We start from the raw sequence: 82,614 nt of genomic DNA on the forward strand, positions 1-82,614 counted from the left end.
TGCAGATAGTTGCGCTCAATCGTCCGGTCATAGCTGTTGTCGCGCATCGGATCGTCCTCCGCTGGAGCGATCCAATCAGCGAATTAGTGAACATGCACAATTGCGAGCGCAGCGAAGCAATCCAGAATCTTTCCGCGGTGGCAGTCTGGATTGCGTCGCTGCGCTCGAAAATGACGGTCTGGAGGCAGCAGAGGAATCCTGGATCGTCTCAATCGCGAAGCCAGGGAACGCGTCCTAACTCTCGGCCTCCGTATGCGACGGCAGCCGCGAGAAGCGGAAATTGCAATGGCTCGCACCGCCGGCCAGCGTCTGCGTCCTTTCGAGGCGAATGCCTCGCGTGGCATAGGCGTCGAAATCAAGCCCGCAAATGTTCGGCAGGATGTCCTTGTCGCCGTGGCGCGCTGCGAGCTTGCAGAAGCCACAAGCCTTGTAGTTGATGCCGAATTCGAAGGTGTCTCCTGGATCCGGCTCTACGAAATCGTAGACGAAGTCCTCCGGAAACTCCCTCTGGTGGCTTTCCGTGACGCTCCTTGCCGCCTGCTCGCGCAGCAGAGCTTGGTTCGCGGACGACATGAACTGGCGTCCCGAGGCAAGGCGTTCCGCCTCTGACACGGTGAGCAATTGCGCTTTGTAGGTTTCCCGTTCGATCTCCCCGATCACCGGGACCGGCACACCGTGGCGCCGGAGCACCCGACTGATGGCCATAAAACCCGTGAGACGCATGAAGAAATCACTCATGCGGCTGGCCGCGCCGCCGACATAGGGCATTTGGGTCAGCACGATTTCGAATTCGTGCATGACTTCCTGCCTGATCTTCTCGATGTCGGATAGTCGCGCGCGCTCGCGCAACATCGCATCGGCAAGGCCGAGGCGGTGCCGCATGGCGGCTTCCATTGCGTCCCGATGCGTCTCGTAGAAAGGATGGATCTCAGCCATTGGACACCCGATATGATTGGCTCATTGCAATGTGGGCGACGCCGGTTTCATTCTGCGGCGATCGCCTCGATCTCCAGCAGCCATTTGCTGTCAACGGTCTCGACGATCACGACCGTCAGCGCGGGCTGGTGATCCCCGAGAATCGCGCGGCGAATAATACGGTTGGGCAGGACCTGGTTGCGGTCGGTCAGGAACGTGGTGACCTTGACCAGATGCTCGACGCCCAGACCCGCAGCGGCGAGCACTTCCCTGACGTTGCGCCAGGCCTGCTCGCATTGCGCCTCGAAACCGTCGGGCACGGTGCCGTCCGATCTCTCCGGCACCTGGCCGCTGATGAACAAGAGGCGGCGATGCAGCCTCAGTTCAAGTCCCATGCTGTAGCCGCCGGCCGGAGCGTGGACCGTTGCGGGATCGTGGGTGACGACGTGAACTGGTGGCATGGGATCTCTCCGTGTTGCGGCCGACCCTATCCGGCGGCATCGCCGGGGCGCAAAGCACTATTGCTGCGGTTCAGCGCAAGAAAATCTATTGCAAGCACGCAGCCATTCAGTGACAAACTGGGCAGCAATGACTTACATCCTTCCACCGCTCAACGCGCTCCGCGCATTCGAAGCCGCCGCCCGGCATCTCAGCTTCAAATTGGCCGCGCACGAGCTGCACGTGACGCCCGCCGCCGTAGGGCAGCAGGTGAAAGCGCTGGAGGCGCGCCTCGGCGTACGCCTGTTCGACCGGCTGCATAAGCAGCTCATCCTCACCGCGGCCGGTCAGGCCTATCTACCCGGGATATCCGAAGGCTTTCGCCACATCGCCGAGGCGACCTCGCAATTGAAGCCGGCAGGTGCGGTCCTGCTGCAATTGGGAGTCCATGGCGGCTTCGACCTGCGCCGCCTCCAATTGGCAGAATTTCGCAGCGCGCATGCGGAGATCGGCTTGCGGGTGCTTCAGCCCGCCGGCCTGCACGAGCTGGTCGAGGGCAAGGTCGACCTCTTGATAGCCCGCGGACTTGGTCACCATCCGGGCTATCGCTGCGAGCGGATGGATGAGGGAGCGGGTGTGGGTGATTGGCTCGTTGCGCCTGAAGGCACCGCGGATTGCCCGGAAATCGTCAGTTTTCGCGAATGGGTGCGCGGCCTGCTGGAGGAGAAACCGCTCGCTAGCCGCCGCCCTCGTCTTGTCGGCGGCGTCGGGAGTTGAGGCGACCGCAAACCCGTAACAACTCGGCGTCTAGTCCGACTCCGGTACCTGTGTTTCTTGGAGCAAACCGGACATCGGTCGGCCGACAATTCCCGCTGCATCGGTCGAAAATGACCCGAAGCAGACCTTAGCCTCCTTCAATCCAAATTCCTGCTTCGCTCAGCGCGTTGAGAAATGCGCTCGACGTCTTTGGGGTCCAGTGACCGGCTGTCACACAGCTGATTCAGCTCATCGAAGGTAATCTTACCGTTCCGTTCACCGATTTCGATGGCTCGTCGAATGATTTCCGGCACGCTCATGTTCTCTCCGTTTCAGCAGCCCTTACTATATGGGAGCGAGTCGGGTTGTGGCCCATCTGCGAAATTGAGCATCGGCGGACCAAAGTCCGGTCATTACATTAGAGCGGGCCTGATTTGCTCAACCTGAGTTCTTCGCAGTTTGACCCGAAGCCGGACATCACCCCTCCGGTACCCCGGCCACGCGCATCCCTTTCAGGATGCGCCTACTTCCGTCGAGAAAGGTCGCATTATTGCCGATTGACATGCTCTTCATGCGACGAATCGTAAATGTGGAATCGAGCGCTTGCCCTGCTTTCGCGGCGGCGTACGCGTCGTTCAGCTTGCCAAGTAGCGCGAGAGCAGCCGCAAGCCCAAAATGCACGAGCGGATAATTTCGGTTGACTTCGATACTGCGAAGGAACCACCCGACTGCTTCGTTATCTGCTCCGACCTGCAACTTGGAAAACCCGACCGGCGACAGCCATCTGTAGGCAAGAGTGTCACGAGGAGAGAGGCGCAATGCTTGGTTTACGTGCCCCTCTGTCTCTGCGCCGCAACCCATTATATACTTAGCGAGACCAATCATCGCGTGGGCGTCGGCAAAATTCCGATCTAATTCCAATGCTCGCTCGCACTCTGCCAACCCTTGAACCGCGCGGTTCGTATGCATCAAGACGATTCCTAAGAGCAAGTGTGCAAAGGGATGGCTCGGTGCATGGGATAGCGCCTTTAGGAGTATGGTCTCTGCGGCTGCCAGACGAAGAGGCAGGTCGTCAGTCAAAAAGGTCGATGAGGATGTCACATCGACCGCCGCCATCCAGATTTTCGCGTCGACGTTTTCAGGGTCGATCGTCAATGCCCGCTCGAAATAAAGGCGAGCTTGTGTCAGCGAGCTAGACGTGAGGCCCTCATTGAATGAATGGCGACCCCGGAAAATCAAATCTATGGCGTCGGGATTGGGCGTGTTTTCCGCTCGCCGTGCCTCAGCCTCAATCAGCTGGGCATTCACTGTGTTCGCCAGCCGCGCTACGATCTCATCCTGCATGTCGAGCAGGTCAGCGACGGGTTTATCGAACCGGTCAGCCCAGAGGTGACTACCTGTTTCGGTCTCGACAAGCTGCACGTTCACTCGCAACCGGTTGCGGTCACGTTGTATGGAACCTTCGAGTGCGTAGCGGACGTTCAGTTCGCGACCGATCTGTTTGAGGTCAGCGACCTTTCCTCTGTAGGTGAATGCTGTGTGTCGGCCAATGACGAACGAGCCTCTGATGCGAGACAAATCCGTGGTTAGGCTCTCGGTCACGCCATCTACGAAGTAGTCTTGCTCAGCATCACCGCTGAGGTTGGTAAAAGGCAACACAACGACGGAAAAATGAGGTGGGGAAACCTGTCGTGTCCGCCCAGTTTCTGATGCCCGGTTACCTCCATCCCGGATCATCGCATAAGCTCGAACAGGGTGAGCGATGTTCTTCAGATGTTGTTCGCCAATATCGGCGAACTCTGCATCGACCTTACCTCGGACGTGTTCGTACACAGAGGCAGACACGCATATGCCACCCGGCTCTGCAATGCTCTCCAGCCGTACCGCTTTGTTGACGCCGTCTCCAAAGATGTCGTGGGGCTCGACGATGACGTCGCCAATGTTAATGCCTACGCGGAAAGCAATACGTGTTTCGTCAGCGTCACCTATCGTAAGTTCCTTGATGAGCTTTTGAAATTGTACGGCAGCCCGCACCGCTTGGACCGCGCTCGAAAACTCCGCTAAGAATCCGTCGCCGGTATTCTTCACGATACGGCCCCGGTGTTCGGCAATTGCCGGGTTGACAGCGTTAGCTAAGAGCGCTGCAAATTTGGCATGCGTAGGTTCTTCATCGGTATGCATCAGCCGCGAATAACCAGCGACATCGGCAGCCAATATCGCTGATAATCTGCGTTCGATCCCGATTGGCCGTTCTTGCACCATGGCCTACGATCCACGCCTCGCGCGATTGTACATCAAGTCGAGCAGGATGCCCACCCATCCAATGTCTCCTGTTGGCCCATTGCATCAATTCGCGGCAACAAAGCCATTCCGCCGCTTTCGGATCGAAGCGGACATTGAGCAAACCGCTACGTCGCGGCCAATGACGTCTGATGGGCAATCTCGTCACTTCGCCAGCACCTCACCGCGTGCCCGTCCGGCCGTGTCTCCAGCGTCGGCTCCGGCTCGCTCCGGCACACCGCCTCTGCGTAACGACAGCGCGGGCTGAACGCGCATCCGTTCGGCGGGTTGAGCGGATTGGGCAGGTCACCGCCTGTCGTCGCCAGCGGGGCGTGGCGCAAGGGATCGGGAATGGCGGCGATCAGGGCCTGCGTATAGGGGTGCGCCGGCCGTTCGAAGATCTCGCGCCAGTGGCCATTCTCCACGATGCGGCCGAGATACATCACGGCGACGCGATCGCTCATGTGCTCGACGACGCCAAGGTCGTGGCTGATCATGATGTAGGACAGACCGAGCGTCTCCTTCAATTCCAGCAAGAGATTGATGATCTGGGCGCGGATCGAGACATCGAGCGCCGAGACCGGTTCGTCGCAGATGACAATCCTGGGATTGAGGATCAGCGCCCGCGCAATACCGATGCGCTGGCGCTGGCCGCCGGAGAATTCATGCGGGTAGCGGTCGGCCTGCTCGGGCCGTAGGCCAACATGTTTGAGCATCGTCGCGACGCGATCCTCGATCTCGCTTTTCGCGGTCACGCCATGGACGCGCAAGGGATCTTCGAGCGTGCGGCGGACGGTCTGGCGCGGATTGAGCGAGGCGTAGGGATCCTGGAACACGATCTGCACGATGCGAGCCAGCGCCTTGCGGTCCGCGGACTGCCTGTTCGTGACGACCTGCCCGTCCAGCACGATGCGGCCGCGCGTCGGCGTCAGGAGACCGAGGATCGAGAGCGCGATCGTCGACTTGCCCGAGCCGGACTCGCCGACGAGGCCGAGGCATTCGCCGCGCCTCAAGCTGAGATCGACACCGTCGACGGCACGGAGCAGCCGCCTCTCGCGGCCGAGCAAGCCGCCCCCCAGTGGAAAATGCACCGCGAGATCCTCGACGCTGAGAATGAGATCGTCGTCCGGCCTCCCCTGTGGCTCATGCATGATGGTGACACCTCACCAGACCGCCGGCGCCCAGCAAATCCGTCCCCGGCGCAGTGGTTCGGCAAATGTCGGTCGCCTGCGCGCAGCGCGGATTGAACCGGCATCCGTCCGGGAAGCTCGCGATCGCCGGGACGACGCCCGCGATCTCCTTGAGTCTGGTCCGGCCAAGCGCAGCGCGACTGCCGAGCCGCGGCAGCGAGGCGACGAGGCCCTGCGTATAGGGGTGCGAGGGTGAGCGGAAAATATCGGCCGAGCCGCGCTCCTCGACGATGCGGCCAGCATACATGACGGCTACGCGGCGGCAGACATTGGCGACCAGGCCGAGATCGTGGCTGATCATCAGGATGGCCGTCCGCCGCTCGGCACATAGATTGCGCATCAGCTCGATGATCTCCGCCTGCACGGTCACATCGAGCGCGGTGGTCGGCTCGTCTGCAATCAGGAGATCCGGACCGCATGCCAGCGCGATGGCGATCATCACGCGTTGCCGCATGCCGCCCGAGAGCTGGTGCGGGTAATCCTTCACGCGCCGCTCGGGCGCGGGGACGCGGACGCTCGCCAGTGCATCCACCGCCAGCTGATTGGCTTCCCGCCAGCTCTTGCCCTTGTGCAGCACGAACATCTCGGCGATCTGCCGGCCCACGGGCGAGACCGGGTTCAGGGCCGTCATCGGCTCCTGGAAGATCATGGCGATGCGGTTGCCGCGCAGCGCCCGCTGTTTGGCGGCGGAAAGGTGCTGGATCTCCCGCCCCTCAAAGCGGATGACGCCGCCCCCGATCGACAATGGCGGCCGCAGCAGGCCGATCAGAGCAAGCGCCGTGATGCTCTTGCCGCAGCCGGATTCACCGACAAGACCGAAGGTCTCGCCACGATCGATGCGGAACGAAACGCTCTCGACGGCGGGGACCTTGCGGGATCCGTCGTTGAGATCGATGCGCAGATCCTCGACTTCGATCAGCGGCGAGCCCGTCATGTGCGCCGGCTCCGCGACTGTGGATCGAGAATGTCGCGCAGGCCGTCGCCAAGCAAATTGAGGCCGAGCACCGTCAGGAAGATGGCAAGGCCCGGGAAAACCGAGAGCCACGGCGCCGTCGTGATCTGGTCGCGGGCTTCCGACAACATGCTGCCCCAGCTCGGAAACGGCGGACGCACGCCGAGGCCGAGGAACGACAATGCGGCTTCGGACAGGACCGCACTACCCATGCCGAGCGTGCCGATGACGACGATCGGTCCGAGCATGTTGGGCAGCAGCTGCGTGATCATGATGCGCATATCGCCGTAGCCGAGCACGGTTGCCGCCTGCACATAGCCCTGGCTCCTCAGCGACAGCGCCGAGGCCCGTGCGATCCGGCAGGTGAAGGACCAGTTGGTCAAGCCGAGCGCGATGAGCAGGCTGGTCAGGCCGGGTCCAAGCACCGCCATGATGGCCAGCGCGAAGATCAGCGAAGGGATCGCGAGCATGAGGTTGGTCAGGGCGTTGACGACATCGTCCCACCAGCCGCCCCAATAACCCGCGCTCAGGCCGAGTGCCACGCCGATGACGCTGTTGATGAGTTGGGAGACGATGCCGACCGTCAGCGAAACGCGGGCGCCGTACACGACGCGGGAGTAGATGTCGCGGCCCTGCCCGTCGGTGCCAAACCACCAGGTCCAGCTCGGCGCCTCCTCTGCATTCATGAGGTTGGCGTCCATGATCGGATCGGTGTGCGCCAGCCATGGCGCGAGCAGGCCGACCAGGATCGCAAGCGCAAACAACGCGCCGCCGATGACGAGATTGGCGCGGAGCTTCATGCGTATCTGATCCTGGGATCGATCACGCCGTAGAGCACGTCGATCAGCAAATTGAGCGCGAGAAAGAACAGCACCACCACGAGAATTGAGCCCTGGACGGCCGGAATGTCGCGCTGGAGGACACTGTCGACCAGCAGCGAGCCGATGCCCGGCCATGAGAACAATTTCTCGACGACGACGGCTTGCCCCATCAACGCGCCGAATTGCAGGCCCATTGTCGTGAGAATCAGGACGAGCGCGTTGCGCATCACATGCCACTTCACGACACGGGTCTCGCTCATGCCCTTGGAGCGCGCGGTGCGGACAAAATCGGCGGTCATGATCTCGAGCACGGCGGCGCGCGTCGTCCGGGCCAGCAGCGCCATCGGCGAGACGCCAAGCGTCACGGCCGGCAGGATCAGATATTTGAGGCTGCCGTCGCCATAGCCGAAGCTCGGCAGCCAGCCAAGCTTCAAGGCGAACAGGTACATCAACAGCAGCCCGAGCCAGAATTTGGCCATCGAAAGGCCCGACACGGCGACGACCATGGAGACCGTGTCGACGATGCCGCCCGGTCGCAATGCTGCGACAAAGCCGAGCGGAACGCCGATCGCGATCGCAAACGTCAAGGCTGCGAATATCAATTGCAGCGTCGGCCACATCCGTTTTGCGATCATGGTCGTGATCGGCTCGCGGGTCCGGAACGAGGTCCCCAGATCACCTGTCGCAAGCTTGCCGATGTAGGCGCCAAAGCGCATGTAAACGGGATCGTCGAGGCCGAGCTGCTTTTTCATGCGCTCCACGACCTGCGGGTCCGCTGCACCGCGGCCGTCATCGCTCATGCTCGATACGATGCTGCCAGGGACCACGCTGAACAGGACGAAGACCACCAGCACCACGGCCAGCACGGTCGGAACGGTTTGCAGGATTCGGCGGATCAGGAAGGCGAGCATTGCAACTGTTCCTCCCTCCCTCCGTCGCTTCTTGCGATGGTGGGAGGGTGAGAGCGCGGGTCACTTGGCGGGCGACGTCTCGTCCACCCAGAGGTCCTCGACATTTTGATGGGTCAGTTCCGTCGCATTCAGCTGAATCCCCTTCAGCCACGGCTGCAACGCCATGACCGCCTTGTTGTAGTTGAAGAACCAGACCGGAGCCTCTTCATAGAGCAGAGCATTGGCCTTCCGGAGCAATTGGTCGCGTGTTGCATCGTCGTCGGCCTGCCCGGCTTCGTCGATCAGCTTGTCGAAATCCGCGTTCTTGAAGGACGTGTAATTGCAAGCTGATTGCGGCGTCGACGAGTAGAAGCATTTCAGCGCCGCTTGGGGATCCGGGCCTGTCGCCATGGAATAGACATAGGCCTGGAAGTCGCCTTTGCGGATCACCTCCGCCAACACTGCGGTCTCGACCTGCTTGACCTTCACCTTGACGCCGACGCGGTCCAGCATCGGGATGATGGCCTCGACGATCGGCAGACCCCAGCTTTCGTTCTGACTGGTCGTCCATTCGAACTCAAAGCCGGTGGGATAGCCGGCGTCCGCGAGCAACTGCTTTGCTTTCGCGGGATCGAAGGCGTAGGGCTTCATCGCCTTGTCGTAGAGCGGCGAGGTCAGAGGCAGCCAGCTCGTGGCGCGATAGGCCTTGCCCTTGACGAGCTTGTTGATGATCAGGTCGGTATCGATCGCGTGGTTGATCGCCTGCCGGACGCGCTTGTCGGCGAACGGCTTGAAGGTCGGATTCATTCCCATGTGACGGGTGAAGACCTCGGCGACTTCGACGATAGTGCCCTTGAGGCCAGGGTCGGCCTGATAGGCGACATATTGCGCCGGCCCGAGCACGGACGTGTCGATCTCCTTGTTGCGGAAAGCGACATCGCGGGCCGCGGCTTCGCCCATGATCGAGACGATGAGCTTGTCGGCATAGGGCTTGCCGGGCTTGTAGAACCGGTCCCACCGCTCCAGGACGATACGCGATCCCGGCACGTGCTCGACGAACTTGAAGGGTCCAAGACCGATCGGCTTCTGGATGAAGCTTTCCTTGGCGCCCTCGTCGGCGGGATAGATCGAGGTCAGCGCGTTGAAGAAGTAAAAGCCCGGATCGACCTTCTCAGTCAGCTTCATTTCCAGGGTGAAGTCGTCGATCTTCTTCAGGCCGGAGATCTCTTTGGCCTCCCCCTTCTCGACCGCGGCCGCGCCCTCGATCACGCGCACGAAGCGCGCGCCGGGATAGGCCTTGGTGCCGTCCATGATCCGATTGTAGGACCAGATGACGTCGTCGGCCGTCATCTTGCGGCCATTGTGGAAATACGCGTCGTCCCGCAGCTTGAAGGTGTGAACGAAGCCTCCGCCGGAGACCACGTGCTCCTTGGCAAGCTCCAGAACCGGCTTGCCTTCCGTGGAATTCCAGATGTAGAGCGACCGGTGCAGAGCCTTGGCGTAGATCTCGTCCTGCGCGCGCTGCGTCGTATGAATGTCGAGGCTGGTGAAACTCGAGCCATAGGGCGCGGTCATGCGGATGGTTCCGCCCTTGCGCGGTGTCTGGGCCTCCGCCGTGGCGGCAAGCGCCAGTCCCAAGCCAGCAACGATCGCCATTGTCCTGAACATCATGTGTCCCCCCAATGTAGGCGTGCTCTGATCGGCGAGTTGACCATTCACAGCATGTCGAATGCAAGCGCCTTGAAGGAATGACCTATGCGATCCGGGCTTCACCTCTTCCCGTGGGGAGAGGTGAAGCCGGATCGCCGACCGGGTCCAAATTCGTCATGCCTGGCCGGCGGCGAACTCCGGCTGCCAGTCGCGCAGTTTCCGCGCTGCACTGGTGACGTCGCCGATAGCTGCAAACGCCCCCGCCTCCACCATCATCGCCCGCGCCAGCCGTACGGCGCGGGCTTCGCTGATCGCCCGCGTGCGCAGGTCCGCGATCAGCTCGAAATCGATGTTGTGGGCGAGCCCGAAGATGCGGCGGATGATTTTTGCGGCTGCGAAGCCGACCGTGTCGGCGAACAGACGCTGCATGTAGGCCTGCCGTTCGGCTTCCAGCCGTGCGGCGCCCTGCTCGCCGGCAAAGAGCGAGACGGGATAGGCATCGCCTTCGGCTCCGGCGCGCCAGAGGTCGAGGAATTTGCGGGCGAACTCGCGCCAGACCTGCTCGACCGTCTCCAGCACCCAGACTTCGAATGCGGCGCGCTCGCCCGGCGAGCGCTCGTGGCCGGCGGAGGCGAAATAGGCCATCAGGAGGTTGGCGAGCACGGCCCCGACGTCGAACCCCATCGGGCCGTAGAACGCGAATTCGGGGTCGATCACATGGGTCTCGCTCTCCGTCACCATGATCGAGCCGGTGTGGAGGTCGCCGTGAATCAGCGCCTCGGGGCTTGCCATGAACTTCAGCTTGAGGCGGGAGATCGCCACATGCAGCTCCATGTCATCGCGGAGGCTTGCCGCCAGGCCGTCGAGATACGGCGCGGTCCAGCGGTTCTGCTCGGCGATGCGGTAGGGATCGGTGAAGATCAGGTCCTCGGTGATCTTGCACAGCGCATGGTTGCCGGCGAAGGCCGCGATGCCCTGCTTCTTCTCGGCCGCGGAGAGCGCTAGGTCGGAGGTGAAGAACAAGGTCCTCGCCATGAAGGTGGTGATGTCGTCGACAAAGTGCGGATATTGCGTTGCCGCGACCAACCCCTTGCGCATGATGATGTGGGGCTCGAGCAGCTCCATCATCGTGAGCGCCAGTGCCTCGTTGTGATGCAGCAGCGCCGGCACGAGGCCCGGCGCGAGCTGGGCCTGCTTCGACAGCGCCAGGTATTCGTAATGAGCCCGCGACAGCGGCAGCGGCCAGCTCTCGCCAACGAGGCGGACATAGGGCAGCGCCTGCTTCACCGCGATGCCGCCGCAATTGCCCTTGACAATGAAGACGAGGTTGAGATTGCCGTCGCCGACCTCGGTGATCGCCCAGGATGGCGGCTCGCCGCCGAGCAGTGCCCTAAGCTCCGGCAGGCCTGCGAGATAATCCCGCAACGCCGCCTCATGCAGAATTCGGTAGTCCCCCGCCTGCGCCTCGACCATAACGATCCCATCCCATGTTTGGCGTGGCCGGATCGTTACTCCCGCTCCAGGAAGCTCGAGCCGATCTCGGCCTTTCTTTTGATCGGATCGTAATCACAATAGATGCTATCCGCCACCAGGGTGTAGCTGGCGCTGACGGTGTATTTGTCGAGCTTGACCGAGTTCAGGCCGATCACCGACGTGCTCTTGCCGCCGTTCCATTTGAACGGCGTCGAGCTCTTGGCCTGCTCGCAGGCCATCACGGCTTCGTTGAAGACGTAGCCCTCGACGAACGCCTTCAGGGTGCGCACCTGCACCGCCATCTTCCATTCGACATAGCCGATGGCACCGAGACCGGCGACGATCAGGACCAGAAGCGCAACAACGACCCGCTGAAAAGTCATTCGTCCCCCCAATAAAAAAGCACAAAATTCCAGGCGAGAGGAGCGCGCACGCCTCGTCCTTCGAGACGACCGCTTCGCGGTCTCCTCAGAATGAGGCTAACGGACATCGGCGCGCGTTGGAACTGCTACCGCGCACTCGGTCCTCATCCCTGAGGGCCCGCCAAAGGCGGGCGTCTCGAAGGATGGGCCGCACGGAAACCGCTCGCAAGACTGGGTAGTCCCGCTCAGTTGAGAGATAAGCTAAAACGGCATTCCCATCATCTTCGACAGGCGCTCGATCGACAGATAGCCGGCGTGATAGGCCATCATGCCTAGCCCATAGATGATCGCCGAGATGATCGTGGTCCAGATCAGCTTGCGTCCCATCCGCGTCAGGATTGGCGCGCCAGGATCGGTGCCAGGCGCACCGACGCCGTCCTCATGCTGGCTACGCACGCCGAACGGCAGCGTCAGGAACAGCGCGACCCACCAGATGACGAAGTAGATCGCGATGGCGGTCGATATCTGGATGGCCATGGGGCGGCCTTATGCCTGCTCGATCTCGACCAGCGCGCCGGAAAAATCCTTGGGGTGCAGGAACAGCACCGGCTTGCCGTGGGCGCCGATCTTGGGCACACCGTCGCCGAGCACGCGCGCACCCTCCTTCACCAAGGTGTCGCGCGAGGCGATGATGTCGACGACCTCGTAGCACACATGATGAATGCCGCCGTCGGCGTTGCGCTCGAGGAATTTGGCGATCGGCGAGGCCTCGCCATAGGGCTCGATGAACTCGATCTTGGTGTTAGGCAGCGTCACGAACACGGTAGTGACGCCATGCTCGGGCAGCGCGACGGCTTCCGAAATTTGCGCCCCGAACGCCGCGCCATAGATCTTGGCCGCCTTGACAGCGTCCTTGGTCGCGATCGCCACATGGTTGAGCCGGCCCAGCATCTTCCCCTCCTCAAACTGTCAGCACGTGTACCAGACAGGGGGGCTTTTTGCCCCAATGTTCGTTGATCACGGCCCGGACAGCGCGTCGTACCGATTCAGCCAGCGCGTCCGGATCGCGGCGGCGCGGCCGCGGCAGGCTCTCGATGGTAGAGACCACGGCGTCGAAGACGATGTCATCGAAGGCCTCACCCGCCCTGTTCTTCTCGGGGATTCCGACCAGATCGATCTCGGGATCATCGGCGAGCTCGCCCTGCTCCGTCATGGCGACAGCAACGAAGGCGCAACCGGAAAAGGCCATGCGCCGCCGCTCGACCACCGCGCGGGACTTGGAGTCCTCCAAAATCGTGCCGTCCTTGTAGAGACGGCCCGACGGCACCTCGCCGATGATGCCGGGATCGCCGGGACCGAGCTTGACGAGGTCGCCGTTGCGGCAGACCAGCACGCGCGGCACGCCGGCGGCGCGCGCGAGCTTTGCGTGCTCGTGCAGGTGCAGGGCCTCGCCATGGACGGGGATCAGGAGCTGCGGCTTCACCCAGGAGATCAGGTCGCGCAACTCGTCGCGGCGGGGATGGCCGGAGACATGGACCAGATGCTCGCGGTCGGTGATGATCTCGACGCCCTGGAGCACCAGATTGTTGATGATCGAGCCGACCGCTTTCTCGTTGCCGGGAATGGTGCGCGAGGAGAAGATGACGCTGTCGCCGCGGTTGAGCGTGATCTCGGGATGATCGTCATTGGCGATGCGCGCTAGCGCCGCGCGCGGCTCACCCTGACTGCCGGTGCACAGCGCCAGCACCTTGTCCTGCGGAAGATGGCCGTAAATGTCGGGTGAGCGGAAATTCTGCACGCCGTCGAGATAACCGGTCTCGCGCGCGACCTGCACCACGCGCTCCATGGCGCGGCCGACCACGACAACCTCGCGGTCGGCGGCTTTCGCAGCCTCAGCCACGGCCTTGATGCGGGCGACGTTGGAGGCGAACGTCGTCACCGCTACGCGGCCCTTGGCGGCCTTGACCAGATCGATAATGGTTCTGGCGACCTCGGCCTCCGACGGCGAGCTGCCGTCGCGCACGGCGTTGGTGGAATCGCCGATCAGGGCGAGCACGCCCTCCTCGCCCAGCTCGCGCAGGCGCTTCTCGTCGGTCGGGGCCCCCAGCGTCGGGGTCGGGTCGATCTTCCAGTCGCCGGTGTGCAGCACGATGCCGACCTCGGTGTGGATCGCCAGCGCGTGCGCTTCCGGAATCGAGTGCGCCATCGGGATGAACTCGACGTTGAACGGGCCGACATCGACGCGGCCCCCCGACGGGACCACCGTCACCGGAATGTTCGGAGCACCGCGCTCGGCGGCGCATTTGGCCTCGAACAACGCCGCGCTGAACTTGGTTGCGTAGATCGGGCATTGCAGCTTCGGCCAGAGATCGATGATAGCGCCGAAATGATCCTCATGGGCGTGGGTCAGCACCAGACCCATCAGATTCTTGCGTTCCTTCTCCAGGAAAGAGATGTCCGGCATGATCAGGTCGATGCCCGGCAGGTGCTCCTCGTCGCCGAAGGAGACGCCGAGATCGACCGCGAGCCAGGCGCGCTGGTGGCGGTTGCCGAGGCCGTAGATCGACAGGTTCATGCCGATCTCGCCGACACCGCCGAGTGGCGCAAACACGAGTTCGTCGGGCCTCGCCATCACGCAGCTCCCACGGAGGCGGCCGGGCCGAAGAACACCTCGCCCGCTGCGACCGGCACCCGCCGCCCCTCCGCGGTGCGGACGATCAGGCAGCCGGTGTCATCGATGGTGTCAAAAATGCCTTCCAGCGTCGTCGCTCCTGTGTGGATTGCGACCTTCTCGCCGAGACCGGCTGCGCGTTGCAGCCAGAGCCTGCGGATCTCGGCAAAGCCGCGGCCATTGTCCCAGATCCCGCGGAACTCGACCCAGGCGTCGGACAGGGCGGCAAACAACTCCTCCGCGCTGATCTGGACACCGAGCGCGGCCAGCGACACCGCCGGCGTCGGCGTGCCCTCGGGCGCGGCGACGACATTGGTTCCGATGCCGACGACCACAGCAAGGCGATCGCCAATGGCCTCGGCCTCGAGCGCAATGCCGACCAGCTTCTTGCCGCCGGCAAGCACGTCGTTCGGCCATTTCAGGGCATAGCGGGGACGACCCTCGCCGAGGCGGAGCGCCGCCTCCAGGCTGACCTTCTCGAGCGCCGTCTCCTCCGCGAGCCCGGCGGCAAAGCCGAGCGTCGCGGCGACGGCAGGGGCGACGTCCATGACTTCGAGGATGCTGGCAGCGAGATTGCCCCGAGGCGCGATCCAGGCGCGCTGGCGCCGGCCGCGGCCGGCGGTCTGCTCGGACGTGACGAACCACATCGGGCCGCGTTCGCCGGCGCGGGCGTGCTCGATCGCGTCGGTATTGGTCGAGCCGGTCCGTTCGAAGGCCGCGAGCTTGTAGCCCGCCGATTGTGCACGAGGACCGAGCGCGAACCCCATTCTAGAACAGCGACTTTGCCGCGGCGGAGGCGACGCTCACGACGGGCCCCGCGAACAGCGCAAACAGCAGGTTGAACAAGCCCGCGACCGCCAGCACCGTCCGCACCTCGATCCTAACAGGATCGACCTGGCCGGCCGGCTCGTCAAAGTACATCGTTTTGACGATGGCGAGATAGTAGTAGGCGCCGACGACGCTGGTCAGCACGCCGATGACAGCGAGCGTGAACAGGTTCGCCTTGATGGCAGCGACGAAGACGTACCATTTCGCGAAGAAGCCGGCGAGCGGCGGGATGCCGGCGAGCGAGAACAGCAGCATCGCGAACATGAAGGCGAGCAGCGGATTGGTCCGCGATAGACCTGCGAAATCGCTGATCTGCTCCACGGCCTGGCCGTTGCGCCGCATGGCAAGGATGATCGAGAACGAGCCGAGCGTCATCGCGACATAGATCACGATGTACATCAACACGCCTTGCGCACCTTCGACCGTGCCGGAGGCGAGGCCGACCAGCGCGAAGCCCATGTGGCCGATCGAAGAGTACGCCATCAGGCGCTTGATGTTGCTCTGGCCGATCGCGGCGAAGGAGCCGAGCGCCATCGAGGCGATCGCCACGAACACCAGGATCTGCTGCCACTGCGAGACGATGCCGGGGAATGCGGTTAGCGTGACGCGGGTGAAGACCGCAAGCGCGGCCACCTTCGGCGCCGAGGCGAAGAAGGCCGTAACCGGCGTCGGCGCGCCTTCATATACGTCCGGCGTCCACATGTGGAACGGCACGGCGGAGACCTTGAAGCAGAGGCCGGCGAGCAGGAAGACCAGGCCAAAGACGAGGCCGACATTCGAGACCGTCGCTGCCGATGCGATGCCGGTGAAGCTGACCGTGCCGGTGAAGCCATAGACCAGCGAGGCGCCGTAGAGCAGCATGCCCGAGGACAGCGCGCCGAGCACAAAATACTTCAGGCCGGCTTCGGTCGACTTGGCATTGTCGCGGTTCGAGGCCGCCACGACATAGAGCGCCAGCGACATCAATTCGAGGCCGAGATAGAGCGAGATCAGATCGCCGGCCGAGATCAGCACCATCATGCCGAGCGTCGAGAGCAGCACCAGGATCGAATATTCGAAGATCCGCCGCGACGGATCGGACAGGAACTCGGTCGAGAGCACCAGTGTCACCGCCGAGCCGATCAAGGCCAGGATCTTCATGAAGCGGGCGAAATCGTCGACGATGAAGCTGCCGCCGAAAGTGACCTGCTTGCCCGCGGGCTGCATGTAGACGAGCGCGCCGACTACGATGAGCAGCACCACCGCCAGCGAGGTGACGGTCTTGGTCGTCCCCTGCCCGCGATAGGCTCCCAGCATCAGGAGCGCCATCGCGCCGACCGCGAGCACGAGCTCGGGCAGCACCGGCGCCAATTGATATCCTGCAGTCTCAAAGCTCATGGCGATATCCTGACCTGCCCGATCACTGGAGCAGTGCGGCGGCCTTCACGGCCGTCACAGCGGTGTTGTAGTTGTTGACGAGTTGCTGGACCGAGGCGGCCGACATGTCGAGCACCGGCTTCGGATAGACACCGAACAGGATCGTCAGCGCAATCAGCGGGAACAGCGTCACGCATTCACGCAAGGTGAGATCTTTCATGCTCATCAGCGACGGCTTGACCAGCGCCCCGAACACGACCTTGCGGTAGAGCCACAGCGCGTAACCTGCCGACAGGATCACGCCGAAGGTGGCGAAGAACGCGGTCGGGATCGAGACCTTGAAGGTGCCGAGCAGCGTCATGAACTCGCCGACGAAGCCGCTCGTCCCGGGCAGACCGACATTGGCCATGGTGAAGACCATGAAGGTCATCGCGTAGAGCGGCATCCGGTTGACGAGGCCGCCATAGGCCGCGATCTCGCGGGTGTGCAGGCGGTCGTAGACGACACCGACGCAGAGGAACAGCGCACCGGAGACGATGCCGTGCGAGATCATCTGGAACATGCCGCCGGCGACGCCCTGCATGGTGCCGGCGAAGATGCCCATTGTGACGAAGCCCATATGCGCCACGGACGAGTACGCGATCAGCTTCTTCATGTCCTCCTGCATCAACGCCACCAGCGAGGTGTAGATGATGGCGATGGCCGAGAGCGTGAAGATCAGCGGCGCGAAGTCATGCGAGGCCAGCGGGAACATCGGCAGCGAGAAGCGCAGGAAGCCGTAGCCGCCCATCTTCAAGAGGATCGCGGCAAGGACGACCGAGCCCGCGGTCGGCGCCTCGACGTGCGCGTCGGGCAGCCAGGTGTGCACCGGCCACATCGGCATCTTCACCGCGAACGAGGCGAAGAAGGCCAGCCACGCCCAGGTCTGCAAGGAGCGCGGCACGGCGGTGTGCATCAGGGTCGGGATATCGGTGGTGCCGCCGTTCCAATACAGCGCCATGATGGCGAGCAGCATCAAGACCGAGCCGAGCAGCGTGTAGAGGAAGAACTTAAATGACGCATAGACCCGGCGCGGACCGCCCCAGACGCCGATGATCAGGAACATCGGGATCAGGCCGCCTTCAAAGAACAGGTAGAACAGCACGAGATCGAGCGCCGAGAAGGTGCCGATCATCAGCGTTTCCAGGATCAGGAACGCCATCATGTATTCGCGGACGCGGTTCGTAACCGCCTTCCAGCTCGCAATGATGCAGAACGGCATGATCGCGGTGGTCAGGATCACGAGCGGCAGCGAAATGCCGTCGACGCCCATGTGGTAGGTGATGCCGGTGGCGAGCCAGTTCGCCTTCTCGACGAACTGGAAGTCGGGGTTTGCGGGATCGAAGCGCATGACCAGGATCACCGACACCGCAAAGGTGATCAGCGTGGTCCAGAGCGCAATCCAGCGCGAGTTGCGCTTGGCCGCCTCGTCATCGCCGCGGCTGAGATAGACGATCAGCGCTCCGACCAGCGGCAGGAACGTCGTGACCGAAAGGATGGGCCAGGTTGTCATTTACTGGCCTCCAAAGCCGAACATGAACCAGGTGATCAGGCTGGCGGCGCCGATCAGCATGGCGAATGCGTAGTGATAGAGATAGCCGGTCTGGATCTTCACGACGTTGCGAGTGACGTCCAGGACCCGCGCCGAGATGCCGTCGGGACCGAGTCCGTCGATGATGAAGCCATCGCCCTTCTTCCAGAGCTGATAACCAATCCACTTCGCCGGACGGACAAAGATGATGTCGTAGAGCTCGTCGAAGTACCATTTGTTGAGCAGGAACTGGTACAGCATCGGCTGCGTCTTCGCGAGCTCGACCGGCAGATAGGGCGCGCGGATATAGAACAGGTACGACACCAGGAAGCCCAGCACCATCATCACCGTCGGCAGGAAGGCGATGGTCTCGGGGATGTGGTGCATCTCCTCGATGATGTGCGGGTTCATCTTCACGGATTCGCGGAAGAACTCCTCGATGCCGTGGCCGGCGAACAGCTCCTTGAACGGCAAGCCGGCGACGAATGAGCCGACCGCGAGCACGCCGATCGGGATCAGCATCCAGATCGGAGCCTCATGCGCGGCCTCGTAATGATGCTCGTCATGCGGTTCGCCGTGGAAGGTCTTGAAGATCAGGCGCCAGGAGTAGAACGAGGTCAGGCCCGCGGCAGCGACCGTCATCAGGAAGCCGTAGACGCCGAACGGGTTGTGCGCGGCGTAGGCGGACTCGATGATCGCATCCTTGGAGAAGTAGCCGGCGGTGAGTGGGAAGCCGGTCAGGGCCAGCGTGCCGACCACCATCACCGCGTAGGTGTAAGGGATCTTGCGCCAGAGGCCGCCCATGTTGCGGATGTCCTGCTCGTGGTGCATCGCGTAGATCACCGAGCCGGAACCCAAGAACAGCAGCGCCTTGAAGAAGGCGTGGGTGAACAGGTGGAACATGCCGACCGAATAGGCGCCGGCTCCCATCGCCACGAACATGTAGCCGAGCTGCGAACAGGTCGAATAGGCGACGATGCGCTTGATGTCGTTCTGGACGAGGCCGATGGTCGCCGCGAAGAACGCGGTGGTGGCGCCGAAGAACATCACGACGGCCTGAGCGTTCGGGGCGAGCTCGAACAGCGGCGACAGCCGCGCCACCATGAACACGCCCGCAGTGACCATGGTCGCGGCGTGAATGAGCGCGGAGACCGGCGTCGGACCCTCCATCGCGTCCGGCAACCAGGTGTGCAGCAGGAACTGCGCCGACTTGCCCATCGCGCCCATGAAGAGCAGCAGGCAGGTCAGGGTCAGCGCGTCGGCGTGCCAGCCGAGGAAGTCGATGGTCTTGCCGGTCAGGCCGGGTGCGGCATGGAAGATGGTCTCGAAGTCGGTCGAGCCGACCAGCATGAAGATCGCGAAGATGCCGAGCGCGAAGCCGAAATCGCCGACGCGGTTGACCACGAAGGCCTTGATCGCCGCCGCATTCGCTGACGGCTTCTGGTACCAGAATCCGATCAGGAGATAGCTGGCCAGACCCACGCCTTCCCAGCCGAAGAACAGCTGCACGAGGTTGTCCGCGGTCACCAGCATCAGCATCGCGAAGGTGAACAGCGAGAGATAGCCGAAGAAGCGCGGCCGGTTCGGGTCCTCGTCCATGTAGCCGATGGAATAGAGGTGCACGAGCGAGGACACGGTGGTCACCACCACCAGCATCACGGCCGTCAGCGTGTCGACCCGCAGCGTCCACCAGACCTGGAGGTCGCCGGAGAAGATCCAGGGCAGCAGCTGGATGCGCGCGTCGTGGTGCATGAAACCGACATCGACCAGCGTCATCCAGGACAAGGCCGCCGACACAAACAAGAGCGCGGTCGTGATCAGCTCGGCGCCGCGCGAGCCCGCGGCCGGCGGCTCAGTCGGGCCGTGGCCATGATCGTCATGTCCGTCGCCGGGCTCGTGATGGGTTTCGTGGATGACGGACGCATCCTCGTTGATCGTATCGGACGCATGGGCGTGCGCGCCGTGGCCGTGGTCCCCGTGATGCTCGACCTCGTCACCCGAGGGGTTGCGGGCGTGCGCGCCCACGAGCGCGATCAGGCCAGCCAGAATGGCGCCCAGCAGAGGCAGGAAAACGATTGCCTGAACCATTTGAGAGCTCAGCCCTTCATCAGATTGACGTCCTCAACCGCGATCGAGCCGCGGTTGCGGAAATAGACCACCAGGATGGCGAGACCGATCGCGGCTTCGGCGGCGGCGACGGTCAGCACCAAAAGCGCGAAGACCTGGCCGACGATGTCGCCGAGGAAGGTCGAGAACGCCACGAGGTTGATGTTGACCGAGAGCAGGATCAGCTCGATCGACATCAGGATGACGATGATGTTCTTGCGGTTCAGGAAGATGCCGAGGATGCCGAGCGTGAACAGGATCGCGCCGACCGCCAGATAGTGTCCGAGCCCGATCGTCATTTCACCCACTCCGCCGCGTCGGCATCCGAAAGCCCCTGCCCCGGCGCCACCTTGCGCATCGCCATCGCCATTTCCGGCGTGCGCGCGTTCTGAACGTTGATGTCCTGCCGCTTCACGCTCGCCTTGTGACGCAGCGTCAGCACGATGGCGCCGATCATGGCGACCAGCAGCACCATGCCCGAGAGCTGGAAGTAGTGGATGTACTTCGTATAGAGCACGAGACCGAGCGCCTCGGTGTTGCTGACATTGGCCGGGATCGCCGCCGTGATCGTCTTGCTGACGCTCGGATTGATGACCCAGAAGCCGACGGTGAGCAGCAGCTCGAACAGGAAGATGCCGCCGACCACGAGGCCGACAGGCAAGTACTCGATGAAGCCCTCGCGCAGCTCGAGGAAGTCGACGTCGAGCATCATGATCACGAACAGGAACAGCACCGCGACGGCGCCGACATAGACGACGATCAGGATCATCGCCAGGAATTCGGCACCCATCAGCACGAACAGACCGGAGGCGTTGACGAAGGCCAGGATCAGGTACAGCACGGAGTGCACGGGATTGCGCGACACAATCACCATCACCGCCGACGCGACGCAGACGCTGGCGAACAGATAGAAGAACAGCGCGGGAAGGATCATACTCTCATCTCACCGGTACGGCGCGTCGAGCTCGATCGCTTTCGCGATCTCGCGTTCCCAGCGGTCGCCATTGGCGAGCAGCTTGGCCTTGTCATAGAACAGCTCCTCGCGGGTCTCGGTCGCGAACTCAAAGTTCGGACCTTCGACGATGGCGTCGACCGGACAGGCCTCCTGGCAGAGGCCACAATAGATGCACTTCACCATGTCGATGTCGTAGCGCACGGTGCGGCGGGTGCCGTCGTTGCGGCGCGGGCCGGCCTCGATGGTGATGGCCTGCGCCGGGCAGACCGCTTCGCACAGCTTGCAGGCGATGCAGCGTTCTTCGCCGTTCGGATAGCGGCGCAGCGCATGCTCGCCGCGGAAGCGCGGCGAGATCGGGCCCTTCTCGAACGGGTAGTTCAGCGTCGGCTTCGGCTGGAAGAAATAGCGCATGGCGAGGAAGAACGCCGAGACGAATTCCGACAGCAGAAGCGAGCGTGCAGTGGCGTTGACGTTGATACCCATGACGGCCCTCACTTCGGCGCGATGCCGGCGAAATGCAGCACGCCGGCCACCACGATCACCATCGCCAGCGAGATCGGCAGGAACACCTTCCAGCCGAGACGCATCAGTTGATCGTAGCGGTAGCGCGGCACGATCGCCTTGGCCATCGCGAACAGGAAGAACATGAAGAATAGTTTCAGGGAGAACCAGATGATCCCCGGCACCCAGTTGAAGGGCGGCAGGTCGACCGGCGGCAGCCAGCCTCCGAGGAACAGGATCGTCGCCATCGCGCACATCGTGACGATCGCGACATACTCGCCGAGCATGAACAAGAGGTACGGCGTCGAGCCGTATTCGACCATGAAGCCCGCGACGAGCTCGGATTCGGCTTCGACGAGGTCGAAGGGCGGACGGTTGGTTTCTGCCAGCGCCGAGACGTAGAACACCACGAACATCGGGAACAGCGGCCAGACGTACCAGTTCAGGATGGTGAGCTGCGGCAGCCCGATCAGGCTGGCAAGGCCGCGCGCATGCTGAGCCTCGACCACGGCCGACAGGTTCAGCGTGCCGGCGCAGAGCAGCACCGTGATGATGACGAAGCCGATCGAGACCTCGTACGACACCATCTGCGCCGCCGAGCGCAGCGCGGCCAGGAACGGGTATTTCGAGTTCGACGACCAGCCGGCCATAATGATGCCGTAGATCGACAGCGACGAGATCGCGAAGATGAAAAGGATGCCGACATTGATGTCGGAGATCACCCAGCCGAGATTGGTCGGGATCACGGCCCAGGCGGCGAGCGCGAGCACGCAGGAGACCAGCGGTGCCAGCAGGAATACGCCCTTGTTGGCGCCGGCAGGGATGATCGGCTCCTTCAGCACGAACTTGAGCAAGTCCGCGAAGGACTGGAGCAGGCCCCAGGGTCCGACCACGTTCGGGCCGCGCCGGATCTGCACCGCCGCCCAGATCTTGCGGTCGGCGAGCAGGATATAGGCGATCGCGACCAAGAGGACAACAAGCACCAGCACGCTCTCGGCGACCATGATGATCAATGGCCAGAGGAAACCGGTCCAGAATGCGCTTTCGAAGAATTCCATCAGATCACGCTCACTCCGCTGCGGTCAGCATGTGCCCGGAGGCGAGGCGCGAACATTCTGCCATCACGGCGGACGCACGCGCGATTGGGTTGGTCAGGTAGAAGTCCTCGACCAGCGGCTTGAACGGCGCCTTCTCGGGCGAGCCGCCCTTCCCCGCCAGCTTCTTGATCTGGTCGGCGGAACCGGCCTCGATCTGGTCGAGACGGATCAGATGCGGCACGGCCTTGAAGATAGCCTGGCGAAGCTGCGCGAGCGAGTCATAGCCGAGCTTCTTGCCGAGCGCTTCCGACAGCGCACGAATGATCGCCCAGTCCTCGCGAGCTTCGCCCGGCGGGAACGCGGCGCGGCCAGTCATCTGCACCCGACCTTCGGTGTTGACATAGATCGCCGACTTCTCGGTGTAGGCGGCGGCCGGCAGGATGACGTCGGCGCGATGCGCGCCGCGGTCGCCATGGGTGCCGATATAGACGACGAAGGTGCCGTCCGGCGCCTTGATCTCGTCTGCGCCGAGCAGGAATAGCAGGTCAAGCGTTCCGAACGTGGTCATCTGCGCCGCGTTGAGCCCGCCCGCCGTGGCGGAGAAGCCGATGTCGAGCGCACCGACGCGCGAGGCGGTCTCGTGCAGCACGCCAAAGCCGTTCCAGCCGTCCTTCACCGCGCCGACGTCGAGCGCGAGCTTGGCGCTCGCGGCGAGAATGGCGGCGCCGTCGTGACGCGAGGCCGCGCCCGCGCCGACCAGGATGATCGGCGTCTTGGCGTCCTTCAGCACCTCCATGAAGGAGTGCTTGCCGGCCGCCAGATCACTGAGCGTCTCGGTGCCCGCGCCGAGATGGTCGTAGTGATAGGTCAGGTCAGCCTTGGGGCCGATCAGGCCGACCTTGAAGCCGCCGGCGCGCCAGCGCTTGCGGATGCGGGCGTTGAACACCACCGCCTCTTTCCGAGGATTGGCGCCGATGATGAGCAGCGCGTCGGCCTGCTCCACGCCTGCCAGCGTCGGGTTGAAGATGTAGGCGCCGCGGCCGAGCGCGGGATCGAAGGCGTCGCCGCCCTGCACCGCCAGATTGGTCGAGCCATACTTGGCGAGCAGATCCTTTAGCGCGAACATCTCCTCGACGCCGGCGAGGTCGCCGGCGATCGCGCCGATGCGCTTGCCGTCGGTGCGCGCCGCCTTGGCGGCGATGGCGGCGAAGGCCTCGGGCCAGCTCGCCGCGCGCAGCTTGCCGGCTTCGCGGATATAGGGCCGGTCGAGGCGCTGGGTGCGCAAACCGTCGACGACGTGGCGCGTCTTGTCGGAGATCCACTCCTCGTTCACGGCCTCGTTGATGCGCGGCAGGATACGCATCACCTCGCGGCCGCGGGTGTCGACGCGGATCGCCGATCCCAGGCCGTCCATCACGTCAATCGACTGGGTCTTGCCGAGCTCCCAGGGACGCGCCGCAAACGCATAAGGCTTGGAAGTCAGCGCGCCGACCGGGCAGATGTCGACGAGATTGCCCTGCAATTCCGACGTCAGCGCATGCTCGAGATAGGTCGTGATCTCCATGTCCTCGCCGCGCCCGGTCGCGCCCATCTCAGGGGCGCCGGCCACTTCCGCCGAGAAGCGGACGCAGCGCGTGCACTGGATGCAGCGGTTCATCGAGGTCTTGACCAGCGCGCCGAGATATTTGTCCTCGACCGCGCGCTTGTTCTCGGCAAAGCGGCTGGTGTCGACACCATAGCCCATCGCCTGGTCCTGGAGGTCGCACTCGCCGCCCTGGTCGCAGATCGGGCAATCCAGCGGATGGTTGATGAGAAGGAATTCCATCACGCCTTCGCGCGCCTTCTTCACCATCGGCGAACGCGTCGAAATCTCCGGCGGCTCGCCCTTGGGGCCCGGACGGCAGTCGCGCACGCCCCAGGCGCAGCTCGCGACCGGCTTCGGGCCGCCCTTCACTTCGACGAGGCACATCCGGCAATTGCCGGCGATCGACAGCCGCTCGTGATAGCAGAAGCGCGGAATCTCGGCGCCCGCGGCCTCACACGCCTGAAGCAGCGTATATTCGGCGGGGACATCGATCTCTTTGCCGTCGATGATGAGCTTGGTCATACCTTAAGTCTTTCTCAGTGCGGCTGATCGACCAGATCGAGACGCCGCTCGATACGGTCCAGCCGTTCTTCAACGCGATCGATCCGTGGGTCGATGCCCGCAATGGCGATCTCGACCTGCGCCAGCCTCAAATCAATGTGGCCCATTCTCTCTTCAACGTTGGTGACGCGGGTCTTCAGATCGCTCACATCCGCGGACACGCGATCGAGCTTTTCGTCGATCCGACGAAGATAAACGAGCACGATGTTGTCCGGCTGGTCGGTCATCGCCCTACTCCGCCGCGACCATGTGCACGGGATCGCGGACGCCGATATCGTCGACATCGGCCTTGTGGGAATACTGGTCGATGCGCGCTTCGATCTCGTGACGGAAATGCGCGATAAGGCCCTGGATCGGCCAGGCCGCCGCATCGCCGAGCGCGCAGATGGTGTGGCCCTCGACCTGCTTCGTCACCTCCAGCAGCATGTCGATCTCGCGCTTATGCGCACGGCCCTCGGCCATGCGGGTCAGCACGCGCCACATCCACCCCGTGCCCTCGCGGCACGGCGTGCACTGGCCACAGCTCTCATGCTTGTAGAAATAGGAGATGCGAGCGATCGCACGGATCAAATCGGTCGACTTGTCCATCACGATCACGGCCGCGGTGCCGAGGCCCGAGCGCAGCTTGCTCAAGCTGTCGAAATCCATCGGCGTGTCGATGATCTGCTCGGCCGGCACCATGCGCACCGACGAGCCGCCGGGGATCACGGCCTTGAGATTGTCCCAGCCGCCGCGGATGCCGCCGCAATGCTTGTCGATCAGCTCACGGAACGGAATGCCCATGGCCTCTTCGACGTTGCAGGGCCGCTCGACATGGCCGGAGATGCAGAAGAGTTTGGTGCCGACATTGTTCGGACGGCCGATGCCGGCGAACCAGGCCGCGCCACGGCGCAGAATGTCCGGCGCGACGGCGATCGACTCGACGTTGTTGACGGTGGTCGGGCAGCCGAACAGACCGACATTGGCCGGGAACGGCGGCTTCAGCCGTGGCTGGCCCTTCTTGCCCTCGAGGCTTTCGAGCAGCGCGGTCTCCTCGCCGCAGATATAGGCCCCGGCGCCGTGCGCGACATAGATGTCGAACGGCCAGCCGTTGACATTGTCCTTGCCGACCAGCTTGGCCTCATAGGCCTGGTCGATCGCGGCCTGGAGACGTTCGCGCTCGCGGATGAACTCGCCGCGGACGTAGATGTAGCAGGCATGCGCATTCATCGCGAAGCTTGCGATCAGGCAGCCCTCGACCAACAGGTGCGGATCATGCCGCATGATCTCGCGGTCCTTGCAGGTGCCGGGCTCGGATTCGTCGGCATTGACGACGAGATAGCTCGGCCGGCCGTCGGTCGATTCCTTCGGCATGAACGACCATTTCAGGCCGGTGGGAAAGCCGGCGCCGCCGCGGCCGCGGAGCCCCGAGGCCTTCATCTCGTTGATGATCCAGTCGCGGCCCTTATCGACGATGGCCTTGGTGCCATCCCAGGCGCCGCGGCGCCGCGCGCCCTCGAGCCCCCAATCGTGGAGGCCGTAGAGGTTCTTGAAGATGCGGTCCTTGTCCTCGAGCATTTCAGTGCTTTCCGATCAACGATTGGACTGCTTGTAGGCAAGTCCGGCGGCGCAGACGCCAAACGTCAGCGCCCAGAGCAGGCTGGATTCCAGCGATGCGTTCAGGCTGAAACGCTGCAGCAGGAAGATGAACACGGCCGCCACGGCGGCGTGCATGGCGATGAAGCCCCACTTCTTCACGGCACCGCTCCCCTGCACTGAACGCGACGAGAGATCACGCATCAGGTGACCTCCTTCAGCGTGGTCGGCCCGGTGATCGGCGCCGAGAACTGGCGGCCGTTCTGCGGACCCGGCTTGGGCGGATTGCCCGAAGCAAAACCGTCGAGCACCTTGCCGAAGCTCTCCTTGGTCAGGTCCTCATAGGTGTCCTTACCGATCAGCACCATCGGCGCGTTCACGCAGGCCCCCAGGCACTCCACCTCTTCCCAGCTGAAATTGCCGTCCTTGGACAGATGGAAGGGCTCGTGATGGATGCGGTGCTCGCACACATGGATTAGATCCTCGGCACCGCGCAGGCGGCACGGCGTGGTGCCGCAAACCTGGACGTGGGCCTTCTTGCCGACCGGCGCGAGCTGGAACATCGTGTAGAAGGTCGCGACTTCCAGCACGCGGATATAGGGCATGTCGAGCATGTCGGCGATCACGCGGATTGCGGCTTCCGAGACCCAGCCCTCGTTCTGCTCCTGCGCGCGCCAGAGGATGGCGATGACAGCGGAGGCCTGGCGTCCGGCCGGATATTTCGCGATCTGCTGCCTGGCGAATGCGAGGTTCTCCGCCGTGAACGCAAAGCTCGCGGGCTGGACTTCCTTCGGTGCTAATCGGCGAACGGACATGGCTTCAATCTCTCATTGCATGCGGCGCGCGGTCTTGGCATTCGGGTTCTTGGCGTTCAGGTTCTTGGCATTCAGGGCTTCGATCCTGTCCTGCCAGAATGCGCTCGCGGTGCCGAAAACGTTGTAGCCGACGTGGGTCGAGACCTTGATGCGGTCGAGGATCGACAGCTCGGTCACGGTCTCCATCCGGTTGCTGCGCGGATCGAACACGATCAGCTTCAGCGGGGTCTGTTCGAGGATGTAGCGCGACACGGCATGGGAGCGGTCGCTGCCGTGCTCCTCGCACATGATGACGCTGTCGGCCTGGAGCAGCCGGGCCCCGCCCTTGATCGCCTCGATCTCGACGCCCTCGACGTCGAGCTTGATCAGGTACTTGCCAGCGGCGGCAACCTTGCCATCGTCGATCAGGTCGTCGAGCGCGATGACAGGCACCTCCTCGCCGCCCGCGGAGGGATTGCCGGCGATGCTGAAGGCCTCGTGCTTGGTGCCGGATAGCCGCGCGGTGCCGCGGGCTGCGCCGATCGCGCACTTCATCGTCTCGAAGCGGTTGCCGTTGACGCGGGCGTTGTTGGCGAGCTTCGGATAGTTCTGGCCCGACGGCTCGATCGCGATCGCCTTGTGCGAACCGAACGGCCTGCTCGACACCAGCACCGACCAGTAGCCGTAATTGGCGCCGCAATCGAGCAGCGTGTAGTCGACGTCGACGGAGTCGGAAAACAACAGCTCGAGCTCGTCCTCGTAATTGTAGGAGCGGTTGAGCAGCTTGCTCCAATAACCGTCGCCGTAAGGAAATTCGAATACCGCGTCGGGATTGAGCCTGATCGCGATGTTGCGCTCGGGCAGCGTCTTCCGCAGCAGGTTCGCGCAGGCGATGTAGCCCATATGCGAAAAGTGCGACGAGATCTTCGATCCTGTAACTAGCGCCAAGGCAGCCGTCCGCTCCCACAGGTTGGCCCCTTCAAGGGCCCCCGAGGCACGGTCAAACTGAATTGGCGCCTGCGCCATCACCGATCGACCTCTCCGAACACGATGTCGAGGGAGCCGAGGATGGCCGAGACGTCGGCGAGCAGATGGCCGCGGCAGATGTGGTCCATGGCCTGGAGATGGGCAAAGCCCGGCGCGCGGATCTTGCACTTGTAGGGCTTGTTGGTGCCGTCGGAGACGAGATAGACGCCGAACTCGCCCTTCGGCGCCTCGACCGCAGCATAGACTTCGCCGGCCGGCACGTGGACGCCTTCGGTGTAGAGCTTGAAGTGGTGGATCAGCGCTTCCATCGAGCGCTTCATCTCGCCGCGGCGCGGCGGCGCGACCTTGTTGTCGGCGACGACGATGGGCCCCTTGCCATCGCGCGCGTTCAGCTTCTGGATGCACTGCTTCATGATGCGCACGGACTGGCGCATCTCTTCCATGCGGATCAGGTAGCGATCGTAGCAGTCGCCGTTCTTGCCGATTGGAATGTCGAAATCCATCTCGGCGTAGCATTCATAGGGCTGCGACTTGCGCAGGTCCCAGGCTGCACCCGAGCCGCGCACCATCACGCCCGAAAAGCCCCACTCCCAGGCTTCCTTGAGCGGCACGACGCCGATGTCGACGTTGCGCTGCTTGAAGATGCGGTTGGCGGTGAGCAGGCGATCGAGGTCGTCCACCACTTTCAGGAACGGATCGCACCAGGCCTCGATGTCGTCGACCAGCTTCTGCGGCAGGTCCTGGTGCACGCCGCCGACGCGGAAATAGGCGGCATGCATGCGGCTGCCCGAAGCGCGCTCGTAGAACACCATCAGCTTCTCGCGCTCTTCGAAACCCCACAGCGGCGGGGTCAGCGCGCCGACATCCATGGCCTGCGTGGTGACGTTGAGCAGATGCGATAGGATGCGGCCGATCTCGCAATAGAGCACGCGGATCAGCTGGCCGCGGCGCGGCACCTCGATGCCGAGCAGCTTTTCGGCAGCGAGGCAGAACGCGTGCTCCTGGTTCATCGGCGCGACGTAGTCGAGCCGGTCAAAATAAGGGATCGCCTGCAGGTAGGTCTTCTGCTCGATCAGCTTCTCGGTGCCGCGGTGAAGAAGGCCGATATGGGGATCGACGCGTTCGACAACTTCGCCGTCCAATTCGAGCACAAGACGCAACACGCCATGGGCCGCGGGATGCTGCGGTCCAAAATTGATGGTGAAGTTGCGGAGATTTTGCGGTTGCTCGTTCATGATCAGACCTTCGGCCCCGCTTTTTCGTCGCCCGGAAGGACCGGATAGTCCGCCCCCTCCCACGGCGAGAGAAAATCGAACTTGCGGAATTCCTGGTTGAGCCTGACAGGCTCGTAGACCACGCGCTTCTCCTGGTCGTCGTAGCGGACCTCGACGAAGCCGGTGAGCGGGAAATCCTTGCGCAGCGGATGCCCCTCGAAACCGTAATCGGTGAGGATGCGGCGCATGTCGGGATGGCCGACGAAGATCACGCCGTAGAGGTCATAGGCCTCACGCTCGAACCAGTCGGCGCCAGGGAACACATCGATCAGCGAGGGCACCTGGGTGGTCTCGTCGGCCTGGGCCCTGAGCCGGATCCGCGTGTTCAGCGTCGGCGACAGGAAGTGATAGATCACGTCGAAGCGCTTCTCGCGATCCGGATAGTCCACCGCCGTGATGTCGGTGAAGTTGACGAAGCGGCAGTTCGGATCGTCACGGAGGTACTTGACCACCTCGACAATCTTGCTCGCGTCGACGTCCACCGTGAGCTGGTTGAAGGCCACCGCGTGACCGGTGGCGGCGCCCGGCAGCGCGCTAACGATCGTCTGCCCCAGGGCGTCGAGCTTGGCGTCGTCCATGACGTAAAACCTTAGCGTTCGATGGTGCCGGTGCGGCGAATCTTCTTTTGAAGCAGCAGCACGCCATAGAGCAGCGCTTCCGCCGTGGGCGGGCAGCCCGGCACGTAGATGTCGATCGGCACGATGCGGTCGCAGCCGCGCACGACCGAGTAGGAATAGTGGTAGTACCCCCCGCCGTTGGCGCAGGAGCCCATCGAGATGACGTAGCGCGGCTCGGGCATCTGGTCGTAGACCTTGCGCAGCGCCGGGGCCATCTTGTTGGTCAGGGTGCCGGCGACGATCATCACGTCGGACTGGCGCGGCGAGGCGCGCGGCGCGAAGCCGAAGCGCTCGACGTCGTAACGCGGCATCGAGACTTGCATCATCTCGACCGCGCAGCATGCGAGACCGAAGGTCATCCACATCAAGGAGCCGGTGCGCGCCCAGGTGATGAGGTCGTCGGTCGCGGCCACGAAGAAGCCCTTGTCGGACAGTTCGGAATTGACCTCAAGGAAGAACGGATCATTGGCCCCGACCGGCTTGCCGGTCGACGGATCCAGTATGCCCTTGGAGGCCGGCGCAACAACCGGACCCGTGGACGATGCAGGGTTCAATCCCATTCGAGTGCTCCCTTCTTCCATTCATAGGCGAACCCGACCGTCAGCACGGCCAGGAACACCACCATGGACCAGAAGCCGGTCGCGCCAAGCTTGCCGAACGCCACCGCCCAGGGAAACAGGAACGCCACCTCGAGGTCGAAGATGATGAAGAGGATGGCGACCAGATAGAAGCGGACGTCGAACTTCATGCGGGCGTCGTCGAAGGCGTTGAAACCGCACTCATACGCCGACAGCTTTTCCGGGTCCGGCTGCTGAAACGCCACGATGAAGGGCGCGATCAGCAGCACGAGGCCGATGAGGCCCGCTACCCCTATAAAGACGACGAGTGGAAGATAGTTCTGTAGAATGCCGCTCATGACGAGCCCTTTTTCCCGCAGCCTCGGGACAGCCACGGATTCGTCCGATTTGGAATTATTCTGAGCCTTAGCGCAGTGCACCAATGGGCGCAAGACACGCTCTTTTCAGGCCCTTTGCCGCTCCCAGAACGGTGGAAATCCCGGAATCACCCCGCGCTGGTATGGAGCAGATCAGCCGACCCAGCAAGGGCGATCCCCGATCAGTCCAGGCGCGCTCGGCCGTGACGGCCACTAATTGGGAAGGCGCACCTTAATCTAGGCCGAGGCGCAGCAAAGTCCAGATTACAATCAGGACAGGGGCTCCCACCGCCCCCGAGGCCTGGCGATAGAGCGGCAGGCCGGTCGGGCAGAGCAGCAGAAAACGGTCGAGATCAGGCTGGTTCAGGTGTGGACCGCGGACCAGAGCCTGGCCGTGCGCGCCTTCACGATTGCCGCCGCTCGCCCGCGCCTACCACTTGTAGGAGACGCTGGCGGTCACGCGCCGGCGGTCGCCGTAGAAGCAGGACGTGGCCGACGCGCAGCTCGCGACGTACATCTTGTCGGTCACGTTGATCACGTTGAGCGCCGTCCGCCAGTTCTGCCATTCGTAGTGGACCGCGAGATCGCCGAGCACCACCGCGGGTACCTCGAGAGTGTTGGCAGTATCGGCCCAGGAGGAGCCGACGTAGCGCACACCGCCGCCGAACCCGAATCCTTCCAACGGTCCGTCCTTGAACGTGTAGTCGGCCCACCCCGAGACCAGGAGTTCAGGCGTGTTGGTCGGCGTCTTGCCGACCAGCGCCGGATCGAGATCCTTGCTGTTGAAGATATGATAGGCCGTGAAGGCGCCGATCAGCTTCAGCTCCCTTGTGGCATTGGCCACCGCTTCGAGCTCGATGCCGCGCGAGGTCACCTCGCCGGTCTGGTTCTGCAGCACCGGCACACTGCCCGGCAACGTCGTCGCGACATTTTGACGGACCAGATCGAAAGCTGAGACCGTGAAATAGCCGTCGAAGCCTTTTGGCGCGACCTTCACGCCGATTTCGGCCTGCTTGCCGGTCTCCGGCAGAAACAGCTGGTTCTGGGCGTTGAGGCCGATGATGGGATTGTAGCTCGTCGAATAGGAGACGTAGGGCGCGATGCCGTTGTCGAAATTATAAATCAGCCCGGCGCGGCCGCTGAACCTGCTGTCGTCGCGGCTGGCGACCATGACGCCCGTGTCGCGGGCGTCCTGCGTGGTCTCGACCCAGTCATTGCGGCCACTCAGCACCAGCGTGAAGTTGCCGAGCTTCATCTGGTCCTGGAGATAAGTGCCGGCCTGCTTCTGCGTGATCAGGAAGTTCCGAAACGGAGCGCTCGGTAATGGAACCTGGGCCGCCCCATAAACGGGATTGAAGACGTTGATCGCGGGCACGCCGAACCCGAAGGCCTGATAGTCGTCGATCTGGTAGCCCCTCAGATCGACCCCGAACAGCATGGTGTGCCCGACTGGGCCGGTGTTGAAACGGTACTCAAGCTGGTTGTCGAGATTGGCCTGATTGGCCGTGTTCTTCGCATACCAATTGTACCGATTGAGAGTGGCCGTGTTGACGTCGGCCCAACCGTTGCCGACATAGCCGCGGTATGTGATGTCCACATGTGCAAAGCGGGCGTTCTGACGGAATGTCAGGTCGTCGGTGAGATTGCGCTCGAACTGATAGCCGAGCATCTCCTGCTCGCGCGTGAACTTGTCGACGCTGGGATCGCCGATGAAGAAGCTGGTGGGAATCTTGCCGAACGAGGCGCTGGTCACTGTGCCCTGGTAAGGCAGGAAGTTGATGCCGCGGGTGTCCTGCTTCGAAGCCGAGGCCAGCACCGTCAAGGTCGTGTCGGCATCCGGCTTCCAGGTGACCGACGGGGCGATGAAGTAGTTGTTGTCGGGCGTGAAGTTGACCTGCGTGCCGCCATTCTGGACCTGGCCGAGCACGCGGGCGAACAGCTTGCCGTTCTCAGGGCTGGTGGCGACCGGTCCGCCCAAATCGAAGCGGACATAGGCGTTGCCGAAATTGTTGAAGCCGGCCTCGATGTAGCGGATCGGCTCGGCAGGCGGCATCTTGCTGATGACGTTGACGATGCCGCTCGGGCTCGATCCGCCATACAGCACGGCTGACGGACCGCGCAGCACCTCGACGCGCTCCATGTTGGGCGTCTGGAGCTTCCAGCTGGCATAGGACGTGTAGAACAGCTGCATGCCGTCGAGGAACAGTCCGATGTCCTCGGACTTAAAGCCGCGGATTAGCCACCAATCGTTGCGGGTATCCGTCCCAAAGGTCCCGGCGCGCACGCCGGCGGTGTAGCGCAGGACCTCGTCGAGCTTGTTCGGCTTCTGGTCGCGGATCTGCTCGGCACCGATCACGGAGACCGACTGCGGCGTCTCTATGATCGGCGTGTTGGTCTTGGTGCCCGACGAGCTGCGGCCGGCGACGTAGCCGTTCACCGGACCGAGCGGCGTTTCGACCACGCCGACATTGCGCTGCGGCTGCGGCTTGTTCCTGTTGGCGGTCTGCACCGACGAGCGCGGCGCACGGCGCTGAGGGGTCGCCGCGGCGCGGCGGCGCGCTTCAGGCGCCGTGACCGTCACCGACGGAATGTTCTGCGCGCCACTCTGCGCCGATGCTTGTGCGGGCGATGCCTGCGGCACCAAAACCCAAGCGGATGCGGTCGCCAACACGGCCGACCGCAGCATTCCAAGACTATTCAACGCGCCACCCCAAAGCTGCATGTTTTGATGCATCATGCCGCCAGTCCCCGCGGCGACATGCGCTTAGGAGGACGCTTATGGGAGGGCGCGCGAATTGCCTAATTGAAAGCTTCTTAGAAAAATTCTTAGAAGCACTTCAATATCTTGAAAACCGGAGATCTCAGCGCGAATTCTTCCCGTTCTCGAGCATCTCGGCGGCGGTCGCCGTGAGTTGATCAATCTGCCGCAGCAGTGCGTGGAACGGCTTCGCTCAAATGATCCAGCAGGCGCCGATTGCGTTGCTGCGCGCCGACGATCGCATCATGCGCGCGGGGGATGAAACCATTTTGCGGAACCCGCGAAACCATCCGGAAACAGAGAGTGCCTAGAAGAGGAGCCCATAGACGACGGCAAAGTCCGTCGGGAGGCTCAGATGAACCACTCAATTCACTCTGCTGATCGCGCGACCCACCTGAAGATCGTGGTGGTGGCGCTGGTTGCCGGCATTGCGGTGGCCGGGTTCGGGATTGCAGCCCGCACCCATGCCGATTACAGCCAGACTGCCCAGTCCACCCAAATCATCAAGGCCGGCAAGCCGGTGGTGGTGACCAGCGCGGGCGCGTCGCAGATTCGCTGAGACGCACTTGACCGGGCTGACCAATGGCCGCCGCCGGGCGGCCATTTTCGTTTTCCAGAGCAATGCTTAACCGAGATGCACCGGCGGAGCGCAACGTCCTTGACTTCACCATGTCCCCCCTTTAAGTCCCCCCACGTTCCGCACGCGTTCAGCGCGCCACGCGGGAGTAGCTCAGTTGGTTAGAGCGCCGGCCTGTCACGCCGGAGGTCGCGGGTTCGAGCCCCGTCTCTCGCGCCATTTTGGCAATTCCTTCATAGTCTTAGCCTGAACTTCTCGACGCTGTCGCGTCTGCGGCAAGCCATGGACGACATTCGAGCCGGCATAGTCAGGCCGCGCCCGAATCGTCTACGCCTCCAGGAACTTGCGGGGTCCAGGGGTGTCCCCGAGCCACCGGCCAGAACGAGGAGGTTAGACATGGCGAAGAAGGCAGCCGCTCCCGCCACTATTACGCTCAAGCACCTCGCTGCTGACATCGCGGAAAGCCAGGACCTGTCGAAAAAGCGCGCCGAGGCCGTCCTGACCAACATGGTCGACCTGATCACCAAGCACCTGAAGAAGGGCGACCGCGTCCGGATCGTCGGCCTCGGCATTCTCCAGGTCCGCAAGCGCGCCGCCCGCACCGGCCGCAATCCCGCCACTGGCGAGCCGATCCACATCAAGGCCAGCAGGAAGGTCGCGTTCCGCCCCGTCAAGGAACTGAAAGAGGCGATCTAGCAATTACGCTTCGTGACGCCCGACCCAACATCGTTCTGTCCGCAACGCAGCCCGCTTTTCTGGTATACCGCCAGCTTCCCCCTGACCCGGCGGTTTGAGCAGAAATGTCCCCCCTCACCTTTTCGCATACCGTGACCGAGCGCTTCCTGCGCTACGTCACCATCGACACCCAGTCCGATCCGGAATCGGCGGCCTCGCCTTCGACCGAGAAGCAGAAGGAGCTCGGCCGCGTGCTCGCCGCCGAGCTCAAAGCCATGGGCGTTGCGGACGCGCATCTCGACGAGTTCGGCTATGTCTATGCAACGATCCCGGCCAACACACCTAAGAAGGTGCCGGTGATCTGTTTCTGCTCGCACATGGACACCTCGCCCGACGTCACCGGCAAGGATGTCAAGCCGCAGGTGGTGAAGAACTATCGCGGCGGCGACATCGTGCTGCCCGGCGACACCAGCCAAGTGATCCGCTTCGCCGAGCACCCTGCGCTGAAGAACCAGATCGGCAACGACATCATCACGACCGACGGCACCACGTTGTTAGGCGCCGACAACAAGGCCGGCGTCGCCGAAATCATGGATGCCGCGCATTTCTTCATCAACAATCCCGATGTGAAGCACGGCACCATCAAGATCCTGTTCACGCCGGATGAAGAGATCGGCCGCGGCGTCGACAATGTCGATCTGAAGAAGCTCGGCGCCGATTTCGGCTACACCATGGACGGCGAGAGCGCCGGCTGCGTCGAGGACGAGACTTTCTCGGCCGATGGGGCTACCATCACCATCAACGGCGTCAGCGCCCATCCCGGCTATGCCAAGGGCAAGATGGAGCACGCGATCAAGATCGCCGCCGCCATCGTCGAGCGGCTGCCCAAGGAAGGCTGCTCGCCGGAGACGACCTCAGGCAAGCAGGGCTTTCTGCACCCGGTCGGCATCGAGGGCGCGCTGGAACAGGCGACGCTCTCCTTCATCGTCCGCGACTTCAACGAGGATGGGCTGAAGGAGAAGGAGGTCCTGCTCGAGAACATCGTCAAGGACGTGATGAAGGACTATCCGCGCTCGACCTACAAATTCGAGGTGCGCGAGCAGTACCGCAACATGAAGCAGGTGATCGACCGTCACCCCCACGTCCTCGAATACGCCATCGAAGCGATCCGCCGCGCCGGTTTGCGCCCGATGCGCACCGCGATCCGCGGCGGCACCGACGGCTCGCGCCTGTCCTTCATGGGCCTGCCCTGCCCCAACATCTTCGCCGGCGAGCACGCGTTTCATTCGCGGCTCGAATGGGTCAGCCGGCAGGACATGGAGAAGGCGGTGCAGACCATCGTGCATCTCGCGATGATCTGGGAAGAACGGGCCTAGCGCCCCTTATCGGGTTGTGCATGCGGAAATGGCCGGGCTTATGCCCGGCCATTTGCTTTGGGATCAGGGCACCGGCATCGCGCGCGGATTGCGATGGAACCGGTTGGCACTCGCCATCCAGCTCGGCAGCGGTTCTCCATCGCGATGTCGGCCGCCGGCGGCGGCCGCCGCCCAGGCCACTGCGGCCCCGATCAGGGTCGCGGCCGCAACCGAGAACGCAACGATGATCGAGTTGCGCCGCGCGCGGTTGATGGCTGTCCTGGCATCCGCGATCGAAGCATCGACTCGTCGTTCGGCGTCGGGCGCCGCGAGACCCGTCAGCGCGGCCACCTGCTGCACGAGATAGTTTCGATCGTCGGTGCTGACACCGCTGTGGCTCGATGACGTCATCAGGATGCGTCCCGCTTCGGCGCGGGGTTCCCGCAGATCGGTGTTGGGCGGGCGCCGCGGCGCGCGGAACAGCTTGTCGAGCTCATAGCTCAACAGCGGTTCGGCGGCCGAAGTGTTGCTGGCCGAGCTGCGCATCGGCGAACGGTCGATCGCAGCTGCACCGAGCAGCGCGAGCAGCGCGGCGCCGAGAAGCACCGCGAGAGCCCACGACGTCAGGCCATGCAGCCCGTCCCGCCGCTCGCCATCATCCTCGATCGTTGCAAGTGCCGGCGCCGGTCGCGCGGTCCGGCCGGCGATGTAACCGCCAAAGCCAAAACTGACGATCGCCTGGATGATCAGATACAAGCCGGACAGCAACGCAAGGGCCGCTGAGGCATCCCGCCATGTCGGCGAGGCCGAGCTGACACCCAGGCCGACCGCGACGCCAAAGCCGATCAGGATGAACGACATTGCGCTGGCGGCGAGAGAGCCTGCAAGTACCGAGCTCCATTGGATGGTCCGGCGTTCGTCGGCTGTAGCCACGCCGCCCTCCATGACGTCTTCCCGTATGAGAGTTTCAATAGCCATCGCCGTTCTCTCAGCGCAGGCCGAAGAACGACAGGATCGCCATGATCACGACGATCAAGCCGATGAGATAAATCAGTCCGTCCATGGTCCCTTCCTCCTCAGATACCTCTGCTCGGTAATCACAAGGAATGAGGAACGTTCCAAATTTGTCATCTGCCATGGAACGGATCGGCGAGATGCGCATTGTCTGCGCGAGTCCCAAGGATGAAGATTGTGAGCACATGAGGCCCCAGCCGGTCAGTCCCGGGCTGGGGCCTTTGCGCTTAGGGCCGGCTTTGAGGTCTCTTGCTGGGTTAACGACGCCGAGGGCAGATGATGAAATGCGGTCGGCGGAACCTTCCGGATCGGGAGCGCCGCGTGGACCGCAGAACAGCCTGGCTGTATCAGGCAAATGCGCATTCCGGGAAAAGGCCATCCCCGTTTCCACCATCACGGTCGAGCCGCGACTTCTTGCGATCTGCCGAACGATCTCGTCGCGGTAACGGGGCCTCCGCGCTGGTTAACGCCCGATTGCCGGAGGCTCCTTTGCACAAGGCACGCAAACGAATGGCCAAGTCGTGATGCCCGGCCGGTTTGCAGGTTCCGCTCCGCCGTGCGACAATGAGGCATGTCCGTGAGACCGTTCGCCAACGCTGTGGTGATGCTGCTGGTGGCAGCCGGGCTCCTGCTCGCGCCGCTGGCGACGCCTGCATCCGCCATGCCGGTATCCGGTGCTGTTGCCAGCATGCCCGCAATGTCAGACGACACGCAAGGCATGTCCGAAGACATGCCCTGCTGCCCGGATCAGACCAAGAGCAAGGCCTGCGGTTCCTGTCCGTTCGTCGCATTGTGCATGCTGAGCCTGTCGCTCTCCGCTCCGTTCGGAGCGAGCACGATGATCGAGCGGCAGCCGCAGAGGAGCGCGCTCGCGCCGCGCAATGACCGCCTGCGCGACGGGCTCGCCGCCAAGCCACCCGACCATCCTCCTCGAACCCGGGCCTGATTGGCGCTGACGCGCCTGATGATCGTGCGCGCCGACATCGGCGCGCACGCCATTGCCTGCCGATTGGCTGCATCCCGGCTCGCCGCGTGCAGCTCCGGCGGCTCCATCAGACCCATCGAGGAACTATAAATCATGACGACGACCAAGCTCGCGCGCACCGCTCTGGCCGCGCTGATCGGTGCTGTGCTCACGGGGAGCGCTCAGGCCGAGATCAAGAACTACGAATTCCAACTAGTTCAACCGACCATCAAGACGGGGGCCGATCGCATCGTAACCGTGCGGCTGGTCGACAAGACCAGCGGCAAGGCGATACCCGATGCGGTGATCTTCGCCACTCGGCTCGACATGGCGCCTGACGGCATGCAGGAGATGGTCACCAAGCTCACGCCGCTGCCGGGCACCGAACCCGGGACCTATCGCTTCAAGGCCAATTTCAGCATGGCCGGACGCTGGCAGCTCTCACTGGGCGCCAAGGTGCAGGGCGAGACTGGCACGGTCGAAAACAAGCTCGTCGTCACGGCCGAGAAATGACCCGCCTCGCCGTTACAGGCAGTGCCGCTGCGATTTTCGCGGCGGCCGCTGTCGCGCTGATTGGCGGCCGCGCCATGCAGCCTCAGTCGGGGTCAAGCTCGCTGACCTTCGCCGCGCAGGCGGACACGGGCGCACCGATCTATTTCCGGGATCCGGACGGCAGGCCGTTCTACTCGCTCACCCCGAAGAAGACGGCCGACGGCCGCGACTATCGCGCCGTGCGGGCGAACGAGGACATCAGCTTCGACGAGCCGGACGAATCGCCCAGGGTCGTAACGGCTGACGCCAAGGGCGATCGCAAGATCAAATATTACCGCAACCCGATGGGCCTGCCAGACACCTCGCTGGTGCCGAAGAAGGACTCGATGGGGATGGATTACATTCCCGTCTACGAAGGCGAGGACAGCGACGACGGTTCGGTGAAACTGTCGCCCGGCAAGATTCAGCGTAGCGGCGTCAAATCCGAACCGGCCGAACTGCGCCGGATCAGAATGCTGCTGCGCGCGCCCGGCACGATCCAGCTCGATGAACGCCGGGTCTCGGTGGTCGCGATGCGCGCTGACAGTTTTGTGCAGAAGGTGGCCGACGTCACCACGGGCAGCCGCGTCACCAAAGGCCAGCCGCTGATGGAGATCTACAGCTCCGCCGTCGCGTCGGCAGCCGCCGAATATCTCGCGACGATCACCTCGAAGACGACGGGGGGCATCGAGCCCTATGGCCGCGGCTCCCGGCAGCGCCTGATCAATCTCGACGTCCCCGAACCCGTCATCGTCGAAATGGAGAAGAGCCACGCCCTGCCGATCACCATTCAGTGGTCGTCGCCGCGCGATGGCATCGTGCTTCAGCGCAACGCCATCGAGGGCATGCGTGCCCAGCCCGGGGACGTGCTGTTCCGCATCGCCGACATCTCGCAGGTCTGGGCGACCGTCGATGTGGCCGAACGCGATCTCGGCAATGTCGCGGTCGGCCAGCCCGTGACGGTGCGGGCCCGCAGCCATCCCGGGCGGGACTTCAAGGGCCTGATCAGCGTGATCTATCCGCAGGTGAACAAGGAGACGCGCACGGCGCGAGTGCGAATTGAGCTGGCGAATGCCGATCTCGCTTTGCTTCCCGACATGTATGTCGACGCCGAGATCGACACCGGCACACCGGTGCCGGTGCTCAGCGTCGCCGAGAGCGCGCTGCTGGACACCGGCAGCCGACAGGCCGTGCTGGTCGACAAGGGCCAGGGCCGATTCGAGCCGCGCGAGGTCAAGCCCGGACGGCGCGGCGACGGCTATGTCGAAATCCGCGACGGCCTTGCCGAGGGCGACGCCGTCGTCACCTCCGCCAACTTCCTGATCGATGCCGAGAGCAATCTGAAGGCCGCGCTGAAAGGCTTCACCGAAGCCGGCACGGCGCAAGCCGGCGACAAGGCGATGGGAGCCAGGCCATGATCGCGCGCCTCATCGCATGGTCGGCACGCAACCTGCTGCTGGTGCTGTTCGGCGCTGGCTTTGCCGCCGCCGCGGGCCTCTATGCCCTCGTTCATCTGCCGCTCGACGCCATTCCCGATCTCTCCGACACCCAGGTCATCGTCTACACCGAATATCAGGGACAGGCGCCGCAGGTGATCGAGGACCAGGTCACCTATCCCCTCGCCACGGCGATGCTGACGGTGCCGAAATCGAAGGTGGTGCGCGGATTCTCCTTTTTCGGCGTCTCCTTCGTCTATGTCATCTTCGAGGACGGCACCGACATCTACTGGGCGCGCTCGCGCGTGCTCGAATTCCTCAACGGGGCGGCATCGCGGCTGCCGGCCGGCGTGGCGCCGACGGTCGGCCCGGACGCTACCGGCGTCGGCTGGGTCTACCAATACGCCGTGATGTCGAAAGAGCTGAACCTCGCGGAGACCAGGACCATCCAGGACTGGAACCTGAAATTCGCCCTGGCCAGGGCCGAAGGCGTCGCGGAGGTCGCCGGCGTCGGCGGCTTCGTCAAGCAGTACAACGTCATCCTCGATCCGCAGCGCATGCGCGACCTCGGCATCACCATGCAGAAGATGCGCGAGGCGATCCGCGCCAGCAATGCCGATGTCGGCGGCCGCACCGTCGAGCTGTCCGAGTTCGAATATGTCATCCGGGGCAAGGGCTATCTTAGGGGCATCGAGGATCTCGGCGACATCGTGCTGAAGGCCGACAACGGCACACCGGTCAAGCTCCGCGACGTCGCCCGCGTCGAGCTCGGTCCCGACGAGCGGCGCGGCATCGCCGAGTTCAATGGCGAGGGCGAGGTTGCGAGCGGCATCGTGCTCCAGCGTTTTGGCGTGAACGCGCTCGACGTGATCGAGAACGTCAAGAAGCGCTTCAGGGAGATCGCAACCAGCCTGCCGAAATCGGTCGAGATCGTTCCGGTCTACGACCGCTCGAACCTGATCTACGCCGCGATCGATACGCTGAGGCATACGCTGATCGAGGAGAGCATCGTCGTCGCCCTCGTCTGCATCGTGTTCCTGTTGCATGTCCGCAGCGCACTGGTCGCGGTCCTGATGCTTCCCGTGGGCGTTCTGATGGCTTTTGGTGCCATGAAACTGCTCGGGATCGGCTCCAACATCATGAGTCTCGGCGGAATTGCGATCGCAATCGGTGCCATGATCGATGCCGCCATCGTCATGATCGAGAACGCCCACAAGCATCTCGAACGCGCCGAGCCCGGGCGCTCGCGGCTCGCGATCCTGATCGACGCTGCGGTGGAAGTCGGGCCCGCCCTGTTCTTCAGTCTCCTGATCATCACCGTGTCGTTCATGCCGATCTTCACGCTGGAATCGCAAGAGGGACGGCTGTTCAGCCCGCTCGCCTTCACCAAGACCTTTGCGATGGCCGCGGCGGCGCTGCTCTCGGTGACATTGGTCCCGGCGCTGATGGTGATCTTCGTCCGCGGCAAGATCATTCCGGAGCACAAGAATCCGATCAACCGCTTCCTGATCTGGATTTACCGCCCGGTGATCTCAGGTGTGCTGCGCGCCAAGATCCCCGTGATCCTGCTCGCGCTCGGCGTGCTCGCGGTGTCGGTCTGGCCGGCCGGGCGGCTCGGTACCGAGTTCATGCCCAACCTCAACGAAGGCACCCTGCTCTACATGCCGACGACGCTACCCGGCATTTCCGTGACCAAGGCCACCGAGCTGATGCAGATACAGGACCGCATCATCCGCTCGTTTCCAGAGGTTGCCTCGGTCTACGGCAAGGCTGGGCGCGCGGCGACTGCAACCGACCCTGCCCCACCGGAAATGTTCGAGACCATCGTCAACCTGAAGCCGAAGGCTGAGTGGCGCGCGGGCGTGACTGTCGACAGTCTGGTCGCCGAGATGGACAAGGCCTTGCAGTTTCCTGGCGTCTCCAACGCCTGGACCATGCCGATCAAGGCCCGCATCGACATGCTCTCGACCGGCATCCGAACGCCCGTCGGCGTCAAGGTCATCGGCACCGATCTCGCCGGCATCGACAAGCTTGCAAAGCAGGTCGAGCAGGTGCTCAAGGCGGTCCCCGGCACCTCGTCGGCCTATGCCGAGCGCGGCCTCGGTGGTTACTACCTCGAGATCACGCCGAACCGCGAGGCGCTGTCGCGCTACGGCATCATGGTGCAGGACGTGCAGGACACGATCGCGACCGCACTCGGGGGCCAGACCGTGACGACGACGGTGGAGGGGCGTCAGCGCTTCACGGTCAATATGCGCTACCCGCGCGACCTGCGCGACAATCCGAAGGCGATCAGCAGCGACATCCTGGTGCCGATGCCATCAGGCGGCGCCGTCCCTCTCGGTGAGGTCGCGAGCGTAACGCCGGCACGCGGGCCGACCTCGATCCGAACCGAAAACGGCCAGCTTGCGACCTATATTTACGTCGACATTCGCGACCGCGATCTCGGCGGCTATGTCGCCGATGCCCGGCACGCCGTGCAGGCAAGCATCGAATTCCCGCCCGGCTATTATCTGGTTTGGAGCGGGCAGTACGAATATCTCGAACGCGCCACCGCGCGGCTCAAGATCGTGGTGCCGGTGACGCTGCTGATCATCTTCCTGCTGCTCTATCTCAACTTCCGCTCGGTCACCGACACCATGATCGTCATGCTCTCGCTGCCCTTCGCCCTGGTCGGCGGCCTCTGGCTGATGTGGTGGCTCGGCTTCAACCTATCGGTCGCGGTCGCCGTCGGCTTCATCGCGCTGGCGGGCGTGGCAGCCGAAACCGGCGTCGTAATGCTGATCTATCTCAACCACGCGCTCGCGGCGACCAAAGCGCGCTGCGCGCTCGCGGACCGCATGCTGACGCGCGCGGATCTCTACGCCGCCATCATGGAGGGCGCCGTTGAGCGCGTCCGCCCGAAGATGATGACGGTGGTCGCGATCATGGCCGGCCTGCTGCCGATCATGTGGAGCACCGGCACCGGCTCGGAGATCATGCAGCGCATCGCCGTGCCCATGATCGGCGGCATGATCTCGTCCGCCCTGCTGACGCTGATCGTGATCCCCGCGATCTTCGCCCTGGTGAAGGGTCTTGGACTGGATTCGGCCGGGGACGCCGTCATGCCTGTCCACATTGCGGAGGCCGCTGAATGAAGCCGTAGCCGTCGACGATGCGAATGGTCGCAGCCGCGCGAGTGCCTGTGCGGCTGCGACGTTGAGTTCCCATACGTAACATTGTTGCGGGTCGACACTGTTCCCATCGCTGTGGTAGGCCAGCCTGATCGACAGGATGAGTAAATTCGTGGTCTTGAACCGCCGGCCCCTCAGACTCAGGCACACGCGCAATTGGCGTGGGCTCGTGGCTGTGTTTGTCACGGTCATGTACCTGCTGTCCGGCGCGCTCCACGGCACTCATGACATCAATGTGACCAGCCCGTCCGGCGGCTCGGACATCGCTTCGATTCTCGATGGCACCGCAGGCCACGGCGACCACAAGGTGATCGGCGGACACCATTGCCACGGCTGCTTCTCGGTGACGGTGGCGCAGCCGGCGCTATCCGCCGCATCCGTCGCGCTCGCGTCTGCATCGCGCCCGCAGCGTGGACCCCGGCTCGCCGGAATTATTCCCGATACCGACTCGCCGCCTCCCAAACACATTGCCTGAACGGATTGGTCGGGCGCCCGCGCCCATTAGGTTCATCCTTCACAGGTCGGCTTCATGTTTTGCAGGGGTATGGCCGCGCGCCTCGCGTGCGCTGCGGCGTGTCTGATTGCCGGGTTGGCGCTTGCACCGGCTTACGCCCAGACTTTGACGATGCGGAGCGCGCTGTCGCGCGCGCTGGAGGCGAGCCCGCGCCTGACGGCAGCTGAGCGCGACCTTGGCATTGCCACGGGCCAGCGCATCCAGGCGGGCGCGCTGCTCAATCCGGAGCTGTCCTATGAGCAGGACGATTCACTCGGCTCTGGCAAATATCGCGGGACGCGGTCGGCCGAGACTACGCTCCAAATCAGCCAAGCTTTCGAGCTGTTCGGCAAACGGGAAGCGCGGATTGCCGCCGGCGCAGCCGGCATCGAGGTCGCCGCGATCCAGCGCAAGGCCGTCAGGCTGGAGCTGCTGTCGGAGACCGCGATCGCCTTCCTCAGCGTGCTCGGCGCGCAGCGGCGCATCCAGATCCTCGACGAGCAGATCGCCGCGATCGACCGCCTGACGCCGCTGCTGCGCCGCCGCGTCGAGGCCGGCGCCTCCTCGCCCGCCGAGACCGGCCGCGCCGAAGTCGCCTCCGCCCTGGTGAAAGCCGACCGCGAGCGCTTCAAGGCGACGCTGGCCAGCGCCCGGCGCGAGCTGGGGGTGCTGATGGGAGATCCCGCCGCGAAATTCGGCGAGGTCTCCGGCCGGCTCGACACCACCGATCGGCCGCCGACGTTCCAGTCGGTGGTCGCCGCCATCGATGCCAATCCGCAACTGGTGCGCTGGACCGCCGTCTATGCCCAGCGCAATGCCGAGCTGTTGCTGGCACGGCTCAAGCCCTATCCCGACGTGCGGATCGCAGCCGGCTGGCGCCATTACAACGAAACCAATGACGATGCCGTGCGCTTCACCGTCTCGGTGCCGATTCCCGTGTTCGACCAGAACCAAGGCAACATCCTTTCCGCCCAGGAAAGCCTCGCCAAGACCAAAGCCGAGCGCGAGGCCAACCGCAACATGCTGATCGTGATCGCCGGCCGCGCCTATGATTCGCTCCAGGGTTCGCTGCGCGAACTCGCGGTCCTGCGCGAGACCGCGATCCCCAAGGCCGTCGAAGCGTCCGAAGCAATCTCGCAAGGTTACGCCCAGGGCCGCTTCACACTGCTCGAAGTGCTGGACGCCCAGGCGAGCGTCGCCCAGGCGCGGCTGCGGGAGCAGGAGGCGCTGCAGAATTTCCATGCAGGCGTTGCGACCATCGAAGGCCTTGTCGGCAATCCCTTCACGCTGGCGCGGGAGAGCGCACGATGAAGACGTCCTCCACCCTTGTCGTCGCCCTCGTTGCCGCCGGGCTCGGCGCCTACGCCTATTCCATGCTCGCGCCGGCCAGGCTCTCGCCAGCCGAGCATGCCGCGGAGAAGAAGCCGGAGAAACCGAACGACCATGTCGAGCAGGACGAGCACGGCGCCGATCGCATCCGCATCTCCGACGTCAAGCTCGCCGCCGCCGGCGTGGTGCTGGCGGAGGCCGCGAGCGCGACGCTGACCGACACGCTCGCCTTCAACGGCATCCTGCGCGCCAATCAGGAAGCCGTGGTGCAGGTGACGCCGCGCTTTCCAGGCATCGCCAAATCGCTCCTGAAGCGCATTGGCGACAAGGTCGCCAAGGACGATCTGCTCGCCGCGATCGAGAGCAACCAGAGCCTCACCGTCTACGAGCTGAAAGCACCGATCGCCGGCACCATCATCGAGCGGCAGATCTCGCTCGGCGAATACGCCTCCGAACAAAAGCCGGCCTTCGTCCTCGCCGATCTCTCCACCATCTGGGTCGACCTGTCGATCTACCGGCAGGACCTGCGGCGCGTCCGCCTCAATGACGAGGTGCTGATCGATCCCGATGATGGCCGCGGCGAGATCAAGGGCATGATCTCCTACATGGCGCCGATTGGCTCGAGCGAAACCCAGACCGCGCTGGCCCGCGTGGTGCTGCCAAATTCGGACGGGCGCCTGCGTCCCGGCCTGTTCGTCACGGCGCGGCTGATCCTCGCCGCGCGCAACGTCGCGGTCGCGGTGCGCCGCAGCGCGATCCAGACGCTGGAGAACCGGACCATCGTGTTCGTCCGCGAGGACGGCGACAAGATCGAGGCGCGGCCGGTGGAGCTTGGGGATGCCGATCCGCGCCATGTCGAGATCAAGGCGGGCCTTGCGGCCGGCGAGCATTACGTCGCGGAGAACAGCTTCGTCGTGAAGGCGGAGATGGGCAAGGGTGAGGCCGAGCATGATTGAGCGTCTCATCGCCGCCTCAGTTCATCAACGCTGGCTGGTTCTGCTGCTGGCGCTCGGCGCCCTCGCCTTCGGCGTCTGGAATTTCCAGCACCTGCCGATCGATGCCGTGCCTGACATCACCAACGTCCAGGTCCAGATCAACACCCGTGCGCCCGGCTATTCGCCGCTGGAGACCGAGCAGCGCATCACCTTCCCGGTCGAGACCGCGATGGGCGGCCTGCCGAAGCTGGATTACACCCGGTCGCTGTCGCGCTATGGCCTGAGCCAGGTGACGGTCGTCTTCAAGGACGGCACTGACATCTACTTCGCCCGCCAGCTCGTCGGCGAACGCATCCAGCAGGTGAAGGACCAGCTTCCGGCCGGGGTCGAGGTCGCGATGGGCCCGGTCTCGACCGGGCTCGGCGAAATCTTCATGTATACCGTCGAGGCCAAGGCGGGCGCCAAGACGCAAGGCGGCCACGACTATTCGCTGACCGATTTGCGGACCGTGCAGGACTGGATTATCCGGCCGCAGCTTCGCAACGTGCCAGGCGTGATCGAAGTCAACACCATCGGCGGGTTCGAGCGGCAGTTCCACGTGCTGCCGGACCCGGGCAAGCTGATGGCCTACCGGCTCGGCTTTCGCGACGTCATGACGGCGCTCGCCGCCAACAACGCCAATGTGGGCGCCGGCTATATTGAGCGCAACGGCGAGCAATACCTGGTTCGCTCCCCGGGCCAGGTCGGCAATATCAACGAGATCCAGGACATCGTCATCGGCTCGCGCGGCGGCAATCCCGTCAGGATCAGGGATGTCGCGACAGTGACGGAAGGCCGCGATCTGCGCACAGGCGCGGCGACGCGGGCCGGCGAGGAAACCGTGCTCGGTACCGCGATGTTGCTGATCGGGGAGAACAGCCGGACCGTGGCGCGCCGCGTCGCAGCCCGCCTGGAGGACATCGCCAAGTCGCTGCCCGAAGGCGTCGTGACGCGGACCGTCTACGACCGCACCGATCTGGTCGAAGCCACCATCCGCACGGTCCGGAATAATCTGCTGGAAGGCGCGGCGCTGGTGGTGGCCGTGTTGTTCCTGATCCTCGGAAACATCCGCGCCGCGCTGGTCACCGCCTGCGTCATTCCGCTGTCCATGGCCATGACCATTACCGGCATGGTCAAGACCAAGGTCAGCGCCAACCTGATGAGTCTCGGCGCGATCGACTTCGGCATCATCGTCGACGGCGCGGTGATCATCGTCGAGAACTGCCTGCGCATGCTGGCCGCGGCCCAGCGCGAGAAAGGCGGGCTGCTGACGACCTCGGAGCGGCTGCGTGCGATCCTGCGCGGGTCGAGCGAGGTGATCAAGCCGAGCCTGTTCGGAACCCTGATCATCGCGGTGGTCTACCTCCCCGTGCTGACGCTGACCGGCGTCGAAGGCAAGATGTTCACGCCGATGGCGCTGACCGTGCTGATGGCGCTCGGCGCTGCCGTGCTGTTCTCCATCACCTTCGTGCCGGCGGCGGTTGCCATCTTCGTCACCGGCAAAGTATCCGAGCACGAGAACCTGTTCATGCGGGCGGCGAAGCGCGCCTATCTTCCCCTGCTCCGATTTGCCATCGACAACCGGCTCGCCGTCGCAATCATGACCGCGCTCATCGTGGTCGCAAGCGGCATCGCTGCCGCGCGGATGGGTGGCGAGTTCATTCCGAGTCTGGACGAAGGCGACGTCGCCCTGGCCTCGATCCGGATTCCCGGGACCAGCCTTACGCAGTCGCTTGATCTTCAGAAGGCGCTGGAGAAACGCATCAAGCAGATTCCGGAGGTGAAGGAGTTCTTCACCCGTATCGGCACCGCCGAGATCGCCACCGACCCGATGTCGCCGGCGCAGACCGACGGCTACATCATGCTGAAGCCGCGCGCCGAATGGCCCGACCCGAACAAGCCGAAGTCGGAGGTGATCGAGGCCATCGACCATGCCGCTAACGAGATTCCCGGCAGCGCCTATGAGATCTCCCAGCCGATCCAGTTCCGTGTCAACGAGCTGATCTCCGGCGTGCGCAGCGACGTCGGCGTCAAGATCTTCGGCGATGACCTCGACATCCTGCAAGGCGCGGCAAAACGGGTCGAGGCAGCGATCCGCGGCATCCGCGGCGCCAGCGACGTCAAGATCGAACAGGTTGCGGGCCTGCCGATCCTCACCGTCCGGCTCGACCGCCAGGCGCTCGCCCGCTATGGCCTCAGCATCAGTGAGGTGCAGGGTATCGTCGAGATCGCAGTGGGCGGCAAGTCGGCCGGCAAACTGTTCGAGGGCGACCGCCGTTTCGACATCGTGGTGCGCCTGCCGGAGCATCTGCGTGGCAATCTCGAGGCGATCCGGGCTATCCCGATCCCGCTGCCGCCCGGTGAGGAGGCCAGCTCCGGCACGGCCGTGCGAACCGCGCTGGCCGCCTCTCCCCTCGCCCAGATGCGGTATGTGCCGCTGTCATCGGTCGCCACAGTCGATGCGACGCCCGGCCCCAACCAGATCAGCCGCGAAAATGGCAAGCGGCGCATCGTCGTCACCGCCAATGTCCGCGCGCGCGACCTCGGCTCCTTCGTCGCCGAGGCCGAAGCGGCGGTGGCTGAGAAGGTCAAGCTGCCGCCGGGCTACTTCATCCGCTGGGGCGGGCAGTTCGAGCAACTGGTCTCCGCGACCAAGCGGCTGACGATCGTGGTGCCGGTGGCGCTGCTGCTCGTGTTCCTGCTGCTGTTCATGGGCATGGGATCGGCTGCGGATGCGGCACTGGTGTTCTCCGGCGTGCCGCTGGCGCTGACCGGCGGAGTCGCGGCGCTGCTGCTGCGCGACATTCCGCTGTCGATCAGCGCCGGTGTCGGCTTCATCGCGCTGTCCGGCGTCGCCGTGCTCAACGGGCTCGTCATCATCGCCTTCATCGAGCGGCTGCGCAGCGAGGGGCGATCCGTCGTCGATGCCGTGCGCGCGGGCGCGCTGACGCGGCTGCGCCCGGTGCTGATGACGGCCCTCGTCGCCTCCCTCGGTTTCGTGCCCATGGCGCTCGCGACCGGCGCTGGCGCCGAGGTGCAGCGGCCGCTCGCGACCGTGGTGATCGGCGGCATCATCTCCTCGACCGTGCTGACGCTGCTGGTGCTGCCGGCGCTCTACGTGCTGTTCCGCCGTGACGAGGTGCGCGAAGCGCCTACAATGGCGCCTGATTTGGCAGCGTCCGGGGAGCGCTAGAGATGGCCGGCCCCGACCATCACGAACATCGCCATCATGATCATGCCGGCTATCCACACGATCATGGTCACGATCATGCTCATGGTCTTGGCCACGCGCATGTGCATGCGCCGACCAGCTTCGGCAAGGCGTTCGCGATCGGCATTTCGCTGAACATCGCGCTGGTCGTGGCCGAAGCCGTGTATGGCTATATCGGCAACTCCACCGCCCTGCTCGCGGATGCCGGGCATAACCTTTCCGACGTGCTCGGCCTGGTCGTCGCCTGGGGTGCGTCGATTGCAGCGCGACGCGCGCCGAGCGGCCGCTTCACCTACGGCCTGCGCGCCTCCACCATCCTGGCCGCGCTGGCGAATGCGGCGTTCCTGCTGGTCGCAACCGGCGCGATCGGCTGGGAGGCGATTTTGCGTTTGCGCGAGCCGGAGCCGGTCGCCGGCGTGACCGTAATGGTGGTGGCAGGCGTCGGCATCCTCATCAACGGTTTTACCGCCATACTGTTCGCACGCGGACGCAAAAACGATATCAACATCGAAGGCGCCTATCTGCACATGGCGGCGGATGCCGCCGTCTCGCTCGGCGTCGTCGTCTCGGCGGCGCTGATCACGTGGACCGGCTGGCTCTGGCTCGATCCCTTAACCAGCCTCCTCATCTGCGCCATCATCCTCTGGGGCACGACCAGCCTGTTGCGCGGCTCCATCGATATGTCAATGGCGGCAGCGCCCAAGGGCACCGACCTCGCCGCGATCAGGGCGTTCCTGCTGGCGCGGCCGGGCGTCTCCGCGATCCACGATCTCCACGTCTGGCCGATCTCGACCACCGAGACGGCGCTGACCTGCCACCTCGTCATGCCCGCCGGCAGCACAGGCGATGCATTCCTGATGGAGACCGCGCAACTGCTCAAGACCTCGTTCCGCGTCGGTCACACCACGATTCAGGTCGAGACGCATCCTGACAACGGCTGCGCCCTGGCGCCGGACGATGTGGCGTAGGATCTCACGGTCCATCCACCCGCCATCGCGAGGAGCTCGCGACAAAATTGCACAGCAATTTTGCGCTGATGCGACGAAGCAATCCAGACTGTCTCTGCTGAGGCCGCCTGATTTGCTTCGCTGCGCGCAATGACGATCGGGAAGCAGCGCGCTTACGCCGCCTTCGCTGTCACGATCCAGATCGCGCCCTGCAACGTCACCGACTGCCCTTCCTGAAACGGCGCGAGCATGTCGCGGATCGAAGCCTTGGCGGCCTCGTACGTCTCCGGCGGATGGCCCTGAAGCGCGCGGCTGGCGGGGCCGATCTGGAGTGCGCCGTCGACAGCGGCATCGAGGCCACCGCCGATCGCTATATCCATCGCCAGATTGTGCGGCTGCAATGCAAGGTCCACGAAGCCGGCACCTTTCAGGATGCGCATCACGCGCTCTTCGGAGGCGAAGGCGAACGGGCCCGGCTCTTCCGGTCCGACCGGCGGCATTTTCGGCACGTGCTTGTAGACCGCCATCAGCGGCGCCATCATCCAGGGGTTTTCCTTCGGCTCGCGCCAGCAAGCGAAAGCGAGCCGCCCTGTCGGCTTCAGCGCTGCCCGCAAATTGGTGAAGGACACAATGGGATCGGCGAAGAACATCACGCCGAAACGCGAGGCGAGCAGATCGAAGCTCGCCGGTTCGAACGAATGCACCGTGGCATCCGCCAGCACGAAATCGAGCGGCAGGCCCTTCGGCGCCAACGCGCGCGCCTGCGACAGCATCGGCTCGGAGACGTCGAGACCGAGCGCAAAGCCATCAGGCGCCACCGCCTTCGCAAGGGCGACCGTCGTTGCACCGGAGCCGCAGCCAACGTCGATCACGCGCTCGCCGGGCTTCGGCTCGGCACGGTCGATCAGCACGTCCGCGATCGGCCCGAGCAGTTTTTCCTGCACCGCATGACGATCGGCCCAACGTTGGCCGCTCGGGCCGTTCCAATAGGCGATCTGGTCGGCGTTGAGCTCGTGTCCGCTTGACTGTTCCATCAACCCTCTCCGCGACGGTGCCGAACGTCCGCGCTCGGCCCGAGACGCTTATCCACATGCCGATCCCAGCCGCAAGGCCGATTTCCGCGCGGGACAAGCCCCGACGCCGCTTTGCCAAGCCAAGTCGACACGGCCAAGCGGCCCTGTATGAACTCAGCGAACGGGAGAAAACCCCGTGAAGTCGGAACGATCAGTCGACATCGATTGCTTGCGGACAATCTCGATCATATGGGTGCCTGACCCACCCGCTTGCCTGGCTTCGCCAATGGCAGCCGGAGGCGGTCAAATCCTCCGTCGCTGCACGCCCAGCGACGTGACACCCCAAGACTTGCCGATCGCGCCGGCTTTCGCGCAGGCAGGCGCGGCAGCACATCGATGATGACATACAGTCCGGCAGACGGTCTGATCCGGACGGATGACGGCGCAAGGCGATCAGCACCGGTTACGTCAGGAGGATTTACGACGGGTCGAGGAGGAGCTCAGTCATTGAGGCGCCTCTCCGCCGTTGCGGGTGCCCCTCGTTTCTAGCCACAGCAAATCGTAGGCCGGCGCCCTCTATCGAGCGCCGCGCCTCACTCGCCGTTCCTCCAAGCTAGCGCCAGAACAGCGCCAGCAGCAGGATGACCGGAAGCGGAATTCCTAGCAGCCACAACAGGGCGCCTCGACCAAGTGTCATGGTGTCCGGCCTCTTCTAGCTTTGACATAGACCAAGCCGCGAAGCCCTCGGGAGTTCCTGCTTCAGGAACGGAAGATTTGAGGGCGCGTTGGAACAGAAAGTGGAAGTTCATGGAGGATCTCACCATGGTGACACGTGCAATACCTAATCCCTTTTTTGGCTGGACATGGTCGGCCGTGCTGGCTGGCATGTTCGCTTCGCTGGTCGTCCAGATCTTGCTGACGATGCTCGGTCTGGGCATTGGCTTGCTCGCAATCGACATACCCACAGCCTCAACGGCACCCGCTGGCGCTGGCTGGGCGGCGTTCGTGTGGTGGGCGGTGTCGGGAATCATCGCCGCCTTTGTCGGCGGTGCCGTTGCGGCAGCCAACTCGCCGGATCAGTCCGGGCTCGGCCGCGTCGGTCACGCACTTGCCGCCTGGGCGGTCACAACCGTGGTCGTGGTGGCTGCGGCAGCGATGATGCCGGCGTCCGCGACCAGCATCGCCAGCAACCTCGTCGGCCCGTCATATACAGCGAGCGCCCGGATCGCCTATTGGTCGAACAATACGGGACGGGATACGGTCGGTGCGACGACTCGGCCGGCCACGCCGGCCCAGCTCGATGAGGCCCGCAAACACTTCTCGTACGTGATGTTTGCAAGCTTCTGTTCGCTGCTCCTCGGCGCAGGAGCGGCCTATGCCGCCGGTATGGCGACGACGGCCCAGGCGGTCAAGGAAACGGCAAGGCCGATGACGTGACGGCACAACGCAGGCTCGGGAATGGAACGCTGGCGCGGGATCTGTGCGCATTCCGGCCGTATTGGTTTCACCGAACGGCCACATCGGAATCAGATGCCAACCAAATTACCTCGATAGGTTCGCCGTTCCTCAAACTGGAAAGGCATACCATGCGCAGCTTCACGGCATCCGTCATCGTTGCAGCTCTCGCCCTCGGGACACCGGCTCTGGTGCAGGCACAGGGCGCATCGCCGCAATCCGGCGCCGAGTCCCCGTCCACGCAGTCCAGCACGGTGATCCGGAGCATACAGGTTGTCGACGTTAAGGAATTGCAGCCGGCGGTGCGCGCGAAAGTCGATGAACTCGTGGCGCACACAAGCGATCAGGACATCCAGTCGCTTCGGCAGTCCATCGACGCCACACCGCAGGCAGCCTCCGTGCTCAAGGCCAAGGGCTTGAGCTCGTCACAAGTCGTCGCGATCAACATCGCCGACGGTGTCCTGACGATGTTCACCAAGACGGCGTGACATCAGACGGGAGATTCGAAACGCACGGTGGCGGCGAGCTGATCGCCGCCCCCTCAGCCGGACGACGAGATTCGCGCTACGAAAAAAGAGGAGGGCCCTGCAGCGGGCCTGCAGCAGGGCTACTCGTGTTCAGCATCAAAACCCTGCCCAGGCGGCAAATTGGAGCCAGTTGGCGGCGCGCTCGGCCCTTGCTTCGGCACCCGCCGGGGCGCTAAAGAGGCGCACTTGGGCGGTTAGCTCAGCTGGTTAGAGCATCTCGTTTACACCGAGAGGGTCCGCGGTTCGAATCCGTGACCGCCCACCAGCCTTCGCTCGCTTCGCGAGCTACGGCTGGGCAAGCCACCTTCGGAACATCATTGACGCGAAGCGGGCGAGGGCTGTCACGCCGAAGCCGGACAGGCGAAGGCGGACTTCCCGACACTCGCCGAGCTCAATCCTGCGGCCGGCCCGGCAGCAACGGCACCGCGTCGATCCACACCGCCGCCGACCGGCACCAGATTTGCCGCGTCGGCCGCAACTTGTCGCGCTGGCGGATGCTACCCCAGCGGATGCCCCAATCATCGGCCTGGTCGCCCTCGCCGCTCGTGAATAGCGGGGAACCGCAATCGGCGCAGAAATGCTGGAAGCGCATCTGGCCGTTGTCGCCCCGCTTGCCATAGATTTTGGGCGTGCCGCCGGTCAGGCGGACGTCGGCTCCGGAACAGACGGCCGTCACCCGGAACGGCGAGCCGGTCAGGGTCTGGCAGTCAGTGCAGTGGCAAACCGAGACCGCCTCGGGATCGATGTCGGCCTCGAAGCTGATCTTGCCGCAATGGCATTGCCCATCGATCTGCATCGCCCTCTCCCCCTTGGCTCCAAAACAAAAACGGCGCCCGAAGGCGCCGTTTTATCATCTTTTGCGGAATCTCAGTGAGCGGTCAGGCCGCCGGCGGCCTCATCGCCGTCCGGCTTCACCGTCACCTTGGTGTCCTCTTCCCAGACGATCGGCACCGGCTTCTTCACCAGCGCCTTGGCGACGACGTCGTCGAGGCGCGAAACCGGGATGATCTCCATGCCGCCCTTGATCGCATCGGAAATCTCCGTGAGATCCTTGGCATTGTCCTCGGGGATCAGCACCGTCTTGATGCCGCCGCGGGCAGCAGCCAGCAGCTTCTCCTTCAGGCCGCCGATCGGCAGCACGCGGCCGCGCAGCGTGATCTCGCCGGTCATCGCGACATCATGGCGAACCGGAATGCCGGTCATGACCGAGATGATCGCGGTGGCCATGGCGACACCCGCGGAGGGACCGTCCTTCGGCGTCGCGCCCTCCGGCACGTGCACGTGGATGTCGCGCTTGTCGAACAGCGGCGGCTCGACGCCGTAGTTGATCGCACGCGAGCGGACGTAGGACGCCGCCGCCGAGATCGACTCCTTCATGACGTCACGGAGATTGCCCGTGACCGTCATCTTGCCCTTGCCGGGCATCATGACGCCTTCGATCGTCAGCAGCTCGCCGCCGACATCGGTCCAGGCAAGGCCGGTGACGATGCCGACCTGCGGCTCGCTCTCGATCTCGCCGAAGCGGTATTTCGGCACGCCGAGCAGCTCTTCCAGAGTCTTCTCGGTGACCTTGACCGACTTCTTCTTGGAGATCATCAGCTCCTTCACCGCCTTGCGGGCGAGTGTCGAAAGCTCACGCTCAAGATTGCGCACGCCCGCTTCGCGAGTATAGCGGCGGATCAAGAGCAGCAGCGCGTCGTCGTCGATCGAGAACTCCTTGGAGTCCAGGCCGTGCTTGGACACGGCGTTCGGGATCAAGTGCTTGCGCGCGATCTCGACCTTCTCGTTCTCCGTGTAGCCCGCGATCCGGATGATCTCCATGCGGTCCATCAGCGGGCCCGGAATATTGAGCGTATTCGCGGTCGTGATGAACATCACGTTGGACAGATCGTAGTCGACCTCGAGATAGTGGTCGTTGAAGGTCGCGTTCTGCTCGGGGTCGAGCACCTCGAGCAGCGCCGAGGACGGATCGCCGCGGAAATCGGCGCCCATCTTGTCGATCTCGTCCAGCAGGAACAGCGGATTGGACGACTTCGCCTTGCGCATCGACTGAATGATCTTGCCGGGCATCGAGCCGATATAGGTGCGGCGGTGGCCACGGATCTCGGCCTCGTCGCGCACGCCGCCAAGCGAGACGCGCACGAATTCGCGCCCCGTCGCCTTCGCGATCGACTTGCCGAGCGAGGTCTTGCCGACGCCGGGAGGCCCGACGAGGCACAGGATCGGACCCGTCAACTTGTTGGCGCGCGACTGCACCGCGAGATACTCGACGATGCGTTCCTTGACCTTCTCGAGCCCGTAATGATCGGAGTCCAGGATGGCTTGCGCCGCTTCCAGATCCTTCTTCACCTTGGACTTCTTGTTCCACGGGATCGACAGCAGCCAATCCAGATAGTTGCGCACGACGGTCGCTTCCGCGGACATCGGCGACATCTGGCGCAGCTTCTTCAATTCGTGCTGCGCCTTCTCGCGCGCTTCCTTGGAGAGCTTGGTCTTGGAGATCTTCTCTTCGAGATCGGCGAGCTCGTCGCGACCGTCGTCGTCGCCGAGTTCCTTCTGGATCGCCTTCATCTGCTCGTTGAGATAATACTCGCGCTGGGTCTTCTCCATCTGGCGCTTGACGCGCGAGCGGATGCGCTTCTCGACCTGGAGCACCGAGATCTCGCTCTCCATCAGGCCCAGCACCTTCTCGAGGCGCGTCGTGACGGACAGCGTCTCCAGGATGCCCTGGCGGTCCGCGATCTTGACCGCAAGATGCGAGGCAACCGTGTCGGCCAGCTTGGCGAAATCGGTGATCGCCTGCACGACGCCGACGACCTCGGCCGAGATCTTCTTGTTGAGCTTCACGTAGCTCTCGAAGTCGGACACGACCGAGCGCGCCAGCGCCTCCGCCTCGACCGACTTCGCGTCGGTGTCGGCGAGCGCGACCGCGGTCGCTTCGTAATAGTCGGCGCGATCGGTGTATTTCTGCACGCGCGCACGCTCGAGCCCTTCGACCAGCACCTTCACGGTGCCGTCGGGAAGCTTCAAGAGCTGGAGCACGCTGGCAAGCGTACCGGTCTCGTAGATGGCATCGGGCGCCGGATCATCATCGGACGCGTTCTTCTGCGTCGCCAGCATGATCAGCGCATCGTTCTTCATCACCTCTTCGAGCGCGCGGATCGACTTCTCGCGACCCACGAAGAGCGGCACGATCATGTGCGGGAAGACGACGATATCGCGCAGCGGCAGCACGGGATAAGCGTGCGTTTCGCCATGAACGATGGTTGGCCGAGGTTTGGGATTAGTCATGGCCTTTTCCTTTTGCTTTGCCCCCTTGCACGCAGCCCGCTGATCATGCGCAACCGCCACAAGGTGCCGACGTGATCCGCAGAGCCGGTCGGTCCTTTTGCGAGTCGGACCGGCTTGCCGGATCGGAACTGAGGCGAATCCAGAAGAGAATTTTCGCTCGCCGCCGACATTAGGTGGCTATCGACCCGGGGGGTGTCAAGTCATTGAAAAACGCGCGCCTTCAGGCGCTTACGCACGCAGGTAAGCGACGCAACACCGGCTGCGGAGATACAGCTCCGCAGCCCTCCTTGATGAGACGATTGGAGCGTTCCAGCGCCGAGAAATCAGGCGCTGGCATTCTCGACGGCGCGATCGGACCGATCGGCGTAGATGTAGAGCGGACGCGCCGTGCCTTCCACGACTTCTCGCGAAATCACGACCTCTTCCACACCTTCCAGACCCGGCAGGTCGAACATGGTCTCGAGCAGGATCGCCTCAAGGATCGAACGCAAACCGCGCGCGCCGGTCTTGCGCTCGATCGCCTTGCGCGCGACCGCGCCAAGCGCCTCGTCGGCGAAGGTCAGCTCGATGTTCTCCATCTCGAACAGGCGTTGGTACTGTTTCACCAGCGCGTTCTTCGGCTCGGTGAGGATCTTCTTCAGCGAGGTCTCGTCCAGGTCCTCGAGCGTCGCCACCACCGGCAGACGACCGACGAATTCAGGGATGAGGCCGTACTTCAGGAGGTCCTCAGGCTCGACGTGACGGAAGATCTCGCCGGTCCGGCGATCCTCTGGCGCGAGCACCTGGGCACCGAAGCCGATCGAGGTCGACCGTCCGCGCGCCGAGATGATCTTTTCGAGACCGGCGAAGGCGCCGCCGCAGATGAACAGGATGTTGGTGGTATCCACCTGCAGGAATTCCTGCTGCGGATGCTTGCGGCCGCCCTGCGGCGGGACCGAAGCCACCGTGCCTTCCATGATCTTGAGCAGCGCCTGCTGCACGCCCTCACCCGACACGTCGCGCGTGATTGAGGGATTGTCGGACTTGCGGCTGATCTTGTCGATTTCGTCGATGTAGACGATGCCGCGCTGGGCGCGCTCGACATTGTAGTCGGCGGCCTGGAGCAGCTTCAGGATGATGTTCTCGACGTCCTCGCCGACATAGCCGGCTTCGGTCAGGGTCGTCGCGTCCGCCATCGTGAACGGCACGTCGAGGATGCGGGCGAGCGTCTGCGCGAGCAGAGTCTTGCCCGAGCCGGTCGGACCGATCAGCAGAATGTTCGACTTCGCGAGCTCGACGTCGTTGTGCTTGGTCTGGTGGTTGAGGCGTTTGTAGTGGTTGTGCACCGCGACCGACAGGACCTTCTTCGCATGGCTCTGGCCGATCACGTAGTCGTCCAGCACCTTGCAGATTTCCTTCGGCGTCGGAATGCCGTCGCGCGACTTGACCAGCGAGGATTTGTTCTCCTCGCGGATGATGTCCATGCAGAGCTCAACGCACTCGTCGCAAATGAAGACCGTGGGACCCGCGATCAGTTTGCGGACTTCGTGCTGGCTCTTGCCGCAGAACGAGCAATATAGCGTGTTCTTGGAGTCGCTCGTGCCGACCTTACTCATTCATGTCTCCGTCCGCGGTTCGATCCCGTTCCGCTCGATCGCTCCATTCCGACACGATGGCCGGCATGAAGCTTAAGTAGAGCAAATTCCGTACCAAAAAAGACCCTACGCGTTACATCCCGTGCGAATCACGGTCGCTCGATTCTCCGCGATCTTAGCCGATCAATCGTAGCCAACCATGCTGTCACCCGACTATCAAGAATTCGCTAATCGGGGCTCGCCGGCTACCCGTGACAATACCGTGATTTCCGGTCTTGGCACGGGCGAAGTGATCGAAATCATTCCGGCGTTGCTGGATTACCACGAAAAACAAGCACGAAAGCGGAACTTTCTGCCTGTCGCAGGACGCAAAACGGCGTTTTGCAACGCGCGCGCGGTCCTTAACGTGAACATCGTCCTGACGGTCCCCGGCGATCCCGAGGGATCGCCGTAACCACCGGGTAGTGCTATTGGGTTTTCGCCGGCACCGGTTCCTCGGCGCGCTTGTCGATCACCCTGTCGACCAGACCGAACTCCTTGGCGTCGTTCGCAGTCAGGAACTTGTCGCGTTCCAGCGCGTCCTCGATCGACTTGTAGGTCTGGCCGGTGTGCTTGACGTAGATCTCGTTGAGCCGCTTCTTCAGGTTCAGGATTTCCTGGGCGTGCAGCATGATGTCGGTGGCTTGGCCCTGGAAGCCGCCGGAGGGCTGATGAACCATGATACGCGCGTTCGGCAGCGAGAAGCGCATGTCCTTCTCGCCGGCGGCAAGCAGCAGCGAGCCCATCGAAGCCGCCTGGCCCGTGCACAGCGTCGAGACCGGCGGGCGGATGAACTGCATGGTGTCGTAGATGGCAAGGCCCGACGTCACCACGCCGCCCGGCGAGTTGATGTACATCGAGATTTCCTTCTTCGGATTTTCAGCCTCGAGGAACAACAACTGCGCGACGATCAACGTCGACATCCCGTCCTCGACCGGGCCGGTCACGAAGATGATGCGCTCCTTCAGCAGGCGCGAGAAAATGTCGTAGGCGCGCTCGCCACGGTTGGTCTGCTCGACCACCATAGGCACGAGGTTCATGTAGGTTTCAACCGGATCGCGCATGAGTCACCTAGGGTTTCGGAGACGGACATCGCCAAGCTTGGCTGCCAGTTTGGCTGGATTTGCCGGAAGGCGGATGGACGTCCTGTGATGCAGGAACTTGGCAGAGGTAGAACATTGGTACAGGGCGTACCGACAGATATAGCCCAATTCGCGCCTGACAAGTGCGGAGCGCATTAAGGCTTAATCCCTCGGGTAGTTGAAGCTGATTCGCACAAAGAGGCCCAGCCGGCCATCTGGCTAGCTTGGCCTCTTCGCTGATCATTCTTAATAGAAGACTGCCTCAATCCCTTCAGGCAGCGGTCTTTTCCGCCTCGTCGTCCTTGTAGAGGTCCTCGCGCGAGACCTTCTTCTCGGTCACGTTTGCGAGTTCGAGGATGAAATCGACGACCTTGTCCTCATAGATCGGTGCACGAAGCTGGGCCAGCGCCTGGGCGTTGTTGCGGTAATAGTCCCAGACCTCCTTCTCGCGGCCGGGCATCTGGCGCGCCCGCTCGATCACCGCGCGGCCGACCTCGTCGTCGGTCACGGTAATCTTGTTCTTCTCGCCGATCTCGGAGAGCACGAGGCCGAGGCGCACGCGGCGGTCGGCGATCTTGCGGTACTCTTCCTTGGCGGCGTCTTCCGTGGTGTTCTCGTCGGCGAAGGTCTTGCCGGCGGAGTCCATCTCGGCCTTGACCGAGTTCCACATCAGATTGAACTCCTCGTCGACCAGCGAGGGCGGCGCTTCGAAGCGATGCGCCTCGTCGAGGCGGTCGAGCAGCGCGCGCTTGACACGCTGACGCGTCGCGGTCGCGAACTCGGCGGCGAGACGCTCGCGCGCGGCTTCCTTCAGCTTGTCGAGCGATTCAAGGCCGAGCGTCTTGGCGAACTCGTCGTCGATCGCGATGTCCTGCGGCGCCTCGATCAGCGTCGCGGTGGTCTCGAACTCGGCGGGCTGGCCGGCGAGCTTGTCGTTCATGTAGTTCTTCGGGAACGACACTTTCAGCGTGCGCGTCTCGCCCGCGCCGATGCCGGTCAGCTGCTCCTCGAAGCCGGGGATGAAGGTGTTGGACCCGATGACGACCTGGATGCCCTCACCGGTGCCGCCCTCGAAGGCTTCGCCGTTGATGGTGCCCTTGAAGGCGACGGTGACGCGGTCGCCCGAGGCGGCCTTGGCGCCCTCGCCCTTGTCAGCATAGGTACGGTTGGAATCAGCGATGCGCTTGATCGCCTCGTCGACGTCGGAATCGGTGACCTCGGCGACGGGCTTTTCGACCTGGAAGGTCTTGAAGTCGGCGAGCGCGATCGAAGGCACCACCTCGATCGCGACCGTGTAGGTCAGATCAGTTTTACCCGACAGCAGCTCCTCGACCTCGGCCTGCTCGCTGGGCATGGTGATCTTCGGCTCGGTCGCAAGGCGGAAGCCACGCTCGGAGAACAGCTGGGTGTTGGTGTCGCGGATGGTCTGGTCGATGGTCTCGGCCATCACCGAGCGGCCATAGACCTTCTTCAGGTGACCGACCGGCACCTTGCCGGGACGGAAGCCGTTGAGGCGGACCTTGTCCTTGAGATCGACGAGCTTGGCATCGGCCTTGGCGTCGAGATCAGACGCAGGGACGCTGATCTTGAACTCGTGCTTCAAACCTTCCGAGAGGGTCTCTGTGACCTGCATGGCGTCCAATCTTCTTCTCGTTCGGTCCCGGCGCGCATGCGTCGGGACGCTGTCATTAATCGATCCGGCGCGAGGCAGACGCCTCAACGCCGGTGGTTCAGCGGGCCGGCTCCAAGCGGACAAACATCCGCGAGGAAGCTGGCGTCGTAATCCGTGCAAACGCTGAAAGCGCTTGGTGCGGGCGGAGGGACTCGAACCCCCACATCTTGCGACACTGGAACCTAAATCCAGCGCGTCTACCAGTTCCGCCACGCCCGCGTGAATTCGCATCAAGGCCGGCCGCGATGCCGCGGGCGGCCGGGCTTATAGCATGTGCCTGACTGTTCGCAGCAAAAAATGGCTGGTCGGAGGCAGGCATCAAATAGGCACGCCGGCTGGACTTATCCAGCGCGGCGTGGTCCGGATCGGCCATGACAACGCGGATTTTTGACCTGAGCCGACGCGAGGTTTTGGCGGGCCTCGGCGCCTCGGCGGCCGGGCTGATCGCCGGCGGCGCAACCCCGCCGGCCACAGCCCAGCTCGCCCTCCAGGCAAGGCCGGCCACGTTGGCGCTGAGGCAGGGTCAGCCGCCTACGCCGATCTGGGAGCTCGCCGCCGTAAGCCATCTGGGAAACGTTCGTCTCAAGCGCGGCAACCGCTGCGAGGTGGTGTTCCGGAACGAGCTGCCTGTGCCGCTTGCACCGGTCTGGTCCGGCCTGAACGGCCCGGCCGCTTCCGACCCGCTACGGGGGCGCGCGCCAACCGCCCCGGGTGCGACTGAAACATCAATCATCTCAATATCTAGTGCAGGAACCCTGCTGGCCGACTTCCGGCTCTTCGAGGACGGCCTGAAGCAACCCGCCCGCCCGCTTCCGATCATCGCCGAGGAGGCAAATCGGGTCCCCGTCGATCGCGACGAGGTTTTGCTGATCGAGGAATGGCGCCTGCGGCCGGACGGGACCGCGCTTTCCCCCGGTCGCGATCCCCAGGACACGACGCCGCTCTACACGATCAACGGACAGACTTCATTCGAGCTCTCAGCTGCCGCCAATGAGCGGCTACGGCTGCGCTTTATCAATGGCTCCCAACGCACTGTTCTGGCGATCAAATTGGAAAGCCACGAGGTCAGGGTCATGGCCCTGGACGGACAGCCGGCCGAGCCCTTCCCAGCTCGCAATGGCGCTCTCGTGCTGGCCCCCGGCGGACGGGCCGACGCGTTTGTGAACACGGCCATATCGGCCGCTTTCGTGCTGCATGACGGCAAGGAGGCGCGAAGCGTAGGCAGCCTCAAGGTATCGGGCCAATTGGAGCGGCGCATTCCGCTGTTCGAACCGCAGCCACTCCCGTCGAACGATCTACCTGAGAAGCTCGAGTTGAGAGGCGCCCTGCGGTTCGATGTCGCGCTGGGCGCAGCCGATTCCGGCTGGGCGCGGCCGGCAAACTTTTCCACCGCTTCCGCCCCCGCCTTCCGCGCCAAGGCCGGCCGCACCGTCGTACTGGCCCTGCAGAACCCCGCCCCGATCACCACCGTGTTCCACCTGCACGGCCACCCCTTCCGCCTGCTCGACAAGCTCGACGACGGCTGGAAGCCCTATTGGCTCGACACGCTCGCGATCGAGCCCGGTCAGACCCAGCGCATCGCGTTCGCGGCGACCTCACCCGGACGATGGCTGCTCGAATCCGTTCTGACCGACTGGGCCGCCCCGCGCCTGGTGCGCTGGTACGCGGTGGAGTGAACGCTCAGTATTCGACCCCGAGCGCGTCATAGATCCGCCGATGCACAGCCGGCAGTGTCTCGGTCAGATCCTCCGCGATCAGCCCGGGCCCCGCCTCGCTTCCCGCCTCGCCATGCATCCAGACGCCGATGCTGGCGGCCTCAAATGCCGGCACGCCTTGCGCCAGGAGGCCAGCGATGATGCCCGAGAGCACGTCGCCGGCGCCGGCGGTGGCGAGCCAGGGCGGCGCGTTGGCGGCGATGGTGGCGCGGCCGTCGGGGGCGGCGATCGTCGTGTCCGGTCCTTTCAGCAGCACGACGGCGCCGGAGCGCTCGGCGGCGGCGCGAACGCGCTCGAGTTTCGAGCGGCCCGGATGCTTGTTGCTGAGGTCGGAAAACAGCCGCGGAAACTCGCCCTCATGCGGGGTCAGCACCACCGTATTGTCCTGCGACGACTTGATCGATTCGAACAGCCGCTCGGGCTTCGCGGCAAAGCTCGTCAGCGCGTCGGCGTCCAGCACCAGGCGCCGCTGCGCCGTCAGCGCGGTGTGAACGAGATCGCAGGTGCGCTCGCCGACGCCCGCGCCGGGCCCGATCATGCAGGTGTTATAGCGCTTGTCGCCGAGGAGCTCGCCGAACTCGATCGCGGTGTCGACCGGGCGAACCATCACCGCGGTTAGCGCGCTCGCGTTGATCGCGAGCGCATCGCGCGGGCTCGCCAGCGTCACGAGCCCGGCGCCGGCCCGCAGCGCCGCGCGCGCGGCAAGCCGCGCAGCGCCCGTTGCGGCTGCATCACCGGAGACGGCCATCACATGGCCTCGCGCAAATTTGTGGCCGTCGACGCGCGGCACCGGAAAGGCGGCGCCCCAGAAATCCGGATCGTTCTCGAAGAGCTGCGGGGCGATCTCGTCCAGCACGCTTGCGTCGATGCCGATGTCGGCGACGCGCACACGGCCGCAATGCATGCGACCGGGCAGCAACAGATGCGCCGGCTTCTTGCGGAAGAAAGTCACGGTCTCCGCGGCATTCACGGCCGCGCCCATCACCGCGGCGCTGGTGCCGTTGATGCCGCTCGGCAGGTCGACGGCCAGCACCGGCGCGCCGTTGCCGTTGATCGCCTCGATCATCGCGCGCGCCTCGCCATCGACCGGACGGCTGAGACCCGCGCCGAACAGCGCATCGATGATCAGTGCCGGCTTTCCGATCGCCTGCGGATTGAACGGGAGCACCGGGTGCTTCCAGCCGCGCGCGGCCGAGGCGGCGTCACCCTGGAGCTGGTCGCGCTCGCACATCAGGATCACCGAGACCTCGCGCCCTTGGGCGGCGAGCTCGGCAGCTGCGACAAAACCGTCGCCGCCATTGTTGCCGGGACCGGCGACGATCAGGATCGGCCCCTCCTCCACCAGCGCATTGGCCGCCTCGGCGACCGCCTGGCCGGCGCCGAGCATCAGCTTGAAGCCGGGCGTGCCTGCCGCAATGCTGAGCTGATCGGCGCGCTGCATTTCAGCGTTGGTCAGAACTTCCATGCCACTTCCCTGTCCAAACGCCCGTTCAACAGGCACGTTCCGTGCCGACCCATCCCACGGACCAACGATCTGCACACATATTGAACCGTTTGCCTATTTCGTAGTCTTCGGTATTTTGTGCCGGTCGGCGCCACCCATCAGATTGTGCTCGTTAAAAGGCTGATAACGCTCCAATAATCAGGGCATTTGCAACTTGGCATAGACCCTGCTTTCGAGGAAGCCGCTTCGGTTTGTCGTGCTCACTGGCATTTATCAGGGTGTGGCCGGCCGTCGTTGCCGGGCTGGTCAGGCATTCCGGCATAGCGAAGACAAGATCGTGCGTGACAAAAGCGCATCCTGACGAAGACGTTGCTATTTGATCGAAAGGCCGGGAGGCGCGCAGTGAAGAAAATCGAAGCCATCATCAAGCCATTCAAGCTCGACGAGGTGAAGGAAGCGCTTCAGGAAGTCGGCCTACAGGGCATCACCGTCACCGAAGCCAAGGGCTTTGGCCGGCAGAAGGGTCACGCCGAACTCTACCGCGGCGCAGAATACATCGTCGACTTCCTGCCCAAGGTGAAGATCGAGATCGTGATCGGCGACGATCTGGTCGAGCGCGCCATCGACGCGATCCGTCGCGCGGCGCAGACCGGGCGCATCGGCGACGGCAAGATCTTCGTCTCGAATATCGAAGAGGCGATCCGCATCCGAACCGGCGAATCCGGGCTGGACGCTATCTGAGCCGGGTGCTATCCCGCATTTTGCGACACTCTGACAGGAAATAAGGCTGCTTCGGCGGCCTGATTTCGTTTGTACGCGCGCAAAACTCGCCCAAAGCGAGAATAATCTTGCTCATCTGGAAACCGACCCGCAGAGCCAAAAGGGGTATGCATGAAGACCGCCAAAGACGTCCTGAAATCGATCAAGGACAACGACGTCAAATACGTCGACCTGCGCTTCACCGATCCGCGCGGCAAGTGGCAGCATGTGACGTTCGACGTCAGCATGATCGATGAGGATATTTTCGCCGAAGGGACGATGTTCGACGGTTCCTCGATCGCAGGTTGGAAGGCGATCAACGAGTCCGACATGTGCCTGATGCCCGATCCGGTGACCGCGACGATCGACCCATTCTTCGCCGAGACCACGATGGTCATCACCTGCGACGTGCTCGAGCCGACCACCGGCGAGCCCTACAACCGCGACCCCCGCGGCATCGCCAAGAAGGCCGAGGCGATGGTGAAGTCGATGGGCGTGGGCGACACCGTCTTCGTCGGCCCCGAGGCCGAGTTCTTCGTGTTCGACGACGTGCGCTTCTCCTCGACTCCCTACAACACCGGTTTTCGTCTCGATTCCTCGGAGCTGCCGACCAACTCCGATACCGAATATGAAGGCGGCAATCTCGGCCACCGCGTCCGCACCAAAGGCGGCTACTTCCCGGTTCCGCCGCAGGACTCCGTGCAGGACATGCGCTCGGAGATGCTCGGGGCCATGGCCAAGATGGGCGTCAAGGTCGAGAAGCATCATCACGAAGTCGCCTCCGCCCAGCACGAGCTCGGCATGAAGTTCGACACGCTGACGCTGATGGCCGACCACATCCAGATCTACAAATATTGCATCCACCAGGTCGCGCACATCTACGGCAAGACCGCCACCTTCATGCCGAAGCCGGTCTATGGCGACAACGGTTCGGGCATGCACGTTCACCAGTCGATCTGGAAGGACGGCAAGCCGGTGTTCGCCGGCAACAAATACGCCGACTTGTCCGAGACCTGCCTCCATTACATCGGCGGCATCATCAAGCACGCCAAGGCGATCAACGCCTTCACCAATCCCTCGACCAATTCCTACAAGCGTTTGGTCCCGGGCTATGAAGCGCCCGTGCTGCTCGCCTACTCCGCGCGCAACCGCTCGGCCTCCTGCCGCATCCCTTACACCGCTTCGCCGAAGGCCAAGCGCGTCGAGGTGCGCTTCCCCGATCCGCTCGCCAATCCCTATCTCGGCTTCGCCGCGATGCTGATGGCCGGTCTCGACGGCATCAAAAACAAGATCGATCCGGGTCCGGCGATGGACAAGGATCTCTACGATTTGCCGAAGGAAGAGCTGAAGCAGATCCCGACAGTGTGCGGCAGCTTGCGTGAAGCCCTCGAGAATCTCGACCAGGACCGCGCCTTCCTCAAGGCCGGCGGCGTGTTCGACGACGACTTCATCGATGCCTATATCGAGCTGAAGATGACCGAAGTCGAGCGCTTCGAGATGACCCCGCATCCGATCGAATTCGACATGTACTATTCGGGCTGATCGGCTCGAACGCCATGCGACAAGCAAAAGGCGCTCCGAAAGGGGGCGCCTTTTCGTTTCGGAAGTTGTGGTAAGGCTATCGCAGATGACTGCTGCAATCTTGCCGAACGTGCTCGGCCTGCCTGCATAGTTCGAGGCGCACGCTGAGGCGAGCTCCTCACCATGAGGGCGTGATATTCGCCCGGGGGTCCGCCATAGGCGGGGTCCTTCGAATGTTTCTCCCGTTTAAGTAGGCATCAACATTCGAGAGGCCCATTTGGGCCGAGATGGGTCATCCGCGCCGCTTGCGGCTACGGGTTGTTAGGCCGCGGCATGAAATGGTCGAGCAAGCCCGTCGGTAGCGGAAACACGACGGTCGACGACCGTTCGCCGGCGATGTCGTGCAGAGCCGCGAAATAACGCAGCTGCATTGCCTGAGGCTCCTGCGCGAGGATCCGGCCGGCTTCGACGAGCTTTTCGGCGGCCTGCTGCTCGCCCATCGCATTGATCACCTTGGCTCGCCGCAAGCGCTCCGCCTCGGCCTGTTTGGCAATCGCGCGAACCATGGTTTCGTTGATATCGACGTCCTTGATCTCTATGCCGGTGACCTTGATGCCCCAGATGTCAGTCTGCTTGTCGAGGATCTCCTGGATATCGGCGTTCAACCTGTCGCGCTCCGCAAGCATCTCGTCGAGCTCGTGCTTGCCAAGCACCGAACGCAACGTGGTCTGGGCGAGCTGGCTCGTGGCCGCCATGTAATCGCCGACCTTGATGATGGCGCGCTCGGGGTCGACGATGCGGAAGTACAGAACGGCATTGACCTTGACGGACACGTTGTCTCGCGAAATCACGTCCTGCGGCGGCACGACCTGCACCATCACGCGTAGATCGACCTTGACGAGTTGCTGCACGATCGGAACGAGGATGATGAGGCCCGGGCCCTTCACACCGGTAAAGCGGCCGAGCGTAAAGATGACGCCGCGCTCGTATTCGCGCAGAATTCGAATGGCCTGGGACAGAAACATGATGACCAGCAGCGCGAGTGCCGCATAGGTCAGATATTCCAGCATCATGATGTACCTCCCTTACCGGTCCGCAGCGGCGCGCGCCGTATCAGCAGCGTCAGGTCGACGACGCTGGTAACTTCCACCGTCTCTCCGGGCTTGAACGTGTCGGCGCCGCGCGCCTGCCAGCGCTCGCCATGGGCGAAGACATGACCTTCGCTCCCATTCCAGTCGAGGACCTCAGCAGGCAAGCCTCGCATGGCCTGCGCGCCGACCCGTTCAGGAGCCTTGGCGGCACGCCGAAGCGAACCAAGCAAGACCAGAGCAAAGCCGACGAACACAGCTGCAGTGATGCCGATCACCGACCACGACAGGCGGTAGCCGGGCGCCTCGACCCTGAACAGCATCAGCGCACCCAGCACGAAGGCAATGATCCCTCCGAGACCGATCACCACCGTCGGATTGAAGGCTTCGACCGTGAGAAGCACGAGTCCGACCAGCATCAGGGCGAGGCCGGCATAGTTGATCGGCAGCAAATTGAGCGCATAGAGGCCGATCAGCAGGCAGATCGCGCCGACCACTCCAGGAGCGACGGCTCCGGGAGACATGAACTCGAAGATCAGACCGTAAATGCCCACCATCAGGAGAATGAACGCCACGTTCGGATCGGTGATGACCGCCAGGAAGCGGGATATCCGTCCCGGCTCGATGGCTTCGACGACAGCATCCTTCGTCGCGAGGCGTTGCGTTTTGCCGCCTGCAATCTCCACCACACGGCCATCGATCTGCCGCAGCAATTCGGCCTGATCGCGCGCGACGAGATCGATGGCATGTGCCCCTAACGCGCCATTGGCAGAGAGAGTGGCGGCCTCACGCACCGCCTTCTCTGCCCAATCCGCATTGCGGTTGCGCAGCTCGGCAAGGCTGCGGATAAAGGCGACGGCATCGTTCGTTGCCTTCGCCGTCATCGCGTCCTTCGGCTCATCCTTCTTGTCTTTGCCATCCTTCTCGGGTGTGCCGCTCGGCAGGCCCGGTAGCGGCCCGCCAATCTGGACCGGCGTCGCCGCACCGATATTGGTGCCTGGTGCCATCGCCGCGATGTGGGTCGCATAAAGAATGTAGGTCCCGGCACTCGCCGCGTGGGCGCCGGAGGGGGCGACGTAGCCGACGACAGGGATGGGCGAGGCGAGCACATCCGCGATGATCTCGCGCATGCTGGAATTGAGACCGCCGGGCGTGTTCATTCTCAGAAGCACGACCTCGGCGCGCCGTTCGCTCGCTTTGGCCAAAGCCTCCCGCACGTAGCTGGCTGACGCAGGGCCAATGGCCCCGTCGATCGAAGCAACCAGTGCAACACGGCCGCTCTCCTCCGCTGAGCTGGGAAGGAGGCAGCAGGTCAAAGCCACGACGGTAATCGCCGCAACGAGGGCCGCCTTCATGGTCTGCACGGCAAGGGCTCCCTTGCAGAGCATATGGTGGTCCTCTCGTGAACCTCAATGCTGCGCGTGGAGACCAACGTCGCGATTGTGCAACGCAATGCGATGGTCCTGCAGGATGGCGATGTGATTGGGCCAAGAGAGGCAGCGGCCGACCATGCCTAGCTGATCCGCCCGGCGCCAGGCGCTGCCGTCCTACCACCCTCACGCCGTCCGTGCCGACCGGTCCGTGCTCGCGATGATCTCGCTCGTTGGCTGCATGCCGCCGAGCGATCAGTGCGAGGGCTCGTGCTCCTCGATTCTGGCACAGACGTTGCGGCAGAAACCGGATTGCCGAAAAACCGAGGCATTCTCGCCGTGTGCTTAGCCTACGCCGCAGCCTTCTGCCGCGCCGCGAGCGCCTCGCCAAAGGCCTCGAACAGTTTGCGATTGATCGGATTGCGTTGGGGATCGTATTCGGCGTGCCATTGCACGCCGAGCGCGAAGGTCGGGGCTTCGGCGATGCGGATCGCCTCGATGGTGCCGTCCTCGGCGACGCCCTCGATCAGAACGCGCTTGCCGGGCTCCAGGATGCCCTGACCATGCAGCGAATTGACCCGGATCTTCTCGCAGCCGAGGATCTTCGCGAACGCGCCGCCCGGCGTCAGGTCGACGTCGTGGCGGTCGGCGAACACCACGGTGGGATCAGGATGGATCTCGCCATTCTCGAGCCTGGGCATGCGGTGGTTTATGCGGCCCGGGATTTCGCGGATCTCGGGATGCAGCGAGCCGCCGAACGCGACGTTCATCTCCTGCAGGCCCCGGCAGATGCCGAACAGCGGGATGCCGCGGGCGACGCAGGCCACCGAGAGCGCCAGCGCGACTTCGTCGCGGTGGATGTCGTAAGGCTCGTGCTTCTCGCAAGGATCGACGTTGAAACGCGTCGGGTGCACGTTGGCCCGGGCGCCGGTGAGGATGACGCCGTCGACAGTATCGAGCAGCGCCCCGATATCGGTGATGTCGGGCGAGCCCGCGAACATCAGCGGCAAGCCACCGGAGACCTCGGCTACGGCGCGCAGATTTCGCTCGCCGACCATCTGGACCTGAAATCGATTTTCGACGCGATGGGAATTCCCGATCACGCCGACGACCGGCTTTCTCATCTCCCGTTCCGACCTCCCGCAAGAAGATTCTCCAAACATGCCCTTGGGGGAGAACAAATTCAACAGAGGGGATCGCGGGACGGCAATGCCATTTTCGCGCAAATGCCTGGCCGGAGGGCGGCCGCGACACTGTTCGCGCTGGCCCGACGAGGCCGTGGACAACGTCAAACCGGCGGTTTTCGACCGGCTTGATCCGAGGCGGGATTTCGCGAAAGAGTGCCTCCCCGCAGCCGCCGAAAGGACCCGATGTGACCATTCCCGCAGATGAACGGCCCCGCGCCCGCGCCGATCTCGCCTGGGCGATCTCGGTCGGGGGCGTCAGTGTCGTGCTGTTCACGGCGATGCTGGTCTTCACCTGGTATTTTGCCGCCACCCTGCTGCTGATCTTCACCGGCATGCTGCTCGGCCTTGGCCTTAACGCGCTGACGGGCGCGCTTGGCCGCCGCGTGCAACTGCCCCATCCCGTCCGGCTCGCGATCGTCTGCATCGCCCTCGCTTTGATGCTCGCGGGCGTCGCCTACCTCGGCGGCGCCACCATCGCGGAGCAGGCCTCGCTGCTGAGCAAGACCATCAAGTCGCAGATCACCAACGTCAGGTCTTTCCTCGAAAACCACGGCATCGACACCAGCTTCTTCGACCTCGGCAATGCTGCATCTGACTCTTCGGCCGACGCGCCGGCGAGCTCTACGCCCTCACCAGCAGCGCCCACGCGCGGTCCTTTGCCCGGCGCCGGCGCACTCGCTTCCAGCGGCGGAGCGATTGTGAGCCAGACCTTCAAGCTGCTGCTCGGCACCATCCACGGTGTCGGGAACATTTTTATCGTGCTGTTCCTGGGGCTGTCCTTCGCGGCCCAACCCGGCGTCTATCACGACGGCCTGCTGTTCCTCGCGCCGGCCAAGCATCGTACGCGCGTCACCCTCATCATCGACCGTACCGCTGAGACGCTGGAGCGCTGGCTGATCGCGCAGATTACGGTCATGCTCGCGGTCGGGGCGGTGACCTGGATCGGCCTGGCCATCATCGGCATCCCCGGCGCGTTCATCCTGGGAATCCAGGCTGGCCTGCTTGCCTTCATCCCAACCGTCGGCGCCATTATCGCCGGCGTCATCGTGGTGCTGGCGAGCCTGGCTTCGGGCTGGATCGCGGCGCTGTCCGCGCTGCTGCTTTTCCTCGGCGTGCATGCCATGGAGAGCTACGTGCTGACGCCGCTCCTTCAGCGCCAGGCGCTGGACATTCCACCGGCCACGCTGTTCGCGTTCCAGATCCTGCTCGGCGTCGTGTTCGGAATCTGGGGCCTCGCGCTGGCGCTGCCACTGGTCGCCATTGCCAAGGTCATGATCGATCATTTCAAGACGTATGAGGCGCCGTCTCTGACCGAGGCGGCCTGAGCCTGCTCGTCAGGTCGTCAGCACGATCTCGGTGTGCTCGACTTCAGGGGGTGAAGCAAAATACTGGCCGACGAGGCCGCGCCATTCCGTGAAGTTTTCGGAGCCGCGAAAATCGACGGTGTGGTTTTCCAGGCTCGCCCACTTCACCATCAGCCGATAGCGCTGCGGCTTCTCGATCGACTTGTGCAGTTCGAAGCCGTGAAAGCCCTTGGAGCGGCCGAAGGCGGCCTTTGCCTTCGCCACAGCCGCCTCGAAATCCTTTTCGCTGCCCGGCTTGACGTCGATCTGCGCGATCTCGGTGATCATCGGTTTCCACCCATTTTTGTTCGATGGGCGTGTCTACCGCAGCCGTCGCAAAAGAAAAAGGCTCCGAAACGGCGCTTGGCCGGCTGGCAAACGCAGATCTCTCAGGCGAGCAGCAGCACGGTGCCCACCACGATGAACGCGCAACCGACGAACAGCACGAAGGGCCAGTAGCTGCGGCGTTGGCCGTATCGTCCTTGAGAACGACGCTCCGTGATCAGCGCGCGCTCGTATTCGTCCGCGGTCGAGAACAGACAGGCGAAGCCACCGCGCGCCGAGGCAGCTTGGGCTTCGAGTGACATCAGGGCGGCCTGCGGGGTCTGTCGACGGATCGATTCCATGACCATGATGGTAGGGATCGAATGGTAAACAGAGGATTACCGCAAGGTCGCCTGCCGTCTCAGGCGGTGGCCGGACGCACCTGCGCGGCGCCGGTCCGCGCCGCGCTCTGGCGGCGCCAGTTCTCCAGCGACAGCGGCAGCTCCTCCGCCGCCTCGACGCGGTTTCGGCCGCCGCGCTTGGCCTGGTAGAGCGCGGTGTCGGCCGAGGCCAGCAGCACCTCGAGCTCGGTGCCGGCCGGACCGCCGGCGACGCCGATGCTGACGGTGGTATCGACCGGACCTTCATCGACCACGACGCCGGAGGTCTCGAACGCTTCGCGCACGCGCTCGGCGACCACCACCCCCTCTTCCAGCGAACACGGCAGCAGGGCTGCGAACTCCTCGCCACCGATACGGCCCGAGAGGTCGGAGATGCGCAGGTTGTTGACGACTACGGTCGAGAACAATTTCAGCATCTCGTCGCCGGCGGGATGGCCGAACCGGTCGTTGATCGACTTGAAGTGGTCGATATCAAAGATCATCACGGTCACCGGCCGCCCGGCCTTGGCCTCGCGCTCGATCACGCGCGAGCAGGCTTCGGAGAAGCCGCGCCGGTTGAGCATGCCGGTCAAGGGATCGGTGGACGCGGCGGTCCGGTGCGCGGTCACCGTGCGCTCGGACACCAGCATGAAGATCACGAACACGGTGCCGACGGCATAGAGCACGAGTTCGACCGCGAACACGGTGACCCAGATGCTCGACGAGAAGGTCGCATCGTGGGGGCGCAGGAAGCTGCCGATGAGGATTGGCAGCATCAAGACGCAGCCATGCATCATCGGCACCGCGAAGGCCGGCCAGCGCCGTTGCAGGCTCTTGCGCCGCTCGGTCCAGAGTTCGCTCGCGGTCAGCGCCGCATAGACCGAGACGATGCCAGCACCGATGATCATACGCAGCATGGACGGCTCGGCGCCGAGCAGCGTCACGGCGGCGATCCAGGCGAGCGCGCCAAGCACGAGGCCGGGCCAGTTCGGCTTGCGGCCATGAAAGACTCGCGCGGCGTTCCAGACCATGCCGCAGGCCGCGAATCCGATCGCGTTCAGCGCGAGGTAAAGATGCGGCCCCAGCTTTTCGCCGGCCGCAGTCCACAGCGCGACGGAGGCTGCACCGAGCAGATAGGCGGTGCCCCACCATTTCAGCGCGGGGCTGTTCTCTTGCCTGCCGAAAAACACCATCATGGCGCCGAGCAGTGCGGCAACCATGGTGGCGACCAAATAGAGCGTGATGCTATCGAGCGACATCATGTCGGCCCCCTCTAGAACATAGCAGTTACGCGATCGGCACCGCCGATTTGCGCGCCCTTCCGAATGCGACGCTATGTCCCGCGGGTTCCATTCAGGTTTTCGCGCGGACCCAAGTTTTCGGGAAACACGCCATCAATTTGCGTACAAACGAACAACAAAAAGGGCGCTGAAATCAGCGCCCTTTTGCATCTCATTGAAGCCGCTTTCGCGGCGAATGCGGCCGAAATGATTAACGCTTCGAGAACTGGAAGGACCGGCGGGCCTTGGCCTTGCCGTACTTCTTGCGCTCGACCACGCGGGAGTCGCGGGTGAGGAAGCCGCCCTTCTTGAGTACGCTGCGCAGCTCCGGCTCGAAATAGGTGAGCGCCTTGGAGATGCCGTGACGGACGGCGCCGGCCTGGCCGGACAGGCCGCCGCCGGCGACGGTGCAGATCACGTCATACTGGCCGGCGCGCGCTGCCGCGACGAACGGCTGCTGGATCATCATACGCAGCACGGGACGGGCGAAATAGACCTCGACCTCACGCGCGTTGACCATGACCTTGCCGGCGCCCGGCTTGATCCAGACGCGGGCGACCGCGTCCTTGCGCTTGCCGGTAGCATAGGCGCGGTTGAACTTGTCGACCTTCTTCTCGTGCTTGGGCGCCTCGGGCGCGGCCGCCGTCTTGAGCTGCGAGAGCTGGTCGAGCGACTGGATGGATTCGGCCATGTTATGCGGCCCTCGTGTTCTTGCGGTTCAACTTGGCGATGTCGATCTTCTCGGGCTGCTGCGCCTCGTGCGGATGATCGGCGCCGCCGTAGACGCGGAGATTGCCCATCTGCACGCGGCCGAGCGGACCACGCGGGATCATGCGCTCGACGGCCTTCTCGAGCACACGCTCAGGATGCTTGCCCTCGAGGATCTGGCGCGCTGTGCGCTCCTTGACGTGGCCGACGTAGCCGGTGTGCTTGTAGTAGGTCTTCTGCTCGCGCTTGCGGCCGGTGAGGACCGCATGCTGCGCGTTGATGATGATGACGTTGTCGCCGCAATCGACGTGCGGGGTGTAGGTCGGGAGGTGCTTGCCGCGGAGCCGCATGGCGACAATGGTGGCGAGACGGCCGACGACCAGACCCTTGGCGTCGATCAGCACCCACTTCTTCGTCACCTCGGCCGGCTTTGCCGAAAAGGTTTTCATGTCAGAATTTCCGTGAGGGAGACATCGGCGCGAACACCGCACCGGACTGGGCGGTTTCTAGAGAAGAGCGGCGCAGCGGTCAATGCCCAAAGCGCGAAATTACACTAACAATATCAATGGTTTGAAATTATGGTACTAATATACCTGCAAAAACCTCAAACATTTGGAATGGAATAGGTGGAGGTGACATGCGCGATTGGGTCGGGCGAGGTTCCGGACAGCAGATTTACCTCGCCGACCGCAAGGCGCTTGCCGAGCTTGAGCAGCCGCGCCTCCGCCAGCACGTCCTGCCCCGGCTGGCCCTTGCGCAGGAAGTTGATGTTGAGATTGGTGGTGACCGCCAGCCCGATCGGCCCGATCGCCGACAGCAGCACCACGTACATGGCGAAATCGGCCAGCGCCATCAGCGTCGGGCCGGACACGGTTCCGCCCGGCCGCAGCATCCTTTCGCTGTAGCGCTGACGCAAAAGGCAGGTTTGGCCATCGGCGCTTTCGATCGTAACGTCATCGCCGCTGAAGGCCTGGGGAAACTCGTCGCGCAGAAACTGCTCGAGCTCTGCCACGCTCATTTTTGCTAACGCCATGCTGTTCCCCACCCTCGCTTCATGTCCCCTGGTACATTAAGTTATCTGCGTCATCCAAATGCAATAATCTAACCGGAAACGCTTCGATGTCCGCCCAGGTCGCCCGCGCCCCTTCCCCGCAACCGCCGATCCTGCTGCGCGAAATCGTCGGCAGCATTGCCATCCTCACGCTGAACCGGCCCGAGGCCCGCAACAGCCTCTCTGAGGCGATGATCGGGCATCTGCACGCGAGCGTGAATGCGATCGCCGAGGACAAGCGTATCCGCGGGGCCGTCATCGCGGCCAACGGACCGGCATTCTGCGCGGGCCACGATTTGAAGGAACTGAGCGGTCGCCGCGTCGATCCTGATCACGGCCGCGCCTATTTTGCGCAGATCATGACCGCCTGCAGCGCCATGATGCAGGCGATCGTGCGCCTGCCCAAACCGGTCGTCGCCGCGGTCCAGGGCGTTGCCACCGCGGCCGGCTGCCAGCTGGTTGCAAGCTGCGATCTCGCGATCGCCTCGGACGCTGCGAGCTTCGCCACGCCCGGCGTCGATATCGGACTGTTTTGCTCGACGCCGATGGTGGCGCTGTCGCGCAACGTTCCGCGCAAGCAGGCGATGGAGATGCTGCTGACGGGCGAGCCGATTCCGGCCGCGCGCGCCCGCGAGATCGGCCTTATCAATCGCGTGGTCCCCGCCGGCACTGAGCGCGAGGCCGCGATTGCGCTCGCAAATCAGGTCGCGCTGAAATCCGCCTACACCGTCAAGCTCGGCAAGGAGGCGTTCTATCGCCAAGCCGAGATGAGCCTTGCCGATGCCTATCGCTATGCGGCAGAGGTGATGACCGAGAACATGATGGCGCGCGACGCCGAGGAAGGCATTGGCGCCTTCATCGAGAAGCGTACGCCGACGTGGCGGGATGAATGATAACAAGAAAAGATAAGAGATGAACCACGACGCCTACCCCGACAATTACATCCGCGGCATCCTCAACAGCGTGAAGTCGATCGCAATGGTCGGCGCCTCGCCCGTCAACGTGCGGCCGAGTTATTTTGCGTTCAAATATCTGGCGCAGCGCGGCTATGACATGATCCCGGTCAATCCCGGCCATGTCGGCAAGGAGCTGCTCGGAAACCCCTTCGTCGCCTCGCTCGTAGACATCGGCCGTCCCGTCGACATGATCGACATTTTTCGCAACTCGAGCCACATCATGCCTGTCGTCGAAGAGGCGCTCACGCTCGATCCGCTGCCGAAGGTGATCTGGATGCAGCTTGGCGCGCGCGACGACGCGGCGGCGGCGAAGGCAGAGTCCGTCGGCATCAAGGTGGTGATGAACCGCTGTCCCAAGATCGAATACGGCCGCCTGTCGTCCGAGATCTCCTGGATGGGCGTCAATTCACGCACGCTCAGTTCCAAGCGCGCTCCGGCACCGACGCAAGGCATGCGGCTATCCCTCAATCGGATGAGTGTCGGCGGTGGCGACACCGCGGCATCCGATCGCGCCGCCAAAAACAAGACCGAGCAGCGCTGACGCGATCGCGAAGGATTCATTTCGCGATCGCGACAATGCGTAGCACGATCGTTCCGATGTGAAGCAGCAGCTTGACGGCGGATGCCGCGCCGATCAGCATGCCGCGCGATTTCAGATCAAGAGAACAGGACGCCTCAATGAGCGATCGCCTTCCAGGATTTTCCACGCTCGCCGTGCATGCCGGTGCACAGCCCGATCCCACCACCGGTGCGCGCGCAACTCCGATTTATCAAACGACGTCTTTCGTGTTCAACGATGCCGACCACGCCGCCTCGCTGTTCGGTTTGCAGGCGTTCGGTAACATCTATACCCGCATCGGCAATCCCACCAACGCGGTGCTGGAAGAACGTGTCGCGGCGCTCGAAGGCGGCACGGCCGCGCTTGCGGTGGCCTCGGGCCATGCTGCGCAAGTCGTGGTGCTGCAGCAATTGCTCCAGCCCGGCGACGAATTCATCGCGGCGCGAAAGCTCTATGGCGGCTCGATCAATCAGTTCACGCATGCGTTCAAGAGCTTTGGCTGGAACGTGGTGTGGGCCGATCCCGACGACATCGCAAGCTTCGAGCGCGCGGTGACGCCGCGCACGAAGGCGATCTTCATCGAGTCGATCGCTAATCCCGCCGGCGGCATCACCGACATCGAAGCGATCTCGACGGTGGCGCGCAAAGCCGGCGTGCCGCTGATCGTCGACAACACGCTGGCCTCGCCCTATCTGATCCGCCCGATCGACCATGGCGCCGACATCGTCGTGCACTCGCTGACGAAATTCCTGGGCGGCCATGGCAATTCGCTGGGCGGTATCATCGTCGATGCCGGCACCTTCGACTGGTCCACCGGCGGCAAATATCCGATGCTGTCGGAGCCACGGCCCGAATATCACGGCATCCGCCTCCAGGAGACCTTTGGCAATTTTGCCTTCGCGATCGCCTGCCGCGTGCTGGGCTTGCGCGATCTTGGGCCGGCGCTGTCGCCGTTCAACGCCTTCATGATCCTGACCGGCATCGAGACGCTGCCGCTGCGCATGCAGAAGCACTGCGACAATGCCAAGGCGGTCGCCGAATTCCTCGTCGGCCACCCGGCGGTGGCTTCAGTCAGTTATGCCGGCCTTCCGAGCGACAAATACAATCAGCTCGCGCGCAAATATGCACCGAAGGGCGCGGGCGCCGTGTTCACCTTCAGCCTTAAGGGCGGCTATGATGCCGGCGTCAGCCTGGTGTCGAAATTGCAGCTGTTTTCGCATCTGGCCAATGTCGGCGACACCCGCTCGCTGGTGATCCACCCGGCTTCGACCACGCACAGCCAGCTCGACGATGCCGCCAAGATCAAGTCCGGCGCCGGCCCCGACGTGGTGCGGCTCTCGATCGGCATCGAGGACAAGGAAGATCTGATTGCGGATCTGGAACAGGCGCTGGGCGCGTAAGGCTTTGGCGTCATGCCAGGGGGCGCGTAGCGCTGAACCCGAGATTCCGGGTTCGGTGCTTCGCCCGCGCGGAATGGCTCACGTCAGTTAACAGTCGTTAACCATATCTGCCGCATACATCGTCACTGGATCCCTCCTTTGATTCGGAGCCGACGATGCTGCGCTGGATGGTGCCTGCCCTTGCGGCGATGCTGACGGTTTCAACCGCGCTGGCTGCCGATCTGCCGGCCACGCCGCAGCGGCGCGCAGCTGTTCCGCCGCAGGAAGCGCCAAGAGTCTATGTCGAGACCGATCCCGACGCGCTGATCTCGCCGGCCTATGGCATCGGCAGTTACATCCGCAACCTGCCCGGCACGCCGCTGCTGCCCGGCTCGCACACGCTGCCGGGCTATTACGGTCGCCCCTGGGATTACGATTATCAGGGCCCGTATTACGGCGGAAAGCAGGTCGACTATTTCTGGCGACTGCCCTACGCGTGCGGCATCTATGGCTATTGCTGATCAGCTCGCCTGACCGAGCGGAACACCGCGCGGCCGCGCCTCGATCGACTGCCGCGAAGCCAGTCGCTCCGTCTGCACCACCGCGAGTATCAACACGACGATCGCGACCGCCTGGTGCGCAAGCGCCAGTCCAATCGGAACCTGGTTGAGCAGCGTCAGGATACCGAGCACCGCCTGCATGCTTACCGCAGCCAACAACCACAGCGCGCCGCTTGCCGCCGCACCTGCGCGCGAACGCACGGCGTCAACCGCGTGCAGCGCCGCCAGCACGAACAACGCGTACGCGGTCATACGGTGCTCGAACTGCACCGTCAGCACGTTGTCAAACAGGTTGCGCCACCACGGCGTTTCGAACCACAGCCGTTCTGCCGAAGGAATGAACGCGCCGTCGATCTGCGGCCAGGTGTTGTAGGCGCGTCCGGCGCGCAGGCCCGCGACCAGCGCGCCGAAATAGATCTGCACGAAAGTCACGACGAGGAGCAGCGCGCTCGTGAACCGCAGGCGCGCAGGTGCTGCGATCTGCGGCCGCTCCTTGAGCCGCCGCACCGTCCAGACGATGCCGGCGAAGATCAGAAGCGCGAGCACCAGATGCGTCGCCAGCCGATATTGCGACACCTCGATGCGTTCCGACAGGCCCGAGGCCACCATCCACCAGCCGACCGCGCCCTGAAGCCCGCCGAGCGCAAACAGCAGCCATAGCCGCCGCTTCAGCTCACCCGACAGACCGCCGCGCCATAGGAAGAACAGGAACGGCAGCAGATAGGCGATGCCAATGAAACGGCCGAGCAACCGGTGGCTCCACTCCCACCAGAAGATCTCCTTGAACTCGGACAGGCTCATGCCTGCATTGAGCTCGCGATATTGCGGGATCTTCTTGTAGGCCTCGAACGCCTCGGTCCACTGCGCCTCGGTGAGCGGCGGCACGCTGCCCGTTACCGGCTTCCATTCGACGATCGAGAGGCCGGATTCCGTCAACCGCGTCGCGCCACCGACCAGCACCATCAGCGCGATCAGCGCGGCCACGGCGATCAGCCACACGCGCACGGCGCGATGCGGTTCGGACGGGGCGGAAATCGTCGTCATTAGGGCAAAAACCAGGACTTGAACCAAGGAGGCTTGAACCGGACTGCGCGCCCCTTATAGTCCCCCGCTCCCGCAGCGCAAGTTACGCCAACGCAGCAAGCTCCCGCCATGACGATCCGCACCCGCAAGTTCCTCGGCGCCATCCTGCTCCTGATGCTGGCCACGGTCTGGGCCCTGCTCGGCATGGCGCTGGCGCAGATGCCGTGGATCGCCGAGTCCGGCTGGCGCCAGGCGATCTACTACGTGGTCGTTGGCATGGGATGGGTGCTACCGGCGATGCCGATCGTGAGCTGGATGCAGCGTCCCGATCGCGCCAAGTCCAGTTCGCAGCCCTTCTAGTTCGCGGCACTGCCGGTCGGCTTCACCGGCGCAAAGGCAACGCCGGACACCAGCACGCGCATCATGCGCAGCGATCGCACCCGGCCGTCCCACGAGATCCGCGGCAGCGCGCGCAGATTGGTGCGTCCCTCTGCATCCACGATGCCCGGGATCGTCGACACGGCGCTGGCAAAGCCGGCCTCCTCTGCCATCACGACGTGGCTGCGCCCAAACGAAGAGCGATCGCCGAACGGAAAGGCGAAATGCCTGATCTCGCGGCGGAAAGCCGCTTCCGCGACCGCCTTGCCCATGGTCATCTCGCGGAGCGCGGCCGCATCCTTCATGTTAGCGAGAACAGGATAGTTGACGGTCGCGCTGCCGATCGTGACGAGCGGATCGGCGGCGAGCTTCGTCAGATCTTCCCAACCCATCGACGCCTCGCGCGAGATCGCGGCGAGGTCTATCCGGTAGCGCGCGCAAAGATCGGCGATCGCCGCCGACAGATCCGCCGGCGGTAGCGAACGCAACCAGCTCTCGAGATACGAAAACAGCGCCTGCTTCTCGGCATTGTCGGTGACGGTGAAGCGCTGCTCCTTCTCGCCCATCATCAGGCTGATGCGGCTCTCGCGCGCGATCATCCGTTCGAGCCCGAACCACCAGGCTTCGCCGACGCCGTCGGGAAAGGCGGTAGGGACATAGATCGTGCAAGGCACAGCGTGCCGCGCCAGCACCGGATAGGCGAAGTTGATGAAATCCTTGTTGGCGCCATCGAAGGTCAGCGCCACGAAGCGCCGCTTCTCCGGCAGCGTCACCGCGCGGCGGCAGACCTCGTCCATGCCAAGGAAATCGTACTTCCACTGCTTCAGCGCGCGAATGGCGCGGTCGAGGAACTGCGGCGTGATCTCGTGCGCCCCCAGCGGCTGAAAGCCGCCGCGCCGCCGCGGCCGCACATGCGCAAAGCGCAGGATGGCGCCGGCACCACGGCTGCGCAACGCAGCCTGGCCGCTGAACCAGGCCAGCTCAAGCCGAAGACGCTCCAGCCATCTGTCGTCGGATGCCAAGGTCCCCACCTTCGCGCAGCCCCCCTGTTCCCTTTCCTATCGTCATTACCCTTTGTTGACATTTGTTTGCAAAGGTCGGCCACCGGCCGAAATACGTATATTTTCGATTTCTCGACAGGTTTCGCGAATGACCATGGCTGCGGCGATGCAAAGCCGGACGGCAGAAGCGCCAGCGCGGTCGAAAGCGGGCCGCATCGGCCAGGTCGATATCGTCGCTGATCTCGACGAGGCCGAGGCGGTCTGGCGCGCCTTCGAGGAGAGCGGCCACCTCTTCACGCCGTATCAGCGGTTTGACCTGCTCGGTCCCTGGCAGCAGTTGGTCGGCAAACGCGAGGGCGCGCGCCCGTTCGTCGTGATCGCCCGCGACGTCGAGTACCGGCCGCTCGTGCTGCTGCCGCTGTCGCTGCGCCAAGCCCACGGCGTGCGCACGGCCTGCTTCATGGGCGGCAAGCATACCACCTTCAACATGGGCCTGTGGAACGTCGAATTCGCGGCACAGGCCGTCCTCGCCGATCTCGATGCGCTGTTTGCGCCGCTGCGCGAGCATGTCGACGTCCTCTCGCTGACGCAGCAGCCTAAGCGCTGGCACGATCAGCAGAACCCGTTTGCGCTGCTGCCGCGGCAGAGCTCGGTCAACGGCTGCCCGTTGCTGGCGATGGAGCCGGGCGGTCCGCCCGCATCGCGGATCAGCAATTCCTTCCGTCGTCGCCTCAAGAGCAAGGAGAAGAAGCTCCAGGCCCTCGCGGGCTACCGCTACCACCTTGCGACCACGGATGCGGACATCGTGCGCCTGCTCGACTGGTTCTTCCGCGTCAAGCCGGCGCGGATGGCGGAGCAGAAGCTGCCGAACGTCTTCGCCGAACCGGGCGTCGAACAATTCATCCGCAGCGCCTGCCTTGCCCGGCGAGGAGAAGGACGCGTGATCGACGTCCACGCGCTCGAATGCGACGAGGAAGTGATCGCGATCTTTGCCGGCGTCGCCGACGGCCAGCGCCTCTCGATGATGTTCAACACCTACACGATGTCCGAGAATGCCCGCTACAGTCCCGGTCTGATCCTGATGCGCTACATCATCGACCGCTGCGCCGAGCGCGGGTACCGCTCGCTCGACCTCGGCATCGGCTCGGACGACTACAAGCGGATGTTCTGCAAGGACGACGAAGACATTTTTGACAGCTTTGTCCCGTTGACCTCGCGCGGAAGGCTCGCGGCGGTGGCAATGTCCTCGCTGAACCGTGGCAAGCGGCTGGTGAAGCAGAACCAGATGCTGCTCGACCTGGCGCGCAGTCTGCGTCAGGCGTTCGGGTAAGGTCGGCGCCCTCGTCTCTCCATTTGCGGGCTGCCTCTTCCCTCCCCTGGAGGGCAGGGGAATCGCATGTGAGCGTTCTCTGTAAGGCATTGCGAATTGGGCAGAAATCGATTCTGAAGGTGGCTCCTGAGTTGGAAGGAGCGGCCGATG

The 82,614-nt window shown here is 63.8% G+C and carries 79 protein-coding genes and 3 tRNA genes; 28 read left to right on the forward strand and 54 right to left on the reverse strand.

The window, feature by feature from the left end; translation table 11 throughout:
• Positions 1–234: 234 nt before the first annotated feature.
• Complete coding sequence (locus IVA96_RS17565) at positions 235–936, reverse strand: L-2-amino-thiazoline-4-carboxylic acid hydrolase (protein ID WP_247275907.1); 702 nt, start codon at positions 934–936, stop codon at positions 235–237.
• Between the two features lie 47 nt (positions 937–983).
• A complete protein-coding gene (locus tag IVA96_RS17570; protein ID WP_247418446.1) occupies positions 984–1,376 on the reverse strand; it encodes a RidA family protein in 393 nt (130 codons plus the stop codon).
• 127 nt (positions 1,377–1,503) lie between these two features.
• Between IVA96_RS17570 and IVA96_RS17575 the strand changes: the two genes are divergently transcribed.
• Positions 1,504–2,130 carry a LysR family transcriptional regulator gene (locus IVA96_RS17575; RefSeq protein WP_247418448.1) on the forward strand — a complete coding sequence of 209 codons (627 nt, stop codon included), beginning with the start codon at positions 1,504–1,506 and terminating at the stop codon, positions 2,128–2,130.
• Positions 2,131–2,267: 137 nt separating this feature from the next.
• Here the strand turns inward: IVA96_RS17575 and IVA96_RS17580 are convergent, their stop codons facing one another.
• The 31 genes from IVA96_RS17580 to IVA96_RS17730 form a co-directional block, all read right to left on the reverse strand.
• Complete coding sequence (locus tag IVA96_RS17580) at positions 2,268–2,429, reverse strand: RNA polymerase subunit sigma-70 (protein WP_247275904.1); 162 nt, start codon at positions 2,427–2,429, stop codon at positions 2,268–2,270.
• 157 nt (positions 2,430–2,586) lie between these two features.
• Complete coding sequence (locus IVA96_RS17585; RefSeq protein WP_247277180.1) at positions 2,587–4,371, reverse strand: adenylate/guanylate cyclase domain-containing protein; 1,785 nt, start codon at positions 4,369–4,371, stop codon at positions 2,587–2,589.
• A 146-nt stretch (positions 4,372–4,517) separates the two neighbouring features.
• The gene (locus IVA96_RS17590) at positions 4,518–5,540 is read right to left on the reverse strand and encodes an oligopeptide/dipeptide ABC transporter ATP-binding protein (protein WP_247277179.1); all 1,023 of its coding nucleotides are present in this window, start codon (positions 5,538–5,540) and stop codon (positions 4,518–4,520) included.
• Complete coding sequence (locus tag IVA96_RS17595; protein ID WP_247418450.1) at positions 5,533–6,513, reverse strand: ABC transporter ATP-binding protein; 981 nt, start codon at positions 6,511–6,513, stop codon at positions 5,533–5,535. The genes IVA96_RS17590 and IVA96_RS17595 overlap by 8 nt, the downstream gene beginning before the upstream one ends.
• Positions 6,510–7,331 (reverse strand): ABC transporter permease, encoded by an 822-nt coding sequence (locus IVA96_RS17600; RefSeq protein WP_247277177.1) that lies wholly within the window; start codon positions 7,329–7,331, stop codon positions 6,510–6,512. Before IVA96_RS17600 ends, IVA96_RS17595 begins: the two co-directional genes overlap by 4 nt.
• Complete coding sequence (locus IVA96_RS17605) at positions 7,328–8,263, reverse strand: ABC transporter permease (RefSeq protein WP_247277176.1); 936 nt, start codon at positions 8,261–8,263, stop codon at positions 7,328–7,330. Before IVA96_RS17605 ends, IVA96_RS17600 begins: the two co-directional genes overlap by 4 nt.
• A gap of 60 nt (positions 8,264–8,323) precedes the next feature.
• Positions 8,324–9,910 (reverse strand): ABC transporter substrate-binding protein, encoded by a 1,587-nt coding sequence (locus tag IVA96_RS17610; protein WP_247418480.1) that lies wholly within the window; start codon positions 9,908–9,910, stop codon positions 8,324–8,326.
• 156 nt (positions 9,911–10,066) lie between these two features.
• Positions 10,067–11,365 (reverse strand): S-methyl-5-thioribose kinase, encoded by a 1,299-nt coding sequence (mtnK, locus tag IVA96_RS17615; RefSeq protein ID WP_247277175.1) that lies wholly within the window; start codon positions 11,363–11,365, stop codon positions 10,067–10,069.
• Positions 11,366–11,400: 35 nt separating this feature from the next.
• Entirely contained in the window at positions 11,401–11,748 is a 348-nt protein-coding gene (locus tag IVA96_RS17620) for a hypothetical protein (RefSeq protein WP_247277174.1), read from the reverse strand.
• Between the two features lie 240 nt (positions 11,749–11,988).
• Positions 11,989–12,264 carry a DUF1467 family protein gene (locus tag IVA96_RS17625; protein ID WP_247277173.1) on the reverse strand — a complete coding sequence of 92 codons (276 nt, stop codon included), beginning with the start codon at positions 12,262–12,264 and terminating at the stop codon, positions 11,989–11,991.
• Positions 12,265–12,273: 9 nt separating this feature from the next.
• Positions 12,274–12,678, reverse strand: a complete 405-nt coding sequence (gene mce / locus IVA96_RS17630; RefSeq protein WP_247294709.1) for a methylmalonyl-CoA epimerase — start codon at positions 12,676–12,678, stop codon at positions 12,274–12,276.
• 10 nt (positions 12,679–12,688) lie between these two features.
• Positions 12,689–14,359 carry a ribonuclease J gene (locus tag IVA96_RS17635; protein ID WP_247418452.1) on the reverse strand — a complete coding sequence of 557 codons (1,671 nt, stop codon included), beginning with the start codon at positions 14,357–14,359 and terminating at the stop codon, positions 12,689–12,691.
• Positions 14,359–15,165: a biotin--[acetyl-CoA-carboxylase] ligase gene (locus tag IVA96_RS17640; protein WP_247277170.1), complete on the reverse strand. Its 807-nt coding sequence runs from the start codon at positions 15,163–15,165 to the stop codon at positions 14,359–14,361. Before IVA96_RS17640 ends, IVA96_RS17635 begins: the two co-directional genes overlap by 1 nt.
• A gap of 1 nt (position 15,166) precedes the next feature.
• Entirely contained in the window at positions 15,167–16,603 is a 1,437-nt protein-coding gene (gene nuoN / locus IVA96_RS17645; protein WP_247277169.1) for an NADH-quinone oxidoreductase subunit NuoN, read from the reverse strand.
• Positions 16,604–16,625: 22 nt separating this feature from the next.
• Entirely contained in the window at positions 16,626–18,134 is a 1,509-nt protein-coding gene (locus IVA96_RS17650; protein WP_247277168.1) for an NADH-quinone oxidoreductase subunit M, read from the reverse strand.
• The gene (gene nuoL, locus IVA96_RS17655) at positions 18,135–20,240 is read right to left on the reverse strand and encodes an NADH-quinone oxidoreductase subunit L (RefSeq protein ID WP_247277167.1); all 2,106 of its coding nucleotides are present in this window, start codon (positions 20,238–20,240) and stop codon (positions 18,135–18,137) included.
• Between the two features lie 8 nt (positions 20,241–20,248).
• On the reverse strand, positions 20,249–20,557 hold the full coding sequence (nuoK, locus tag IVA96_RS17660; protein WP_008547737.1) for an NADH-quinone oxidoreductase subunit NuoK: 309 nt from the start codon (positions 20,555–20,557) through the stop codon (positions 20,249–20,251).
• A complete protein-coding gene (locus tag IVA96_RS17665; RefSeq protein ID WP_247277166.1) occupies positions 20,554–21,192 on the reverse strand; it encodes an NADH-quinone oxidoreductase subunit J in 639 nt (212 codons plus the stop codon). The genes nuoK and IVA96_RS17665 overlap by 4 nt, the downstream gene beginning before the upstream one ends.
• A gap of 9 nt (positions 21,193–21,201) precedes the next feature.
• Positions 21,202–21,690, reverse strand: a complete 489-nt coding sequence (gene nuoI / locus IVA96_RS17670; RefSeq protein ID WP_026202312.1) for an NADH-quinone oxidoreductase subunit NuoI — start codon at positions 21,688–21,690, stop codon at positions 21,202–21,204.
• Between the two features lie 14 nt (positions 21,691–21,704).
• Entirely contained in the window at positions 21,705–22,772 is a 1,068-nt protein-coding gene (gene nuoH, locus IVA96_RS17675; protein WP_247277165.1) for an NADH-quinone oxidoreductase subunit NuoH, read from the reverse strand.
• Positions 22,773–22,782: 10 nt separating this feature from the next.
• A complete protein-coding gene (nuoG, locus tag IVA96_RS17680) occupies positions 22,783–24,858 on the reverse strand; it encodes an NADH-quinone oxidoreductase subunit NuoG (RefSeq protein WP_247277164.1) in 2,076 nt (691 codons plus the stop codon).
• A 14-nt stretch (positions 24,859–24,872) separates the two neighbouring features.
• Positions 24,873–25,124 carry a hypothetical protein gene (locus IVA96_RS17685; protein WP_247277163.1) on the reverse strand — a complete coding sequence of 84 codons (252 nt, stop codon included), beginning with the start codon at positions 25,122–25,124 and terminating at the stop codon, positions 24,873–24,875.
• 4 nt (positions 25,125–25,128) lie between these two features.
• Entirely contained in the window at positions 25,129–26,454 is a 1,326-nt protein-coding gene (nuoF, locus tag IVA96_RS17690; RefSeq protein ID WP_247277162.1) for an NADH-quinone oxidoreductase subunit NuoF, read from the reverse strand.
• Between the two features lie 15 nt (positions 26,455–26,469).
• On the reverse strand, positions 26,470–26,676 hold the full coding sequence (locus IVA96_RS17695) for a hypothetical protein (RefSeq protein WP_247277161.1): 207 nt from the start codon (positions 26,674–26,676) through the stop codon (positions 26,470–26,472).
• Positions 26,676–27,287, reverse strand: a complete 612-nt coding sequence (gene nuoE / locus IVA96_RS17700) for an NADH-quinone oxidoreductase subunit NuoE (protein ID WP_247277160.1) — start codon at positions 27,285–27,287, stop codon at positions 26,676–26,678. The genes IVA96_RS17695 and nuoE overlap by 1 nt, the downstream gene beginning before the upstream one ends.
• A gap of 12 nt (positions 27,288–27,299) precedes the next feature.
• Positions 27,300–28,292, reverse strand: a complete 993-nt coding sequence (locus IVA96_RS17705; protein WP_247277159.1) for an FkbM family methyltransferase — start codon at positions 28,290–28,292, stop codon at positions 27,300–27,302.
• Positions 28,292–29,488 (reverse strand): NADH-quinone oxidoreductase subunit D, encoded by a 1,197-nt coding sequence (locus IVA96_RS17710; RefSeq protein ID WP_247418457.1) that lies wholly within the window; start codon positions 29,486–29,488, stop codon positions 28,292–28,294. Before IVA96_RS17710 ends, IVA96_RS17705 begins: the two co-directional genes overlap by 1 nt.
• A 2-nt stretch (positions 29,489–29,490) precedes the next feature.
• Positions 29,491–30,105, reverse strand: coding sequence for an NADH-quinone oxidoreductase subunit C (locus IVA96_RS17715; protein WP_247277157.1), 615 nt, complete (start codon positions 30,103–30,105; stop codon positions 29,491–29,493).
• Positions 30,106–30,116: 11 nt separating this feature from the next.
• Positions 30,117–30,704 carry an NADH-quinone oxidoreductase subunit B gene (locus IVA96_RS17720; protein WP_247277156.1) on the reverse strand — a complete coding sequence of 196 codons (588 nt, stop codon included), beginning with the start codon at positions 30,702–30,704 and terminating at the stop codon, positions 30,117–30,119.
• Positions 30,695–31,060: an NADH-quinone oxidoreductase subunit A gene (locus tag IVA96_RS17725; RefSeq protein ID WP_008136158.1), complete on the reverse strand. Its 366-nt coding sequence runs from the start codon at positions 31,058–31,060 to the stop codon at positions 30,695–30,697. Before IVA96_RS17725 ends, IVA96_RS17720 begins: the two co-directional genes overlap by 10 nt.
• 448 nt (positions 31,061–31,508) lie before the next feature.
• The gene (locus IVA96_RS17730; RefSeq protein WP_247277190.1) at positions 31,509–33,764 is read right to left on the reverse strand and encodes a TonB-dependent siderophore receptor; all 2,256 of its coding nucleotides are present in this window, start codon (positions 33,762–33,764) and stop codon (positions 31,509–31,511) included.
• A gap of 427 nt (positions 33,765–34,191) precedes the next feature.
• Here IVA96_RS17730 and IVA96_RS17735 point away from each other — a divergent pair, with 427 nt between their 5' ends.
• From IVA96_RS17735 to pepT, 4 genes are all read left to right on the forward strand, one after another.
• Positions 34,192–34,395: a hypothetical protein gene (locus tag IVA96_RS17735; protein WP_247277155.1), complete on the forward strand. Its 204-nt coding sequence runs from the start codon at positions 34,192–34,194 to the stop codon at positions 34,393–34,395.
• Positions 34,396–34,555: 160 nt separating this feature from the next.
• Positions 34,556–34,632: transfer RNA gene (locus IVA96_RS17740), tRNA-Asp, on the forward strand.
• Positions 34,633–34,809: 177 nt separating this feature from the next.
• Positions 34,810–35,109 carry an HU family DNA-binding protein gene (locus IVA96_RS17745; protein WP_247277134.1) on the forward strand — a complete coding sequence of 100 codons (300 nt, stop codon included), beginning with the start codon at positions 34,810–34,812 and terminating at the stop codon, positions 35,107–35,109.
• 104 nt (positions 35,110–35,213) lie between these two features.
• On the forward strand, positions 35,214–36,464 hold the full coding sequence (gene pepT, locus IVA96_RS17750) for a peptidase T (protein WP_247277133.1): 1,251 nt from the start codon (positions 35,214–35,216) through the stop codon (positions 36,462–36,464).
• 63 nt (positions 36,465–36,527) lie between these two features.
• On the opposite strand, the gene IVA96_RS17755 is transcribed toward pepT, so the two are convergent.
• Positions 36,528–37,421 carry a hypothetical protein gene (locus IVA96_RS17755; protein ID WP_247277132.1) on the reverse strand — a complete coding sequence of 298 codons (894 nt, stop codon included), beginning with the start codon at positions 37,419–37,421 and terminating at the stop codon, positions 36,528–36,530.
• A 10-nt stretch (positions 37,422–37,431) separates the two neighbouring features.
• A complete protein-coding gene (locus IVA96_RS17760) occupies positions 37,432–37,836 on the reverse strand; it encodes a hypothetical protein (RefSeq protein ID WP_247277131.1) in 405 nt (134 codons plus the stop codon).
• A gap of 192 nt (positions 37,837–38,028) precedes the next feature.
• Between IVA96_RS17760 and IVA96_RS17765 the strand changes: the two genes are divergently transcribed.
• The 9 genes from IVA96_RS17765 to IVA96_RS17805 all read left to right on the forward strand — a co-directional run bounded on the left by IVA96_RS17765 (position 38,029) and on the right by IVA96_RS17805 (position 50,536).
• Positions 38,029–38,403, forward strand: coding sequence for a hypothetical protein (locus tag IVA96_RS17765; RefSeq protein ID WP_247277130.1), 375 nt, complete (start codon positions 38,029–38,031; stop codon positions 38,401–38,403).
• A 132-nt stretch (positions 38,404–38,535) separates the two neighbouring features.
• Positions 38,536–38,934 carry a FixH family protein gene (locus IVA96_RS17770; protein ID WP_247277129.1) on the forward strand — a complete coding sequence of 133 codons (399 nt, stop codon included), beginning with the start codon at positions 38,536–38,538 and terminating at the stop codon, positions 38,932–38,934.
• Complete coding sequence (locus IVA96_RS17775; protein ID WP_247277128.1) at positions 38,931–40,370, forward strand: efflux RND transporter periplasmic adaptor subunit; 1,440 nt, start codon at positions 38,931–38,933, stop codon at positions 40,368–40,370. The genes IVA96_RS17770 and IVA96_RS17775 overlap by 4 nt, the downstream gene beginning before the upstream one ends.
• Positions 40,367–43,525 (forward strand): CusA/CzcA family heavy metal efflux RND transporter, encoded by a 3,159-nt coding sequence (locus IVA96_RS17780; RefSeq protein WP_247277127.1) that lies wholly within the window; start codon positions 40,367–40,369, stop codon positions 43,523–43,525. The genes IVA96_RS17775 and IVA96_RS17780 overlap by 4 nt, the downstream gene beginning before the upstream one ends.
• 136 nt (positions 43,526–43,661) lie before the next feature.
• Positions 43,662–44,036, forward strand: a complete 375-nt coding sequence (locus IVA96_RS17785; RefSeq protein ID WP_247277126.1) for a hypothetical protein — start codon at positions 43,662–43,664, stop codon at positions 44,034–44,036.
• 54 nt (positions 44,037–44,090) lie between these two features.
• Positions 44,091–45,365, forward strand: coding sequence for a divalent metal ion exporter subunit IhpA (gene ihpA, locus IVA96_RS17790; RefSeq protein WP_247277125.1), 1,275 nt, complete (start codon positions 44,091–44,093; stop codon positions 45,363–45,365).
• A complete protein-coding gene (ihpB, locus tag IVA96_RS17795) occupies positions 45,362–46,339 on the forward strand; it encodes a divalent metal ion exporter adaptor subunit IhpB (RefSeq protein WP_247418463.1) in 978 nt (325 codons plus the stop codon). The genes ihpA and ihpB overlap by 4 nt, the downstream gene beginning before the upstream one ends.
• Positions 46,332–49,550 carry a CusA/CzcA family heavy metal efflux RND transporter gene (locus tag IVA96_RS17800; protein WP_247277123.1) on the forward strand — a complete coding sequence of 1,073 codons (3,219 nt, stop codon included), beginning with the start codon at positions 46,332–46,334 and terminating at the stop codon, positions 49,548–49,550. Before ihpB ends, IVA96_RS17800 begins: the two co-directional genes overlap by 8 nt.
• A 101-nt stretch (positions 49,551–49,651) precedes the next feature.
• A complete protein-coding gene (locus IVA96_RS17805; protein ID WP_346015615.1) occupies positions 49,652–50,536 on the forward strand; it encodes a cation diffusion facilitator family transporter in 885 nt (294 codons plus the stop codon).
• Positions 50,537–50,688: 152 nt separating this feature from the next.
• Here the strand turns inward: IVA96_RS17805 and IVA96_RS17810 are convergent, their stop codons facing one another.
• Positions 50,689–51,549 carry a methyltransferase domain-containing protein gene (locus tag IVA96_RS17810; protein ID WP_247277122.1) on the reverse strand — a complete coding sequence of 287 codons (861 nt, stop codon included), beginning with the start codon at positions 51,547–51,549 and terminating at the stop codon, positions 50,689–50,691.
• Between the two features lie 801 nt (positions 51,550–52,350).
• On the opposite strand from IVA96_RS17810, the gene IVA96_RS17815 reads away from it, so the two are divergent.
• The 3 genes from IVA96_RS17815 (at position 52,351) to IVA96_RS17825 (ending at position 53,775) form a co-directional block, all read left to right on the forward strand.
• Positions 52,351–52,965: a hypothetical protein gene (locus IVA96_RS17815; protein WP_247277121.1), complete on the forward strand. Its 615-nt coding sequence runs from the start codon at positions 52,351–52,353 to the stop codon at positions 52,963–52,965.
• A 149-nt stretch (positions 52,966–53,114) separates the two neighbouring features.
• The gene (locus tag IVA96_RS17820) at positions 53,115–53,471 is read left to right on the forward strand and encodes a hypothetical protein (protein WP_247277120.1); all 357 of its coding nucleotides are present in this window, start codon (positions 53,115–53,117) and stop codon (positions 53,469–53,471) included.
• A 227-nt stretch (positions 53,472–53,698) separates the two neighbouring features.
• Positions 53,699–53,775: transfer RNA gene (locus tag IVA96_RS17825), tRNA-Val, on the forward strand.
• Positions 53,776–53,901: 126 nt separating this feature from the next.
• Here IVA96_RS17825 and IVA96_RS17830 read toward each other — a convergent pair.
• From IVA96_RS17830 to clpX, 3 genes are all read right to left on the reverse strand, one after another.
• Positions 53,902–54,306, reverse strand: a complete 405-nt coding sequence (locus IVA96_RS17830; RefSeq protein ID WP_247277119.1) for a GFA family protein — start codon at positions 54,304–54,306, stop codon at positions 53,902–53,904.
• 71 nt (positions 54,307–54,377) lie between these two features.
• Positions 54,378–56,801 (reverse strand): endopeptidase La, encoded by a 2,424-nt coding sequence (lon, locus tag IVA96_RS17835; RefSeq protein ID WP_247277118.1) that lies wholly within the window; start codon positions 56,799–56,801, stop codon positions 54,378–54,380.
• A 323-nt stretch (positions 56,802–57,124) separates the two neighbouring features.
• On the reverse strand, positions 57,125–58,396 hold the full coding sequence (gene clpX, locus IVA96_RS17840; RefSeq protein ID WP_008547851.1) for an ATP-dependent Clp protease ATP-binding subunit ClpX: 1,272 nt from the start codon (positions 58,394–58,396) through the stop codon (positions 57,125–57,127).
• A 178-nt stretch (positions 58,397–58,574) separates the two neighbouring features.
• Between clpX and IVA96_RS17845 the strand changes: the two genes are divergently transcribed.
• Complete coding sequence (locus IVA96_RS17845) at positions 58,575–58,829, forward strand: hypothetical protein (protein WP_247277117.1); 255 nt, start codon at positions 58,575–58,577, stop codon at positions 58,827–58,829.
• Between the two features lie 13 nt (positions 58,830–58,842).
• Here IVA96_RS17845 and IVA96_RS17850 read toward each other — a convergent pair whose 3' ends face one another.
• From IVA96_RS17850 to IVA96_RS17860, 3 genes are all read right to left on the reverse strand, one after another.
• Positions 58,843–59,478, reverse strand: a complete 636-nt coding sequence (locus tag IVA96_RS17850) for an ATP-dependent Clp protease proteolytic subunit (protein ID WP_247277116.1) — start codon at positions 59,476–59,478, stop codon at positions 58,843–58,845.
• A 289-nt stretch (positions 59,479–59,767) separates the two neighbouring features.
• Positions 59,768–61,129 carry a trigger factor gene (gene tig, locus IVA96_RS17855; RefSeq protein ID WP_247277115.1) on the reverse strand — a complete coding sequence of 454 codons (1,362 nt, stop codon included), beginning with the start codon at positions 61,127–61,129 and terminating at the stop codon, positions 59,768–59,770.
• Between the two features lie 173 nt (positions 61,130–61,302).
• Positions 61,303–61,387: transfer RNA gene (locus IVA96_RS17860), tRNA-Leu, on the reverse strand.
• Between the two features lie 152 nt (positions 61,388–61,539).
• On the opposite strand from IVA96_RS17860, the gene IVA96_RS17865 reads away from it, so the two are divergent.
• Entirely contained in the window at positions 61,540–62,844 is a 1,305-nt protein-coding gene (locus IVA96_RS17865; protein WP_247277114.1) for a multicopper oxidase domain-containing protein, read from the forward strand.
• A gap of 4 nt (positions 62,845–62,848) precedes the next feature.
• Here IVA96_RS17865 and IVA96_RS17870 read toward each other — a convergent pair whose 3' ends face one another.
• Positions 62,849–64,348, reverse strand: coding sequence for an NAD(P)H-hydrate dehydratase (locus IVA96_RS17870; RefSeq protein ID WP_247277113.1), 1,500 nt, complete (start codon positions 64,346–64,348; stop codon positions 62,849–62,851).
• A 381-nt stretch (positions 64,349–64,729) separates the two neighbouring features.
• Here IVA96_RS17870 and IVA96_RS17875 point away from each other — a divergent pair, with 381 nt between their 5' ends.
• Both IVA96_RS17875 and glnA read left to right on the forward strand, forming a co-directional pair.
• On the forward strand, positions 64,730–65,068 hold the full coding sequence (locus IVA96_RS17875; RefSeq protein WP_007603495.1) for a P-II family nitrogen regulator: 339 nt from the start codon (positions 64,730–64,732) through the stop codon (positions 65,066–65,068).
• A 150-nt stretch (positions 65,069–65,218) separates the two neighbouring features.
• Positions 65,219–66,628: a type I glutamate--ammonia ligase gene (gene glnA / locus IVA96_RS17880; protein WP_247277112.1), complete on the forward strand. Its 1,410-nt coding sequence runs from the start codon at positions 65,219–65,221 to the stop codon at positions 66,626–66,628.
• Positions 66,629–66,918: 290 nt separating this feature from the next.
• Here glnA and IVA96_RS17885 read toward each other — a convergent pair whose 3' ends face one another.
• The 3 genes from IVA96_RS17885 to IVA96_RS17895 form a co-directional block, all read right to left on the reverse strand.
• Positions 66,919–67,680 (reverse strand): slipin family protein, encoded by a 762-nt coding sequence (locus tag IVA96_RS17885; protein ID WP_247277111.1) that lies wholly within the window; start codon positions 67,678–67,680, stop codon positions 66,919–66,921.
• On the reverse strand, positions 67,677–69,059 hold the full coding sequence (locus tag IVA96_RS17890; protein WP_247277110.1) for a nodulation protein NfeD: 1,383 nt from the start codon (positions 69,057–69,059) through the stop codon (positions 67,677–67,679). The genes IVA96_RS17885 and IVA96_RS17890 overlap by 4 nt, the downstream gene beginning before the upstream one ends.
• A 356-nt stretch (positions 69,060–69,415) precedes the next feature.
• Complete coding sequence (locus IVA96_RS17895) at positions 69,416–70,189, reverse strand: gamma-glutamyl-gamma-aminobutyrate hydrolase family protein (RefSeq protein WP_247277109.1); 774 nt, start codon at positions 70,187–70,189, stop codon at positions 69,416–69,418.
• Between the two features lie 248 nt (positions 70,190–70,437).
• Between IVA96_RS17895 and IVA96_RS17900 the strand changes: the two genes are divergently transcribed.
• Complete coding sequence (locus IVA96_RS17900) at positions 70,438–71,577, forward strand: AI-2E family transporter (protein ID WP_247277108.1); 1,140 nt, start codon at positions 70,438–70,440, stop codon at positions 71,575–71,577.
• Between the two features lie 9 nt (positions 71,578–71,586).
• Here IVA96_RS17900 and IVA96_RS17905 read toward each other — a convergent pair whose 3' ends face one another.
• The 6 genes from IVA96_RS17905 to IVA96_RS17930 all read right to left on the reverse strand — a co-directional run bounded on the left by IVA96_RS17905 (position 71,587) and on the right by IVA96_RS17930 (position 75,260).
• Entirely contained in the window at positions 71,587–71,883 is a 297-nt protein-coding gene (locus IVA96_RS17905; protein ID WP_247277107.1) for an antibiotic biosynthesis monooxygenase family protein, read from the reverse strand.
• Between the two features lie 101 nt (positions 71,884–71,984).
• Positions 71,985–72,221, reverse strand: coding sequence for a hypothetical protein (locus IVA96_RS17910; RefSeq protein ID WP_247277106.1), 237 nt, complete (start codon positions 72,219–72,221; stop codon positions 71,985–71,987).
• Between the two features lie 59 nt (positions 72,222–72,280).
• On the reverse strand, positions 72,281–73,501 hold the full coding sequence (locus IVA96_RS17915) for a GGDEF domain-containing protein (protein ID WP_247418476.1): 1,221 nt from the start codon (positions 73,499–73,501) through the stop codon (positions 72,281–72,283).
• A gap of 229 nt (positions 73,502–73,730) precedes the next feature.
• The gene (rpsI, locus tag IVA96_RS17920; RefSeq protein WP_247277104.1) at positions 73,731–74,210 is read right to left on the reverse strand and encodes a 30S ribosomal protein S9; all 480 of its coding nucleotides are present in this window, start codon (positions 74,208–74,210) and stop codon (positions 73,731–73,733) included.
• A gap of 1 nt (position 74,211) precedes the next feature.
• Positions 74,212–74,676 carry a 50S ribosomal protein L13 gene (gene rplM, locus IVA96_RS17925; RefSeq protein ID WP_011087726.1) on the reverse strand — a complete coding sequence of 155 codons (465 nt, stop codon included), beginning with the start codon at positions 74,674–74,676 and terminating at the stop codon, positions 74,212–74,214.
• 155 nt (positions 74,677–74,831) lie between these two features.
• On the reverse strand, positions 74,832–75,260 hold the full coding sequence (locus tag IVA96_RS17930; protein WP_247277103.1) for a PaaI family thioesterase: 429 nt from the start codon (positions 75,258–75,260) through the stop codon (positions 74,832–74,834).
• Between the two features lie 86 nt (positions 75,261–75,346).
• On the opposite strand from IVA96_RS17930, the gene IVA96_RS17935 reads away from it, so the two are divergent.
• The 4 genes from IVA96_RS17935 (at position 75,347) to IVA96_RS17950 (ending at position 78,693) form a co-directional block, all read left to right on the forward strand.
• Positions 75,347–76,171, forward strand: a complete 825-nt coding sequence (locus IVA96_RS17935; RefSeq protein ID WP_247277102.1) for an enoyl-CoA hydratase — start codon at positions 75,347–75,349, stop codon at positions 76,169–76,171.
• A gap of 19 nt (positions 76,172–76,190) precedes the next feature.
• Positions 76,191–76,775, forward strand: a complete 585-nt coding sequence (locus IVA96_RS17940; RefSeq protein ID WP_247277101.1) for a CoA-binding protein — start codon at positions 76,191–76,193, stop codon at positions 76,773–76,775.
• Positions 76,776–76,912: 137 nt separating this feature from the next.
• On the forward strand, positions 76,913–78,193 hold the full coding sequence (locus IVA96_RS17945) for an O-acetylhomoserine aminocarboxypropyltransferase (RefSeq protein WP_247277100.1): 1,281 nt from the start codon (positions 76,913–76,915) through the stop codon (positions 78,191–78,193).
• Between the two features lie 155 nt (positions 78,194–78,348).
• Positions 78,349–78,693: a hypothetical protein gene (locus IVA96_RS17950; protein ID WP_247277099.1), complete on the forward strand. Its 345-nt coding sequence runs from the start codon at positions 78,349–78,351 to the stop codon at positions 78,691–78,693.
• On the opposite strand, the gene IVA96_RS17955 is transcribed toward IVA96_RS17950, so the two are convergent.
• Entirely contained in the window at positions 78,694–79,776 is a 1,083-nt protein-coding gene (locus IVA96_RS17955; protein WP_247277098.1) for a COX15/CtaA family protein, read from the reverse strand.
• Positions 79,777–79,884: 108 nt separating this feature from the next.
• On the opposite strand from IVA96_RS17955, the gene IVA96_RS17960 reads away from it, so the two are divergent.
• Entirely contained in the window at positions 79,885–80,115 is a 231-nt protein-coding gene (locus IVA96_RS17960) for a DUF2842 domain-containing protein (protein ID WP_247277097.1), read from the forward strand.
• On the opposite strand, the gene IVA96_RS17965 is transcribed toward IVA96_RS17960, so the two are convergent.
• Complete coding sequence (locus IVA96_RS17965) at positions 80,112–81,155, reverse strand: polysaccharide deacetylase family protein (protein ID WP_247277096.1); 1,044 nt, start codon at positions 81,153–81,155, stop codon at positions 80,112–80,114. The two genes, IVA96_RS17960 and IVA96_RS17965, sit on opposite strands and share 4 nt — an antisense overlap.
• A 127-nt stretch (positions 81,156–81,282) precedes the next feature.
• On the opposite strand from IVA96_RS17965, the gene IVA96_RS17970 reads away from it, so the two are divergent.
• Positions 81,283–82,464, forward strand: a complete 1,182-nt coding sequence (locus IVA96_RS17970; protein ID WP_247277095.1) for a GNAT family N-acetyltransferase — start codon at positions 81,283–81,285, stop codon at positions 82,462–82,464.
• The last annotated feature ends 150 nt before the right edge of the window (positions 82,465–82,614 follow it).

The sequence above is a fragment of the Bradyrhizobium sp. 159 genome, from assembly GCF_023073795.1.
Classification (GTDB): Bacteria; Pseudomonadota; Alphaproteobacteria; order Rhizobiales; family Xanthobacteraceae; genus Bradyrhizobium.

What these genes read in the sequence shown, in the direction of transcription:
- IVA96_RS17565 (WP_247275907.1), bottom strand. Translation starts at nt 936, where the DNA reads ATGGCTGAGATCCATCCTTTCTACGAGACGCATCGGGACGCAATGGAA.
- IVA96_RS17570 (WP_247418446.1), bottom strand. Translation starts at nt 1,376, where the DNA reads ATGCCACCAGTTCACGTCGTCACCCACGATCCCGCAACGGTCCACGCT.
- IVA96_RS17575 (WP_247418448.1), top strand. Translation starts at nt 1,504, where the DNA reads ATGACTTACATCCTTCCACCGCTCAACGCGCTCCGCGCATTCGAAGCC.
- IVA96_RS17580 (WP_247275904.1), bottom strand. Translation starts at nt 2,429, where the DNA reads ATGAGCGTGCCGGAAATCATTCGACGAGCCATCGAAATCGGTGAACGG.
- IVA96_RS17585 (WP_247277180.1), bottom strand. Translation starts at nt 4,371, where the DNA reads ATGGTGCAAGAACGGCCAATCGGGATCGAACGCAGATTATCAGCGATA.
- IVA96_RS17590 (WP_247277179.1), bottom strand. Translation starts at nt 5,540, where the DNA reads ATGCATGAGCCACAGGGGAGGCCGGACGACGATCTCATTCTCAGCGTC.
- IVA96_RS17595 (WP_247418450.1), bottom strand. Translation starts at nt 6,513, where the DNA reads ATGACGGGCTCGCCGCTGATCGAAGTCGAGGATCTGCGCATCGATCTC.
- IVA96_RS17600 (WP_247277177.1), bottom strand. Translation starts at nt 7,331, where the DNA reads ATGAAGCTCCGCGCCAATCTCGTCATCGGCGGCGCGTTGTTTGCGCTT.
- IVA96_RS17605 (WP_247277176.1), bottom strand. Translation starts at nt 8,263, where the DNA reads ATGCTCGCCTTCCTGATCCGCCGAATCCTGCAAACCGTTCCGACCGTG.
- IVA96_RS17610 (WP_247418480.1), bottom strand. Translation starts at nt 9,910, where the DNA reads ATGTTCAGGACAATGGCGATCGTTGCTGGCTTGGGACTGGCGCTTGCC.
- mtnK (WP_247277175.1), bottom strand. Translation starts at nt 11,365, where the DNA reads ATGGTCGAGGCGCAGGCGGGGGACTACCGAATTCTGCATGAGGCGGCG.
- IVA96_RS17620 (WP_247277174.1), bottom strand. Translation starts at nt 11,748, where the DNA reads ATGACTTTTCAGCGGGTCGTTGTTGCGCTTCTGGTCCTGATCGTCGCC.
- IVA96_RS17625 (WP_247277173.1), bottom strand. Translation starts at nt 12,264, where the DNA reads ATGGCCATCCAGATATCGACCGCCATCGCGATCTACTTCGTCATCTGG.
- mce (WP_247294709.1), bottom strand. Translation starts at nt 12,678, where the DNA reads ATGCTGGGCCGGCTCAACCATGTGGCGATCGCGACCAAGGACGCTGTC.
- IVA96_RS17635 (WP_247418452.1), bottom strand. Translation starts at nt 14,359, where the DNA reads ATGGCGAGGCCCGACGAACTCGTGTTTGCGCCACTCGGCGGTGTCGGC.
- IVA96_RS17640 (WP_247277170.1), bottom strand. Translation starts at nt 15,165, where the DNA reads ATGGGGTTCGCGCTCGGTCCTCGTGCACAATCGGCGGGCTACAAGCTC.
- nuoN (WP_247277169.1), bottom strand. Translation starts at nt 16,603, where the DNA reads ATGAGCTTTGAGACTGCAGGATATCAATTGGCGCCGGTGCTGCCCGAG.
- IVA96_RS17650 (WP_247277168.1), bottom strand. Translation starts at nt 18,134, where the DNA reads ATGACAACCTGGCCCATCCTTTCGGTCACGACGTTCCTGCCGCTGGTC.
- nuoL (WP_247277167.1), bottom strand. Translation starts at nt 20,240, where the DNA reads ATGGTTCAGGCAATCGTTTTCCTGCCTCTGCTGGGCGCCATTCTGGCT.
- nuoK (WP_008547737.1), bottom strand. Translation starts at nt 20,557, where the DNA reads ATGACGATCGGGCTCGGACACTATCTGGCGGTCGGCGCGATCCTGTTC.
- IVA96_RS17665 (WP_247277166.1), bottom strand. Translation starts at nt 21,192, where the DNA reads ATGATCCTTCCCGCGCTGTTCTTCTATCTGTTCGCCAGCGTCTGCGTC.
- nuoH (WP_247277165.1), bottom strand. Translation starts at nt 22,772, where the DNA reads ATGGAATTCTTCGAAAGCGCATTCTGGACCGGTTTCCTCTGGCCATTG.
- nuoG (WP_247277164.1), bottom strand. Translation starts at nt 24,858, where the DNA reads ATGACCAAGCTCATCATCGACGGCAAAGAGATCGATGTCCCCGCCGAA.
- IVA96_RS17685 (WP_247277163.1), bottom strand. Translation starts at nt 25,124, where the DNA reads ATGACCGACCAGCCGGACAACATCGTGCTCGTTTATCTTCGTCGGATC.
- nuoF (WP_247277162.1), bottom strand. Translation starts at nt 26,454, where the DNA reads ATGCTCGAGGACAAGGACCGCATCTTCAAGAACCTCTACGGCCTCCAC.
- IVA96_RS17695 (WP_247277161.1), bottom strand. Translation starts at nt 26,676, where the DNA reads ATGCGTGATCTCTCGTCGCGTTCAGTGCAGGGGAGCGGTGCCGTGAAG.
- nuoE (WP_247277160.1), bottom strand. Translation starts at nt 27,287, where the DNA reads ATGTCCGTTCGCCGATTAGCACCGAAGGAAGTCCAGCCCGCGAGCTTT.
- IVA96_RS17705 (WP_247277159.1), bottom strand. Translation starts at nt 28,292, where the DNA reads ATGGCGCAGGCGCCAATTCAGTTTGACCGTGCCTCGGGGGCCCTTGAA.
- IVA96_RS17710 (WP_247418457.1), bottom strand. Translation starts at nt 29,488, where the DNA reads ATGAACGAGCAACCGCAAAATCTCCGCAACTTCACCATCAATTTTGGA.
- IVA96_RS17715 (WP_247277157.1), bottom strand. Translation starts at nt 30,105, where the DNA reads ATGGACGACGCCAAGCTCGACGCCCTGGGGCAGACGATCGTTAGCGCG.
- IVA96_RS17720 (WP_247277156.1), bottom strand. Translation starts at nt 30,704, where the DNA reads ATGGGATTGAACCCTGCATCGTCCACGGGTCCGGTTGTTGCGCCGGCC.
- IVA96_RS17725 (WP_008136158.1), bottom strand. Translation starts at nt 31,060, where the DNA reads ATGAGCGGCATTCTACAGAACTATCTTCCACTCGTCGTCTTTATAGGG.
- IVA96_RS17730 (WP_247277190.1), bottom strand. Translation starts at nt 33,764, where the DNA reads ATGCTGCGGTCGGCCGTGTTGGCGACCGCATCCGCTTGGGTTTTGGTG.
- IVA96_RS17735 (WP_247277155.1), top strand. Translation starts at nt 34,192, where the DNA reads ATGAACCACTCAATTCACTCTGCTGATCGCGCGACCCACCTGAAGATC.
- IVA96_RS17745 (WP_247277134.1), top strand. Translation starts at nt 34,810, where the DNA reads ATGGCGAAGAAGGCAGCCGCTCCCGCCACTATTACGCTCAAGCACCTC.
- pepT (WP_247277133.1), top strand. Translation starts at nt 35,214, where the DNA reads ATGTCCCCCCTCACCTTTTCGCATACCGTGACCGAGCGCTTCCTGCGC.
- IVA96_RS17755 (WP_247277132.1), bottom strand. Translation starts at nt 37,421, where the DNA reads ATGGCTATTGAAACTCTCATACGGGAAGACGTCATGGAGGGCGGCGTG.
- IVA96_RS17760 (WP_247277131.1), bottom strand. Translation starts at nt 37,836, where the DNA reads ATGGCCTTTTCCCGGAATGCGCATTTGCCTGATACAGCCAGGCTGTTC.
- IVA96_RS17765 (WP_247277130.1), top strand. Translation starts at nt 38,029, where the DNA reads ATGTCCGTGAGACCGTTCGCCAACGCTGTGGTGATGCTGCTGGTGGCA.
- IVA96_RS17770 (WP_247277129.1), top strand. Translation starts at nt 38,536, where the DNA reads ATGACGACGACCAAGCTCGCGCGCACCGCTCTGGCCGCGCTGATCGGT.
- IVA96_RS17775 (WP_247277128.1), top strand. Translation starts at nt 38,931, where the DNA reads ATGACCCGCCTCGCCGTTACAGGCAGTGCCGCTGCGATTTTCGCGGCG.
- IVA96_RS17780 (WP_247277127.1), top strand. Translation starts at nt 40,367, where the DNA reads ATGATCGCGCGCCTCATCGCATGGTCGGCACGCAACCTGCTGCTGGTG.
- IVA96_RS17785 (WP_247277126.1), top strand. Translation starts at nt 43,662, where the DNA reads ATGAGTAAATTCGTGGTCTTGAACCGCCGGCCCCTCAGACTCAGGCAC.
- ihpA (WP_247277125.1), top strand. Translation starts at nt 44,091, where the DNA reads ATGTTTTGCAGGGGTATGGCCGCGCGCCTCGCGTGCGCTGCGGCGTGT.
- ihpB (WP_247418463.1), top strand. Translation starts at nt 45,362, where the DNA reads ATGAAGACGTCCTCCACCCTTGTCGTCGCCCTCGTTGCCGCCGGGCTC.
- IVA96_RS17800 (WP_247277123.1), top strand. Translation starts at nt 46,332, where the DNA reads ATGATTGAGCGTCTCATCGCCGCCTCAGTTCATCAACGCTGGCTGGTT.
- IVA96_RS17810 (WP_247277122.1), bottom strand. Translation starts at nt 51,549, where the DNA reads ATGGAACAGTCAAGCGGACACGAGCTCAACGCCGACCAGATCGCCTAT.
- IVA96_RS17815 (WP_247277121.1), top strand. Translation starts at nt 52,351, where the DNA reads ATGGTGACACGTGCAATACCTAATCCCTTTTTTGGCTGGACATGGTCG.
- IVA96_RS17820 (WP_247277120.1), top strand. Translation starts at nt 53,115, where the DNA reads ATGCGCAGCTTCACGGCATCCGTCATCGTTGCAGCTCTCGCCCTCGGG.
- IVA96_RS17830 (WP_247277119.1), bottom strand. Translation starts at nt 54,306, where the DNA reads ATGCAGATCGATGGGCAATGCCATTGCGGCAAGATCAGCTTCGAGGCC.
- lon (WP_247277118.1), bottom strand. Translation starts at nt 56,801, where the DNA reads ATGACTAATCCCAAACCTCGGCCAACCATCGTTCATGGCGAAACGCAC.
- clpX (WP_008547851.1), bottom strand. Translation starts at nt 58,396, where the DNA reads ATGAGTAAGGTCGGCACGAGCGACTCCAAGAACACGCTATATTGCTCG.
- IVA96_RS17845 (WP_247277117.1), top strand. Translation starts at nt 58,575, where the DNA reads ATGCTGTCACCCGACTATCAAGAATTCGCTAATCGGGGCTCGCCGGCT.
- IVA96_RS17850 (WP_247277116.1), bottom strand. Translation starts at nt 59,478, where the DNA reads ATGCGCGATCCGGTTGAAACCTACATGAACCTCGTGCCTATGGTGGTC.
- tig (WP_247277115.1), bottom strand. Translation starts at nt 61,129, where the DNA reads ATGCAGGTCACAGAGACCCTCTCGGAAGGTTTGAAGCACGAGTTCAAG.
- IVA96_RS17865 (WP_247277114.1), top strand. Translation starts at nt 61,540, where the DNA reads ATGACAACGCGGATTTTTGACCTGAGCCGACGCGAGGTTTTGGCGGGC.
- IVA96_RS17870 (WP_247277113.1), bottom strand. Translation starts at nt 64,348, where the DNA reads ATGGAAGTTCTGACCAACGCTGAAATGCAGCGCGCCGATCAGCTCAGC.
- glnA (WP_247277112.1), top strand. Translation starts at nt 65,219, where the DNA reads ATGAAGACCGCCAAAGACGTCCTGAAATCGATCAAGGACAACGACGTC.
- IVA96_RS17885 (WP_247277111.1), bottom strand. Translation starts at nt 67,680, where the DNA reads ATGATGCTGGAATATCTGACCTATGCGGCACTCGCGCTGCTGGTCATC.
- IVA96_RS17895 (WP_247277109.1), bottom strand. Translation starts at nt 70,189, where the DNA reads ATGAGAAAGCCGGTCGTCGGCGTGATCGGGAATTCCCATCGCGTCGAA.
- IVA96_RS17905 (WP_247277107.1), bottom strand. Translation starts at nt 71,883, where the DNA reads ATGATCACCGAGATCGCGCAGATCGACGTCAAGCCGGGCAGCGAAAAG.
- IVA96_RS17910 (WP_247277106.1), bottom strand. Translation starts at nt 72,221, where the DNA reads ATGGAATCGATCCGTCGACAGACCCCGCAGGCCGCCCTGATGTCACTC.
- IVA96_RS17915 (WP_247418476.1), bottom strand. Translation starts at nt 73,501, where the DNA reads ATGATGTCGCTCGATAGCATCACGCTCTATTTGGTCGCCACCATGGTT.
- rpsI (WP_247277104.1), bottom strand. Translation starts at nt 74,210, where the DNA reads ATGGCCGAATCCATCCAGTCGCTCGACCAGCTCTCGCAGCTCAAGACG.
- rplM (WP_011087726.1), bottom strand. Translation starts at nt 74,676, where the DNA reads ATGAAAACCTTTTCGGCAAAGCCGGCCGAGGTGACGAAGAAGTGGGTG.
- IVA96_RS17930 (WP_247277103.1), bottom strand. Translation starts at nt 75,260, where the DNA reads ATGGCGTTAGCAAAAATGAGCGTGGCAGAGCTCGAGCAGTTTCTGCGC.
- IVA96_RS17935 (WP_247277102.1), top strand. Translation starts at nt 75,347, where the DNA reads ATGTCCGCCCAGGTCGCCCGCGCCCCTTCCCCGCAACCGCCGATCCTG.
- IVA96_RS17940 (WP_247277101.1), top strand. Translation starts at nt 76,191, where the DNA reads ATGAACCACGACGCCTACCCCGACAATTACATCCGCGGCATCCTCAAC.
- IVA96_RS17945 (WP_247277100.1), top strand. Translation starts at nt 76,913, where the DNA reads ATGAGCGATCGCCTTCCAGGATTTTCCACGCTCGCCGTGCATGCCGGT.
- IVA96_RS17950 (WP_247277099.1), top strand. Translation starts at nt 78,349, where the DNA reads ATGCTGCGCTGGATGGTGCCTGCCCTTGCGGCGATGCTGACGGTTTCA.
- IVA96_RS17955 (WP_247277098.1), bottom strand. Translation starts at nt 79,776, where the DNA reads ATGACGACGATTTCCGCCCCGTCCGAACCGCATCGCGCCGTGCGCGTG.
- IVA96_RS17960 (WP_247277097.1), top strand. Translation starts at nt 79,885, where the DNA reads ATGACGATCCGCACCCGCAAGTTCCTCGGCGCCATCCTGCTCCTGATG.
- IVA96_RS17970 (WP_247277095.1), top strand. Translation starts at nt 81,283, where the DNA reads ATGACCATGGCTGCGGCGATGCAAAGCCGGACGGCAGAAGCGCCAGCG.